Below are 103,354 nucleotides of genomic sequence, written 5' to 3' on the forward strand. Positions count from 1 at the left end.
CCATCGTCGCTGCGGCGCTGGTGGTGCTGCACCTGGAGCACCACCACACCGTGTGACGCAGCGTCACCACTCAAAGTCCTAGTGGCAAAGGCTCATTGAGCTCGCGAACAAGGCCGCAGTTAGTCCTGCGACAATAATTGTCTTTACCCGCACTATGCGTCGCCTCCACGAAGAAGTAGTGGTGCCCAAGCTGGGCACCACTCATCTCAGCAGCGTGACACCAGTCATGTCCATACGGCAACGGACGGATGCGCCTCGTACCAGGGGTGGATCCTTGGCCACCGTCAGCCAGTCCCTCGTCTGCTCTGCAAGGAAACCCGCCCCGACGCTGACAGCTTGTGGTAATAGACTGGCGCCGCGCGCAAGGCCAAGGCTCTCGCGCTAGCGATACGTTCGCCTAAATTGTCCGCTGTTCCCGAACTGGCAGGTCCGGGCGCTCGTGGTGCCAATAGCGCACCTCGATGTCCCAGAGCTGATTCTGCAACTCCAGCGCGAGCTGCTGTCCCTGTCGGTGGACGGCCTCCAGCTCTCCAGGTGCGAGCGACTCCGCTCCGTCTGCGCGGCGCAGCACATGTAGCGACCAGTCCGCGGCCCAGGCTTTGAGGCGTTCGGCCAGGTCTTGGTCGGCGCCGAGTGCTACCAGCTCGGGCACCGTGTAGTAGTGGCTGACAGTGCCGTCGACAGGTTCTGGCCGATCCCACACGGCGGTCTCCGCCATGTGTTCCAGCATGACGGTGAGGATACGAGGTCGTGGCGTCTCGCCTGCACCGCTACTGTCTGGTAGTTGGTGGTCCCTGGACAAAGTGGCCTCCGTCGAGTCAGCGATCTTTAGCCACCCGATCATCGCATGAGCCCTCGGGAGCGCGTCTCGCCGTACGCTTAAATCGACAGTGCGCGAGCAGTGTTGACGCGGTACGGCCAACTCGCCATTATGAATGCGGATTACCAACGTTTCGACCCAAGGAGCACGGACTCGTATGGCCACCAAGACCATCACCACCTACACCACTGCCGTAAAGAATGGTGATCGTTTGGTGTGTTGTGGCTGGTCACAGCAGGGCGGCGGCGGGTGGTCACCAGATGCAGCGGTGCTCTGGGGCGGGGCGTGAGAGCCAATAGCCAAATGTAGCGAAGCTCCTGGTAGGACGGAAGTTCTCACACGAACCGTCTTCCCCAGGAGCTTCGTGAGCCACTCTGCCACGCCCACTTCCCCTGCGCCGCCGCCGCAGCCGCCGTCATCGTGGCGGCAGGTCCCAGTCCGCGGCCCGCAGGGTCTGCTGCACCCAGAAGGCCCCAGGCAGGTTCCCGACGGCATCGACGGTGCTGGCGACCTGGGCTGGGGCGAGCAGGTCCTCGCCACCGGTGGCCTGGGCGTACTGACCCCGAAGATGCTCACGGCGGCCTGCCAGGCCGGTGGCTACCAGGAGGTGTGCCGGCGGGTGCTGACCAGAGCGGTCACCACGCTGATGACGGTAGGGCTGTACCTGTTCGCCGGCGTGGGCTACGCCGGGGTGCTGGCGCGGATGTGGCAGGTAGCCACCGGGGTGCACCCGGTGCTGGCAGGCACGGCGATGGTCACCGCGCAGGCGTTCTCCACCGCCCGGGTCCGCGTGGGCTCGGGCCCGCTGGCGAGCTTGTTCACCGCCCACGCCGCCGCAGTGTGGACCCGGATCCACGCCCACGCCCACGGTGTCGCCACCAGCAACGCCACCAGCAATGACGTCGATGCTGGTGGGGGTGCTGGTGATGCGGGGGTGCTGTTCGGGTTGGTCACCGTAGCGGTGGACGGCACCGCCTTGGACGCCCCCGACACGCCCTATCCCGCCCCCGCCGAAGGGCTGTACCCCCAGCTGAGGCTGGTGACGTTGGTGCACACCGCCACCCGCGCCTGCCTGGCCGCGGTCATCGAGGCGATCACCACCAGTGAGCAGGCGCTGTGGGACCGCCTGGTGGTCGGTGGGCACCTCAAGGCCGGGATGCTCGTCCTGGCGGACAGGAACTTCTTCTCCTTCACCCGCTGGTGCGCAGCTGCAAAGACCGGCGCTGAGCTGGCCTGGAGGGTCAAGAACGGCGCCAGGTCCCTACCCGCCCGCATCATCGAGACCTTGCCCGACGGGTCCCATCTGGTGAGGCTCCACGAGAACGACCAGGCCCTGCGTCGGCGCCGTGTCGCCACCGGTGACCCCAGGGCCCCGCGCGCGGAGCCGGTCACCGCTCGACTGGTGGAGTTCACTGTCATCAGTCGCGACGAGTACGGCGCGACCACCACCAGCAGGTTCAGGGTCCTGACCACCCTGACCGACCCCGCCGTGGCCCCCGCCGCGCAGGTGGCGGCGGGGTACGCGCGCCGGTGGGCGGTGGAGGTCACCTACAAGATCTTGAAGTCGGTGGTGCGGGGTGGACCGGTCAGGCTGCGGGCCCAGCGTCCCGACACCGTCGTCCAGGAGGTGTGGGCGCTGCTGGTGGCGTTCAACATCCTCATCGAGCACGCCGCCGCAGTAGCTGACGACCTGGGCATCGAGGTTGCGCAGGTCTCGGTGGTTGCGGTGCTGCGGGCGTTGCGGGACCACCTGGCTGCGGGGGTGCGAGCACTGTGGGCTGGCGCCCAGCCTGGGTCGGCTGCTGGCGGGGATTGCCGCCGCACCGGCGGTGGCGGTTGCCAGGGTCAGGACCGCCTCACGGGGCTCACCGACCGCCCGGCGCCGGGGCGCCACCCGCAAGGTCACCCACAGCATCATCATCGAGGGAACGGAGCTGCTACCAGCACAAACACCCTAAACGATCACCGAACTTTATGGCAGTGCGTCAAGGATGCTGTGTCCTTCGACAACTGTTGGCCCGAGCACGGGGGCCTCTCGCTGACGCGCGGGAGGCCCCCGTCGCCGTGTCTGCCGCCGTGCACCTCGGGCCCTTATCGTCGTCGTCGTGATCGTGGACATCGACCGCATCGTCCACGACATCCACGATGCCGCCGCCACCTTCCTGCGGCCGCGTTTCCGATCGCTCGAGGTCGGGCACGTCCGGGAGAAGGCTCCGGGCGAGCTCGTGACCGTCGCGGACGAGGAGTGCGAGGCGCACCTCGGTCCAGCCCTGCTGGCGGCATGCCCCGGGAGTGTCCTCGTCGGGGAGGAGGAAGCCTCGCGAGACAGCTCCGCCCTCGCGCTGCTCACCGGTGACAGCCCGGTGTGGCTGCTGGACCCGCTGGACGGGACGGCAGCGTTCGCGGCCGGCACCCCGGACTACGCCGTCATGGCTGCCCTCGTGGTCAGGGGTGAGAGCGTCCTGTCCGTGATCCACCAGCCCGAGTACGGGTGCACCTTCGTGGCGGAACGCGGCTCGGGCGCCTACGAGCTCTCCTCCGGCGCGCGCCTGCGCCCCGGCCCAGCCGGGGCGGGCGCGCAGCTCCGCGGAGCGGTCATGCGTCGCTTCCTCCCACCCGACGTCGCGGCAGTCATCGAGAGGAACGCGAGCAGGTTTCCCACCCTGGAGCCCGTCACGAAGACGGCGGGAGTCGAATACCCCGCGATCGCCAGCGGCCACCGAGACTTCATGCTCTACTGGCGCACCCTGCCCTGGGACCACGTCCCCGGGGGCTTGCTCATCGCTGAGGCCGGCGGCAGAGCGGCGCACCTCGACGGCGGGCGCTACCGGCTCCAGGAGCGGCGCGAGGGTCTGCTCGTGGCCGGTTCTCCTGATCGGTGGGAGCGTGCACGCGAGGAACTCGGCGTCTGAGGCGCCACTCCGGCGCACGAGTACGGGTGGGTCCCCGCGCACGCGGTGCTCCTCGCGGCATTCAGGTGTCCAGCAGCCCACGTTCATGCGGACGACACAGGAACAGTGGGACCCTCCCTTCGGAACGAGTGCTCACAGCAACTCATCGGGTGCTACTCATCGAGGCACGACCGGGACGACGGGTCAGGTGGCGGTCATGGCAGTGGCAGACCTGCGGATGCACGAGGGCGACGAGGCCCTCGGCGCTGACGCCGAGAAGAGCAAGCTCCAGAAGCACTTCGGCAGAGCCGACATCTTCTTCTTCCTCGTGTGCACGCTCGTCGGCATCGACGGACTGGGCACGCTGGCCACGCAGGGCGGGCAGGGCTTCACCTGGCTCGTCGTCTGCGTCCTCCTCTTCGCGGTGCCGTCGGCGGCGCTGCTGGCGGAGCTCGGGGCCGCCTTCCCCGACGAGGGTGGCCCCTACGTGTGGGTGCGGATGGCCTTCGGGCGGCTGGTCGGCGCCATCAACAACGTCTTCTACTGGGTCACCAACCCCGTGTGGATGGGCGGCACCCTGGTGGGGACGGCCCTCGGCGGCCTCATGACCTTCTTCCACCACGGCGAGGCCTTCTCCACGACGTTCCAGTACGTCTTCGCGTTCGCGTTCATCTGGGCGGGCGTGCTGTTCGCCGTCCTGAGCTTCCGCGTAGGCAAGTGGATCGCGACCATCGGAGCCCTGGCCCGCTTCGCGCTGCTGGGCCTGTTCAGCGTGCTGGTGGTCGCCTACGGCTTCGTGCACGGCTTCCACGGCCCCTCGGCGGGCAGCTACGCACCCAGCTTCTCGGGCTTCGTGATGCTGGTGCCGCTCATCCTGTTCAGCCTGGTGGGCTTCGAGCTGCCCAGCGCCGCCGGTGAGGAGATGGAGGACGCCACGCGCGACGTGCCCTCGGGCATCGCCAAGTCCGTCATCGCCACCGGGCTGCTGTACGGGCTGCCCGTCCTCGGCATCCTCCTGGTGCTCCCCGAGCAGCAGGCCAGCGGCCTGGCGGGCTTCCCCGACGCCGTGCGGCAGGCCCTGACGGTCTTCGGTGGCACCGTCACCACCGCCGCCGACGGGACCACCGCGGTGACGCTCACCGCCTTCTCCACGGCGGTCGGCTGGGTGCTGGGGATCCTCGTGGTGGTCGTGGCCTTCACCTCGGGGCTGACCTGGATCATGGGCTCGGACCGCACCCTGGCGGTCTCCTGCTACGACGGCGCCGGTCCGCGCGCCCTGGGCCGCTTCTCGGAGCGGTTCGGCACCCCGCTGCGCGTCAACGTGCTCTCCGGGGTCATCTCCACGCTGGTCTTCGTGGCGGCCAACACCATCACCTCCGGCGACGCCGGCAAGTTCTTCACCGTGGCGCTGGCGCTGGCCGTGTCCACCACGCTCATCAGCTACCTGGGCATCTTCCCCGCGGCGTGGGTGCTGCGTCGGCGCCTCCCCGACGCGCCGCGGCCCTACCGCGCCCCGGCCATCGGCCTGCTGACGGTTGTCTCGACGGCCTGGATCGTCTTCTGCACCGTGCAGATCCTCTTCCCGGGTCTGGGCGCCGGGTGGTTCACCAAGGAGTTCCGCGCCGACGGGTGGGCCTTCTCCGAGCGGTGGACCTACCTGTTCGTCGAGCTGGTGCCGCTGCTGGCCTTCACGGCCCTCGCGGTGGCCTTCTGGGCCGTCGGGCGTCGTGAGCTGCGCGGCGCGGCAGCCGGGGCTCCACCCCAGCCCCAGCACGCCGGCTGATCATGCAGAAGACCCGCACTCGAGGCTCTCGGGTGCGGGTCTTCTGCATGATCGTGACGGGTCAGCGGCCGGTGAGCTCCGCTGCCACGAGCTCGGCGATCTGCGCCGTGTTCAGCGCGGCGCCCTTGCGGAGGTTGTCGCCGCAGACGAACAGGTCGAGGGTGTGCGGGAAGTCCAGCGCCTGGCGGATGCGCCCCACCCAGGTCGGGTCGGAGCCCACCACGTCGGCGGGCGTGGGGAAGTCACCGTTGGCCGGGTCGTCCAGGACGACGACGCTGGGCGCCTCGACCAGCGCCTGGCGCGCCGCCTCCACCTTGATGGGCTTCTGGAACGTCGCGTGCACGGCCAGGGAGTGCGTGGTGACCACGGGCACGCGCACGCACGTCGCGGAGACCTTGAGGTCGGGGATGCCGAGGATCTTGCGACTCTCGGCGCGCACCTTGAGCTCCTCGCTGGACCAGCCGTCGTCCTTGAGGGAGCCCGCCCACGGCACCACGTTGAGCGCCAGCGGAGCGGGGAACGGCGACGGCTCGTCACCGAGGCGGTCGGCGATGGCGGCGCGCACGTCACCGGAGCGGGTGCCCAGCGTCGGATCTCCGGAGACGGCCTCGAGCTCGGCGTGGAGCCGGTCGATGCCGGGCTGCCCCGCGCCGGAGGCGGCCTGGTAGGAGGCCACGACGAGCTCGGTGAGCCCCCACTGACGGTGCAGGGCGCCCAGGGCGTCCATCATCGTCAGCGTCGTGCAGTTGGGGTTGGAGATGATCCCCTTGGGCCGGTTGCGGATGGCCGCCGGGTTGACCTCAGGCACCACGAGCGGCACGTCCGGGTCCATCCGGAACGCTCCGGAGTTGTCGACGACGACGGCGCCGCGGGCAGCCGCCACGGGCCCCCACTGCGCGCTGACCTCGTCGGGCACGTCGAACATGGCGACGTCGACGCCGTCGAAGACCTCGGGCGCGAGGGCCTGCACCACGACGTCCTCGCCACGCACCCGCAGCACCTTGCCGGCGGAGCGGGCCGAGGCGACGAGGCGGATCTCGCCCCAGACGTCCTCGCGGGTGGACAGGATGCCGAGCATCACGGTGCCGACGGCGCCGGTGGCGCCGACGACGGCGAGGACGGGCTTGCGCCCCTGGCCGCTCTGCTGCGCGTTGCCCACGGCGCTCACCGACCCGTTCCTGCGTAGACCGTGGCCTGACCCTCGTCGGCGGTGGCGTCCAGGCCGAAGGCAGTGTGGACGGCGCGCACGGCGTCGTCGAGGTCGGCGTCGCGGGTCACCACCGAGATGCGGATCTCCGAGGTGGAGATCATGTCGATGTTGATGCCGCTGTCGGCGAGGGCCTTGAAGAAGCGGGCCGAGACGCCGGGGTTGCTGCGCATGCCCGCACCGATGAGCGAGAGCTTGCCGATCTGGTCGTCGAAGCGCAGCGAACCGAACCCCACGGAGGGCTGCACCTGCGACAGCGCGGCCATGGCGGCCTGGCCGTCGGCCTTGGGCAGCGTGAAGGACACGTCGGTCAGACCCGTGGCGGCGGCCGACACGTTCTGGACGATCATGTCGATGTTGATGCCGGCGGCCGCGACGTGCTCGAACAGCTCGGCGGCGGTGCCCGGCTTGTCCGGCACCCCCACCACGGTGATCTTCGCCTCGCTGCGGTCGTGCGCGACGCCGGTGATGATCGCGTGCTCCACGGGAAGGTCCTCCATCGATCCGGCCACGAGCGTCCCGGGCCTGGGGGTGAACGAGCTGCGCACGTGCACGCGCACGCCGTAGCGGCGGGCGTACTCGACGCACCGCAGCACCAGCACCTTGGCGCCGCTGGCGGCGAGCTCGAGCATCTCCTCGTAGGTGACGGTCTCGAGGCGGCGGGCGCTGGGCACGATGCGCGGGTCGGCGGTGAAGACGCCGTCGACGTCGGTGTAGATCTCGCAGACGTCGGCGCCGAGCGCGGCGGCCAGGGCCACCGCGGTGGTGTCGGAGCCGCCGCGGCCGAGGGTGGTGATGTCCTTGGTCTCGGTCGAGACGCCCTGGAAGCCGGCGACGACGGCGACGTCGCCGGCGTCGAGGGCGTCGCGGATGCGACCGGGCGTCACGTCGATGATGCGGGCGCGGCCGTGGGCGGAGTCGGTGATGACGCCGGCCTGGCTGCCCGTGAACGACCGCGCCTGGATGCCGAGGTTGGCGGTGGCCATGGCCAGCAGCGCCATGGAGATCCGCTCGCCGGAGGTGAGCAGCATGTCGAGCTCGCGCGCCGGCGGCAGCGGGCTGACCTGCTCGGCGAGGTCGAGCAGCTCGTCGGTGGTGTCGCCCATGGCCGAGACGACGACGACGACGTCGTGACCGGCGCGGCGGGTCTCGGCGATGCGCGCCGCGACCCGCTTGATGCCCGCGGCGTCGGCGACCGACGAGCCGCCGTACTTCTGGACGACCAGGCCCACCGGGGGCACCTCCTGCACGTTCCTCCGTGCGATCTCCGCGCAGGCGCGCGGGCACGGACCGGCACAGGACTCTACCGGCGGAAGCAGGGGAGCCTGACCGGCCGAGGTTGGGGGAGGATCGGGGCATGGCGCCGCTGCAGATCACCGCCCTCACCGCCGAGCGGTCGGCGCTGGCACTGCCCGACCTGCCCTGGGACGCTCCACTGAGCCGCTGGCCGGCCGAGCACCTCGCCGCGCTCCCCCGCGGTATCTCCCGGCACGTCGTGAGGTTCGTCCGTCTGGCCGACAGCGTGGTGGCGGTCAAGGAGAACACCGAGGAGCTCGTCCGTCGCGAGTACGGGCTGCTGCGCATGCTGCGGCGCCTCGACGTGCCCTGCGTCGTCCCCGTCGCGGTCGTCACCGGGCGCGCCGACCCGGATGGCGAGCCGCTCGACCCGGCCCTGGTCACCCAGCACCTGCAGTTCTCGCTGCCGTACCGCGCGCTGTTCAGCCAGTCGCTGCGCCCCGACACAGCCACCCGCCTGGTCGACGCCCTCGCAGTGCTGCTCGTGCGCCTGCACCTGGCGGGCTTCTACTGGGGCGACGTGTCGCTGTCGAACACCCTGTTCCGCCGTGACGCGGGCGAGTTCGCCGCCTACCTCGTCGACGCCGAGACCGGCGAGCTGCACCAGGAGCTGTCCGACGGGCAGCGCGAGAACGACGTCGAGGTCGCCCGGATCAACATCGCCGGCGAGCTCATGGACCTCGAGGCCGCCGAGTACCTCGACGAGAGCGTCGACCCGATCGAGGTGGCCAACAGCATCGTCGATCGCTACCACACGCTGTGGGAGGAGCTCACGGGCCAGGAGTCGTTCGAGCAGGGCGAGCGGTGGCGGGTGCAGGCCCGCATCGAGCGCCTCAACGAGCTCGGCTTCGACGTCGGCGAGCTGTCGATCAGCACCGACGTCGGCGGAGCCATGGTCCAGATCCAGCCGAAGGTCGTCGACGCCGGGCACCACTCCCGCCGCCTGCTGCGCCTGACGGGCATCGACGCCGAGAACAACCAGGCGCGGCGCCTGCTCAACGACATGGACAGCTTCATCGCCGCCAGCGACCGCCAGAACGACGACGAGGAGATCGTCGCCCACGACTGGCTCGCGCAGGTCTTCGACCCGGTGGTGCGTGCCATCCCCCGCAAGATGCGGCGCAAGCTGGAGCCCGCGGAGGTCTTCCACGAGGTGCTCGAGCACCGCTGGTACCGCTCCGAGCAGGCGGGGCGCGACATCCCGCTGCTGGAGGCCGCGCGTTCCTACGTCGAGGAGGTGCTCGCGCAGCGCCCCGACGAGCAGGCGCTCATCCTGCAGACCGGTCTCATGGACACCGGTCAGATGAAGGCGGTGGGCATGGACCGCGACGAAGCCCCGCTGCTGGGGTCAACCGGGCCGGACGGCTCCGACGATGCTGACGACCCGGAGTCCGACCGCATCGACGGCTGGCTCTCCAGCCACGGCTGATCAGGGCCGCTCTGTTCAGGGCTGCTCTGTTCAGGGCTGCTCTGTTCAGGGCTGCTCTGTTCAGGGCCGTTCATCTGTGGGCTGCGGCGCTCACCCTCGCGCTGGTCGACGACGTCCTCGGGAGTCCACACCCTCGTGCGGCCGCGCCCTGCGCGCTTGGCGACGTAGAGCGCCTGGTCGGCGCGGCGCATCGCGCTGTCGACGTCGTCGGCGGTGCCCAGGCCCGTGACACCGGCGGTGCAACTGCGACCGGCGGGCAGAGCCTCGCGCAGGGCGTCGACGAGTTGTCCCGCCGCGACAGGCTCCAGCCGCGCCAGCATCACGAACTCGTCACCACCCCATCGGCCGAGCACGGCTGAGGGGGGCAGGATCGCCCACCATGCGGTGGCTGCGGCACGGAGCAGTTCGTCACCGGCGGCGTGGCCGAGGGAGTCGTTGACCTGCTTGAAGTGGTCGAGGTCGATGATCGCCAATGAGAGCGGAGCCCCGGCGCGGTGACCGGCCAGAGCCGTCAGGAGGCGGCTCTGGGTGCCGCGGCGATTGGGCAGGGCGGTGAGCACATCGACCTCGGCGGCCAGCACCGCACTCGCGGTGAGGCGCGAGAGCGCACCGACGATGCCCCCCACGACCAGGTTGCCGCAGACCATGATGAGGATGTCTCCGGTGGCCACGCCTGGAACTGACCCCAGGGCCAGCACGAGCAGCGCGGTGTTCACCACAACGTGGATCCCGGCCGTCGTCCAGGGGAAGAAGAAGAACGCCAGCGCGGCGAGCACCAGGTACAGCGAGGCATCGGCGACGCTGGCGGTGCCCCCTCCGTCGAGGTGGATCCCCAGCGCCGCCGCGAGGCCGGTCGCAGGCTGGAGGAAGTGGTAGTACCACTTGCGGTAGTAGCGGCGCCCCAGAAAGATCACCGCTCCACCGAGGCAAGCGGCGACTCCCACCCAGAACGGAGGTCCCGGGGCGGTGAAACCGGTCCGCAGCAACGAGGCCACCGCGATGTAGGCGCCACAGGCCAGCATCACCAGGCTGGTGGTCCACACCATGGCCGTCAGGCTGGCCACAGGTTGGGCGCGGGACAGCTCGAGGATGAGGGTGTGCCACCGCGTGCGGCGCAGGCGGTGGCCTGATGTCGGTGCGCTCACGCGCCGGCCCCGAGCCGGGAGGCCTCGCTGAGCAGGCGCTTCGCGAACGCCCCGGTGGGGAGGGCGGGCGCCCACAGCCAGCCCTGTCCCTCCTCGCACCCGTGCTCACCGAGCCAGGAGGCCTGGTGCGGCGTCTCGACGCCTTCGGCGACGATCGTGAGGTCGAGGGCATGGGCGAGAGCGATGACGCCCGCGCACAGCGGCGCCTCGTGCCCCTCCTCGACGGCGGTGACGAAGCTGCGGTCTACCTTGAGGACGTCGAGCGGCAGCGAGCTCAGGCGGGCCAGACCCGACCAGCCGGTGCCGAAGTCGTCGACGGCGATCCGGACCCCCGCCGCGCGCAGGGCGTGCAAGTTGTCCACCACCGCGGGCGAGTGCTCGTCGAGCTGCCCCTCCAGCACCTCGACCACAAGCCGCCGCGAGGGGAGCCCGGCTCGGTGGAGCGCGGCCACCACCCAGGCGGCGTAGTCCGGCTCTTCCAGCTCGGGCCCGGAGGCGTTGACCGCCACGGTGAGCGGCACGCCGTCCGCGGGGACGGGCCAGGAGGCCGCGTCGATGCAGGCACGCTGGAGCACGTGGCGTCCCAGCTGGACCACCGCCCCGCTGGCCTCGGCCTGCGGCAGGAAGTCGCCCGGGGGCACGTAGCTGTCGCCGCGACGCCAGCGGACCAGCGCCTCAGCGCCCGTGGTGCGACCGTCGAGGAGCCGGACGACAGGCTGGTAGTGGACCTCGACGGAACCGTCCTCGAGGGCGGCGTACAGGCCGCGGACCGTCGGCAGTCCCGGCGTCCACAGGTGGCTCGAGCCGCGCTGGTGGCGCTTGGCGGCAGCGAGGGCGCCTTCAGCCCTGTCGACCAGGTCGCGCACCTCGTCACCGACCTCCGCGATGACGACACCGCTGCTGGCGCTGTGACCCTCGGGGACGGCGGCGTGCAGCTGCGCGACGAGCTGGCGGGCGGCTCCGGCCTCGGCGCGCACCAGCAGCGCGTACTGGTCGCCGCCCCAGCGCCCCAGCACCGCGCCGCGCGGCAGCAGCCCGCGCCAGGCGACGGCGGTGGCACGCAGGAGGGCGTCACCGGCGGCGTGGCCCGCGCGCTGGTTGGTGCTCTGCAGGTGGTCGACGCCGAAGAGCGCCAGCACGAGCGGAGGCCCACCGCGCTGTGCGGCCTCGAGTGCCCGTTCGAGGCGCTCGGTGGTGGTGGTGCGGTCAGGCAGAAGGGTGAGCGGATCGATGCCGGACACCTCGGCAGCCCGCGCCAGGGCGCGGACGGCGACGGCGAGCGCCACGACCACGCTGGCCACCATGGCCACGCCGCCGGGCTCCAGAGAGCCGGAGGACCCCAGGGCAAGGCTGAGTCCGGCGACGATCAGCGCCACGTGGGCCGCTGCTACCGCCGCGGGGAAGAAGAAGACCGCCTCCACCGCAACCAACGCGAAGATCCACGCGTCCGCCCACCCGTCGGGCCCCGCGGAGCTGACACCGACGGTGATCACGATCACGCCGCTGAGGTGGGTGAGGTGGTAGTGCCACACGCGCATCCGGCGTCGCAGCGCGTGCACCCCGGCCGCGGCCAGGACGCATCCGCCGATGAACGCGGGCGCGAGTTCCCCGTGCGTCAGGCCGGGGCGCAGCAGGTACCCGACGAGCACGACGCCCGCCCCCGAGAGGTACAGCGCCACCGTCGTGCGGTTCATGACCGCGGCGGTGACCCCGGGACGGCTGGCGGTGGCAAGACCTCGCAGGCCGCGCGCCGCGGCGCCGACCGCCGCCGCTGCGCGCTGTCTCACGAATGGACCTTCGGAGCCGGCCGGGTGGGTCTTGACGAGGCATCACCCGAACGAACCGTCACAGGCGCGCTGATGCTCCCGCAGCTGCCCGGGCGCGGGCCACCTCGTAGAGGGCGATGCTGCACGCGATCCCGGCGTTGAGGGACTCCACCGAGCCCGCCATGGGGATCGACGCCACGAGGTCGCAGGTCTCGCGGACCAGACGCGACAGCCCGCGGCCCTCCGACCCGACCACCACGGCGACGGGTCCCTCGGCGATCCGGGCGACCTCGACCGAGCCGATCGGGGCGTCGGCATCGGCATCGAGTCCGATGACGAAGCAGCCGGCGGCCTTGGCGGCCTCCAGCGCACGGGTGAGGTTGGTCTCCCGGGCAACCGGCAGGCGCGCGGCGGCGCCCGCGGAGGTCTTCCACGCGCTGGCGGTCATGCCCGCCGAGCGGCGCTCAGGCACGAGCACGCACGAGGCGCCGAACGCGGCCGCCGTGCGGACCACAGCCCCGAGGTTGCGCGGGTCGGTGACGCCGTCGAGGGCGACGATGAGCGGCGCGCGCCCTGCGGAGGTGTCGGCGTCGAGGACGTCGGCCAGGGAGACGTACTGGTAGGGCGGCACCGTCAGCACGAGACCCTGGTGCACCGCCCCATCCGACATCCTGTCGAGTTCGGGGCGCCCCACCTCGAGCACCGGCAGACCGCGGTCAGCGGCCAGACGCAGCGCCTCACGCACCCGGTCGTCAGTTTCGATGCGGGTGGCCACGTGCAGGGCGGTGGCGGGGACATGGGTGCGCAGCGCCTCCACCACGGGGTTGCGCCCGGCCACCGCCTCGTTGCCCGCGCGGCTGGTGGTGGTGCGTCCGGTGGGCCGCTGGGCACGCGGGCCGTCGTCGGCTGCCCGGGTCGACCGCGAAGACCCACCGGCAACGGCAGGCGCGCCCTCGCCGGCACGGCGCGCCGCAGCGGCGGCGCGGCGGGCGGCCGGGTGGCCGGTGCGCTCCTCGGCGGGCGGCGTGGGGCCGCGGCCCTCGAGGGCGCGGCGGTTCTTGCCGCCGGTGCCGACGGTCGGTGTCTTCTTGGAGCCGGCCTTGCGCACGGCGCCGCGCCGGGACGAGTTGCCGGCCATGGGTGCTCCTGTCGGGTGTGATGCTTCTGCGCTCTACGGGGCAGCGCACGTGGGGGTGCTGCTGGGTGGTGCGGGGTCAGGCGAGTGCGAGGTCAGGCGAGTGCGAGGTGAGGCGAGTGCGGCGTCAGCCGAGCGACCAGCGGGCGCCGTCGGCGGAGTCCTGGACCACCACGCCGGCGCGACCCAGCAGGTCGCGGATGGCGTCGGCTGCGGCGAAGTCCTTGGAGGCGCGGGCCTGCGCCCGCGCCTCCAGCTGGGCCTGCACCAGGACGTCGAGCGCCGCCGCCTGAGCGCTGGCGGCGGTGCTCGCGGCGCCGGTCCAGTGCGGGTCGAGCGGGTCGATGCCGAGGGTGCGGACGATGGCGTTGACGTCGTTGGCGGCAGCCACGGCGAACTGCTCGTGCCCGCCGTCGAGTGCGGCGTTGCCGGCGCGGACGGTGTCGTGGAGCACGGCGAGGGCGCCGGGCACGTTGAGGTCGTCGTTCATCGCGGCGGCGAAGTCCGGGGGGATGCGCGGCGCAGGGGCAGCAGCGCCGATGCGGGAGGCGAGCACCGGCTGCACGCGCCGCAGGAAGGTCTCGACCCGCCCGATGGCGGTCTCGGCCTCGGCCAGGGACGTGGGCGAGTACTCCAGCGCCGACCGGTAGTGCGCCGAGCCGAGGTAGTAGCGCAGCGCCAGCGGACTGGTGTGCTTCAGCACGGTCGAGACCTGCAGGGAGTTGCCGAGCGACTTGCTCATCTTCTCCCCGCCCTGCGTGACCCAGCCGTTGTGCAGCCAGTACGAGGCGAAGCCGAGGCCGGCCGCGCGGCTCTGCGCCTGCTCGTTCTCGTGGTGGGGGAAACGCAGGTCGAGGCCGCCGGCGTGGATGTCGAACGCGTCGCCGAGGTAGCGCCGCGCCATGGCCGAGCACTCCAGGTGCCAGCCGGGACGGCCGCGACCGAAGGGCGTGGGCCAGGAGGCGGTGGCCGGCTCGGTGGGCTTGGAGCCCTTCCACAGGGCGAAGTCGCGGGGGTCGCGCTTGCCGCGCGGGTCGGCGTCCTCGGCGGGGGCGACGTCGTCGAGGGAGACGTGCGTCAGCGCCCCGTACTCGGGGAAGGAGCGGACGTCGAAGTAGACGTCTCCGGAGCCGTCTGCTGCGGGGTAGGCGTGGCCGCGCTCGACGAGCAGCTCCATGAGCTCGACCATCTCGGGCACGTGGCCGGTGGCGCGGGGCTCGTAGGTGGGACGGCGCACGCCGACGGCGTCGTACGCGGCGGTGAAGGCCTGCTCGTGGGTGTAGGCCCATGCCCACCAGGGGCGGCCCGCCTCGGCGGCCTTGGCGAGGATCTTGTCGTCGATGTCGGTGACGTTGCGCACGAAGGTGACGTCGAGGCCGTGGCCGACCTCGAGCCAGCGGGCGAGCACGTCGAAGGCGACGCCGGAGCGCAGGTGCCCGATGTGCGGCGGGGCCTGCACGGTGGCGCCGCAGAGGTAGATGGAGGCCGCTCCGGGGGTCAGGGGCGCGAAGTCGCGCACGGCGGCGGCCTCGGTGTCGTACAGGCGGAGTGGCACCCCACCAGGCTATCGGCGACGCGGACCGCTCTCCGCCGCCGCGACCCCTCGGCCGTGATCATGGGCGCTGGCCACCCCAGGGCGGCGGGAATGCTGACCGACGGTCTCCTCGGGGGTCGTGCTCACGCAGGAAGCGACCGACGACCTCGAGGAACGCCTCGTGCTCCTCGACGTGCGGCATGTGGCTGGACTCGGGAAACACGTGGCTGCGTACGTCGCGGATGCGCTCGGCGAATGGCGCCCAGCACGCCGGGGTGGCTTCGTCGTGGGCCCCGGCCACCACGAGGGTCGAAGCGGTGATTCCGGAGAGGCGGTCCTCGACAGTCCAGGTGAGGTTGGAGCCGGTGATCGTGAACTCGCTGGGCCCGTTCATGGCGTGGTACACGGTCGGATCGGCGTCGATCTGCGCGAAGGTCGCGGCGACTTCCGCCGGCAGCGGCTGCACCCGGCAGACGTGGCGGGCGTAGAAGACGTCGCTGGCGGCCTTGTAGTCGGGGTCGTCGTAGGCGCCCAACGCCTCCAGCCGGAGGAGGTTCGAGCGGTGCGGCTCCGGGAGGGCGTCGATGAGCTCCTCGGCGGCCTCCCGCCACGTGGCCATGGCGGCTGGGGAGTCGCAGATCGTCAGCGACTGCACGCGCTCGGGGTGGGCGAGGGCGAACTCCGGGCCGAGCATGCCGCCCCACGACTGGCCGACCACGTGCACACGCGCCAGGCGGAGGTGGTCGAGCAGCGAAGCCAGCTCGGCTACGAACAGCTCGACGGTCCACCAGGACACGTCTGCGTCGGGCAGGTGGGTGCTGCGGCCGCAGCCGAGCTGGTCGTAGTGGACGACGGCACGTCCGCCGGTGGCGAGGTTCGCCATCGACAGCGTGTAGTCGTGGGCTGCGCCTGGTCCCCCGTGGAGGACGACGACGGGCAGCGGGGCGCCTGCATCGTCAGGGCCGGGCAGGTGACCGGTGATCCGATACCAGGTCTCGTGACCGCGGAAGGGCGCTCGGCCCTCGCGGTCGGCCGGCGGGATGGCGTAGGGCACTCGCGCTCTCCGTGGTGCTCGCAGGAGCCGCAGACGGTGGTCGTCGCTGCGGGTGCCCGGAATCTAGGGCGCCCTGGCACAGCGCGGACGCTTCCACCTGCCCCCATCACTGATGCATCAGTTGTCTCGACCTGGGCTCCCGCTGCTGGTGCACGTCCGGGCCGGTCGATAGCGTCGGACCATGCCTCACACCGTCAAGGGCGTCGTCGCCCTCAGCAAGGGAGCTCCCGTGGAGCTCGTCGACGTCGTCGTCCCCGACCCCGGCCCCTTCGAGGCCGTGGTCGACGTCCAGGCCTGCGGCGTGTGTCACACGGACCTGCACTACCGCGAGGGCGGCATCTCCGACGACTACCCCTTCCTGCTCGGCCACGAGGCGGCCGGCGTGGTCTCCGCCGTCGGTGAGGCCGTCACCGACGTCGCCGTGGGCGACTACGTCGTCCTCAACTGGCGCGCTGTCTGCGGGTCCTGCCGCGCCTGCCGCCGCGGACGGCCCTGGTACTGCTTCGCCACGCACAACGCCGAGCAGAAGATGACCCTGGCCGACGGCACACCGCTGTCCCCGGCCCTCGGCATCGGCGCCTTCGCCGAGAAGACGCTCGTGCACGCCGGCCAGTGCACCAAGGTCGACCCGGCCCTGCCGGCCGCCGCGGCGGGTCTGCTCGGCTGCGGGATCATGGCCGGCTTTGGTGCAGCCGTGAACACCGGAGCGGTGACCCGCGGAGACTCCGTGGCCGTCATCGGCTGCGGCGGTGTGGGCGACGCCGCCATCGCCGGCGCGGTGCTCGCCGGCGCCACCACGGTCATCGCCGTCGACGTCGACGACCGCAAGCTCGACGTCGCGAAGAAGTTCGGCGCCACGCACACCGTCAACAGCCGCCAGACCGACGCCGTGGAGGCCATCCAGGCGCTGACCGGCGGCAACGGCGCCGACGTCGTCGTGGAGGCGGTGGGTCGCCCCGAGACCTACAAGCAGGCGTTCTACGCCCGCGACCTGGCCGGCACCGTCGTCCTCGTGGGCGTGCCGACGCCGCAGATGACGCTCGAGCTGCCCCTGCTCGACGTCTTCGGCCGCGGCGGCGCCCTGAAGTCCAGCTGGTACGGCGACTGCCTGCCCGAGCGCGACTTCCCGATGCTCGCCGCCCTGGCGCTGCAGGGCCGCTTCCCGCTGCAGGACTTCGTCACCGAGACCGTGGGCCTGGGCGACGTCGAGGCCGCGTTCTCTGCCATGGGCCGCGGCGACGTGCTGCGGTCGGTGGTGGTGCTGTGAGCGCCGCCGGCACCTCCAAGAAGGGCGCGCTGCGTCTCGACCGCAGCACCTCCGAGGGCACGTTCAGCCTCGACGGGCAGACCTTCGACGTCGAGAACAACGTCCTCGTGCTCGGCGACGACACCGAGTGCCTCGTCATCGACGCCCCGCACGACCTCGGCGCCATCGCCGAGGTCGTCGGAGACCGGCGTGTGGTGGCCGTGGTGTGCACCCACGCCCACGACGACCACGTGCGCCTGGCGCCCGCTGCCGGCGAGCGGTTCGCTGCGCCGGTGCTGCTGCACCGCGACGACCTCGCCCTGTGGACGCTGACGCACCCCGCGGCGGCGCCCACAGAGCTCCTCGAGGACGGGCAGGTCATCACGGTGGCCGGCACCGAGGTGCACGTGCTGCACACCCCGGGCCACTCCCCCGGCTCGGTGTGCCTCTACGTGCCGGCGCTGGAGACGGTCATCACCGGCGACACGCTGTTCGCCGGCGGCCCGGGCGCCACCGGCCGCTCGTTCAGCGACTTCCCCACGATCATTACCTCGATCCGCGAGCGCATCTTCGCGCTGCCTCCGGCCACCACCGTGGTGCCGGGCCACGGGGGGACGACGACGGTCGGCGACGAGGCCCCCCACCTGCAGGAGTGGATCGACAGGGGTCACTGACGTGACTCTCGACGGCCCCCTGGTCGTGCACCTCGACCGCGCCGCCGGGGCCCCGGCGCCGTGGCAGCAGGTGCACGACCAGGTGGTCGCCGCGGTCGACGACGGGCGCCTGGTCCCCGGCGATCGGCTGCCCACGGTGCGGGCCCTGGCCCAGCAGCTGGGTGTGGCCGCCGGCACCGTGGCCCGCGCGTACCGGGCGCTGGAGGCCTCCGACGTCGTGAGCACCGCCAGTCGCGCCGGCACCGTGGTGCGCGACCGGACCGCGGCGCGCGGTGATGCGGCGGCTCGCGCGGCTGCGGCGTCACTGGCGCGTGAGGCCGTGGCCGCGGGCCTCGACGACGACGCGGCGCTGTCGCTGCTGCGCGGCGCGCTGGCGGCCGCCCGAGGCCGTTGAGGCGGCCCCCCGGTCCGGACCTGGTGCCCGGACCGGGGGGCCCGCCCGGTGCTCAGGTGGTCGTGAGGCGGGAGTCCTCGTTGTTCGTGCCGGCCGGGAAGAAGCCGCCGGAGCGCACGCCCTGCGCCGGGTTGAGGTAGGCGATGTTGTGCACCTGCTGCGGGGTGCGGCCGAAGGCGATGGCGTTGCCGTCGACGGGGGTGACGTTGATGCGGCCGCCCGCCTGCGAGACGCCCTGGTCGTCGTCGCTCTTCCCGTCGAGGGAGTCGCGGGCGTCGGAGATCTTGTTCGCGGCGTCGGCCAGCCCCTCGGTGTAGATGACGGTCCGCACCGCCCCCGCGTGGTAGGCCTCCACGGCGAGGATGCCCGCGGCGGCGTCGAGGTAGGTCTTGCTGCTGATGAGCGGCGCACCGCCCTTGTAGGCGGTGACGCCGACGTCCTCGAAGAGGAAGGCGCCCAGCAGGAAACTCGTGTCGTCCGCGAAGGCGTCGAAGGTCTGCCCGTCCTTGATGAGGCCCGCGGCCTTCGCCGCGGCGTTGAAGGCGCCGGTGAAGTCGATGGCCGGGCGTGCGACGGCAGCGCCGCCGAGGGCCCCGCGCAGGAACTTCACGTGGGCGATCTCGTCGTTGGCGATCTCCTCGGCGATGCCGCGGACCAGCTTGCTCTTGAACGGCACCTTGCGGCCGCCGTTGACGTCTCCGCGGTTCAGCTTGCCGGTGGTGAGGCCGTCGTCGAGGCCGCGGCCGTAGAACGCGCGCGAGTAGAACTCCGCCTCGAGGTACTCGAGGTTGAGGGCGAAGTTGAGGATGGCGCCATCACTGATGCCACCGCCGCCTCCCCCGCCCCCGCCGCCCTTCTTCTCGTGGGCCTGGGCCGGAGCGGCCACCGCGGTGGCGCCGATGACGCCCAGGCCGGCCACCCCCGCGGTGCGCAGGAAGGCGCGGCGGTCGGCGCCGCTCTCCGCGCTGCGGGAGATCATGTCCGTGACGAGCTGCTTGCCGAACATCCGGTCAGTCCTCTCGAGAGGCGGCGGGGCCGCCGTCGGCCTCACCCGCCACCCGTTCGGAGCAGCGGGGAGCCCGGATGGGAGCAGAACCGGACAAACCGCCCCCCTTCCGGCAGACCCCGGCAGACCCCGGCAGACCGGGCGCGCACCAGGACCCGGTCGCCGGTGGCCACCCCGGTGTTGCCCGCCGGGAAGGGGCGCGGAATGCTCGGAGGGTCGGCGCGCCCGGTCCCGCTGCAGGTGGGACGGCGCGGCGTACTGAACGGGCCGCCCGGCGCCTCGCTCCGGGCGGCGAGGAGACACGAGGAGGAGATCCCGTGGCGGTGTACACCCTGCCCGACCTGCCCTACGACTACAGCGCTCTCGAGCCGCACATCAGCGGCGCGATCATGCAGCTGCACCACGACAAGCACCACGCCACCTACGTGGCCGGCGCCAACACGGCCCTGGAGCAGATGGCGGAGGCGCGCGAGAAGGACAGCTTCGGCTCGATCACCGGGCTGGAGAAGAACCTCGCCTTCAACCTCGGCGGGCACATCAACCACTCGATCTTCTGGCCGAGCCTGTCCCCGGACGGCGGCGACAAGCCCGTCGGTGACCTCGCCGCCGCGATCGACGAGTTCTTCGGCTCCTTCGACGGCTTCCGCGCGCACTTCACCGCCAACGCCCTCGGCATCCAGGGCTCCGGTTGGTCGATCCTCGCGTGGGACTCCGTCGGCCAGCGCCTCGTCATCGTGCAGCTGTACGACCAGCAGGCCAACGTGCCGGTGACGCTGATCCCCGTGCTCATGCTCGACATGTGGGAGCACGCGTTCTACCTGGACTACAAGAACGTCAAGCCTGACTACGTCAAGGCCTGGTGGAACATCGTCAACTGGGCCGACGTCGCGGCGCGCTTCGAGGCCGCCCGCACCAAGACCGCGGGTCTCGTCGTCCCGCTCTGACCCACCCCTCATCCGTGATCATGGGCGTCCGCCACCCTCGAGGGTGGCGGACGCCCATGATCACGCCGGGGAGTGTGGGGCGGGCAGGACGGCGACGACGAGGGCAGTGGCGATCGCCGCCACACCCTCTCCGCGCCCCGTGAGACCAAGGGCGTCCGTCGTGGTGCCCGAAACCGCCACGGGGGCCCCGCAGGCCGCTGAGAGTGCCTCCTGGGCCTCAGCGCGGCGCTTGCCGATCTTGGGGCGGTTGCCGATCACCTGGACAGCGACGTTGCCGATCTCGTAGCCCGCCTCGCGCACACGGCGCGCAGCCTCTGCCAGGAGCACGACTCCCGCGGCCCCCGCCCACTGCGGTTCCGCGGTGCCGAAGTGGGCGCCCAGGTCTCCGATGCCCGCGGCGGAGAAGAGTGCGTCGCAGGCGGCATGGGCGGCGACGTCGGCGTCGGAGTGGCCGGCGAGGCCGCGCTCCCCGGGCCAGTCCAGACCTGCCACGCGCAGCGGGCGCTCCGACCCTTCAGGGGCGAATGCGTGGACATCGACGCCGACACCCACCCGCGGTAGCCCGCTGATGCCTGACACACCGGTCACGCCGGGCTCTCCGCTCACACCGAGCTCCCCGCGCCGACCCGCTCCTGTTCGAGCACGGCATTCGCCAGGGCGAGGTCCAGAGGTCGCGTGATCTTGAATGCCTCGTCGCGGCCCGGGACCACGGTCACCGGGGTCCCCAGCACCTCCACCAGCGACGCGTCGTCGGTGGCGGCGAGCGCCTCAGGCAGGCCCTGCGAGGCGGCGGCGTCATGAGCGCGCTGCAGCACGTCGCGACGGAAGCCCTGCGGGGTCTGCACCAGACGGAGAGCGGCCCTGTCGAGGGGACCTCCACGGGGCACGCCCGCGACGTCGACCGCGCGGACGGTGTCACTGACAGCGACCCCCGGCACCACCGCGGGTGCGCCGGCCCGCACGGCCGCAGCCACGTCGATCACCTGCTGGGGTGGGGTGAGGCAACGGGCGGCGTCGTGGACGAGCACCACGTCGACGTCGTCGTCGAGGGCCGCGAGACCCGCCGCCACGGACGAGCGCCGATCGACCCCGCCGACGACGGCTGACAGCGCGACGCCCTCGGCCCCGGCCAGGCCGGAGACGAGGGCGATCGACTCCTGCTGGCGCCCATGAGGCACCACCAGGACCAGCTGTTCACAGGCGCCGGATCCCAGAACACGCTCTGCAGCGTGGACCAGGAGGGGGCGTCCTCCGAGGAGGACGAACGCCTTCGGTGATCCTGCCGCCAGCCGGGTGCCAGATCCGGCGGCGACGAGGATGCAGGCCGTGCTCAGCTCGCGAGAACCTCGTCGAGCAGGGCCTCCGCGCGAGACTCCTCGGTCTTCTCCGCGAGCGCGAGCTCGGAGACGAGGATCTGGCGCGCCTTGGCCAGCATGCGCTTCTCACCGGCGGACAGGCCGCGGTCCTGGTCGCGACGGTAGAGGTCACGCACGACCTCGGCCACCTTGATGACGTCACCCGAAGCGAGCTTCTCCAGGTTGGCCTTGTAGCGGCGCGACCAGTTGGTCGGCTCTTCGGTGTAGGGCTGGCGCAGCACCCCGAAGACCCTGTCGACACCGGCGCGATCGACAACGTCGCGCACACCCACGAGGTCGCAGTTCTCGGCCGGGACCTCGATGGTCAGGTCTCCCTGGGCGACCTTGAGGCGGAGGTACAGCTTCTCCTCGCCGCGGATCGTGCGGTTCTTGATCTCTTCGATGAGGGCGGCCCCGTGGTGGGGGTAGACGACAGTCTCGCCGACCTTGAATACCATCAGCAGATCCCCTTTCGCGGCCTTGAGCCTACCACGGCGTGCGCGTGGTCCGGCAGCTCAGGAACGCCGTTCCCGCAGGTCAGGGACGTGCGACTCCCCGAACGGCTGCGAAGCGTTCCCCGCCTGCAGGCTTGACACGGCCGCTACGGCGTGCTGCCCCGGGTGTCGGGGCTCCTCCCGGTAGGCTCCGCGGCGTGCACCTCCCACGACGCGCCCTGGCCGCGAGCGCGCTGGCGCTGGCTTCCCTGACCACCGCTACCGGCTGCACTGCCACCAATGCCCAGCAGACGGCGGAGGTGTACAACCCGGGGGCCGCTGCGGCGGCCACGCTCGGCACGGTGCACGTCGCCGGCCTGTTCGTGGCCACCGACGGCGAGGGTCCCGCCTCGCTGGTGGCCCGCATCGTCAACTCCGGCACCGAGGCCGTGAGCGTGGCGATCGCCGACGCCTCCGGCTCGACGGGGCTCACGGGGACCTTCACCGTCGACCCGGCGAGCACCTACGACGTCGGCCCCTCCGGGGATGACTCGGTGACCGTGCCGTCGCTCGACGCACTGCCCGGACAGGTGGTGACGATGAAGGTGACGGCCGGCAGCGAATCCACCGAGCTGGCGGTGCCGGTGCTCGACGGCACCCTGGAGCAGTACGCCCAGTACGTGCCGACGGCCACCCCCACCCAGACCGTCGCGCCGTCGCCCACGCAGGAGCCCTCCGCGAGCCAGTCGCCGACCACACGGGTGACCGGTTCACCGTCGGCCACCGGTCCGCGCACCGGCTCGCCGGCGCCGTCGAGCTCGGCGCCTCGTACCGCCTCGCCCAGCCCCACCGAGAGCGCGGCCCCGGCAGCGACCGAGACCGCCACGTCGACGCCCACCCCCAGCGAGAGCTGAGACTCGAAACCACCAGCACGCTCGAGGCCGGGGCCCCGGGAGCCGTCAGGCTCCCGGGGCCTCGACCTTGTAGCCCAGGCCGCGCACCGTCACGAGGAAGCGCGGGTCGGAAGGGTCTTCCTCGACCTTGGCGCGCAGCCGCTTGACGTGGACGTCGAGGGTCTTGGTGTCGCCGACGTAGTCCGAACCCCAGACCCTGTCGATGAGCTGACCGCGGGTGAGCACCCGGCCGGCGTTGCGCAGCAGGAGTTCGAGCAGCTCGAACTCCTTGAGCGGCAGCCGGACGGCCTCGCCGCGCACGGTGACCACGTGCCTGTCGACGTCCATCCGCACCGGCCCGACCTCCACCGCCGAGGGCAGTAGGTCTTCCGGTTCGCTGCGGCGGCGCAGTACCGCCCGCACGCGCGCCAGGAGCTCGCGCGCCGAGTACGGCTTGGTGACGTAGTCGTCGGCGCCGAGTTCCAGGCCCACGACGACGTCGACCTCGGAGTCCTTGGCCGTCAGCATGATCACCGGGACGGCGCTGCGGACGCGCAGCTGCCGGCACACCTCGGTACCGGGAACGCCCGGCAGCATGAGGTCCAGCAGCACCAGGTCGGCGCCGCTCCTGTCGAAGGCGGCCAGCGCCGACGGACCGTCGGCAGCCACCTCGACCTCGTACCCCTCCCGCTGGAGCAGGTACGACAGCGGGTCGCTGAACGATTCCTCGTCCTCGACCAGCAGCACCCTCGTCATCCTGAGTACTCCTCCTGCTCACTGTCGGCTGCGTCGGCGCCCGCGCGAACGGGCTGCCGCGGGGGTGCCTGCGGCACCCTCAGCGTGAACGTGGAGCCCTGACCTTCCTGGCTCCACAACTGCACCTCGCCGCCGTGCCCGGCGACGACGTGCTTGACGATGCTCAGCCCCAGCCCGGTGCCGCCGGTCATCCGCGATCGGGCCGGGTCGACCCGGTAGAACCGCTCGAAGATGCGCTCCCGGTCGGCCGGCCCGATGCCGATGCCCTGGTCGGTCACCGAGACCTCCACGACGTCGGCGGCCTCGTCCACTCGGACCCCCACGGCCACGCGGGTGCCCGTGTCGGAGTAGCGGATGGCGTTGTCCACCAGGTTGCGGATCGCCGTGGTGAGCAGCTCGGCGTCACCGATGACCTGGGCGCCCGTGTCGGGGCCGATCTCCAGCCCGATACCCCGAGAGCCCGCCGTCGTGCTGCACCTGTCGACGGCCTCGGCGACGACGGTGTCGACGTCGACGCGCACGGCGGCGGCCAGCGGCTCGCCGTCCTGCAGCCGGGACAGCTCGACGACGTCGTGGACGAGCACCGCCAGGCGGCGCGCCTCCACGGCCATCCGAGCCGAGAACCGGCGGACGGCCTCCGGGTCGTCCGCAGCGTCGGCCATCGCCTCGGCGAGCACCGACATGGCGCCCACCGGCGTCTTCAGCTCGTGCCCGACGTTGACGACGAAGTCGCGGCGGACCGCCTCCAGGCGACGCGCCTCGGTGCGGTCGCTGCCCAGCACGACGACGTGGAGCAGGCCGAGCGGCGCGACCCGCACGGACAGGGCGCGGCGTGCTCCGCCGACATCCGCGGCACGCAGGTCGACGTCGACCTCGCGCACCTCGCCGTCGGCGCGCACGGCGCGCACGGCCGCGAGCACGTCGGGGTCGGTGATCGAGTCGCGGCGCACCAGGCCCACCGCGTGCGCCGCGGGCGAGGCACGCACCACGACATCGGAGACGTCGAGGACGACGGCGGGCCCGCCGAGCACGGCCAGCAGCTCGGGGACGCCGGCCGGGAGGTCGCCAGTGCCGGGCGGTGGCGCCTGGACCACCCTGACGTCGTCGCGGCGGACGGCGAGGGCGACCAGGCAGCCCACGACCAGCCCTAGCAGGGCGGCCGCCACGACGGAGGCCTGCACATCACCCAGCGTAGGCCCGGGCCGAGCGCGGTCCTGGCCGTCCCAGCCCTTCGAGGGCCGACAGGGTGGCTGGTTGGTCCGCTGTTCACCGGACCACCTGGCGCCGTTCACCGTGCCGCGCCAGGCTCGTCGGGTCACGCCCCGAGCACCCGCACCGGGGCGTCCCCACCGTCAGGAGAGAACCCCGTGCGCGACCTCTTCCACTCCGAGCTGGACCAGCTCGCCGAGCGCCTGCAGGAGATGTGCGGCCTGGTCGGCGCGGCCATGGGCAGCGCCACGCGCGCACTGCTCGCCGCCGACCTGCGCCTGGCCGAGAGCGTCATCGCCGCCGACGTCCAGATCGACGAGGCGCAGCGCGAGCTGGACGAGCGCGCCGTCGCCATCCTCGCTCGCCAGGCCCCCGTGGCGACCGACCTGCGCGTCGTCGTGGCGTCGCTGCGCATGAGCTCCAGCCTCGAGCGCATGGGCGACCTCGCCCGTCACGTCGCCCTGCTGGCCCGCCTGCGCTACCCCCACAAGGCCGTGCCGGGCGAGCTGGAGCTCGTCTTCGCGGAGATGGGCGCCACGGCGCAGCGCATCGCCTCCAAGGCCGGCCGGGTCATCGCCACCCGCGACCTCGCACTCGCGGCCGAGCTGGCCAAGGACGACGACGCCCTCGACGACCTGCACCGCCAGGTCTTCGCCGCGGTCTCCGGCGAGGGGTGGAGCGCCTCCCCCGAGACCACCGCGGACATCACCCTGGCGAGCCGCTTCTACGAGCGCTACGGAGACCACGCCGTCTCCCTCGCCAAGCGCATCAGCTACCTGGTCACCGGAGACCTCGACGGCATCGGCGAGCCCGCCCCCACGGTCTAATCACCGGCTGACGTCCCACCCATCACGCGACGAGACCCCCGGCCGGTGCGGCAGGGGGTCTCGTGCGTCGGGCGGTGGTTCAGCGATCAGTGGTTCATCGATCAGTGGTGCTGTGGTCAGCGGCCCTGGTTGGCGACGGCGGCAGCGGCCGTCGCGGCGGCCTCCGGGTCGAGGTAGCGGCCACCGGGGGTGGTGGGGCGCAGGTCCTCGTCGAGGTCGTAGAGCAGCGGGATACCGGTGGGGATGTTGAGGCCGGCGATGTCGGCGTCGGAGATGCCGTCGAGGTGCTTGACCAGCGCGCGCAGCGAGTTGCCGTGCGCGGCCAGCAGCACCGTCTTGCCGGCCCGCAGGTCGGGCACCACGGACTCGTGCCAGTACGGCAGCATCCGGTCGACGACGTCGGCCAGGCACTCCGTGAGCGGGGCGTCCTCACCGAGGTCGGCGTAGCGGGGGTCGGCGTCCTGGCTGAACTCGCTGCCGCGCTCGATGGGCGGCGGCGGCACGTCGTAGGAGCGGCGCCAGGTCATGAACTGCTCCTCACCGAACTCGGCGAGGGTCTGCTTCTTGTCCTTGCCCTGCAGGGCCCCGTAGTGGCGCTCGTTGAGGCGCCAGCTGCGGCGCACGGGGATCCAGTGGCGGTCGGCGGCGTCGAGGGCCAGGTGCGCGGTGGTGATGGCGCGCCGCAGCAGGGACGTGTGGACGACGTCGGGCAGCAGGCCCGACTCGGCCAGCAGCTCACCGCCGCGCGCGGCTTCGGCGCGGCCCTTCTCCGAGAGCGGAACGTCGACCCACCCGGTGAAGAGGTTCAGGGCGTTCCACTCGCTCTCGCCGTGGCGCAGCAGCAGCAGGGTGCTCATGGGCGCGACCCTAGCCGGGCGCCCTGCGCCCCACTCTCCCCCTTCCCGCACTTTCCGCGGCAAGTGCGGGAAGTGTGGGGCTCAGGCGCTGACGCGGCGGCGCCCGTCGAGCGCAGCGGCGTAGCTGCGCAGCACCCCGTCGGCGCTGGCGCCCCATCCGAAGCCCTCGGCGTGACGGCGGGCGCCGGAAGCCAGGCGCTCCCGCTCGGCGGGGTCGGCGGCGAGTCGTTGCAGGGCCGCGGCCCAGGCACGCGGGTCGTGTCCGTCGACGAGGACGCCGGAGATCCCGTCCGACACGGCCGTGGCCAGCCCGCCCACCCGGGCGGCGACCACGGGGGTGCCGCAGGCCTGCGCCTCCAGCGCCACGAGACCGAACGACTCGTTGTAGCTGGGGACGGCCACGAGGTCCGCGGCGCGGAACCACTGGGGCAGCACGTCACGCGAGGCCGGAGGCTCGAACCTCACGACGTCGTTCACCCCGGGCACCCCCGCCAACCCGAGGTGCGCCGCCAGGCCCTCGAGGTCCTGCGCGTGCCCGCCGACACCCGAGCGCCCGCCCACCACGGCCACCACGAGCCGGCGGCGCAGGGCCGCGCCCTCGCGCCGCAGGAGCTCTGCCGCAGCGCGCAGGAGCACGTCCGGGGCCTTGAGTGGCTGCACCCGCCCCGCGAAGACGAGCACGAGAGCGTCCGGCGGCAGATCCAGCGCCCGGCGGGCGGCGGCACGGCCTCGGTCGGCGCCGGCACCCGGGGAGAAGCGGCGCAGGTCGACCCCGGGGGGCACCACGTCGACGCGCTCGGGAGCGGCGCCGTACCTGTCGACGAGGTCGCGGGCCTCGTCGGCGGTGTTGGCGAGCAGCCGGTCAGCGGCCGCCACCACCTGCTCCTCCCCCAGGATGCGCGCCGCCGGCTCCGGCGCGTCTCCAGCGGCCAGGTGGGCGTTCTTGACCTTGGCGAGGGTGTGGGAGGAGTGCACCAGGGGAACGCCCCAGCGGTCGGCGGCGAGGTCGGCCACCTGCCCCGACAGCCAGTAGTGGGAGTGCACGAGGTCGTACCAGCCGGCGTCGCGGCGCGCCTCGGCGCGCAGCACCCCGGCAGCGAAGGTGCACATCTGCGCGGGCAGGTCCTCCTTGGCGAGCCCCTCGTAGGGCCCGGCCGCCACGTGGCGCACGAGCACCCCGGGCGCCAGCTCCACCTCGGGCGGGGCCGCCGAGGACCGCGCGCGAGTGAACACCTCCACCTCGGTGCCGCGCCGGGCAAGCTCCCGGGCCAGCTCGACGACATAGACGTTGAGGCCGCCCGCATCGCCCGTGCCGGGCTGGTCGAGCGGCGAGGTGTGCATGCTCACCATCGCCACGCGGCGCGGCGGATCGCCGGCGTGGTGGCGATGGCGGGAGCGGCGGAACGGCACGGGCGCGACGGTACCCACGCTCGGCCCCTCCTCCCAGCCGGCTGGCACCATGCGGGTGCGTGCCCGCCTCCCGCCCGCCCCAGCGCCCAGCTGGACGACCCGTGGGCCGGCCCACCCGCGGCACGACGGGCACCAACCGCCTGCGGCGCCTCGACCGCTGGCTCACCGGCCCCGCGGCGGCGCTGCTGCGCGCCACGGACGACCCGCTCGTCGTCGACCTGGGCTACGGCGCCTCCCACACGACGACGGCGGAGCTCGCCGCCCGCCTGCGGGTGGTGCGGCCCGACGTCGAGGTGGTGGGCCTGGAGATTGACCCCGAGCGGGTGCGGCTGGCCACCGAGGGCCTGACCCGGGCAGGGGTTGAGGCCAGCGGGGTGCGCTTCGCGCTCGGCGGGTTCGAGCTGGGGGCGCCCGACGTCCTGGGCGGCCGGCGGCCGGTGGTGGTGCGTGCGGCCAACGTGCTTCGCCAGTACCCCGTCGAGGAGGTGGAACCCGCCTGGCGGCTCGTGGCGCAGCGGCTGGCTCCCGGCGGGGTGCTCCTGGACGCGACGTGCGACGAGATCGGTCGCCGAGCCGCCTGGATCGTCGTCGACGACGACGGCGCGCCGCGCTCGCTGGTGATCTCACTGCGCCAGGCGGGGCTGGAGCGGCCCGGTGTCGTCGCGGAGCGGCTGCCCAAGGTGCTCATCGAGAGGAACGTGCCAGGCGAGCCCGTGCACGCATGGCTGGCAGCGCTGGACGACGCGTGGGCCCGCGAGGCGCCGCTGGCCGTGTTCGGGGCGCGGCAGCGGTTCGCCGCGGCGTGCGCCCGCGTCCGGGAGGACGGGTGGCCCGTGCTCGGCAGACCCGCGCGGTGGCGGCTCGGCGAGGTGACCGTGGCCGCCTCGGCGGTGGGGCTCTAGCTCAGCAGCGGGTCACCAGCCGCCATACGGGCCTCCGGAGGTGCGGCCGCCCGGCCCCTGCACCGACCGCAGTGCCGGGCGCACGCTCGTGAGGAAGATCGCCGCGATCGCCACGGCGATGACGGACAGGAAGTTCAGCGGGTTGAACACGAGCACGAACCCGAGTGCCGCGGCGGCCGCGGTGAGCGCCACCCACAGCACCTTGGTCTGCTTGCCGGCCGCGGTGTACGCGTCCTTGCGGAACCGCGCGGCTTCGATGAGCGCCCAGACCTCCAGGCCCAGCGCCGCGACGCCCAGCACCGTCAGCACGAAGCCCTGGCCGATCCCGATGAGGTTCACCCCGCGATGGTAGGCGGAGGGACCGACCGGTCGCCCCGGACGGACTAACCCGGCGAGCGCGTGTCGAGCAGGATCGTCAGCGGACCGTCGTTGACGAGCTCCACCGCCATGTCCGCGCCGAACACCCCGGTACCCACCCGCAGGCCCCGCTCCCGAAGGCCCTCGACGACGGCGGCCACCAGCGGCTCCGCGACGTCACCGCGGGCTGCGCCGGCCCACGTCGGCCGCCGACCCTTGCGCGTGTCGGCCAGCAGCGTGAACTGGCTGACCACGATGACCGGGGCGCCGACGTCGACGGCGGACAGCTCCCCGCGCAGCACGCGCAGGTCGGCCACCTTCCGCGCCACCTGGGCGGCGTCGTCGGGGCCGTCGTCGACGGAGACACCGACGAGGACCACCAGGCCCGGGCCGTCCAGGGACGCCACCACCTCGCCGTCCACCACCACGCGGCCGGAGGAGGCGCGCTGCACCACAGCCCTCATCGCGCGCTCCCCGGCGTCACAGCAGCCCGTCCGGCAGGGCACGCGCTGGCGGCGACGGGGCCGCGGGAAGCACCTGCGGGAGCACCGCCCTCACCGCGCCCACGGGACGGCCGTGGCCGAGCACCGGGACCCGGCCGACCTCGTCGAGAACGGCAGCCTCGACGCCGAGGGCGCGCAGCACCGCCGCCAGCACCACGGGACGCGGCCGGTCACCACCGTCGAGCACCTTGAGCGCCACGCCCCGCCCGTCCGGCAGACCGGCCGCGTAGACGCCCTCCGCGCCGTCCTTGGCGACCAGACCGGGGACGCCGGCCATGAGCGCGGTGACGTCCCGGCCGGTGCCACCGACCATCTCGGGGTGGGTGCTCATGGCCCGGGCGACGGCGGCTTCCGGGCTGCCGGGGGCCTGCTCCGGGGCTGCGGCGATCCGCCCGAAGGCACGCGCCAGCCCCGACAGCGGCAGCGAGTGCAGCGGCGCCCCGCAACCGTCGACGGTGGTCAGGTTGTGGGCGCTCGACCCCAGGTCCGCGACGGTCGCCCGGACCTGACGCTGGAGCGGGTGACCGACGTCGAGGTAGGTGCCGGTGTCCCAGCCGGCCGCCACGCACGCCGCGAGCATCGCCGCGTGCTTGCCGGAGCAGTTCTGCGCCAGCGGCTGCGGGCCGTTCCCGGCCGCGCGCCAGGCCGCGGCGGCCTGCGCCCCATAGGGGAGGTCAGGGGTGTTCCGCAGTGACGACGGGCCTAGGCCGGCCGCGGCGAGCAACTCCAGCACGCCGTCGAGGTGCCGCTGCTCGCCACTGTGGCTCGCGCAGGCCAGCGCCAGCAGACGGCGGGAGCGGTCGTCGTCGTCGGAGAGATCGAGACCGGCCTGCAGCGCCGCGACGGCCTGCAGCGGCTTGAGGCTGGAGCGCGGCCAGACGCGCACGTGAGGGTCGCCCAGGCCCGAGACGGCCTCGCCGTCGGGACCGGTGATCACGAGGTGCCCCAGGTGCACGGACTCCACGAGGGGCCCTCGGACGACGGCGGCCAGCGGTGCGGCGAGCCCGGCGAGGGAGAGGTCGAGCGGCTGCGTCACCGCGGCAGCATCGCGGATCCGGGTCGCGGCGCTGCCAGCGGGCCGCTGGTGCGGGAGAGTCAGAGGGTGGCGCGCGCAGGACGGAGACTGGCGACGGTCCGTGACGTCGCCGCTGCCGTCGGTATGGCCGTCGCGCTCGCGGCGGCCGTCGCCGTCGTCGTCCTCCTCACGATCGTGGTCGCGCTGCAGCCACCGGCGACCGCGGTGCGGGTGCTCGGAGCGGTGCAGGTCGTCGGGGTGCTCGGCGTGCTCGCGGGGGTGCTGTGGAACCGGCCGGCCCGCCCCCTGGTCTGGTGGGTGCTGCTGGCGGTGTCGGTGCTCTACGGCGCGGCGTGGTGGGGAGTCGTGCTCGACGCCACCAGCGTCTACGTGGGGCTGGCGTGCACGGGGGTCTTCGTGGGCCTCGGTCGCGTCGTCGTGATCGCGGGCCGTCTGTCAGAGCGGGACGCCGCCATCGACGCCGTCGACGTGTCCCTGCTGGCGGTGGCCGCCGCGTCCTCATCGCTGACGCTGCTGGCCGTGCTCCACATCTCCCCGGGCGCGTCCCCGCAGTCGTGGGGGCCCATGAGCACCGCGGAGGTGTGGCTCGCCGCCCAGGCATCCGGGACCGTGGTGGTGGCGGCTGCCGGTGCCTGGGCGGTGGCCACCGGGCGGCTGCGCTCGGCTTCGGTGCAGCTGCTCGTGATCGTGGCCGGGTCGCTGCTCGTGTGGCACGTGGCGACCATCGCCGAGGCCCTCACGCGCGGGTACGTCCCCGGCACCATCGCCGACGCTGCGCTCGTGCCCGCGTGGTCGGCGTTCGCGGCCGCGGCCTGGCACCCGTCGATGAGGGCGCTGGGCCGCCCCGTCGCCCCGTCCGGCCGTCGGTTCCCCGCCACCCTGGCCGTGCTGGGCGCAGGGGTGACCCTCGTGCTGCTGCCCGGCCTCAGCCGGTGGACGGACGCCGCCGAGCCGACACCGCTGCTCGTCGCGGCCTCGGCGCTCACCGTCGCCCTGCTCGTCCTGCGGCAATGGCTGACGACGCGGCGCGCTCGCCGCAGCGGCGGGGTCGACCCGCTCACTGGCCTGGGCACCCGACGTACGCTGCTCGAAGCCCTCGCCGCGCGCCTGGCTGACCCGTCCAGCCCCGCAGCGCTGCTGTGCGTCGTCGACCTGGAGGCCTTCGCCGACGTCAACGCCACCCGCGGCCACGCCGCCGGTGACAGCGCCCTGGCTGTCGTGGCGGAGCGGCTGGAGCGCGCCGGTCCACCCGGGTCACGCACGTACCGCACCAGCGGCGACGGGTTCGCGGTGCTCGCCCCGGACGACGGCACCGGGGGCTCCCCGACGAGCGAGGGCGGGGCCGAGCCCTCCGCCACGGCCCGCCGCCTGCTGGAGGCCCTCGAGCCCGCCGTCGAGGTCCCGGGCGGCCACGTGCGCCTGCGTGGCCGCGTCGCGGAGGTACGCCTGCCCGGGCGTCCCAGTGACGACCCGGACGACGCCGAGGCCGTGGCCCGCGGGGCAAACGCCCAGCTCGGAGACGCCGAGCTGGCCCTCGTCGAGGCCGTCCGCCGCCGGGCGCCGCTGATGCGCGCCACGCCCCAGCTGCTGGCCACCCGCCACGACGAGCGGGTGCTCGCCTCCCGACTGCCCACGGCGGTCGCCAGCGGCGAGATCGTCGCGCACTACCAGCCGATCGTCAGGCTCGGCGCCTCGTTCCCCGATGACCGCGTCTCCGGGCACGAGGCGCTGGCCCGCTGGCACCACCCGGAGCGGGGGGTGCTGGGCGCCGAGTCGCTGGTGCCCCTCGCCGAACGCCTCGGGGTGGTGCGGGACGTCGACGAGGCGGTGCTGCGCGCCGCTCTGCGCGACTGCGCGGCCTGGCGCGCGGGCGGTGCAGCGGACCTGACCGTCTCGGTCAACGCCTCCGCGAGCACCCTGCTGCGCCCGGACCTGCCCGCGGTGGTGCTCCGGGCGCTCGAGCACGAGCAGCTGCCGGGCACCGCGCTCGTCCTGGAGATCACCGAAGGCTCCTGGCTCACCGACCGGCAGCGCATCGCCGAGCGGCTGCACGTGCTGCGCGAGCACGGGGTGCGGGTGGCCGTCGACGACTTCGGCACCGGCTACGCCTCGCTGGACTACCTCGTGAGCTTCCCCGTCGACTCGCTCAAGGTGGACAGGTCGCTGGTCCGCCGGATCGTGGAACCGGCGTGCTGCCGCCTCCTGGCGCGCGTCGTGGAGATCGCCAACGACCTCAGCATCCTGCCCCTCGCGGAGGGCGTGGACACGGCCGAGCAGGTGGAGCTGGCCAGAAGCCTGGGCTTCCGGGCGGTGCAGGGGTACGCCGTCGGCACGGCCGTCCCGGCGCCCGGGACGACCAGCGAGCCACCGCTGGCGGAGGCGACGTCCTGATGTGACGGTGCGTCAGCCGACGCGGAGGCGACGGCCGAGCTCCTCGGTGAGCTGGCTCTCCACCTGCTGCACGCGGCGCCGCGTGGTGGAGAGGCGCTGCTCGATACCCCGCAGGTGGTCGATGATCTCGGTGAGCTCGGCGTCCGACAGCTCCCCCGGTGCGGAGGTGCGCACGTCGGCCACGGCGAGCTCGGCCTCACGGCGGTGCTCGCCGATGCGGCTCGGCTCCACCGAGAGGAACCTGCCGATGCCCCGGGTGGTTCGCGTCTCGTCGGCGAGGATGCGGGAGAGGGCCTGCGCCAGCTCCGCATCGCTGCGAGCGGCCCCGCGGCCGGGAGCCGGCAGCTCCCCGCTGCGGTGCGCCCGCTCGGCGTCCAGGAGGTCGAGGCGGCCCTGGAGCAGGCGGCGGACGTAGGAGAGGTCGGCCTCTTCCTGCTGCGCATCGTCGCGCCGGGCCCGGAGAACCTGGTCGTCCAGAGACGAGAGGTCGTCGGAGAAGGCGGGGTCGAGCACGTGGTCGAGCCGTCGCCGCCCACCGGGCCGGTAGTCCAGCGTCATGACCCGAGGGTAGCCGCGCGGAGCCGCCGGGGTGGGCTCCTTGGAAGGGCGAGCCTCCGGCGTGCCGTCGCAGGCACGCCGAACGCCTCCGCCGGTGCGGGCGTGGCGTCGCCTGGCACGTGCGTGTCGCCCACGGGTGACGCACCATTCCCGGGTGACACCGTGGCAGCGTGGCCCCGGAAGTGAACCGGGTGACCTCTTTCTCGATCCTTCCCTTCCCGACCCCGAGCGCGTCGTGGTCTCGTGCGGCACGTGGACCGCTGAGGCGACCCACGTGTGGACCGGCCGGGGGTGGTCGCGCCTTCTCACCTGCCCGGTGCGTCTGGTGCCCGGCGCCACGGCGCCTGACCACGCCGGCCCCTTCGCCGAGGACCCCGGTCAAGGCGTGCTGCTGGAACTCCCCCGCCTGGCCTCCTGAGGCCTCCTGAGGACTCCTGGGCGACTGCAGACCCGGTGGCGCCGCGTCAGCCGACGCGGCGCAACCGGGCTGACAGGCGCGGGTGCAGCGGCTCGGTGGAGCTGGCCACGTCGAGCACCCAGAGGAGGTCTCCCTCGACCTGCCCGAACGTGCGCTTGGCGGCGGTGTAGTCGCTCGCCCCCGCCGTGCGGACCACCGCGTCGGTGACCATCTCGACGCGGGTGCCGAGCACGCGCCCGACGAACACCTCGACGATGCCCGTGGGGTGGGCCAGCAGCAGCTCCACGTCGACCCCCGGCTTGCCCGGGGAGGACTGCTCGGCAGAGGTCCGCCAGTAGCCGGTCTCGGTGTCGAGCGGCTCGGTGCGCCGCCCCTCCGCATCGAGCCGCCACACGCGGGAACTCCAGCTCAGGAAGCCGCGCTCGTCAGCGATGACGTCGACCTCCTGCCCGACCTGGGACTCACCGGCCTCCGGGGAGGCGATGACCCCCGCGCCGGCCCAGCGGCCCACGAGCCAGCTGAGCGGGACGAGGGAGGCCGGCAGCGATGCGTCGATCTCCAGGGGCATGGGTCAGCGCTGGCCCTTGAACAGCCTCAGGACGACGTAGAACGAGAACCACATGATGACGACGCTGCTCAGCACGAGCAGGCACAGATAAAAGGTCTCCAGGGCCTGGATGCTCACCCCCGGCAGACTACCGGCGCGCGACCGGGCCGCCCGCCGCAACAGGGCCCGGCGAGCCGTCCCCAGGTGCGATCTGCGACACGTCCGAGGCCCTGCTCCCAACGTCCCCCGCATTCGGTAACTGAGCGATTACCGTGAGCGATGTCTACAGGTCCGGGCGTCGTCGCCCGGGATGACGGGGATTCGCAGACGAGGCTCGAAGGACGGTGGCGGACATGGAGCTCCTGCTGGTGGCCATCTCGTGGGTGGTCGGCTCTGTCGTGGTGGGCCTCGTGGTGTGCGGGGTCGTCGCACGGGCCGATCGCGCGGCAGCCCGAGCCGTCGGGCCGCGCGGCGCGGCGGCGCTGCCCGCCGCCGTCCTCGCCCTCCTGCCTGCCGACTCGACCCGCTGAGCTCGCGCCGGCCGTCCTCAGACGGTCGGACGGCGCGGCGCGGCCACCTGCGGCCGGGCGTGCGCCGGAGCCACGTCGGGGTCGACGACGACCTCCTGCGCGGCAGCCACCCCGTCGACGACGAGGCGCGCGTCCACCGGCGTCGTCCGCTTGACCAGGGCCAGCGCGACGGGCCCCAGCTCGTGGTGGCGGACCGAGCTCGTGAGGTGGCCGACAGCGCGGCCACGCTCAACATCGATCACCTCGGCCCCCGGCGGGGGCAGCGCGGCACCGGAGCCGTCGAGGTGCAGCACCACGAGCCGACGGGGCGGGCGTCCCAGGTTGTGAACCTTCGCCACCGTCTCCTGCCCCCGGTAGCAGCCCTTGGACAGGTGCACGCCCGTGCGGAGCCAGTCGACCTCGTGAGGGATGGTCCGCTCGTCCGTCTCCGCCCCCAGGCGCGGGCGCCACGCGGCCACGCGCAGCGCCTCCGAGGCCCACGTCCCGGCCAGCGGCCGGTCGCCCACGGCAGCGACGAGCTCCCCGCGGGGCACGAGCAGCTCGCGCCACGGCCGGTCGGCGCCGGGGTGCTCGTCGTCGGAGGGGCCGTAGCGGGTGGACGACGGCGAGGTGCGCGGCCACGGGTCGACCCACGCCAGCGGCTCACCCGGCAGCGACTCCCGGCCGACGGGCTCGCCGAGCACCGCCCACTCGTCGGTGACGTCGGCCACGTCCACCCGCAGCATGAAGCGCATCGAGTCGAGCCACGCGGCGGCCGGGGCGCCCTCCCCGGGCTCGAGCACCAGCCAGGTGGCCTCGCCGTCGTCGACGACGTGCAGCGCATGCTCCACGCGGCCCTCAGGGCTCAACAGCAGCGACTCCACCGACGTCCGCGGCGGCAGGTCGAGCAGCCGCTGGCTCGTGAGGGAGTCGAGCCAGCGCAGGCGGTCCGGTCCCGAGACGCGCACGACGCTGCGATGGGACAGGTCGACGACGGCGAGCCCCTGCTCGAGCAGCCGCTGCTCGCGCACCGGGTCTCCGTAGTGCCAGGCCACGCCGGCGTCGAGACCCCCTCCGTCAGCGCCAGCCTCGACAGCTCCGGGACGGTCCAGCAGCGGGCTGCGCCGCTTCCTGCTCTCGGGGGTGCTCACGCCGGGTGCAGCGCCGGACGGGGGCCGCAGCTTCCCGTCGTCGTCGTCCTGTTCTCCGACGTCGTCTCCAGCGTCTTCTGCAGCGTCTTCTCCAGCGTCACGGGCCGACGTCCACCGCGGTGGTGAGGAACGGGGGGAAGTCGTCGGCGAGGGCTACCCGCTCGAACAGCTCCCCCGCCTCGCGGGCACGCGCCGCCGCGGCGGCATCGTCACCGGCGGCAGCGACGAGCCCGTCGACGACCTCCGTCAGCAGCGCCCTCACGCGCTCGGCGGTCACCGGCTCGCCGTCCTCGGTGGTAGCGCCGGCGCGCACCCACTGCCAGACCTGGGAGCGGCTGATCTCGGCGGTGGCGGCGTCCTCCATGAGGCCGTCGATGGCGACGGCGCCGCGCCCACCCAGCCACGCCGCGAGATAGCGCACACCGACGCTGACGTTGGTGGCCAGGCCGGCGCCGGTGACGCGGCCCGCGGCGGGCGGCAGGTCGAGAAGGAGGTCGGCGCTGACGGCGGGGCGCTCGTCGGCGTGGGCGGCGAGCTGGTTCGGTGCCTCGCCGAGCACCGCGTCGAAGGCGGCGCGGCCGGTGGCCACGAGGTCGGGGTGGGCCACCCACGAACCGTCGAAGCCGTTGCCGGCCTCGCGCTCCTTGTCCGCGGCGACGGCGGCCAGGGCGCGGGCCGCGGCCTCGGCGTCCTTGCGGCTCGGCACGGCTGCGGCCATGCCGCCGATGGCGTGCGCGCCGCGGCGATGGCAGGTGCGGACGAGGGCTCGGGCGTAGGCGCGCATGAACGGCGTGGTCATCGTCAGGGCCGACCTGTCGGGGAGCACGAACGCGGCGCCGGCGTCGCGGAAGGTCTTGATGGTGCTGAACAGGTAGTCCCAGCGGCCGGCATTGAGGCCCGTCGCGTACGGGGCCAGCGCGTGCAGCACCTCCTCCATCTCGAAGGCGGCGGTGATGGTCTCGATGAGTACCGTGACGCGCACGGTGCCCTCGGGCAGCCCGAGGTGCGCCTCGGCGTCGGCCAGGACGTCGTGCCACAGGGCCGCCTCGGAGGCGTGCTCGAGCTTGGGCAGGTACAGGTAGGGGCCCGAACCACGGGCGATGAGCTCGGCGGCGTTGCCGTCGAGGAACAGCGCCGCGTCGACCAGCGCTCCGGCGACGACCTCACCATCGACGAGCACGTGCGCCTCGTCCATGTGCCACCCGCGGGGCCTGACGACCAGGGTGGCGAGACGGCCCTGCGTGGGCAGCGACCATGCGGTGCCGTCGCCCGTGGTTCCCGACAGTGTGCGCCGCACGACGTCGCGCAGCACCGCCTGAGCCCCGACGACGTTGCGCCAGTGCGGCGTGGAGGAGTCCTCCAGGTCGGCCATCCACACGAGCGCCCCGGAGGTCAGGGCGTTGTACGCCATCCGCGGTTCGGCCGGCCCGGTGATCTCCACGCGCCGGTCTGCGAGGTCCGCGGGGGCCGGGGGCAACTGCCAGTCACCGTCGCGCACGGACGCCGTCTCGGGGGATGGCGCCAGCGTGCCGGCACCGGAGGCTGCGCGCCGGAGATCCTCACGTTGGGCCAGCAGCTCGCTGCGGCGGGCGCCGTGGCGGCGGTGGAGGAGGGCCACGAGGGCCAGCGCGGACGGGGTCAGCACCTCCTCCGCGCGCGGCGGCACCGGGCCGCCGTGCTCGACGACCACGCCGTCGGGCGGGCCGCCGGGCAGGTCGAAGGGGGCGCTGGAGCTGTCGGAGGGCCCAGGTGTCACCACCGGCCGGACGCTACCGCCATCCCGCGCGACGCGGACCGGCAGAGCGGTCAGCAGACGGTCAACGAGCGGCTTGACCCCGACGTTCCAGGCGCTGCACCGCAGCGGCGCTGGCGGCGTTCTGCCGCGCCGACGGCACGAGGGCCAGCTGCACCAGCCGGATGACGACGAAGGCCGCTAGCACCACCAGCAGGAGAGGCAGGACGTCCACCCCTCGACGGTGACAGAGCACCTGCCCGGGGGCCTGGCGACACGCCGTCACAGCACCCGGCGGACCACGACGTTCACCGGAGCGGCCGATCTTCACAGGCGCCGTCAGAGCAGCCGTCAGAGCAGCGTGGGCTCAGAGCAGCGTGGGCTCAGAGCAGGAGGGGACCGAGGAGCCCGACCACCGCGCCGCAGGCGGCCACGGGCGCGGCGGCCCGGCCGAGGGAGGGCAGCGCCCGCGAGGCGGGCGCGAGCGGAGCGAGCACCATCGCCACGAGGACGACGACGGCCGCCGCCACGCCTCCGAGGAGAGCTCCGCCGCCGGCGGCCGCTCCGGCCAGCATCGAGCCGCCGGCACCGGCACTGGCGCCGACCGCGAGGGCCACGAGCGCCGTCACCGGGCGGGGTCCGGGCAGGGCGCACGCCAGCGAGGCCGTGGCGACGGCCGCCGCCACAGCGCTCGTCGCTGCAGGAGCCGAGGGGGACGCGGCCGCGGCGATCCATCCGCTCGCGAGGCCCGCGAGGAGCAGGCCGGTGACCGCTCCACCGAGCCCGTCGACCACGCGGGGGCGCAGATCGCGTCGGAGCATCTGGTGGGTGAAGGCCCCGAGAACCGCCACCGCCAGCACCGCGGGCAGGGCGCGCAGCGGTTCGCGCCCACCGTCCAGCGCGGCGGTGACCCCCGTGGCCAGGGCGGCGAGCGCGCCGGCGCCCCCCACCACGGCGGCGCTGCCGCGGGGGCTCGGGAGCAGCAACAGGCCCGGCCACCCCAGAGCCAAGCTGGCGGACACGAGGACGACGGCGGCGGTAGCCGGTGCAAGGCCCGCCAGCCCCGCCAGGGCCAACAGCCCGGCCAGACCCGCGGCGACGAGCGCCGAGCGGACCGAGGGGGTAGCTCGTCTCGCGGGGGTCACCCCGGGATCGTCCCACCGTTGGGGGGTCGCTCCTCTCAGGGCCGAGTGGGCTGGGTGATGGCGCTGGAGCACTCCTGTCACCTATCGTTCATCTCGTCGTAGCGACGTCGCACCGGCGCGGCGCTTCGTCGCGGCGAGTGCTACCCGTTCTCCGGAGGACGCCGTGGCCCAGCTCCTGCTGTTGACGAACGCGCTCGCCCCCTCGGCTGAGGTGCTACCCGCACTCGGACTGCTCGCGCACTCCGTGCGTGTGCTGCCCGCCGAGCCGGCAGCGCTGGTCGACGCCCCACCCGCCGATGCGGTCCTCATCGATGCGCGCCGCGAACTGGCCTCGGCCCGTTCGCTGTCCCGCCTGCTGCGCACCACGGGTGTCAGCTGTCCGCTGTTCGTGGTGCTCACCGAGGGTGGTCTCGCCGCTGTGGCGGCGGACTGGGGCGCTGACGATGTGCTGCTCGACACCGCCGGCCCCGCAGAGGTCGAGGCGCGGCTGCGTCTGGCCGTGGGTCGCGCGGCCCTCGCCGAGTCCGACGACGACGCCCCGGAGGAGATCCGCGCGGGAGACGTCGTCATCGACGAGTCGACCTACACCGCGAAGGTCCGTGGTCGCTCCCTCGACCTGACGTACAAGGAGTTCGAGCTCCTCAAGTACCTCGCGCAGCACCCTGGCCGGGTCTTCAGCCGCGCCCAGCTGCTGCAGGAGGTGTGGGGGTACGACTACTTCGGCGGCACCCGCACCGTCGACGTCCACGTCCGTCGGCTGCGCGCCAAGCTCGGCCCCGAGCACGAGCAGCTCATCGGCACCGTGCGCAACGTCGGCTACCGCTTCGTGCCTGCCAACCGGGAACGCCGCGAACTCGACCTGCGCTCCGGTGCGGTGCTCGCCGAGGACGACGCCGTCGCCGACCACTGAGGCCGACCACTGAGGCCGACCACTGAGGCCGACCACTGACAGCGTCAGGCACCCCCGCAGGCCTAGCCTGCGGGGGTGCCTGACGCTGCTCGTGACGCCGGGGGCCTGCGCCCCCGGGTGCTGACGTCCCTCGCCGACGGCGAGGCCGCCGCCGTAGAGGCCCTGGTGGAACGCGCCGCGGACGCCGACGGCGGGCACCCGCTGTCCGAGGCGTCGCGGCTCGCCCTGCGCGACCCGGCGTCCGGCGCGCACCACGTGCTCATCGCTGCGCTCGACACTCCCGCCGACGTCGTCGGATACGCCCAGCTGCCCCGCGAGGGCGGGGCCGAGCTGCTGGTGGATCCCGCGGCGCGGCGCCGCGGTCTCGGCAGCTCCCTGGCCGAGGTGCTGGAAGCCCTCGCCGACAGTGCAACCAGCAGTGCAACCAGCAGCGCAACCAGCAGTGCGACCGGGGGCGAGCTGGCGGTCTGGGCCCACGGCGGGTCCCCCGCGGCAGCCGCCCTCGCGCGACGCCGGGGCTATCTGCCGGTCCGGGAGCTGCAGCACCGCACGCGCCTGCTGGGCCCGCAGGCGCCGTTGCCGCCCGTGGAGGTTCCCGACGGCGTCGTCCTGCGCTGCTTCGAGGTCGGCCGCGACGAGGGAGCGTGGCTCGCCCTCAACGCGCGGGCCTTCGCGGACCACCCCGAGCAGGGCCGCTGGACCGACGCCGACCTCGCCGCCCGCCTCGCGGAGCCCTGGTTCGACCCGCGCGGGCTGGTGCTCGCCGTCGATGTCCGGGACGGGAGGCTGCTCGCCTCGCACTGGACGAAGGCGGAGGGACAGGCCGGCGAGGTCTACGTCGTCGCCGTGGACCCTGCTGCGCAGGGCAGGGGCCTGGGCCGCGTCGTGGTGCTCGCGGGGCTGCACCACCTGGACGCCACGGGCTGCGCCTCCGCCGAGCTGTACGTCGAGGGCGACAACGCTCCCGCGCTGCGGCTCTACGAGCGCCTCGGGTTCACCCTTGACAGCACCGACGTGCTGTACCGGCGCGGCGGGGCCCAGCCCGGGCTGGTGCCGGCCGCGGGCTGAGAGGATGGCGCCATGGCGAGCACCACGAGCGAGCAGCCGGTGACGGGCTCGGACCCCTCCACCGGAGCGACACCAGCTGGCGAGGGCGCGGAGCCGCAGGCGGCGAGCGCCCCGTCCTCGAACGCGTCGGCCCCGGGTGACGCGACCATCGACCTCGAGGAGGCGCTCACCGAGCACCTCGCCGCCGAGGACGACGAGACCGAGGAGCACACCGGTGCCGTCGAGGTGGCCGAGGAGCCGGCCGAGCCGCAGCCGCTCCCCGCAGACCGGTTCCTCGATCGTGAGCTGAGCTGGCTGTCGTTCAACCAGCGCGTCCTCGAGCTCGCGGAAGACCCGTCCGTGCCGCTGCTGGAGCGTGCACGGTTCCTGGCGATCTTCGCGAGCAACCTCGACGAGTTCTTCATGGTGCGGGTGGCGGGCCTCAAGCGCCGCATCGCGACGGGTCTGGCGGTGACCGCCGCGAGCGGCCTCGAGCCGCGGCAGGTGCTCGCTGCCATCAGTGAGCGCGCCCACGAGCTCGTGGAGCGCCACGCGCGCGCCTTCACCGACCAGGTGCGGCCGGCGCTGGCCGCCGAGGGCGTCCGGATCGTCAGGTGGGACGAGCTGGAGCCCACCGAACAGGACCGCCTCCACGAGTTCTTCCGGGCGTCGGTGTTCCCGGTGCTCACCCCGCTCGCCGTCGACCCGGCCCACCCCTTCCCGTACATCTCGGGCCTGTCGCTCAACCTCGCCGTGGTGGTGCGCAACCCCACCACGGAGAAGGAGCACTTCGCGCGCGTCAAGGTGCCGCCGCTGCTGCCGCGCCTGGTGCGGGTCGAGCAGGGCAAGGGGACGGCAGCCGCCAAGACGGCGCGCTTCGTGCCACTCGAGGACGTCATCGCCGAGCACCTCGACCAGCTCTTCCCGGGCATGGACGTGGTGGCACACCACACCTTCCGCGTCACCCGCAACGAAGACCTGGAGGTGGAGGAGGACGACGCCGAGAACCTCCTCCAGGCCCTCGAGAAGGAGCTGCTGCGGCGCCGCTTCGGGCCTCCGGTGCGCCTGGAGATCACCGAGGAAGCCGACGGGCACGTCCGCGACCTGCTGGTCCGTGAGCTCGGTGTCGACGAGTCCGAGACGTACGTGCTGCCGGCTCCGCTCGACCTGCGCGGCCTCAACGCCGTCGCCGACCTCGAGCGGCACGAGCTGAGCTTCCCGACCTTCGTGCCCAAGACCCACCGCCACCTCACCGACGGTCGCGAGTCGAGCCAGCCGCGCAGCATCTTCGCCGCGGTGCGTGCGCGCGACGTGCTGCTGCACCACCCGTACGACTCGTTCTCGACATCGGTGCAGGCCTTCCTGGAGCAGGCCGCCGCCGACCCGAAGGTGCTGGCGATCAAGCAGACGCTGTACCGGACGTCGGGAGACTCGCCCATCGTCGACGCCCTCATCGACGCGGCCGACGCCGGCAAGCAGGTGCTCGCCCTGGTCGAGATCAAGGCCCGCTTCGACGAGCAGAACAACATCACGTGGGCGCGCAAGCTCGAGCAGGCCGGCGTGCACGTGGTCTACGGCATCGTCGGTCTCAAGACGCACTCCAAGCTGTGCCTGGTGGTGCGCCAGGAGGGTGACCGGCTGCGCCGCTACTGCCACGTGGGCACCGGCAACTACAACCCCAAGACCGCGCGGCTCTACGAAGACCTGGGCCTGCTGACCTGCGACGACGAGGTCGGCGAGGACCTCACCAAGCTGTTCAACCAGCTGTCCGGGTTTGCACCGCGCACGCGGTACTCGCGCCTGCTCGTGGCGCCGCGCTCGTTGCGGCGCGGCCTGGTGCAGCGCATCGAGCGGGAGGCTGAGCACCACCGCGCGGGCCGCCCGGCCCACATCCGCATCAAGGTCAACTCCATGGTCGACGAGGCCATCATCGACGCGCTGTACCGGGCGTCGCGGGTGGGCGTGCCGATCGACGTCGTCGTCCGGGGTATCTGCGCCCTGCGTCCGGGGGTACCCGGGCTCTCGGAGACCATCCGGGTGCGGTCGGTGCTCGGGCGCTTCCTCGAGCACAGCCGGATCTTCGCCTTCGAGGGCGGCGGTGACTCCGAGGTCTACATCGGCAGCGCCGACATGATGCACCGCAACCTCGACCGCCGCGTCGAGGCGCTGGTGCGGATCCGCGACGTCGAGCACCAGCGGGCCCTGGTGGACCTGATCGACCTCGCCGCCGACGCAGGGACTGCCAGCTGGCACCTCGGCCCCGAGGGCACCTGGCAGCGGGCCGCTGTCGACAGCGAAGGAGACCCGCTGCTCGACCTCCAGGATTTCCTCATCGCCGCGCGCAGCAACCGTCGCGCCCGCCGGCGCTGAGGGGGCCGTCATGGCCCCCCACGTCGCGGCGGCTGCCCACCCCGAGCCGCCCGAGCAACCCGAGGAGCCGCCCTTCACGGCGCTGCCCTCCGCCGTGCACCACGCCCGCTTCCCCGGGCCTCCTCATCGCGAGCCGGACCGTCGCGAACTGGACTTCGGGGGGCACGACGACGGCGAGACGCCCCAGCAACCCGACGCCCGCGGCCAGAACCCGCCGCTGCCGCTGGTGCGGGCGGCGGGGGCTCTGTGCTGGCATCGCGCACCGGACGGGAGCCTGCGGCTGCTGCTGGTGCACCGCCCGCGCTACCGCGACTGGTCGTGGCCCAAGGGCAAGCTGGAGGGGGCGGAGCTGCCGCCGGCCGCTGCCGTGCGAGAGGTGGCCGAGGAGACCGGCCTGAGGGTGAGGCTCGGCCGAGCACTGCCGAGCGCCCGGTACGCGCTGGGCGCCGACGCCACCAAGGAGGTCTCGTACTGGGCGGCGCACGTGGCCGATGCCCGCCACCCCGCGCCGCCGCGCCCCGCCGAGGTCGACAGGACCGAGTGGGTCACCGCCGAGGTAGCAGACGCCCGGCTCACCCGCCGGGGCGACCGCGTGCAGCTCCGGGCCCTCCTGGCGGCCGACCGTGCCGGGGCCCTGGACACGTGGCCCCTCGTGGTGGTCCGGCACGGCCACGCCCACCCCAAGACTGCCTGGGGTCGCAGTGACGACGAGCGGCCCCTGGCCGCCCCCGGGCGACGTCAGGCCGAGCGGCTGCCCGAGCTACTCACCGCGTGGCAGCCGAAGCGCGTGGTCTCGAGCCCGTGGCGGCGCTGCACCGACACGGTGGAGCCCTACCTCGAGGCCACCGGCGCGAAGCTCAAGACACGCGGCCGCCTCACCGAGGACGCACACCGCCGCGACCCGTCACGCACGGCCAAGCTCGTGCGGAAGTTGCTCGGCAAGCAGCGGACGGTGCTCCTCTGCACCCATCGCCCGGTGCTCTCGACGGTGTTCGGTGAGCTCGCCGAGCACGCCGCCGACGACGTCGCCGCGCTCGTACCGCAGCACGACCCGTACCTCGGCCCCGGCGAGGTGCTCGTGGCCCACGTCTCGCGCACCACCGGGCTGGTGGTGGCCGTAGAACGCCACCCGATCCCAGCGGGCTGACACGAGTCACCCGCCGCGGTCACCGCGCCCTGCTCGCCGCTGGGCGCTCACGAGCAGCCGCTGCGCACCGGTGCCATCAGCAGGCCTGCAGGCACGCTGACGGAGCAGGCACCCGTCCGGGAGGCGTCAGAAGCACCGGTCGAACCCGTCAGGAGACCGTCAGGACCGCCGTCGGCCCCCTCCGGCGGTGGCTGGATATGCGCCGTGCCTGATCTCGTCTTCGTCGCGCTGACCGTGGTGGTCTTCGCCGTCCTGGCCCTGCTCGTGAGCGGCCTCGAGCGGCTCGGGGGCCAGCGGTGAGCATCGCCAGCGTCGTCCTGCTGCTTCTCGTGGTCGCCCTGGCCGGCTATCTGCTGACCGCGCTGCTGGACCCGGAGCGGTTCTGATGAGCGCCCTGTCCGACTCCGCGGCGGGTTTCCTGACCATCGCCGTCCTCGTGGTGGCCCTGGCCGCCGTCCACGCTCCCCTGGGCGACTTCATGGCCCGCGTGTACACGTCCACCCGGCACCTCCGCGTGGAGCGCTTCCTGTACCGCGTCGCCGGCATCGACCCCGATGCGGAGCAGCGCTGGCCGGTCTACGCCCGCGCCGTCCTCGGGTTCTCGTTCGTGTCGGTCCTGTTCCTCTACGCCTTCCAGCGCCTGCAGGCGTGGCTGCCGCTCTCGCTGGGCTTCGCCGGCGTCGCCCCCGCCACCGCGTGGAACACGGCGATCAGCTTCGTCACCAACACGAACTGGCAGTCGTACTCCGGTGAGTCGACCATGGGTCACCTGGTGCAGGCGGCCGGCCTGGCGGTGCAGAACTTCACGTCGGCGGCGGTCGGCATGGCCGTGGCCGTCGCCCTGGTCCGCGGGTTTACGCGCAGCCGCACCGAGCGCATCGGCAGCTTCTGGGTGGACCTGGTCCGCACCTGCGTGCGGATCCTGCTGCCGCTGTCCGTGGTCGCCGCCGTCGTCATGCTCCTCGGGGGCGTGGTGCAGAACCTTGCCGGGCCGACCGCCTACACGACCATCGCCGGCGGCACGCAGACGATCACGGGCGGCCCGATCGCCTCGCAGGAGGCCATCAAGGAGCTGGGCACCAACGGCGGCGGCTTCTTCAACGCCAACTCCGCGCACCCCTTCGAGGGGCCGACGGCGTGGGTCAGCCTCTTCCAGGTCTTCCTCATGCTGGCCATCCCCTTCTCCCTACCGCGCACGTTCGGCCGCCTCGTCGGCGACAAGCGCCACGGCTACGCCGTCCTCGGGGTGATGGGGGCGCTGTGGCTGGCCGCGGTGAGCCTCACCGTGTGGGCGGAGGTCACCGGCGCCGGCGCCGCTCCGCAGGCCGCGGGCGGTGCGATGGAGGGCAAGGAGGTGCGCTTCGGAGAGGTCCTCACGGCCCTCTTCGGGGCCTCGACCACCTCAACATCGACCGGCGCCATCAACGGCGCCCACGACTCGCTGACCGCCGCGGGCGGAGGCGTGGCGATGCTGAACATGATGTTGGGCGAGGTCTCCCCCGGCGGCACCGGCTCCGGCCTGTACGGCCTGCTGGTCCTCGCGGTCATCGCCGTGTTCCTCGCCGGCCTCATGGTGGGCCGCACCCCCGAGCTGCTCGGCAAGAAGATCGGCAAGGGCGAGGTCACCCTCGTGGCCCTCTACGTGCTCGCCACGCCCACGCTGCTGCTCGTCGGCGCCGCACTCACCGCCGGGATCCCGAGCTTGCGCGACGCCTCCCTCCAGGACGACGGCGCGCACGGACTCTCGGAGGTGCTCTACGCCTACGCCTCCGCGTCCAACAACAACGGCTCGGCGTTCGCGGGCTTCGGCGCCGCCACCGACTACCAGAACGTCGCGCTGGCGCTGTGCATGGTCTTCGGGCGCTTCGTCCCGATGCTGCTGGTCATCGCCCTCGCCGGCCGCCTCGCCTCGCAGGCGCCCGTCCCGGTCACCGCGGGCACGCTGCCCACCCACACCCCCCTGTTCGCGAGTCTCGTCACCGTCGTCGTCATCGTCGTCGCCGGTCTGACGTACTTCCCCGCGCTCGCCCTCGCTCCGATCGCTGAGGCCCTCTCATGAGCACCCCCGTCCTCGACCGCACCTCCCCCGCACCCGACCCCCGTCACCACCCGAAGGACGACGACGACGAGGGCGCCCGCCCGGCCGTCGGCGCCTTCGACGCCCGCTCGCTGGTCTCCTCGCTGCCGGCCGCGCTGCGCAAGCTCGACCCCCGCCACCAGGTGAAGAGCCCGGTGATGTTCGTCGTGTGGATCGGCTCGGCGCTGACCACGGTGTACGCCGTCGTCGACCCCAGCCTGTTCACGTGGCTGGTCACCCTGTGGCTGTGGGCCACCGTGGTCTTCGCGGGCCTCGCGGAGGCCGTGGCGGAGGGCCGCGGCAAGGCCCAGGCCGAGACGCTGCGCCGCACCCGCAGCGAGACGACCGCCCGCAAGCTGCTCGACCGGAGCACCGGTCAGGAGGAGGCGGTGTCCGCGACCGCCCTGCGCCGCGGCGACCTCGTCGTCGTCGAGGCAGGAGAGGTGATCCCCGGTGACGGCGACGTCGTGGAGGGCGTCGCGAGCGTCGATGAGTCGGCCATCACCGGCGAGTCCGCGCCCGTCATCCGCGAGGCGGGTGGCGACCGGTCGGCGGTCACCGGTGGCACGCGCGTGCTGTCCGACCGGATCGTCGTGAAGATCACCGCCGAACCCGGCAGCACCTTCATCGACAGGATGATCGCGCTGGTCGAGGGCTCGGCCCGGCAGAAGACCCCCAACGAGATCGCGCTGGACCTGCTGCTGGCGTCGCTGACCCTGGTGTTCCTGCTGGCGGTGGTCACGCTGCAGCCGCTGGCGGCCTACTCGGGCCAGGCGCAGAGCATCCCGGTGCTGGTGGCGCTGCTCGTGTGCCTCATCCCCACCACCATCGGGGCGCTGCTGAGCGCCATCGGCATCGCCGGCATGGACCGGCTCGTGCAGCGCAACGTGCTGGCGATGTCCGGCCGCGCGGTGGAGGCCGCCGGTGACGTGGGCGTCCTGCTGCTCGACAAGACCGGCACCATCACGTTCGGCAACCGCCGCGCGACCGCGCTGGTGCACCTGGACGGCGTCGAGCCCGGTGTGCTCGCCGACGCCGCCCGCCTGTCCAGCCTGGCCGACGAGACCCCCGAGGGCCGCTCGGTGGTCGAGCTCGTCGACGCCTCGCGCGACGGCGCCGACGACGCTCCGGCGGGCGCGGAGTACGTGGAGTTCACCGCCCAGACCCGCATGAGCGGCGTCGACCTCCCCCTGGGAGATCAGGACGACGACGAGCGCGGCACGCGGATGCTGCGCAAGGGCGCCGCGAGCGCGGTGACGGCGTGGGTGCGCGCCGAGGGCGGCGAGGTGCCTGCTGCGCTGGCCGACGTCGTCGACGGGATCTCGCAGTCGGGCGGTACGCCGCTCGTCGTCGCCGAGCGCGTCGGTGACGCTCCGGCGCGCGTGCTGGGCGTCATCCACCTCAAGGACGTGGTGAAGCCCGGCATGGCGGCGCGGTTCGCGCAGCTGCGGGCGATGGGCATCCGCACGGTCATGGTCACCGGTGACAACCGGCTCACCGCGCAGGCGATCGCCGCGGAGGCCGGTGTCGACGACGTGCTCGCCGAGGCCACCCCGGAGGACAAGCTGGCGCTCATCAAGCGCGAGCAGGCTGGCGGCCGCCTCGTGGCGATGACCGGTGACGGCACCAACGACGCACCCGCCCTGGCGCAGGCCGACGTGGGCGTGGCCATGAACTCCGGCACGTCGGCCGCGAAGGAGGCCGGCAACATGGTCGACCTCGACTCCGACCCCACCAAGCTCATCGAGGTGGTGGCGATCGGCAAGCAGCTGCTCATCACCCGCGGCGCGCTGACCACGTTCTCCATCGCCAACGACGTCGCGAAGTACTTCGCGATCATCCCGGCGATGTTCGCGGGCATCTACCCGGCGCTCGACCGCCTCAACATCATGGGCCTGTCGAGCCCGCAGTCGGCGATCCTCTCCGCGGTCATCTTCAACGCCCTCGTCATCGTCGCGCTCATCCCGCTGGCGCTGCGCGGCGTGCGGTACCGCCCCTCCAGCGCCAGCGCGCTGCTGCGGCGCAACGTGCTGGTCTACGGGCTCGGCGGGGTGGTGGTGCCGTTCATCGGCATCAAGGCCATCGACCTGCTCGTCTCGCTCATCCCCGGCTTCTGAAAGGCACCGCCGTGTCCCGCGTGCTCGACCTCACCCGCCAGTCCGCCGCAGGCCTGCGCCTGCTCGTGGCTCTCACCGTGCTCCTCGGCCTGGTCTACCCCGCCGTGCTGCTGGGCGTCGGCCAGCTCGTCCCCGGCCGCGCGAACGGCTCGCTGATCACCCTCGACGGGCGCACCACCGGCTCCTCCCTCATCGGCCAGCAGTTCGGCACCGACGACGACCCGGCCTCGCAGCTCCCGTGGTTCCAGCCGCGGCCCTCGGCGGCCGGCACGGGCTACGACCCGCAGTCCTCCGGCGCCTCCAACCTCGGCCCGAACAACGCCGACCTGGTGAAGACCATCGAGGACCGGCGCGCCGCCGTGGCCTCCCGCGAGGGCGTGGAGCCGTCCGCCGTCCCCGCCGACGCCGTCACCGCCTCCGGCTCCGGCCTGGACCCCGACATCTCCCCCGCCTACGCGCAGCTGCAGGTGGCGCGCGTGGCCCGCGAGCGCGGTCTGCCGGTGGCGCAGGTGGAGCAGCTGGTGGAGCAGAACACGCACGGCCGTGACCTCGGCTTCATCGGGGAGCCCAGCGTCGACGTCGTCACCCTCAACGCCGACCTGGCCCGTCTGGGTAGCCCCCAGGGGTGAGCGCAGCGAGCGTGGAGCTGCCGCCGGAGGAAGATGAGCCGGTGGACGGCGGGACCGGAGTGGGAGGTGGCAGGCGAGGCAAGCTCCGCGTCTACCTCGGTGCGGCGCCCGGTGTCGGCAAGACGGTGGCGATGGTCAGCGAGGGCCGTCGGCGGGTCGAGCGCGGGCAGGACGTCGTCGTCGCGTTCGTCGAGACCCACGGGCGCACGCACACCGCCGCCGCGCTGGACGGGCTGGAGCAGGTGCCCCGCCGCCGTGTGGTCTACCCCACCTCGCCGGGGGCCGTGCCGACGACGCTGGAGGAGATGGACGTCGACGCCGTCCTGGCCCGCGCACCTCGGCATGCCCTGGTCGACGAGCTGGCCCACACCAACGCTCCAGGTTCGCGCAACGCCAAGCGGTGGGAAGACGTCGAGGAGCTGCTGGCGGCGGGTATCGACGTCATCACCACCGTCAACGTGCAGCACCTGGAGTCGCTCAACGACGTCGTCGCGCAGATCACGGGGGTGCGCCAGCGCGAGACGGTCCCTGACGACGTCGTGAGGTCTGCCGACGCCATCGAGCTGGTGGACATGAGCCCGCAGGCGCTGCGCCGCCGCCTGGCACACGGCAACGTCTACGCCGCCGAGCGGGTCGACGCGGCGCTGGCCAACTACTTCCGCGTCGGCAACCTCACGGCGCTACGCGAACTGGCGCTGCTGTGGACGGCAGACCGCGTGGACGCCGCGCTGGCCCTCTACCGCGCAGAGCAGGGCATCGCGGCGCCGTGGGGTGCTCGCGAGCGCGTCGTCGTGACCCTGACCGGCGGTCCGGAAGGTGATGCGCTGGTGCGCCGCGCCGCACGCATCACCCAGCGGGCTGCGGGTGGAGAGCTGCTCGCGCTGCACGTCTCGCGCTCGGACGGGCTGACCGGTGCCGCCCCGGACGCGCTGGCCCGCCAGCGGCTGCTGGCAGAGAGCCTGGGCGGCAGTTGGCACTCGGTGGTCGGCGAGGACGTCGCCACCGCCATCCTCGACTTCGCTCGCGGCGTCAACGCCACGCACATCGTGGTCGGCGCGAGCCGTCGCAGTCGGCTCGCTGCGGCCCTCTCCCCGGGCGTGGGGCAGCGGGTGATCGACGGGTCGGGCGACATCGACGTCCACGTGGTCACCCACGCCTCGGCCCGTGGCCGGCACGGGCGGCTGGAGCGCCGGTCGGCGCTCTCCGCGCTGCCGGTGCGACGCCGAGCCGCCGGCTGGGCTCTGGCGACGGGCGGGCCGGTGGCTCTCACGGGTCTGCTGCACCTCACCCGCGTCAACCACGAGCTACCCAGCGAGCTGCTGCTCTTCCTCGCGCTGGTGGTGGGCGTGGCACTGGTCGGCGGCATGTGGCCGGCGCTGCTGGCCGCGGTGCTGTCGGGGCTACTGGCCAACTGGTACTTCACCCCGCCCTACGGCACGCTCACCATCGCCTCACCGGCCAACGCCGTGGCGCTGTTCGTGCTGGTCAGCGTCGGTGCCGCGGTGGCTGCCGTGGTCGACACGGCCGCGCGGCGCGCCCGCGAGGCAGCCCGCGCCCGTGCGGAGGCCGACGTGCTGGCCACGCTCGCGGGCAGCGTGCTGCGCGGTGCCGAGGCGGTGCCTGCGCTGCTGGACCGGCTGGTGGAGACCTTCGGGCTGCGGGGCGCCGCGCTGTTGGAGCGCACCCAGGACTCCCCTGGCACCGCCCACGACCTGTGGCGCGTGGTGGCCTCGCAGGGGTGCCCGCCCCCGTCCTCCCCCGACGCCGCGGACGCGGCGCTGCCCGTGGACGAGCACCTCAGCATCGCCATCACCAGCCAGGGCGACGACCACCGCGGCAGATCGCCGCTGTCGGCCTCGGACCTGCGGGTTCTGACGGCCGTGGCCACGCAGGCCGGCTCGTTGCTGGAGCGAGACCGGCTGCGCGAGGCCGCCCGCGCCGCGCGCCGCGAGGAGGAGCGCACCGCCACCCGCACGGCGCTGCTCGCCGCCGTGTCCCACGACCTGCGCACGCCCCTGGCCAGCGTCAAGGCGTCGGCGTCCACGCTGCGGGCTTTCGGCGCCGAGCTCGACGCGGCTGACCGCGACGTGCTGCTGGCCGATGTGGAGACCTCCGCGGACCGGCTGCAGGCGCTGGTCGACAACCTGCTGGACATGAGCCGGCTCGACGCCGGCGCCGTGCGCGCACGCGTCGAGGCGGTGGCCCTGGACGAGGTGGTGCCGCGGGCGCTAGCCGGCCTCACCCCGGAGCAGGCCGCCGCGGTGGTGCTGGACGTCCCGGAGGACCTGCCGCTGGTCGACGCCGACGCCGGGCTGCTGGAGCGAGCGCTGGGCAATGTGGTGGAGAACGCGCTGCGCCACGCCGTGCCGCACGCGCCGGGCCAGCCGGTCGAGATCTCCGCCGGCCTCGTGGAGGACTCCGCCGCGCCGGGTGGGCGCGGCGGCCGGCGCGTGGTGGTGCGGGTGGTCGACAGAGGCCCCGGCATCCCCGACGAGCGCAAGGCCGCGGCGTTCTCCGCGTTCCAGCGCCTCGGTGACGCCCCCGGCGGGCTGGGCGTGGGGCTCGGTCTGGCGGTGGCTCGCGGTCTGGTGGAGGCCAGCGGTGGCACGGTGGAGGCCGACGACACCCCCGGTGGCGGCCTCACCGTGGTCTTTTCGCTCCCCGCGGCGGTCGTCAGTGCCCAGGAGGTGACCGCGTGACCCGCGTGCTGGTGGTGGAGGACGAGCCGGCGCTCGCGCGGGCGCTGGCGATCACGCTGCGGGCCAAGCGCTACGACGTCGACGTCGCGCACACGGGCGCGGCGGCCCTGGATGCCGCGGCGACGCGGCGGCCCGACGTCGTCGTCCTCGATCTGGGTCTTCCCGACCTCGACGGCCTCGACGTGCTGCGGGCGCTGCGCGGCTGGAGCGCCGTGCCCGTGGTGGTGCTCTCGGCCCGGCACGACAGCTCCGAGAAGGTCGAGGCGCTCGACGCCGGCGCCGACGACTACGTCACCAAGCCCTTCGCCGTCGACGAGCTGCTCGCGCGCCTGCGGGCCGCGGTGCGCCGCGGGGAGGCCACCGGTCCGGTGCCCGACCCGGTGGTCGAGACCGCGCGCTTCACGGTGGACCTGCCCCGGCGGCGGGTCCTCCTGCGGTCTGCAGGTGCCAGTGATCAGGACGACGACGGCGAGGGCGAGCCCGTGCGGCTCACGCCGACGGAGTGGCAGCTGCTGGCCGAGCTGGCCCGCTCCGTGGGACGCGTCGTGGGCCGTCGCGAGCTGTTGGTGGCGCTGCGCGGCCCGCACCTCGGCTCGGAGGCCGCAGAGACCCACTACCTGAGGGTCTATGTGGCGCAGCTGCGCCGCAAGCTCGAGGCCGATCCCTCCGCCCCGAAGCACCTCATCACCGAACCGGGGGTCGGCTACCGCCTCGTCCCGTAGCCGACGCATGCGGACCACTGCTCGCCACCGAGACACGCGGCACCGCGGAGTTCATCCAGCAGACGCTCGATGGTCAACCGTGATCCGCCGAACGCGGTCACCATCCCGTCGTGCACGACTCCGCTGTCCCCCGTCGCGCGCTCCTGCGTGGTGGTGTCGCAGCCGCGGCCTCCCTCGGAGCCGCCGCTCTCACACCGCAGCAGGCGCTGGCCTCGGTCGCTGAGGCCACGCGCGCCGGGGTCTTCGGTTTCGGGGTGGCCAGTGGTGACGCCACCGCCACCGAGGTGCTCCTGTGGACCCGTGTGACGCCGTCGCCCGACGCTGTCCCCGGCAGCGGCCTGGGCCCCTCCAGCCGTGTGGAGTGGGAGGTAGCCGCCGACCAGGGGTTCCGCAGGGTGGTCAAGCGCGGCAGCACCACCACCGACGCCCGGCGCGACCACACGGTGAAGGTCGTGGTCACGGGCCTGGCCCCGTACACGCGGTACTGGTACCGGTTCCGCACCCGTGGCGTCACCTCGCCGATCGGCCGCACCCAGACCAGCCCGGACGAACCGGGGCGCACCCACGCACTGCGCCTCGCGTTCGTCTCCTGCAGCAACTACACCGGTGGCTACTTCACCGCCTACCGCGGTATCGCTGCACGGGACGACCTCGACCTCGTGCTACACCTCGGTGACTACGTCTACGAGTACGGCAACACCCCCGGTGTGCCTGGCGTGCCCGGCTCCGGTGACCGGTACGGCCCGGTGGCGCTCGTGGGCAAGCGCGACCACCAGCCGCCGGTGGAGATGGTCTCGCTGCAGGACTACCGGGTGCGGCACGCCCTCTACAAGACCGACCCAGACCTGCAGGCAGCTCACGCCCGGTTCCCGTGGGTGGTCATCTTCGACGACCACGAGATCACCAACGACGCGTACGCGACCGGCGCGGAGAACCACGAGCAGCAGGACGACCCCGACACCCCCTACACCGGCCCCGGGGAGCCTGCGGGCGTACGCGCCGAGGGCGACTTCCTCGCGCGGCGCGCCCGCGCCTTCCAGGCCTACCGGGAGTGGATGCCGATCCGCGAGCCCAGCACGTGGCAGCCCCGCCCCCACCGCGGCGAGCAGTTCTTCCGCCGCTTCCGCTTCGGTGACCTCGCCGACCTGTCGGTCATCGAGACGCGGCAGAACCGCAGCCAGCAGGTACCCACGACCGTTACCGGCCCCGGTGGCGCGCCGGTGGTCAATCCGGCGCTGGCAGACCGCTCCCGTCACCTGCCCGAGCCCGAGCAGCTGGCGTGGCTTGTCGACGGCGTCCTGCGCAGCCGACGTCCCTGGCACCTCGTGGGCAACCAGACCGTGCTCGCGCGGGTGTACGCGGTACCCCGCGACGGGGTGGGCGTGCTTCCGGGGCAGGTCTTCAACGCCGACCAGTGGGACGGCTACCAAGCAGACCAGGCGGCGCTGCTGGCGGCCATGGGGCGGGCGAGCACGGACCCGGTGGTGCTCACCGGAGACATCCACTCCTCCTGGGCCAACGAGCTGCCCGAGCGGCCCGACGCCACCTACCCATCGGCAGGGCGCTCCGTGGGTGTCGAGTTCGTGTGCCCCTCGGTCACGAGCGACGGTTTCAAGGAGGTCCTCGGGACGGCGGCCGCCGCGCAGGCGACCACCGCCGCGGTGCAGGCCGCCAACCCGTGGGTGCGTTACCTCGACGGCATCGGGCACGGCTACGCCGTGGTCGACGTGACCCCGCAACGCGTCCAGACCGACTTCTTCTTCATCCGCAGCGGCGGAGACAAGGGCCTGGCCCTCGACCCCCGCGGGGACCCGCAGGCGCAGGCAACGTGGGAGAGCTCGTGGCAGACGGTCAAAGGTTCCCACCGGGTGAGCGGACCGGTCGCTCAGCTGGGCCCGCGCAGCGACTCCCCGAGGACGGCGCGATGAGCGAGCAGCAGCCGCAGCAGAAGCCCGAACAGCAGCCGGGACGGCGGGCCCTGCTGCGGGCAGCCACGGCCGGAGGCGCCGCGGTGCTCACGGGCACAGCGGCGCAACCTGCGGCCGCGGCGTCGGCGTCGGCCTCCGGGTCGGCCTCCGCGTCGGTGAGCGTCTCGCCGTCGTCGTCCTCATCGTCACGGCTGCGCGTGTACGTGCTCGTCGTCGACGGGTGCAACCCGACCGAGTTCGCCTCGGTCTCCCAGCCGCGCCTGGCGGCGCTGCGCGCCCAGGGCACCCTCTACCCGGCAGCGCGCTCGCTGCCGATCATGGAGACCGTCCCTAACCACGTGATGATGATGAGCGGGGTGCGTCCCGACAGGTCCGGCGTGCCCGCCAACGCCATCTACGACCGCGGCGAGCGTGTGGTGCGCACCCTCGACCGGCCCACCGACCTGCGTGCTTCCACCCTGTTGGAGAGGCTTCCGCAGCGCGGCTTCGTCACCGCCAGCGTGCCCAGCAAGGACTACCTCGTCGGCATCTTCGGTACCCGGGCCACCCACCGCTGGGTGCCCCCGGCCTATCTGCCCGTCACCGGCCACGTGCCCGACGCGACCACCGTGCCGGCACTCGTCGACATCGTCGACCGGCACGACCCCGACCTGGTCTTCTGCAACCTCGGTGACATCGACAGGGTCGGCCACAGCGACCCCACCGGGCCGCGGCTGCCGTTCCCGGCGCTGCGCACCGCTGACCTCACGGCCACCGACACGCTGATCGGCGGCTTCACCGACCACCTCGCTGCCACGGGCAAGTGGGCCTCCAGCGTGCTCGTGGTGCTCGCTGATCACGGTATGGACTTCTCCGTGCCGACCAACCTCATCTCGGTCAAGCAGCAGGCCCTGGCCAGCCGCCCGGACCTGCAGGCGTCGGTGACCATCGCCCAGAACGGTGGCGCCGACAGCATCACCTGGACCGGTCCCGCCGGTCGGCGCCGCCAGGGCCTCGCCGAGGTTGCCCGGCTCGTGGCAGCCCACCCCGGGGTGCTGTCGGTGAAGCTGCCGTCACAGCTGCGGTTGGGACCAGAAGCGGGAGACCTCGTCGCCTACGCCCGCCCCGGGTGGCGCTTCAGCGACCCGCAGGTCACGTCCAACCCCATCCCCGGCAACCACGGCCACCCCGTCACGGAACCGATCCCTTTCCTCATCACCGGTGGACACCCCGGACTGCGCCGCGGCGCCACCTCGTCGGCGCCGGTGCGCACCGTGGACGTGGCGCCCACGGTGGCGGCACTGTTCGGCCTCAGCGCCCCGCGCGGCGGATGGGACGGCACCGCCCGCCTCGACGCCTTCACCAGGACACCGCGCGCCGCCTCCGCTACGTGGTGAGCGCGATGGCGAAGGCAGTGAGCATCCCCGCGGCGATCAGGAGCATCAGCGCCGCCAGCAGCGCAGCAGATGCTTCCGACCACCGCGCACACGCCTCAGGAACAGCCACCGAGAGCGATGGCTTCTCGATCGGTGAGCTTGCCCGCTCCGACGGTGATGACGGTCCGAGCGCTTCCCCGACAGCCGGTGGTGCGGTGTCTGTCGTCACCAGGTCGGCGGTCCGGTGAGTGCGCCGAGCGGCGTCGGATGTCACGAGCGTCGGAGCATCTCGTGGGCTGATCGGTGAGGAGATGACCTCGAGAACAGCGGTCTCGACGAAAACGTTCTGATACGCGATGCCGAGGTGAGCCGGCGGCATCCGCCGGGTGCGCAGCTCGGCATCCATAGCGTCGTCGGCCGGTGGCCGAGGGCCGGGAGTGGCGAAAGCCAACGCTCGGGACCACCTCCAGGTCGGGGTGCCCGTCATGCTCCGGACACCTCGTAGATGTCGAAGGTTAATCGACGGTGTGCTCTCCGTTGGGGACGCGAACACCGTGAGTGACGGCGAGTCGGGACCAGCGCGCAGTGACCCTCAGCGGGCGCCGGCGAGCGGCCAGCCGCCCGCCGCGAGGTGCGCGGACACCCTGGCGACATCGGAGGGGCGGCCTCATCGAGGTTGGACCCTCGATGAGCCTCTCGATGTCGGCGGTGGTGATGAGCTCGCCCTGGCGGGGGTGCGCCGTTCTTGTTCTGGATCTTGACGACGGCGTTGGTCACGGTCAGGGCCACCTCGACGGAGAGGACCGCTCCCACGAGGTTGAGGAGGCCGGACAGCAGCACGGCGGTCTTCGGCTTCAGCGCGCCGGTGGCGATGGAGGTCGCCAGAGCGTTGGCGGTGTCGCGGAAGCCGTTCGTGAAGTCGAACGACAGGGCTACCACGACCAGCAGCACCAGGATGGCGATGACAGTGGTCACGAGCCCCCTGTGTCCTCCTGAAGAGGGTCACCCACCAGGGTCAGTTCGGTGCTTTCGGCCACTGTTCAACGAGTGGTCGGCGCGTCGCGACCGCTCTTGACCGTCTCCTGACCGAGGCTGCTGTCGGACTCAGCGCGTCGACGCAGCTCCTGACATGCGGGCAACGGCTCCAGCGAGGATCCGCGTACGTAGCGGGCGCGGCGCCGTCGCGAGGGACAGGGTGAGCAGTCGCGAGCCTCCGCCCCCCGACACCACCGGGACCCGGCCCCCGAGAGCTGCGAAGGTCGAGGCGACGACGACGGCGGGATCGTCTGCCCGCCCCATGGTCATGCCGGCGCGGTCGGCGAAGCCGGTGCGGACAGGCCCGGGAGCGCACGCCACGACATCGACCCCAGCGGGACGCAGCTCTGCATGAAGCCCTTCCGCCAGCACCTGCGCCCACGCCTTGGTGGCGGCGTACGACGATGCACCCGGCACGCCCTGCCGTCCGAGGATCGACCCGAACAGGACGATTCCGCCCCGCCGCCTGGCGGTCATCTGTTGCGCCGCCGCACGGGTGAACTGCAACGCCGCTGTGCAGTTGACGGTGATCATGCCTAGCTCCTCCTCGAGGTCGGAGCCGGCCAGTGGGCCGGTGGTGCCAAACCCGGCCGCTGCGACGAGTAGCCCGACCTCGTGCTCTCGCACGAAGGACTCCACCAGGGCTCGCCCTTCGGGCGTTGCGAGGTCGGCGGGGAGCAGGTGCGCCCTGCGTCCGCGCTCCCGCACCCGCACGGCGACCTCCTCCAGCCGGCCGGCGGACCTCGCGACCAGTGCTGTGTTGAGGCCGAGCTCGGCGGCGCGCAGGGCAGCCGCGCAGCCCAGCCCAGAGGAGGCGCCGGTCACGACGGCCAGCGGGCCGTACCTGTCCTGGAAGCTCGCGGTCCTGCTCATGGTGGGGGCCTCCGTCGGTGATCAATGGTGACGGCGACACTCTGACAGATGATGTTCACAGTGTCCACATGACATCATGCGGACATGCCCGCCCCCACCAAGCGCCCCAGCTATCACCACGGCGACCTGACCACCGCCCTGGTGCGGGAGGGAGTGGCGATGGCCCGCGACGGCGGCCCGGGGGCCGTCGTGCTGCGGGAGGCCACGAGGCGCGCCGGCGTCTCGCCCAATGCCGCGTACCGGCACTTTGCCGACCGAGACCAGCTCCTGGGTGCTGTGCGCGTCGAGGCCGAGCAGGCGCTCGCCCAGGCCATGCAGGCCGAGGTGGAGGCCGTCGAGGCGGGCACCAGAGGGTCACCCGCCGAGCTGGCCGCCGCCCGCCTGAGGGCGACCGGGGCCGGCTACCTGCGCTTCGCCCGCAGCGAGCCCGGCCTGTTTCGCACCGTGTTCGCCGAGGGCGCGCACCGCACCGCCCCGGGGGCGGTCGCTCCGAGCGAATCGGTGGCTTCAGCGCCACTGCGGGTGCTCTCCACGGTGGTCGCGGAGGGCACCGCAGCGGGTTTGCTGCCACCGATCCAGGACGGCGATGTCGACGTCGTCGCGTGGTCGGCCGTGCACGGTCTGGCCTCGCTCATACTCGACGGTCCTCTCGGGGGACTCCCCGACGACGCTACGGACCGGGTGGCGAACCTGCTCCTCGCCGTCGTCGTCACGGGCCTGGCCCACCTGCCTCGGTGAGGCTCACTGCAGGACGGCGGTCCGACGCTGCAGGTCGTCGACGGTCGCCGCGATGCCCTGCTCGTAGGGCGTGGCCTTCAGACCGAGCGCTGCGGTGAGCCGGGCCCCGCTGACGAGGAACGGCTCCTCGAACTCGTAGGCCATCTCCGCGACCTCGGCCATCGTCCTGTTCACCAGCCCGAGCGCCTTCAGCGCCCACGTCGGGGTGGTGCGCAGCTGCGCCGACGCGTCCCCGAGGTGGCGCGCGGCGAGGTCGAGGACCTGGCGCGTGCTGAGCGGGCGGGGATCGTTCGGGACGTGCCACACGCCGGCGGTCCCGGCGGTGGTGCCGAGCAGGGCCATCGCCCGCGCGACGTCGGGCACGTACGTGTAGGTGTGGGGCTGGTCGGGGTCGCCGAGCACCCAGGCGGGGCGCCCCTCGGCCAGGGGGGCGAGCACGCGGTCTCCGATGGCCGACTGATCCCCGGCGCCGGGGCCATAGAAGTCCGAGGCGCGCACCTGGACGACGTCGAGCTCTCCGTCCTCCCGCAGCACCTCGAGCTGCTCGGCCATGCGCTGGCGCACCCGACCCTTGCGGGCGTGCGGCCGGTGGGGGGAGTCTTCGGTGAGGGTGCGCCCGGCGGGACGCCCGTAGAGGTAGACGTTCTCCAGGCTGACCAGCCGCGCCCCCGCGGCGCGGGCCGCCTGGACGGCACCGGCCTGCAGGGGCGGGAAGTCCTGCTCCCACCGGTGGTAGGCGGGGTTGAGCACCTGGTGGACGACGGCGGCACCACGTGCCGCGGCGACCACCGCCGCGGGGTCGGCCGCGTCAGCGTGCACCAGCTCGACGCCGCCGGGCAGCTGGGGCCGGGAGCTGCGACTGACCACACGCACCCGGGCGCCCAGAGCGGCCAGCTCGACCGCCAGCCGGGTTCCGACGGCGCCGGCGCCCAGCACCACATGCAAGCCTCCAGTGCTGTTCGGCTCGACGACGCCGCGCGACGCGGCGCTCATCGGGCGTTCCGCTCGACCTCGGCGGTGCTCGTGCCGGCGGGCAGGGTCTGGACGAGCAGACCCGTCAGCGCCGTCGCGACCAGCGCACCGGTGGCCCCGAAGGTCGTGTACTGCCGCTCCACGTCGATGCCGAACAGCGTGGTCACCGTCCAGCCCGCCGCGAAGATGCCGGAGGTGGCCACCGGCCACGCCAGGCGCCTCCAGCCTGGCAGCCGGCCCCCCAGCGCCACCGCCTGCGCCGCTCCCGTCACCACGCCAGTGATCGCCCCCATGGTGGCGAGCTCACCCAGGCTCGTGCCGTACCCGACGGCGGCGGAGCCCGCCGCCAGGCCCGCCGACACCCCGGCCGCCGTCGCCGCGGCCCACGGCAGGAGCGGCAGGCGTGGCGAGAGCGCTCCTTGCGCCGTCCCGATGACGGCGCCCGTCACCAGGCCGCCGATCAGGGCCGGACCGACGCCGTCCACGGGGCCCGACAGCGCTCTTCCCGCCAGCCCCGCGACCGGGAAGGCGAGTGTGCCTGCCATCCACGCCGCCCACTGCTTGCCGCTGGTGCGGCCCGCTCCCACGGGAACTGGCTTCTTCTGCTCGGTCTCCACAGCTGTCTCCCTCGTGCTCGCCACACCCTGACCGAGAACACTGTTCTCGATCCACAGCGAGAAGTCAAGAGCAGTGTTCTCGAAGTGAGCGATGCTCTCGTTGTTGTAGAGTCCGGGCATGGCGACACTTCGCGCCCAGCGCCGGGCCGAGCTGACCGACCGGATCCTGGACGCCGCACAGGCGCAGCTCCTCGAGGTCGGCCCCGCGGCGCTGTCCCTGCGGGCCGTCGCGCGTGACGTCGGAGTGACCGTCTCGGGCCTCTACCGCTACTACGCCGGCCGGGACGACCTGCTCACCGCCCTGCTCGTGCGCGCCTTCGACGACCACGCCGACGCCGTGCAGGACGCCGTCGAGGGCGCCGAGCCTGACCTCTCGGGCCAAGACGACGACGGCGACCGGCTGGCCCCCGTGCGCGCTGGACTCCTCGCCTACCGGCGCTGGGGTCTGGAGAACCCGACGCCGTTCGGCCTTGCGTACGGCACGCCCGTGCCGGGGTACGCCGCGCCCGCCGACGAGACCGTGCGCGCGGGCGCGCGCTGCGGCGACCTCCTCGTGGCTGCCGTGGCCAGGGGGCGCGCCCGCAGCGGCGCAGCCGCGGGACACGACGGCGGTGACGACCTCGACCCGGCTCGCCGGGCGCACCTGAAGGCCCTCGCCTCACGCCGCGGCTACGACCTCCCGCCGGGCGTCCTGGCGCGGACCGTCGACCTCTTCGTCGTCGTCCACGGGTTCGTGGTCATGGACGTCTTCGGGCAGCTGCGGCCTTTGTCCGACAACCCCGACCGGGACTTCGCCGCCCTCGTCGACCGCGGGCTGGACACCCTGCGCTGACTGCTCGGCACCAGGCGGAGGGCGACACCAGCTGCGAGTTCGCCCGCTGCCCTGAAGCTCATCCCAACGTCGGTCCCAGCGCGGAAGGGTGCGCACTCGCGGCCAGGCCGGCGGCCGCGGACCTCAGGCGTCGGACGCCCTCGGCCAGTTCTGCGTCCGAGGGTGCGCCGTAGCCGATGGCCAGGTGAGGCCGGCAGTGCCCCAGGACCGTCAGAGAGGACCCGGCCGAGACGACGACGCCCCAGCGGCGCGCTGCGGCCGCCACCTCCTCGTCGTCGACACCGTCCGGCAGCTCCACCCACAGGTGCAGGCCGCCGGTGCCTCCGTCCACCCGCCAGCCACGCTCGGCTTCGAGCAGCCGGACGGCCAGCTCGCGGCGCCGCCGGTAGCGGGCCCACTGAGCTCTGAGGTGACGCTGATACCGACCGCTCCGCACCAGCAGTGCGAAAGCGACCTGGTCGAAGACGGGGTTGCCGTGGTCAGCCGCGAGCTTCTCGGCCCGAAAGGCCACGGCCAACGGACCTGAGGGCACGGCCCAGCCCAGCCGGACGCCGGGGGCGAGGGTCTTGCTCGCCGACCCGAGGTAGGTGACCCGGTCTGCTGACCCGTGCTGCAGGGCGGGCAGGCGGTCCTCCGCGAGCTGGAACTCGGCGGCGTAGTCGTCTTCGACGATCTGGCCGTCGACGTCCCGAGCCCATGCGAGCAGCGCCGCGCGCCGCCGAGCTGTCATCGTCACGCCCGTCGGGTACTGGTGCGCCGCTGTCACGACCACGGCGCGAGCCCCCGAGCGTGCGAGGGCGTCGACGTCGATGCCCTCGCGGTCCACGGGCACGGCCACCAGTGGCAGACCGCCCTGGGCGAGCAGCCGCCGCAGGGTGGCGTTGAGAGGGTCTTCGACCGCGAGACGCGTGTGCCCGGAGGCGGTCAGGGCCCGAATGGCGAGGTGCTGTCCCTGCACGACCCCGTGCGTGGCCACCACCGTGTCCGAGGTCGCTGCCACCCCGCGGGTGCGCCGCAGGTGCGCAGCCACCACCTCACGGAACAGCGGCAGACCCGCTGGGTCGAGGTAGCCCAGATCGCGCGTGGCGGTCTGGGTCACCGCGTCCACCAGCGCGGCGCGCCACAGCGAGCGGGGGAACCCCCGCAGGTCAGGGAGCCCCGGCCGGAGGTCGATGAGGTCCGCCATGGGCGGTCGCCGGTCCTCGCCAGCTGGTGACGCCCCCTGGTTCCCGACAGCGACGCGCGTCTCGGATCCACGCTTGGCCGTGAACCACCCCTCAGCGCTGAGCTGCGCGTAAGCCTCGACCACCGTGCTGCGTGCCAGTCCGAGCTCGTCGGCGAGCACCCGTGTCGAGGGCAGCACGTCACCCGGGCGCAGCACCTCCTGCTCGACCGCCCCGACGAGCGACTCGCGCAGCTGCACCCACAGGGGACGGTCGGAGCTCCGGTCGACACCGAGGTGGAGGGCGAGGCTCGCCGCGCGCGCCTCCCTGCCGATGCGGCTCCCGGCGTCCGGGGTGGTCGCGCGATCGATGGCGGGGTCGGCCATGACTCATGGTGCCGACCACTGCCGTCACGGCGGTGAGGACGGGGCGTGGAGGTCATCCACCGTTCACCGAGGAGCGCGCCGGGGTTACTCCTCGACCGTGCGTTCCCGCACGTGGACGACCTCGCACGAATACTCCTCAAAGCCCCCGAGGACTCCGGCGAAGCGGCGTGAGAGGGCGCGGAAGGCTGCGCTCTGCTGCATCGCCGCCAGCGCTTCCGGGCTGTCCCACTGCAGGTAGTTGAAGACCCGACGTCCGTCCACGCTGGCGTGCGTGCTGGCGGACCGGAAGCCCGGCGACGACGCGGCGACGTCGTCGCTGATGGCGACGAGGATCTCGATCACACGGGCCTGGTGGGCGGGGTCGGTGTGGAAGACGTTGACGAACGTGGCGTACCCGCCACCCTCCACGATGCTGGGCACTGGAGACCTCCAAGAGTGTGCCGTGGGCCTTGCTCCGTGCTGCTGAGCGTCTCCTCGGTGGTGACCGGGGCCAAGACCAATCAGACGGCGGAACGGCCGACCAGTCGTGAGCACGCGCGATTCAGCGGACGAGGACAGGCACCTCCGCCGTCGTCACGAGCACTCGGGCGCCTGCGCTCGCCGAGGAACCGGCGTCGGCGGTGGGTGGCGCGCAGGCGGCGAGCGGGACGAGCAGGGCCCCGGCGGTCAGCAGGGCGGCCAGGCGGGCGGAGGGACGCATGGGACCTCTTTCGAGGGTGACGAGCAGGAGTGACGGCCGCGTGGCGCGGCCGCCCGGCAGAAGATGGGCCGGTCCGGCGGACTTCAGGCAGCGGTGCGCCAAAGGGCACGTGAACAGTCCGGGACGGGGGGCCTGTCGCGCGGCGGCGCGCGTGCGGCCCTCCGGGCGGACCGATAGTCAAGAGGCGTTCTCGCCACGCCGCGTTCACCTGACGTTCGCCGTGAACGAGCCGCCCAGCGGTATCACCGGGACATGACCCAGACGACCACTCCCTCTCCCACATCACCGCTCGACGACTCCGACCTGGAGGAGGGGCCCTCCGGGCCGCTCGGGCAGCACCTCGACGGCCTGCGGGTGGAGGTCGATCCCGAGGGTGAGCCCGTGCTGCTGCGCCCCGACGGCAGCGAGATCGACACCTGGCGCGAGGGCTACCCGTACCCGAGCCGGATGACGCGGCGCGAGTACGAGACCACCAAGCGCCTCCTGCAGATCGAGCTCCTCAAGATGCAGCGCTGGCTCGTCGACGAGGGCGCGAAGCTCGTGGTGCTCTTCGAGGGCCGTGACGCGGCCGGCAAGGGCGGCACCATCAAGCGGTTTACCGAGCACCTCAACCCCCGCGGAACCCACGTCGTGGCCCTCGAGAAGCCCACCGAGCGCGAGCGCACCCAGTGGTACTTCCAGCGGTACGTGGCGCGGCTGCCCTCCGCCGGGGAGATCGCCCTGTTCGACAGGTCCTGGTACAACCGCGCCGGCGTCGAGCGGGTCATGGGCTTCTGCAGCCGTGAGGAGTACGAGGAGTTCTACCGGCAGGCGCCGGAGCTGGAGCGGATGCTCGTGCGCTCGGGCATCACGCTGGTGAAGTTCTGGTTCTCGGTCTCCCAGGCCGAGCAGCGCACCCGCTTCGCCATCCGGCAGATCGACCCGGTGCGCCAGTGGAAGCTCTCACCGATGGACCTGGCCTCCCTGGAGCGGTGGGACGAGTACACCGCGGCCAAGGAGGCGATGTTCCGGGCCACGGACACCGACGACGCCCCGTGGACGGTCGTCAAGAGCAACGACAAGAAGCGCGCCCGGCTGGAGGCCATGCGCCACGTGCTGCGTCAGCTGGACTACACGGGCAAGGACGTCGACCTGGTCGGCGAGGCGGACCCGCTCGTGCTCGGGCCGGCACGCGACCTCGTCGAGGCCGGCGAGACGGCACCCTCGCCAGTTACCCCTCGGTGATGTGACGTCGACCCAGGGTGACGATCTTCGGCGCCCTGGGTCGACTCGCCACCGTGACCCGATCGTGACCGGCCCTCTGAGCTGCGCGTTCGCCCATCGTTCACCTGCGACGGGCCGCCGCTTCACTTCTCAACCGTAGCTTCCGACCCGCCCGAACACGTCCGCCTGCGCTAGGAGCGCGGAGGACGAACCCCCCGCCTTCGAGAGGTACCTCACGTGAAGCGCAGCACCCTCGGTCGCGCCGCCATCCCCGCGGCCATCGTGCTCTCCCTCGGCCTGGCGTCGTGCGCGAGCAACGAGCAGCCGACTGACTCCGCCACCTCGGCCGACCCCGGGGCGGGCTCCAGCTCCTCGGCCCCGGAGCTGGAGGGCACGCTGAACGGCGCCGGCTCCTCGGCACAGCAGGCCGCCATGCAGTCCTGGATTGCTGGCATCACGAACACCTCCCCCGGCCTGACGGTGAACTACGACCCGGCCGGCTCCGGCGCTGGCCGCACCCAGTTCCTCTCGGGCGCCGTGCAGTTCGCCGGTTCCGACGCCTACCTCAAGGACGAGGAGCTGACGAAGGCGCAGGAGCGCTGCAACGGCGGCACCGCGATCGACATCCCGGACTATGTCTCGCCGATCGCCATCGCCTACAACCTCGAGGGCGTCAAGGACCTCAAGCTTTCTCCCGAGGTCATCGCCCAGATCTTCGACGGCAAGATCACCACGTGGAACGACCCGGCCATCGCCGCCGAGAACGCCGGCGTGACCCTCCCCGCCACGGCGATCAACCCCGTGCACCGAGCCGACGAGTCGGGCACCACCGCCAACTTCACGGACTACCTGTCCAAGGCGTCGAACGGCGCCTGGAGCTACAAGCCGGGCCAGGAATGGCCGGCGCAGGGCGGCGAGGCCGCTCAGGGCACGTCCGGCGTCGTCGCCGCCATCAAGGCCACCGCAGGCTCGATCGGTTACGCGGACGAGTCGCAGGCCAAGGACCTCGGCCACGTCCAGGTGAAGGTCGGCAGCGGTTACGTCGGCCCGACCGCCGAGGCCGCCGCCAAGGCCCTCGACGAGGCCACCCCCGCCTCGGGTCGCCCCGAGGGTGACATCGCCCTCGACATCAACCGCACGCCTACCGCCACGGACGCCTACCCGGTGATCCTCGTGAGCTACCTCATCGGCTGCACGAGCTACGCCGACGCGACCGAGGCCGCGAACGTCAAGGGCTTCTTCACCTACGTGACCAGCAAGGAAGGTCAGGACGCCGCGGCCAAGGCCGCCGGCTCGGCCCCGATCTCCGACTCGCTGCGCGAGCAGATCACGACGTCGCTCGAGCTCATCAAGTAGTTCGAGGATCTCGACGACGGCGCCGGCGCCGGGTCCTGCGAGAGCAGGGCCTAGCGCCGGCGCCGCAGTCGCGCCAGGCTCTCCCAGTCCCTCGCCTCCCCGTCGCGCGTCGACGGCCCGCCCAGGAAGGCACCCCGTGACCGCCACTTCCACCCCGCCCCGCGAGGCGGTACCCCAGCAGCGGGTGCGTCAGCGCCCCGGTGACCGCATTTTCGCCGGCCTGTCCACGGCTGCAGCCGTGATGATCCTCGTCATCCTCGCCGGTGTCGCGGTCTTCCTGGTGTGGCAGGCCGCGCCCGCGCTCGTGGCCGCACCGGAGCAGATCGGCGGCGAGAGCTTCTGGGCGCAGGTCACGCCCTTGCTGTTCGGCACGGTCCTGTCGGCAGCCCTCGCGCTCCTGATCGGTGCTCCGCTGGGTGTGTCCATCGCCCTGTTCATCACCCACTTCGCGCCGAGGAAGCTCGCCGCACCGCTGGGCTACATCATCGATCTGCTGGCGGCCATCCCCAGCATCGTCTACGGGCTGTGGGGTGTCTTCGTCTTCGCCCCGGCCGTCGTGCCGATCTACACCTGGCTCAACGAGAACCTCGGCTGGTTCCCGCTCTTCGCGGGGCCGGTGGCCTCGGGTCGCACGATGCTCACCGTCGGACTGGTGCTCGCTGTCATGGTCCTCCCCGTCATCACGGCGCTGTCCCGTGAGGTGTTCCGCCAGACCCCGACGCTGCAGCAGGAGGCAGCGCTGGCCCTGGGCGCCACGCGCTGGGAGATGATCAAGTACGCCGTGATCCCCTACGGCAAGTCCGGCGTGGTCGCCGCCTCGATGCTGGGTCTCGGCCGCGCCCTGGGCGAGACGATGGCCGTTGCTGCCGTGCTCTCCATCGGCGGGGGCATCACCTTCAACCTCATCAGCAACCAGAACCCGGCCACCATCGCGGCGAACATCGCGCTGCAGTTCCCGGAGTCCACGGGCATCGGGGTCAACCTCCTCATCGCCACGGGCCTGGTGCTGTTCGTCATCACCTTCCTCGTCAACTTCGCGGCCCGCGCCATCGTGGCCCGCACCACGAAGGGCTGAGCGAGATGTCGCAGCTGACCACCTCCGGTTCGGGCCTCGGCCTGGGTCACAGCCGCCACCTGCCGACGTGGGCTCCCTACGGCGTCCTGGTTCTGGCAGCGGCCTTCTCGGCGGCAGTGCTCGCCTTGGCCGGCTTCAACCTGGCGGGCTTCCTCGTCCTCACCGCCATCACCTTCATGATCGTGTTGGTCGTCGCCTCGCGGGCCGTCGAGGGCCCTCGCAAGGCCACCGACCGCTTCGTCACGAGCCTCGTCGTCGGGTCGTTCCTTCTGGCCCTCGTCCCACTGATCTCCGTCGCGTGGACGGTCATCTCCCGCGGGGCCGCGCGCTTAGACGTCGAGTTCTTCACGTTCTCGATGCGCGGGATCGTCGGTGAGGGCGGTGGCGCCGCCCACGCACTCGCCGGCACGCTGATCATCACGGCCATCACCACGCTGATCTCCGTTCCGATCGGCATCCTCACGGCGGTGTACCTGGTGGAGTACGGCCGCGGCAGCCTCGCGCGCGCCATCACGTTCCTCGTGGACGTCATGACCGGCATCCCGTCCATCGTCGCCGGTCTGTTCGCCCTGGCCCTCTTCGTCCTCATCCTCGGACCGAGCGCACGCCTCGGGATCATGGGCTCGGTGGCGCTGTGCGTCCTGATGATCCCCGTGGTGGTCCGCTCCACCGAGGAGATCCTGCGCCTGGTGCCGCACGAGCTGCGGGAGGCCTCCTACGCGCTGGGCGTCCCGAAGTGGCGCACGGTCGTCAAGGTCGTTCTGCGGACATCCGTCGCCGGGATCGCCACCGGTGTCACGCTGGCCATCGCCCGCGTCATCGGTGAGACCGCCCCGCTCCTGGTGACCGTCGGGTTCACCGCGGCCATCAACTACAACCCCTTCGACGGGCGTATGGCCACGTTGCCCACGTTCTCGTGGTTCTCCTACGCAGCACCGAGCCTGCCCGTCGAGGCATCGATCGATCGGGCCTGGACGGCGGCTCTCGTCCTCGTCATCCTGGTGATGGCGTTCAACCTCCTCGCACGGGTCGTCTCGCGGGCCTTCTCGCCCAAGACCCGCTGACCCCCTGACATACACCGACCGCACTGGAAGGCGGCCATGAGCAAGCGCATCGACGTCTCTGACCTGAACATCTACTACGGCGATTTCCTCGCCGTCGAGGGCGTCTCGATGGCGATCGAGCCCCGCTCGGTGACGGCCTTCATCGGCCCGTCCGGGTGTGGCAAGTCGACCTTCCTACGGTCGCTGAACCGCATGCACGAGGTGATCCCGGGCGCCCGCGTCGAGGGCAAGGTCGTCATGGACGGCCAGGACCTCTACGGCTCCGACGTCGACCCGGTCGACGTCCGCCGCACGGTGGGCATGGTGTTCCAGCGCCCCAACCCGTTCCCGACGATGTCCATCGCCGAGAACGTGCTCGCCGGCGCCCGCCTCAACAGCAAGCGCATGCGCAAGTCGGAGGCCGACGACCTGGTGGAGTCCTCCCTGCAGGGCGCCAACCTGTGGAACGAGGTCAAGGACCGCCTCGACCGCCCCGGTGCCGGCCTGTCCGGTGGCCAGCAGCAGCGCCTCTGCATCGCCCGCGCCATCGCGGTGAAGCCCGACGTGCTGCTCATGGACGAGCCTTGCTCGGCGCTCGACCCGATCTCCACCCTCGCCATCGAGGACCTCATCCAGAAGCTCAAGAGCGACTACACGATCGTCATCGTGACCCACAACATGCAGCAGGCCTCGCGCGTCTCCGACGCCACGGCCTTCTTCAACATTGCGGGCACGGGCAAGCCGGGCAAGCTCATCGAGATGGCCGACACCGCGACGATCTTCTCCAACCCCACCCAGAAGGCCACCGAAGACTACGTCTCCGGCCGCTTCGGGTGATCTCGCGGCTCCTCACGAGCCGCGACCGCGTCCACGAGGGGCGCCGACCCTGCCGGGTCGGCGCCCCTCGCCGCGTCCGACGATCGTCAGCTCGTCTGCTCCACTCACCTGTCAGCCGAGCAAGGGCAGGAGGACGACGGCGAACAGCGCCGCGCCGGCCGCTGCGCCGGGCGCCGTGAGCACCCAGTACCCCACGATGCGGCGCACCACCCGCCATCGCACCGCCGACAGGCGGTGCACGCCGCCCGCGCCGGCTATCGCCGCGGTGACCACGTGCGTCGTGGACACGGGAACACCCAAACCCGCTGCGGACAGGGCGAGCACACCCGTGGTGGTGACCTCTGCGGAGAACCCTGCCGGGGAATCGAGCCGGGTGATGCCCGTGGCGAGCGTCCTCACGATGCGCCAGCCCCCTGCGAGAGTGCCCAGCGCCAGCGCCCCGGACGCCGCCCCCACCACCCACCACGGCACCGGGGCACCGTCCGACAGCGCACCCGCGGCGACCAGCGCCAGCACCACGACGCCCATGGTCTTCTGCGCGTCCTGCAGTCCATGGCCGACGGCCACCCCGCTGCTGGAGACCACCTGGGCGTAGCGGAAGGTGCGGTGGGCGCGCCCGGGGGCGGCGTGCCGCAGCCGCCAGGCGATGACCAGCGACACCAGGGCGGACACGGCGTACCCGAGCAGCGGTGAGGCGAGCAGGGGCAGCGCCACCTGGAGGGCGGCACCCATCCAGTCCACGCGTGCGCCCACCACGGCACCGGCTCCGGCAAGGCCGCCCACCAGGGCGTGCGTGGAGCTGCTGGGGATCCCGCGCCACCACGTGAGGACGTTCCACGCCGTGGCACCGAGCAGCGCGGACAGCACGAGCACGAGCCCCGGGCGTCCGCCGAGCGGGTCCAGGACGCCGTAGGCCAGCGCCTCGGCCAGTCGCAGGCCCAGCAGGCCGCCGAGCCCGTTGAGCACGGCGGCGATGACGAGCGCTGTCCCCGGCGTGAGGGCGCGGGTGGCGACGGGGGTGGCGATGACGTCGCTGGCGTCGTGGGCGCCGTTGATCGCGGCAAAGACCAGCGCGGCGACCACCACGACCACAAGCAGCGTTCCGGTGCCGGGATCCACCGGCTAGGCCTCCTGCACGGCGATGGCCTCGACGGTGCGGGAGACGACCTCGAAGGCACGAGCAGCCGCGAGCAGCCGGTCCGCGACTTCCTTGGCCGCCAGGGAGCGCAGCAGGTCGCCCGCGCCGCGGGGCCCGGCGCCGTAGACGTCGGCGAGGATGGCGCGGTGGGCGCGTCCCACCTCGTGCTCGAGGCGGCTCACCTCCACCCAGTAGTCGGCGAGGTCGCGCACGGCGCGCAGGCGGGTCATGGCCGGGGCCGTCACCTCGGCCTGGCGCTGCACCAGCGCGAGCTGCTCGACCACCCCCGCGGGCAGCTCGCCGAGGTTCGTGGCGAGCAGTGCGCCGGCCACCTCGTCGAGCGCGTCGACACAGTCGTCCAGGGCGGTGGCCAGGGTGACCAGGTCTCCGCGGTCGAACGGGGTGACGAAGCTGGAGGTGACCGTCCGGACCAGCCTTCGGGTGGCCTCGTCGGCGGTGCGCTCGACGGCGGAGAGCCTGTCGGCCAGGTCGAGCCGCTCCGCCCCGCCCGCCCCGACCATCGCCACGAGGACGTCGGCAGCCGCGACGACGTGGTGCGCGAGCGCCGCGGCGTCGTCGAAGACGGCGCTGTCGCGAGGCAGCAGGCGCATGGGTGGTGCTCCAGGGACGGTCGGATCCGGCCGCGCCGGGAACGCCCAGGTTAGGCCAGCGGGTCGCGCGGGTGACGAGAGAGCGTCATCCGAGCCCCGTTCGGCGCCGTCGTGACGGGCTCAGGTCACCTGCTCGGGGGTGCCCTCGCCGGCCGTGTCCAGCATCGAGCTCGACTCCGGCGCATCGCTCACCGCGATGCCGAGCAGGCGGTCGATCTCGGCCTGGGGCAGCACGTCTCCGGCTTCGGAGGCGGCGACGACGAGGTCGCCGTACAGCTCGATCTCCTCGGCGAGGGCGTCGTCGTCGAGGCGCCGGCTGCGCTCCATCCCTGCACGGTAGCGGGCTGCGCCGTCGCCCATCGCCCGAACCGCGGGGAGAACCGCCGGTCAGCCCGCGCCAGCAGTGCTGACGGTGAGAACAGCTGCTGAGATGAGCGGGTGCACCCTGTCGATGCGCTGCGCCGCACGGCGTTCCTCCTCGAACGCGAGCAGGCCGCCACTCCGCGCGTCAAGGCGTTCCGCACGGCGGCCACGGTGCTCGGCGGGCTGCCGGAGGAGGAGCTCGCTCAACGCGTGGCCGCCGGCACGCTCACCGAGCTGCGCGGGGTGGGGCCGCGCACGGCCGCCGTCGCCACGCAGGCCGCGCAGGGCCTCGAACCCGACTACCTGGCCGAGCTGGAGGAGCGCCGCCGGGCCTCCGGTGACCTGGTCGAGCTCGACGACGACGCCGCGGCGCTCCTCGCCGCGCTGCGCGGAGACCTGCACGTCCACACCGACTGGAGCGACGGCGGTTCCCCGCCCCAGGAGGTCGCCGCTACCGCAGTGGAGCTGGGTCACGAGTACCTCGCCCTCACCGACCACTCCGGTGGCCTCCGGGTCGCGAACGGGCTGTCCCCGCGACGGCTGGAACGCCAGCTGGACCTGGTCGACGCGCTGGCGGGGCAGCTCGCGCCGTTCCGGCTGCTGTCGGGCATCGAGGTGGACATCACCGAGGACGGCGGGCTCGACTGCCCGGACGAGCTGCTCGAGCGCGTCGACGTCGTCGTCGCCTCGGTGCACAGCAAGCTCGGCGGTCGCAGTAGCAGCGAGGAGATGACCGCGCGGATGCTCGGGGCGCTGGAGCACCCGCGGGTGAGGGTGCTCGGGCACTGCACGGGGAGGCTGGTGGCGAAGGGGGCGGATCAGCCGACATCGAGGAGGCCGGCGCAGCGCCCCGAGGCGCCCTTCGATGCGGCGGCGGTGTTCGCGCGCTGCGCACAGCGGGGTGTGGCGGTGGAGGTGAACGCGCGCCCGGAGCGCCTCGACCCGCCGATGCGGCTGCTGCGCCAGGCGCTGGAGGCCGGGTGCCTGGTGAGCATCGACACCGACGCGCACGCGCCGGGCCAGCTCGACTGGCGCGCCTTCGGGGCCGCCCGGGCTGCGGCGGCGGGCGTCGACCACGGGCGCGTGGTCACCACCTGGCCGGTCGAGCGGCTGCTCGGCTGGCTCAGGGTCGCAGGCTGAGCGCGCGCTGGCGCAGTGACCCAGGCGCCGCAGCTCCCGCCGCAGCCGTCGAGGAGTCAGGCCCTACGGACGGCGCGGGCACGGACAGCGATGCTGCCCGGCGGAGCTGACGATCAGGCACGGGCACCTGCGCGGGAGCGGATGTGGCGGCGGCAGCCGTGGTGACTTCGACGGATGCCTCGGCGACTGTGGCCGCCGGCCCCTCGCCGCTCCACGCGCCGAACCCGACACTACGGGCGCGTTCGTACCAGGACGTGATGGCGGCGTCGAGGTCGGGCTCGGGGGTGGGGCGGCCGAACCAGTAGCCCTGCCCGTGGTCGCACCCCATCTCGACGAGCATCCGCGCTTGCTGCTCGGTCTCGATGCCCTCGGCGATGACCGTGAGGCGGTGGGCGTGGGCGAGGTCGATGACGGCCTGCACGACAGCGCGGGCGGAGGTGTCGGTGCCCAGCCGCGAGACGAAGGCCCGGTCGACCTTCATGAACGCCAGGTCGAGGGCCGCCAGGTAGCTCAGGGCGGACCAGCCGGTGCCGAAGTCGTCGATGCCGACGCCGACGCCGAGGTCGGTGAGGCCGTCGAGGGCGCGGCGTGCGTCCTCGCCCTGGTCGAGCAGGGAGTGCTCGGTGATCTCCACGAGGAGGCGGGACGGGTCGGAGCCCGAGCTCTGCAGGGCACCGCGCACCAGGAGGGCGAGGTCGGGCCGGCACAGGGTCCGCGAGGACATGTTGACGGCCACGGTGGGCAGCTGGTGGCGCGGACCGTTCACCGGCAGTGCTTCGGTGTCGGGCAGGGCGATCGAGCTGACCGCGGGCATCGCCGCCCGTGCCACCAGGGCCGCCGCTGAGGGTGCGGGGGCCTCGAGGGCCGGCGGACGCCACCGCTGTGCCATGGAGCTGGCGCGGCCGAGCACCCACTCGTCCAGGCGCGTCACGAGGCCCGTCTCCTCGGCGACGTCCACGAACAGGGCCGGGGAAATCGGTCCCTGCTCGGGGTCGATGACGCGGGCGAGCGCCTCGACGCCGACCACCTCGCCGCTGGCCATCGCCACGACGGGTTGGTAGAGCACCTGCAGCCGGCCGGCGTCGAGGGCCGAGCGCAGCATGGCCTCGGTGCGCACCCTGCGGGCGGCGGCGTGCTCGAGGGCGGGGGTGTAGTGGACGGCGCGGTCGCGCCCTTCCCGCTTGGCGCGGCGCAGCGCGAGCCCGGCGCGGCGGACGACGTCGTCGGCGCCCACCTCGTCACCGTCGGTGGTGATCAGTCCGATGGAGGCGGTGAGGGTCAGCGGCTCGGCGGCACCGTCGACGAGGACGGGACGCCGCAGCGCCGCTGCGAGGTCGGCGGCGAGGTCGGCGGCGGCCGGGGGGGTGGTCGGTCCGTGACCCGGCGGGGTGCACGCGCCGACGGCGACGGCGAAGACGTCGCCGTCCAGACGGGCGACCACCGCGTCACGCGGAGCGGCGGCGCGCAGGCGGTCGGCGCAGGCCACGAGCACGCGGTCCGAGGTGGCCCGGCCGAGGGCATCGTCGAGGACGGAGAACCTGTCGAGATCGACCAGGGCCAGCACCGCGCCACCGCGCCGACGCTGGCGCTCGCCCTCGCGGGCGTCGCCCTCGAGGTAGGCCAGGACCGCGGGGCGCGTCGCCAGGTCGGTGAGGGGGTCGCGCTGACCGATCGGGGCTGCGGCCGTGATGTCGACGGCGGAGCCGTAGAGCCGGCGGGCCTCGCCCGAGGCGTCGAGCTCCACCTCGGTCCACGCGTGCACGCGGCGGTGGACGCCGTCGGCGCCGACCAGGTCGAACTGTTCCTCGCCGCCGCGGCGCGCCTCGCGCACCACGAGCAGCCAGGCCCGCACGCGCGCCCGGTCGGCGGGCACGACGAGTGAGGTCCACCACTGCATCGAGGGGCGCGTGGAGGCGGGGTCGCTCCCGGCGATGCGGTGCATCCCCTCGGACCAGGTGAGCTCACCGGTGAGAAGGTCGAGCTCCCACACCGCGGCGCTGATGCCCGTGCCTCTGCTACCCGAGCCCCTGCTACCGGTGCCCCTGCTGCCCGTACCCCGGGCGTCTGGGGCGCTGTCCGGGTCGGCCGCCTGCGGGCGCCCCGGAGCAGCGGAGGGTGAGGTCACCGTCCGCGAACTCGGGGACCACGGCGGCGGAGGCATGCCCAAAGGGTGTCACCGGGTGTGACCGATCAGGCGCCAAACGACCGAGACACGCCGAGGCGGGGAAGAACTCCTGAAGCGATCTTACATTGCGTAACTGATCCAGCACGCAGGGCTCATGAAGTGGCGTACCCGGCGGGGTTCGAGGTCTGCCAGCGCCACGTGTCGGCGCACATCTCGTCGAGCCCGCGGCGAGCAGTCCACCCGAGCTCGTCGCGCGCACGGGCCGGGTCGGCGTACGAGACCGCCACGTCTCCAGCGCGGCGAGCCGCGACGCGCACAGGGATCTCGCGCCCGGCGGCGCGCTCGAACGCGGCGACCACATCGCGCACCGACGAGCCACGCCCGGTACCGAGGTTCCAGGCGCGGGCGCCTGCGCCGCGCCCACCGGCGGACAGTCCCGCCAGCGTCCGCAGGGCGGCGACGTGCCCCTCGGCGACGTCGACCACGTGGATGTAGTCACGCACGCCGGTGCCGTCGGGGGTGTCGAAGTCATCGCCGAAGATCGTCAGCTGCTCGCGGCGGCCCACCGCGACCTGCGCGATGAACGGCACGAGGTTGTTCGGCACGCCGCGCGGGTCTTCCCCGATGCGACCCGAGGGGTGCGCGCCGACGGGGTTGAAGTAGCGCAGCAGCGCCACGGACCACCGGTCGTCACTGGTGGCAACGTCACGCAGCACCTGCTCGACCATGAACTTGGTCCAGCCGTAGGGGTTGGTGGCCCCCAGCGGAGAGTCTTCCGTGAGGGGCATCTGCGTTGCGGCGCCGTAGACGGTGGCCGAGGAGCTGAAGACGATGGTGCGGCAGTCGACGGCGTCCATCGCCTTGATGAGGTTGAGGCTGCCGCCGACATTGGTGCGGTAGTACCGCTCGGGCTCGGCCACGGACTCACCGACGGCCTTGAGCGCCGCGAAGTGGACGACAGCCTCGGGACGGACCCGCTGGAGCGCCGCCAGGACGGCTGCCTCGTCGGTGATGTCGGCCTCGATCAGCTCGATGTCGCGGCCGGCGATCTCGGCGACGCGTCGCAGCGCCTCAGGAGAGGAGTTGGACAGGTCATCCAGGACGGTGACCGTGTGCCCCTCCTCGAGGAGTGCCACCGCGGTGTGGCTGCCGATGTACCCCGCTCCGCCCGTCACCAGGATCCGCACACCTCGCGACGCTACACGGACGGTGCGACGGTGGGTGATGCCCACTACCTCGAACGGACGCCCTGACGCCGTCCTGCTCGACGTCGACGGAACCCTCGTCGACTCCAACTACCAGCACGTCGTCGCCTGGGCGCGCGCTTTCACGGGTGTCGGCGTCGACGTGCCCGCGGCCCGACTGCACCGCGCGGTCGGCATGGGCGGTGACCAGCTCGTGGGCTCGGTGGCCGGCGACGACGTCGAGCGCGCCCACGGCGACGCACTCCGCGAGGCCTGGAAGCGGGAGTACCTCGCCCTGCTCGACCGGGTGCCGGTGCTCCCCGGCGCCGCCGACCTCCTGCGCGCCTGCCACGACCGCGGGCTGGCGGTGGTGCTGGCCAGCTCCAGCACCTCGGACCTGCTGGAGCGGCACACCGCGATCATCGGGCAGGACGTCGTCGAGGCGACCGTGAGCGCGGTGACCACCGCCGACGACGTCGAGGCGTCCAAGCCCGCCGGCGACCTGTTCGCCGTGGCGGCACGGAAGGTGGGGGCGCGTCGCGCCGTCGCCGTCGGAGACTCCCCGTGGGACGCCAGGTCCGCGCACGCCGCGGGAATGGGCGTGGCGCTGGTGCGCTCCGGTGGCTTCTGCGACGACCTGCTGCGCGCGGAAGCGCCGGAGGCCCCGCTGTACGACGACGCCGCCGACCTGGTCGCGCGGCTCGACGCATCGCCGCTGCTCGACTGACCCAGCCGATCACACGTCGGTCAGCTGTCGATCAGCCGTCGATCAGCTGCTGACGCGGAACCAGACCACCTTGCCGGTGGCCTGGCGCGGCACCCGGCCCCCCAGGAGCGCGGCCAACGGACCGGGCAGTGACGGACCAGGGGCGGGCGCGCTGGCCGACGGAACGGCGGACGCGGCGGCCGGAGCCGGCTCGACCTCGCGCAGTCCGCCGTCGCGAACGCCCCACTCCACGGACAGCTTGTCGACCAGCTCCAGCCCACGCCCGCTCTCCTCGAGGAGACCGGCGTCGCGGAGCACGGGGTGCGCGGGGCTGCCGTCGGCCACCTCCACGAGCACGCTGCCGTCGGACTCGAGCTCGAGGTCCATCGTCACCAGCGACCCGGCGTGGACGACGGCGTTGGTGACGAGCTCGGAGGCGAGCAGCTCGACGCGGTCACGCGCCTCGGGCGTGCACAGCACGCCCAGCTCCTTGCGCACGAACGCCCGCGCCAGCAGGGGAGCCCTGGTGTCCTTGGGAAGCCTCACGCGCACGGAATCACCCTGCCACCGAGAGTGACCTCCCCGTGGCAACTCCGAGACACCAGCGGCTCCCCTGCTGTGCGATCACCGGCGATCACCGGCGATCACCGGCGATCGTCTGCGATCAGCAGCTAGATCGGAAGCCGGATCAGTAGACCGTGTAGCCGCCGTCGGCCACGAGCACGGTGCCCGTGATGAAGCTGGCGGCGTCGCTGGCGAGGAACACGACGCTGGGCGCGATCTCCTCGGGCGAGGCGGCGCGCTGCTGCGGGGCGTCCTCGATCCACTGCCGGCGAAAGCGCGGCTCGTCGACGGGCGCCATCGCCGTGCGCACGTACCCGGGCGCGAGGGCGTTGACGCGGATGCCGTGCGGCGCCCACTCCGCGGCGAGGGACTTGGTCAGCTGGTGCACCGCGGCCTTGGACGCGTTGTACGCGGCCTGGTCCTGCGGGCGGTTGACGATGATCCCCGAGATCGAGCCGATGTTGACGATCGAGCCGCCGCCGGCCTCCCGCATGTGGCGGCCCACAGCGAGAGAGGTTTTCCACAGCGCCCGCACGTTGAGGTCGAACACCGCCGACCACTCGTCGTCCGGAACCTCCCAGCTGGACCGGTGGAAGCACGTGCCGGCGTTGTTGACCAGCACGTCGATGCGGCCGCCCAGGCCCGCCAGGCACTCGGAGGCCGCGCGCTCGACGTCGTCGTCGACGGTGAGATCAGCGTCTACGCGGACCAACGGCACCCCCTGGGAGGCAGCCTCGTCGACGAACGCCTGCGACCGCGCGCCGTCGCGAGCGACGATCGCCACCCTCGCGCCCGCCGCAGCCAGACCGAGCGCGAACGCGCGACCGAGGCCCTGGTTGCCGCCGGTGACGACGGCGGTGCGCCCCTGAAGGCTGAACGGCCCCCAGCTCCCTGCCGTCAGTGCCACGGCTCGACGACCGACTTGAGGCTGTTCGGGTCGGTGTCGGAGTCGAGGGCGTCACCGGCGTGGCCGAGGTCGTAGCGGCCTGTGACGAGGGAGTCGACGTCGACCTGGCCGCTCGCCACGAGGTGCGCGGCCAGCGGCCAGGTGTCGGTGTACCGGAAGATGCCCGTGAGCAGGATCTCGTTGTCCTGGATGTAGCTCACCGGCAGGCTCAGTTCCGGGTTGCCCAGTCCCACGAGGACGGCGGTGCCGCCGCCGCGCACGGAGCGGATGCCGGAGGTGATGGCCGGCGCGGCGCCGGAGGCGTCGATGAACGCGTCGACCTGGAGCTGCGTCACGTCGGTCTCGCGCGGGTCGACGGCGTGCGTGGCGCCGAAGCCCAGCGCTCGCTCGCGGCGAGGGCCGACGAGGTCGGTGACGATCACCTCACGGGCACCGAACGCCCGGGCGACCTGGGCGGTGATGATGCCGATCGGGCCGGCGCCGGCGATGAGCACCCGCTGGCCGGGCACCACGCGGGCCTTGCGCATCGCGGCGATGCCCACGCTCAGCGGTTCCAGCAGCGCGGCGGCGTCGTCGGAGAGACCGTCCGCCACGGGGAAGGCGAACTCGGCGGGCGCGGTGACGTACTCGGCGAACGCCCCGTCGACCGGTGGGGTGGCGTAGAAGCGCATGTGGGGGCAGAGGTTGTAGCGGCCGGCCAGGCACTGCGAGCAGTGGTGGCAGGGGCGCTGCGGGTCGACGGCGACGCGCTCGCCGATCCGCGAGGCGTCCACGCCGGCGCCGACGGCCACCACGGTGCCGCCCATCTCGTGGCCCAGCACCAGCGGCGACTCGACGACGAACTCGCCGGCGCGCAGGTGCCGGAAGTAGTGGACGTCGGAGCCGCAGACCCCGACCGAGCCGACCCTGACGAGCACCTCACCCGGGCCGGCCTCTGGGACGGGGCGCTCTTGCACCTCGACCGTGTTCTCGGCCAGCAGCACGCTGGCCCGCATCGTCGTGGGAAGCCTGTCCGGCACCCCCGGGGCGGCCTGGGGCCGCTTCTGCTCCGTCGCAGCGCTCATGCGCGCCATCATGCCCCGACCCCGTTGAGAACGTTCTCACGCGGGTGCCGGCCCTCTTCTCGCACTCGCGCGCCCCAGTGCGCCTTCACCCCCCACCCGACCGGCACTCGCGCGCTTCAGTGCGACTTCGTGGGGTCTCCACGGCGCGCTGGAGCGCGCGAGTGCGCGAGGGGGGACGCGGTCAGTGCTCGCCGCGCTGCAGCACCCGCTCGGTGGTGCGCCCGTCGGCCAGAGTGGTGCGGACGGTCAGCGAGCCGGTCGACCAGGCGGGCCACCAGGCCACGAAGTAGCCGCTGCCGAGGGTGGCCGCCACGCGCTGGCCCCGGTCGTCCGTGACGACGACGCCCGTCACGGCGGCACCTGCTCGCCCCATCACCAGGGTGAAGGTGCCCCCCTCGTCCCTGCTGGAGAGACCACCACCGACGGTCACCCCGTCCTCCGGAGGGGCAGCCAGGTTGTCGCTCGGTGACCACGCGCTGGGGCCGATGCGGTCGAGCGGCACTCCCGGGCGGGTTCGAGGGTCGGACGACAAGCAGCTGGCAACGCCCTGCGGCGTGACGGCGACCATCGCGGTGAACAGCCCCCGCGTCTCCGCGACGCCTGCGATCTGCGGCCCGGGGGCAGGCGTGTCGTCGCCCGGCGGCCGACGGGAAGCGACGGCGAGGCAGTCGGCCTCCCACGAGGCGGCTTCAGCAGCGGTCAGGGGCGTCGGGTCGGGGGTCCAGGAGGCGAAGGCCTGCGGGGTCCCCTGGTCGGACACCACCTGCGCGGCCACGAGGCCGGCCGCCGTCACTGCCGCCGATGCGCCGACCAGCACCCACCTGCGGCGCAGCCGGGCCGAGCGCCGGCCGGTCGCCGTCGTCGTCCTGCTGGTGAGGTCTTCGGGCGTGCGCGGCGTGGCCAGGACGCGCGCCAGCAGTGCCTCCGCCGCCGGGGAGGCGGGGTCGGGCGTGGTGTCGCGGGTGGGGTCGATGCGGGTGAGGTCCAGCTCGGTCAGGGGGGCGTTCATCGGGGGCCTCCGTCGTCGGCAGCAGCGGTACGGGGGGTAGCGGGGTGGTCGAGGTGCACGCGCAGACGGCGGCGGGCGCGGACCAGGCGCAGGCTGAGCGCGGTGCGGCTGATGCCGAGCACCTGCGCGGCCTCGACGGTGCTCAGCCCGTCGAGCGCGGTGAGGGTGAGCGCCTCCTGGTCGGACGGGCTGAGCAGGCACCAGGCGCGGGCGAGGTCGACCTGGGAGACCACGTGGTCGCTGCCGTCGGGGACGACGTCGGCGGGCAGCGCCGTGCCCACGCGCACCGCGAGCGCCTGACGGCGGGCGTCGCCGCGGCGGGCGTTGAGCATGGTCCGCTGCGCCACGCCGAACAGCCAGGCGCGGGCACGGCCGTGCTCCTCGGGGACCTCCTCCAGGCGCCGCCACGCGACGATGAAGACCTCCGCGACGACGTCCTCCGCGGCCAGCGGGTGCAGGCGCCTCTCGACGAACCTGACGAGGTCGGCGTAGGTGGCGCGGAACAGGGCCTGGTAGCGGTCCTCGTCGGGCACCGGCCCTCCTGCCGTCATCGAGTCGGGCGCGTGCCGCGGTGGTGGGGCCGCGGCGGGGGCGGTGGTCAGCGGGGTGCTCACACCTCTACGTGTCCACCCCGCGTGCCGTTGCTACACCCGTGCCGCTCCTCAGCTCGAATCCCGGCTCGTCTGCCAGCATGCAGACATGTCCGTGCTCGTCCGTGTGCTCGTCAATGCCGTCGCCCTGTGGGTGACCACGCTCGTGGTGCCCGGCATCGACATCACGAGCAAGGGCGGCCACCTTGAGCAGGCCCTGACGTTCGTGCTGGTGGGGGCGGTGTTCGGCCTGGTCAACACCGTGGTGCGCCCGGTGGTGAAGCTGCTGTCGCTGCCCCTCTACGTACTGACGCTCGGCCTGTTCTCGCTGGTGGTCAACGCCGCGATGCTCGAGCTGACCGCGTGGGTGTCGAGCTTCACGCCGCTGACCCTCGTGGTGGACAGGTTCTTCTGGTCGGCGGTGCTCGGTGCCGTCGTCGTGGGCCTGGTGTCGTGGCTGCTGGCACTGTTCATGCCGGAGCGCCGCCACCACCGCGTCTGACAGCCTCGCGAGATCCGTCACAGCACGAGATGGTTGATGCCCAGAGTCGGCGCTGCTCTCCCTCACGTCGAGCTGGAGCTCGACGTGGACATCGACCTGGACACCCGCGCCGAGAGCGGAACGGTGCCGGGAGCTGCGGAGCGTTGGCCCCTTCAGCGTGAGCGGAATGTCACGCTGAAGGGGCCAACAGAACACAGCTCCCAGAATCACGACGGTGGCAGTAGGGCTGGCGTCGCTGCTGGTGGAGACACGGCGTGCACGACATCTCCTGAGAATGAAGCGTCGAGGCAGAACACCACTGCTTCACATGCGCTGAAGTCCGTGACCGGCGATGACCGCGGTGCCCTCCAGATCGGAGGCCTCCAGGTCGACCGTGGCGAGGAAGCCCCAGTCGTGGTCGCCCGCCGGGTCGTCGACGACCTGCCGGACCTGCCACAGCCGGGCCTCCCTGTCGTGGGTGATCTGCAGCAGCGCGGGAGCGCGCGAGGCGGCGGACACGCCGACGTCGTCGTGCTCGGCGTAGTAGTCAGCGACCACCGCCTGCCAGGCGTCGAGGTCGAGCGCGGGGTCGAGCTGGGCGAGGTCCCACGCGCGGCGGCGCGCCAGCAGGTCCACCCGCTGCCACATCGCGTTGCGGACCTGCACGGTGAAGGCGCGCACGTTGGCGGTAATCCCGCGCAGGGCCGGCGGGGGTGGCGGCGTCCCGTCGAGCAGCGCCTCGGGGTGGGTGAGCGCCTCCCACTCGTCGAGCAGGCTGGAGTCGGTCTGGCGGACCACCTCGCCGAGCCACTCGATGACGTCGTCGAAGCCCTCCACGCGCCGGTCTTCCGGGACGGTCTGGCGCAGCGCCCGGTAGGCGTCGGACAGGTAGCGCAGCACCGCCCCCTCGGAGCGGGTGAGGTTGTAGCGGCGGACCAGGTCGCCGAAGGTCATCGCCTGCTCCAGCATCTCCCGCACCACCGACTTGGGGCTGAGCGCGTCCTCCGGCAGCCACGGCGCGCTCTGGCGGTACTGCTCGAACGCCGCTCCGAGCAGCTCCTCCAGCGGCTTGGGCCAGGTGATCTCCTCGAGCAGCTCCATCCGCTCCTCGTACTCGATGCCCTCGGCCTTCATGGCCGCCACGGCCTCACCGCGGGCGGCGAACTGCTGGGCCAGCAGGATCGGGCGGGGGTCATCGAGGGTCGCCTCCACCACGCTGACGACGTCGAGGGCGGGCGTCGGCGAGGTGGGGTCGAGCACGTCGAGCGCCGCCACCGCGAAGGTCGACAGCGGCTGGTTGAGCGCGAAGTCGGCCTGCAGGTCGACGGTGAGGCGCAGCGTGCGGCCGTCGTCGTCGGGCTCGGGGAGCTTCTCGACGACGCCGGCGGCCAGCAGCTCGCGCACGATCGCGATGGCGCGCTTCACCAGGCGCACCTGGGTGGCCCGGTCGGAGTGGTTGTCGCGCAGCAGCCGGCGGAACGCCGGCACCGTCGGGGCGGGGCGGGCGATGGTGTTGAGCACCATCGCGTGCGTCACGCACATCTGACTGGTCAGCGGCTCGGGGGCCGCCGCCACGAGGCGCTCGAAGGTGGGCTGCGCCCAGCTGACCTCGCCCTCCGGCGGCTTCTTCTTGACCACCTTGCGGCGCTTCTTGGGGTCGTCACCGGCCTTGGCGAGCGCCCGCTCGTTCTCGATGAGGTGGTCGGGGGCCTGCACCACGCACGTGCCGGAGGTGTCGAAGCCGGCGCGGCCGGCGCGCCCGGCGATCTGGTGGAACTCCCGCGCGCTCAGCAGGCGGGTGCGGCGGCCGTCGAACTTGGTCAGTGACGTCACGAGCACCGAGCGGATGGGCACGTTGATGCCCACGCCGAGGGTGTCGGTGCCGCAGATGACCGGGAGCAGCCCCTCCTGCGCGAGCGTCTCTACGAGGCGGCGGTACTTGGGCAGCATCCCCGCGTGGTGCACGCCGACGCCGTGGCGCACGAGCTTGGACAGCACCTGCCCGAATCCCGCGGTGAACCGGAAACCGCCGAGGGCCTCCCCGATCCGCTCCCGCGCTCCCTTGTCCGCGACAGTTACTGAGAGCAACGCTTGCGCACGTTCCAGTGCGGCGGCCTGGGTGGGGTGGACGACGTAGACCGGCGCCTCACGCGCCTCGAGCAGCTCTTCGAGCGTCTCGTGCACGGGCGTCATGGCCCAGCGGTGGTGCAGCGGCACCGGCCGCTCGGCGCCCGCGACCAGTACGGCCGGTGTGCCGGTGCGGCGCAGCAGGTCGTCGGTGAAGCGCGTGGTGTCGCCCAGGGTCGCCGACATGAGGAGGAACTGCGCGCGCGTCAGCTCCAGCAGCGGTACCTGCCAGGCCCAGCCGCGGTCGCGGTCGGCGTAGTAGTGGAACTCGTCCATGACGACGAGTCCGACGTCCAGATCGGCCCCCTCGCGCAGCGCGCGGTTGGCCAGCACCTCCGCGGTGCAGCAGACCACCGGGGCTGCCGCGTTGACGGCGCCGTCGCCGGTGACCATGCCCACGTTCTGGGCTCCCAGCACCTCCACCAGCGCAAAGAACTTCTCACTGACCAGCGCTTTGATGGGGGCGGTGTAGACCGACCGGCGCCCCGAGGCCATCGCTGCCGCGTGGGCGCCGAGCGCCACGAGCGACTTGCCCGAGCCCGTGGGTGTGGCGAGCACCACATGCGAGCCGCTCACCACCTCGATAAGCGCCTCCTCCTGGGCCGGATAAAGGCTCAGCCCGCGGTCGGTGGCCCACCCCTCGAAGGCCTCGAAGACGGCATCCGGGTCACCCGCCGCCTCGCCGGAGGGCAGGCGGGAGGGCAGGTCTGGACGGCGGTCCACCTCGAGGTCGTCGGTCGGGGCGGCGGCAGGCACGCCCTCGAGCGTCCCACGTCCGGGCGAGTCCACCGCGGCGAGCCGACATCCGAGCGGGTGTCCTGCACAAGCAGGCCGGTGCATCCTCGCTGAGGTCACCTACTGTGAGGGACACCGAGCTCGGCACCCCGTCCCGAGCCCCGGTTCTCCGTTCCACGTTCATGGGCCGGCTGGAGGTGGCGTGGCACAGCTTGAGGCGTCGCACGGCGCCGGTTCGCCGTGGCGGTCCGGCACCAGGTACCCGCCTGTGACCGCCTCCGTGCGCGAGGCCCGCCGCTTCGTGGAAGCCGAGCTGGCCGCCCGCGGTCACGAGGAGCTCGCCGACGACGCCGGCCTCGTGCTCAGCGAGCTCGCCGCCAACGCCGTGCTCCACGCCCGGACGCCGTTCGAGGTGGTCGTCACCGGTCACGACCGCCAGCGCGTGCGGGTGGAGGTGGTCGACGGCAGCACCGCCCTACCCGTCCTGGCCGACACCCTCAGGACGTCGATGACCGGGCGCGGCATGGTGCTCGTGGCGGCGCTGGCCTCGCGCTGGGGCAGCGAGCGGCTCGACTCCGGCAAGTCGGTCTGGTTCGAGGTGGGCGGGGAGCAGGACCGGACCGACCCCGACGACCCCAGCGCTGAAGACCTGCTCGCCATGTGGGCAGACCTCGACACGGCAGTGACCGTCGTCATCCCCGACGTGCCGGTGGGGCCGCTGCTGGCCGCCAAGGAGCACCTCGACGACCTGGTCCGCGAGCTGCAGATCGTCATGCACGACCCGGCCTTCGTGGCGCGCGCGGAATCGGAGGCGCCGGAGGAGGTCGTCCTGGCGCGCCGGCTCGACGCCGCGGTGCAGGCCTTCGACTCGGCGCGGGTGCAGGTGCGCACGCAGGTGGTGAGGGCGGCGCGCGCCGGCGCGCAGCTGGTCACCCTGGAACTCGTGCTGGAGGCGGGCACGGGCGTGCACGCACGCCGGTTCCTGGAGGCCGTGGAGGAGGCAGACCGGCTGTCGCTGCGCGGGCTGCTCCTGACCCGTTGCGACGAGCTGAGCCAGCACGTCGCCATCCGCCGCCGCTACCTCGACGAGGTCATGCGCCAGCTCGGTTGAACAAGGGGCTGAGCGGCCGACGGACACAGCGGGCAGCACGGGATGCACTGACCGGCCCGGCTCCTGGCAGGATCTGTGGCCGTGTCCAAGGTCCTGACCTCCCTGCCCGTCGGCGAGCGCGTCGGCATCGCCTTCTCCGGAGGTCTCGACACCTCCGTGGCGGTCGCCTGGATGCGCGACAAGGGCGCCGTGCCCTGCACGTACACCGCGAACATCGGCCAGTACGACGAACCCGACATCGACGCTGTGCCCGGCCGCGCCGGGGCGTACGGCGCCGAGCTGGCCCGTCTGGTCGACTGCCGCGAGGCGCTCGTGGAGGAGGGCCTGGCCGCGCTGACGTGCGGCGCGTTCCACATCCGCTCCGCCGGACGGGCGTACTTCAACACCACGCCGCTGGGCCGCGCGGTGACCGGCACCAAGCTCGTCCGGGCGATGCTCGACGACGACGTGCAGATCTGGGGCGACGGCTCCACCTACAAGGGCAACGACATCGAGCGGTTCTACCGCTACGGCCTCATGGCCAACCCGGCGCTGCGGATCTACAAGCCGTGGCTCGACGCGCAGTTCGTGGCCGAGCTGGGCGGCCGCAAGGAGATGTCGGAGTGGCTGGTCGCGCACAACCTGCCCTACCGCGACTCCACGGAGAAGGCGTACTCGACCGACGCCAACATCTGGGGCGCCACCCACGAGGCCAAGAGCCTGGAGCAGCTCGACACCGGCATCGAGATCGTGCAGCCGATCATGGGTGTGCGGTTCTGGGACCCGGCCGTGGAGATCGAACCCGAGGACGTCGTCATCGGGTTCGAGCAGGGCCGTCCGGTGTCCATCAACGGGCGCACCTTCTCCTCCCCGGTCGACCTGGTGCTGGAGGCCAACGCCATCGGCGGGCGTCACGGGCTGGGGATGTCCGACCAGATCGAGAACCGCATCATCGAGGCCAAGAGCCGCGGCATCTACGAGGCGCCGGGCATGGCGCTGCTGTTCGCCGCGTACGAGCGCCTCGTCAACGCGGTGCACAACGAGGACACCATCGCCACGTACCACTCCGAGGGCCGCCGCCTGGGTCGGCTGCTCTACGAGGGCCGCTGGCTCGACCCGCAGGCACTCATGCTGCGCGAGTCGCTGCAGCGCTGGGTGGGGACGGCGGTGACCGGCGAGGTGGCGCTGCGGCTGCGCCGCGGCGAGGACTACTCCCTGCTCGACACCTCCGGCCCGCACCTCTCGTACCACCCGGACAAGCTCTCGATGGAGCGCACCGAGGACGCCGCGTTCGGCCCGGTGGACCGCATCGGCCAGCTGACGATGCGCAACCTCGACATCGCCGACTCGCGCGCCAAGCTGGAGCAGTACGCAGCGCTGGGCCTGGTGGGTCCGGACGCACCGGGCGTCGGTCTGGTCGGCGGCTTGGAGGCCGCTGCGCTGGAGCCGGGCGGGGCGGAGGAGATCGCCTCCAGCGGTCAGCCCTCCCCTGACGACCGCCCGATCGACCGCGCCGCCATGGAGGCCGGCACCGACTGACCCCGGCCTCACCCATGATCACCACACCGTCCGTGATCATGGACTTCCGCACCACTTTCCGTCCGTGATCATGGGCAGTCGGCCACTCCGAGGTGGCCGACTGCCCATGATCACGCGGAGGAGGCGGAGGAGGCGGCGGCGAAGCGCTCGGACCAGGCACGCAGGTGGTCCCGCAGCGCGGAAGGCTCCACCGCGCTGACGTCGCAGCGAGCGCGGGCCAGCGCGAACGCCGCCCAGTCGAGGCTCTCGGTGGACATCCGCAGCCTGCACCTGCCCCGTTGAGCCGGATCGAGCTCCTCGATGTGGGCCCACCCTCCGAGCCGCGCACGGGCCTCGTCCGCGGGCACGTGCAGCACGGCGCTCACTTCGTGGCGAGCAGGCGCCGTCCTGATGCTCCCCTCGACGACGGCGAGGGCGTCCGGCCCGGGCAGCTCGCGCGGACGGAACCGCCCTCCCTCGACTCTGGCCGTGGCGGTGCGGTCCACGCGGAGCGTGCGCCAGTCACCGCGGCCGAGGTCCCACGCGAGCAGGTACCAGCGCCGTCCCAGCCTCACCAGGGCGTGCGGCTCCACGCGCCGCTGCGTGCGGGTGCCGTCGGCGGCGGTGTAGTCCAGCGCCAGCCGCTCGGTGTCGCGGCAGGCCTGGGCCAGGGTCAGCAGCACCGCCGGGTCTGGGCCGCCCTCAGCACCCCACGGGCCGCTCACGGCCACCGCGCGCAGCGCATCGACCCGCCGCCGCAGCCGCGGCGGCATCACCTGCACCACCTTCGTCAGGGCGCGCAGCGCCGGCTGGGCGGCGGCGCCGTTGTCGTCGTCGTCAGAGTTCGTGGCGGCTCCCTGGAGGGCGAGCGCCAGCGCGACGGCTTCCTCGTCGTCCAGCGCCAGTGGCGGCAAGGACGCTCCGGCGGCGAGCCGGTACCCACCCTCGGGGCCGGACGTGGCGTCGACGGGATAGCCGAGGTCGCGCAGCCGCTCGACGTCGCGGCGCAGCGTGCGGACCGAGACGCCCAGCCGGTCGGCCAGCTCGGGCCCTGGCCAGTACGCCCGGGCCTGCAGGAGTGACAGCAGGCGCAACGTGCGCGACGACGTGTTGGCCACGTCGACAAGTGTCGTCACATTGCGGACAGCAACTGGCCGCGACCGCTTCTAGCGTCGTCTCCACCAGGGCGAGGGCATTCCTCGCCCGCAGCCACAGGAGGCACCCGTGTTCGCTCCCGGCACCCACACCGAGGCCGAGGTCTTCGCCGGCTTCATCGCGACCCAGCTGGAGGCTGTCCGTGCAGCGGCGTTCGGGCTCACCGACGAGCAGGCGCGACAGCGACCGTGCCGCAGCGAGCTGTCGGTCGGAGGGGTGGTCAAGCACGTCACATGGGTGATGCGGCAGCGCGGTCACGACCGCGTCATGGACGCCGCCGGCTTCGCGTCCTTCACCGACAGCTTCACCCTCCGCGAGGACGAAACGCTCGCCGGCACCCTGGCCACCTTCGACGAGGTCCGCGCGACCTACCTGGCCGACGTCCGCGCCACCGACCCCGCCGCTGCGATGACCGAGCCACCCGCTCCCTGGGACGGACGCCCCGAACCGACACCATCGGTGCACCGGTACGCCCTCGCGCACGCCGTCGAGGAGTTCGCCCGGCACGCCGGCCACGCTGACGTGCTGCGTGAGCAGCTGGACGGCGCGACCGCCCTCCCATTGCTCCTGGCAGCTCACGGCATCCCCGGTAACGCGTTCGCCAGCCCGTGGACCCCGCCAACGGACTGATCGGCGTCCCTCAAGCGGGAATAGCGCCACGCCGATGCGAGGAAGGTGCAGGTGACCGATCCCGCGTGGGGCGTGCGCGTCCTGGGCGTCGCGGGGTCGATCGTCATCGCCGTGGTGCTGGCGCTCGACGGCTTCCCGCACCCGCCTGACGCCAAGCACCTGGTCAGCGTGGTCGCCTGCCTCGCCAGCGCCGCCGTCTTCTCCTGTCTCTCTCCCCGGACCCACCGCCGCATCGCCGCCGTGATGCTGCCGGCGGGCCCCGCGGTCGGGTGCACCAACATCACCATCGCCATGCGAGTCGCTGACTCGCCGACCACGGCGATGACGCTGTCCCTGCTCTACGTGTGGTTCGTGACCTTCTGCGATCTCTACGGTCGCCGCTGGCACAGCCTGCTGGCGCTGTCCGTGACCGCCCCCGGGCTGGCCATCGGCCTGTGGGGCCAGATCGGCGGGCTCCGCGCTGTGATCTTCGCGATGTCGACCGTCGTGGTGCTGTCGGTCTCGTCCGTGGTGCTCAGAGCCGTCTGCGAGCAGGTCCGCCGGGCCAGCACCACCGACGTCCTCACGGGGGTGCTCTCGCGGCGCGGTCTGGCGGAACAGGCTCCGGCGTTCGCGGCACGTGCCCGCTCGCGCGGACAGCGGGTGGCCGTCGTCGTCCTCGACCTGGACGGGTTCAAGACGTTCAACGACGTGCACGGACACGCCGCTGGCGACGGCTTGCTCACGCGCGCTGCAGCGGCGTGGCGCGCGATGCTGCCCGTGCCGTCCCTGCTGGCGCGCACCGGCGGTGACGAGTTCGTCGCGCTGGTGACGTCGGGGCGGAATCGCCCCGCGGTGGACCCGGCACTGCTCGACGCGCTGCGGCGGGCCGCGCCCGACGGCGTCCGCGCCAGCGCGGGGGCGGCCACGTGGATGTACGGCACCACTTTGGAGACCGCGACCCACGAGGCGGACCGGTCCATGTATCTGGACAAGGGCGAACGGCGCCGCGGAGAGGCTCGATCGCCCTCGCCGCCGGAACCCCGGTCAGGGTCAGAACAACAGCCGCACCCCGAGCAGCCGACCGCCGGCGTCTGACCGCTGATCTCCGACGGGAGCGGTAGTCCCGACGAAAGCTGTACTGCCGACGGACGCTGCGAGCCCGGCTGGGTCAGTCGCCCGCTTCGCGGGCGCCCGCCCACAGGTCGACGCCGGAGTCCACCGCGTGCTCGTCGATGGCTGCCAGCTCATCGGCGGTGAAGTCCACGCGCGCCGCGGCGGCCACGTTGTCCTCGACCTGCTGAACGCTGGACGCACCGAACAGGGCCGTGGTGATGCGAGGGTCGCGCAGCACCCAGGAAAGTGCCATCTGCGCGAGCGTCTGCCCGCGCCCGTCAGCGATCTCGTGCAGCGCGCGGACCCGGGCGAGGTTCTCGTCGCTGAGCATGTCCATGCCCAGGGAGGAGCCGCGCGAGGCGCGCGACCCCTCGGGCACCCCGTGCAGGTACTTGTCCGTGAGCAGCCCCTGGGCGAGCACCGTGAACGGGATGCAGCCGACTCCCTCGCGCTCCAGCACGTCGAGCAGCTCCGGCTCGACCCAGCGGTTGAGCATCGAGTAGGAGGGCTGGTGGATCAGCAGCGGAGTACCCAGCTCCCGCAGGATCCGCGCGGCCTGCGCGGTGCGCTCCGGCCCGTAGCTGGAGATGCCCACGTAGAGCGCCTTGCCGGCCCGGACGGCGTCCGCGAGCGCCGTCATGGTCTCCTCCAGCGGCGTCTCCGGGTCGGGCCGGTGGTGGTAGTAGATGTCGACGTAGTCGAGGCCCATCCGCTGCAGCGAGGCGTCGAGGCTGGCCCGCAGGTACTTGCGGGACCCGTGGTCTCCATAGGGGCCGGGCCACATGTCCCAGCCGGCCTTCGTGGAGATGACCAGCTCGTCGCGATAGGGGCGTAGGTCCGAGCGCACGAGCTCGCCGAAGTTCTTCTCCGCGCTGCCGTAAGGGGGCCCGTAGTTGTTTGCGAGATCGAGGTGGGTCACGCCGAGGTCGAACGCGCGCCGCACGATGGCGCGCTGGCTCTCCAGGGACCTGTCATCACCGAAGTTGTGCCAGAAGCCCAGGCTGACCAGGGGCAGGTCGAGGCCGCTGCGCCCGCAGCGGCGGTAGGTCATCGTCTCGTAACGGTCATCCGCGGCGATGTACGTCATGCCGTGCATCGTCGCAGCCCGCCCCCAGGGTGATCATGGGTGGTCGACGCCCGTCAGCTGCGCGGTCAGCGCCCACAGGTCTGCGGCGAGGCCGAGGTCACTGGCGAGCGCGGTGCGTCCCACCAGGCGCGGGGCGCCGCGCACCTCCCCCGGCCCGGACGGGCCGAGGAACGACCCGCCCGGCAGCTCTGCTGTGGCAGCCGCGAGCGTCGGCTGCGCACCGGCGGCGGCGCTCTGCGCGATGAGGCGGTTGCCGATGCCGGTGAGCCGATCGACGACAGCGTTGCCGCTGCGACCCTGCAGGTTGGTGGCCGCCCATCCCGGGTGCGCCGCCAGCACTCGCTGCAGGGAGCCGCTGGCGTGCAGGCGGCGCTGCAGCTCCAGGGTGAACAGCAGATTGGCCAGCTTGCTCTGCGCGTACGCAGCCGACGCGCTGTAGGGGCGCCGTTCCCAGTTGAGGTCGGTCAGGTCGATCTTCCCGGTCTTGTGGACCAGGGAGCTGAGGACGACGACGCGCCCGTCGCCTGCCAGGTGCGGCAGCAGCCGGCACACGAGCGCGTGGTGGCCGAGGTGGTTGGTGCCGACCTGACTCTCGAATCCGTCGGCCGTGCGGTCCAGCGGAACGAGCATGATCCCGGCGTTGGCAACGACGACGTCGATGCGGCGGGCGTCGTCGTCCTGCTGTGCCCACTGCTCGGCGAAGGCTCGCACGCTGGCGAGGTCGGCCAGGTCGAGCCGGCGTACCTCGGTGGTGCCGGCCAGGCCCGCGGCGACACGCTGGCCCCTGGAGGTGTCGCGCACGGCGAGCACGACCCGCGCTCCCCGGGCGGCGAGCTCCTTGGCGGTCTCTCGCCCGAGGCCGCTGGTGGCGCCGGTGACGATGACCGTGCGGCCGCGCTGGTCGGGGATCTGTGCGGTGGTCCAGGGCGTGCTCACCCGGCCGACGCTAGTCGGCGAGTTCGTGGGCGTAGCACCACCGCCAGGCCTCGCCGGCCTCCACGCTGCGCATCACCGGGTGCTTGCTCTCGTGCCAGTGAGCTGTCGCGTGCCGACGTGGGGAGGAGTCGCAGCACGAGACCACGCCGCACTCCAGGCAGCCGCGCAGGTGCACCCACGTGGTGCCCTCACGGACGCACGCACCGCACACGGAGGTGTCCTCGAACTGGCGGGTGCGCGGCGCGCGCTCGAGGTCCTCGCAGCCCGGGGTCGGGACGGCGGCACCGACCAGCGGCTCTGCTGTGCGCCCCGTCGCGGCGCCGGCCTCGGTGCTGCCGCGTGCTTCGTCGAGGAGCGACTCCTCGAGGTCGAGCTGCGCGAGCGCCGAGCGGAGCACGAGGTCGTCATAACCGCCGCTGCGCTGGGCGTCCAGGATCGCCTCGCGCTCCGCGGCGAGCATGGCCAGGCGCAGCCTGCGGTACTGGGCGGAGGGTGTCGCTCGCTCCTCCTCGGCCGGGCCCAGGCGCTCCCAGGCGGCGTCGACGCGGGCGCGGGCGCGGCCGCGCAGCTGGTCGACCACCGACGGAGCAGCCGCGTCGCCTGCGGCGACCAGCGCCTCGAGCCGCTCGAGCCCGGCACGCGCAGCGCCCTCGAGCAGCACCGCCTCAGCGAGGGCGTCCTCGGCGGGGTCGGGGCCGCGCAGCCCGAGGCGGCGCACCAGCAGCGGGAGCGTGAGGCCTTGGATGAGCAGGGTGCCTGCCACCACGGTGAACGCCGCCAGCTGGAGCAGCGGCAGTTCGGGCGCGGTGGCGGGGACGGCGAAGGCTGCGGCGAGGGTCACCACGCCGCGCATGCCCGCCCAGCCGACCAGCAGCGATCCGCGGAAGGTCCAGCGCGTGTCGTCAGCGGCGAGCCCCGGCAGCACACGCGAGGCCCCGGCAGCAGCGAAGAGGAAGAGCACGCGCACCACCACGGTGACGGCCAGCACGAGAAGGCAGAACCCGGCCACCGAGGCTGCCGACCTGCCGCTCTCGCCCACCGCTCGGAGCAGCACCGGCAGCTGCAGGCCGATGAGGAGGAACGCGGCGTTCTCCAGGAGAAAGGCGATGGTCTTCCACGTGGTCGTCTCGACTACCCGGGAGGTGGCGCTGCTGAGCCGAGCTGAGCTGCGGGCCAGCAGCAGGCCGGTGGTGACGACGGCGAGCACGCCGGAGCCGTGGGCCTCCTCGGCAGCCAGATAGGCCGCGAACGGCGCGGCCAGCGAGACGACGGTGACCATGACGGCGTCGTCCAGGCGGGCGCGCACCCACGAGAGCAACAGCCCGACCACGGCTCCCGCGGCTACCCCGACGACGACGAGCACCGCGAAGTCCAGCACCACGTCACCGGCGCTCACCGTGCTTACGAGAGCGGTGCTCGCTGCCGCGAGCAGCGCTAGCGCCGTTGCGTCGTTGACGAGACTCTCGCCTTCGAGCAGTCGCGTGAGGCGCCGCGGCATGCCGATGCGACGAGCGACCGCGGTGGCCGCGACGGCGTCCGGCGGAGCCACCACCGCCCCGAGCGCGAACCCGGCGGCGAGCCCGACGGCGGGCAGCGCGAGCGCCACCGCTCCGCCGACCGCCGCCGTCGTCACCACCACCGCACCCACCGAGAGCAGGAGGACGCCGGTGATGTCGCGCCTGAGATCGACCAGCGAGAGCTGCACCGCCGCCGCGTACAGCAGCGGCGGCAGCAGACCGGTGAGCACCAGCTCCGGTTCGAGGCGGATCTCCGGCACCCCGGGGACGGCGCCGAGGGCCGCCCCCACGACGACGAGCACGAGCGGGGTCGACAGGCCGAGGCGCTCGCACAGGTGCGCCACCGCCAGCACCACCGCCACGACTCCCAGCAGCACGGCAGCTGTGATCACTGCTCTACCCCCCGAGGCTCTGTGGCCCGGTGCCCTGCGGCCCGACGAGGACCTCCCCCGGAGGGGACGTGACCGTTACGGTCGACTGTGGCCATCGCACAGACGTACACCGTGGAGCGCCAGGTCCTCGTGGCGGCACCCCCGGAGCGCATCTTCGCCGAGATCGCCGACCTGCGGCGATGGCAGGGCTGGTCTCCCTGGGAGGGGCTCGACCCCGCGCTCGATCGCACCTACTCCGGACCGGGCTCCGGCGAGGGCGCCGCGTACGCATGGTCCGGCAACCGCAAGGCCGGCAAGGGCAGCATGCGGGTCGCGCGCGCGGAGGCGCCGCGGGTGGTGAGCATCGACATCGCCTTCGAGAAGCCCTTCCCGAACACCAGCACGTCGACGTTCACGCTGACCCCCGAGGACGACGACGGCGGCGCCCCCGCCACGCGCGTGACGTGGACCATGGTCGGCCCCAGGCCGCTGGTGATGCGGCTGCTCGGGCCGGCGCTGAGCATGGACAAGATCGTCGGCAAGGACTTCGAGCGCGGGCTGCAGCAGCTGCGGGCCGTATCCGAGGCTCCGCCCGCCTGACGCTCAGCCGAGGCACCCCGACCCGACACCCGATCGTGGCGCGGACGTGGGAACATCGGGGGGCCAGGGCCTCTAGCTCAACCGGCAGAGCAGCGGACTTTTAATCCGCGGGTTGTGGGTTCGAGCCCCACGGGGCCCACCGTCTGACCAGCAACGACGCCGGTCCGGCCCGCGGGGACTGCCGGGCAGCCCCTCCACATCCCCTCGGCGGTCCGCGCCTCTAGGGACTGTCGGTGGTGGCTGCCACGATGCATCTACAGCGGTCGCACGCAGCAGCGCAAGACGAGGGGGCTCTCTTGGCACTCATCACTCTCAAGATCAACCAGCTCGCCCTGCACCTCATTCAGCGCGCAGGTAGGTCAACCCGCACAGAGCCCGTGTTGAGCGAAGCGCTGACCCCGCTGGACGGCCAGAATCGCGGTTTCCTTCAGACACGACTCAGTGATGCTCTGAAGCGCGCCAGGCCAGTGGTGGAGGATCCGGAGCTGCCCGCCCAGGCACCGGCGGTCGTGAAGCAGTACCTGGACGGCACGACCCCTCTGCTGGAAACGTCGACAGCCCTCGCAAAGCTGCTCCAAGAGAGCCAACCAGGCGTGAGTCCTGCAGGCCTTCTGATGGTGGCCGATGGGTCCCTGGACAAGGAACCCATCCTCGTCATCGCGAAGCTGGAACATGAGACGGGCGCGCGCGCCAGGCAGCAGACGACCCCCGACGGGAAACAAATCTACGGGATGGAATTTCTCCAAGACCTGTTCTTCACCAAGGGATCGCGTGTATACAAGGTTGCCGTCTTCACGGCGCCTCCTAACGACACAGACCCACTGTTTGGTCAAGTTTCGGATCAGCAATCAGCCGGCAGCGCGGTCGCCGGGTACTTCATGAATGTGTTCTTGGGGTGCAACTTCACCCAACGAGCGGATGTCCTGACCGAACTCTTCCACAACGCCGCGCTGCGCTATTTCGACACCGTACAAGATCCCGCTCGCCGGGCGCACTATCAGGTGGCACTGCTCAGCGAACTGACAAGTAATCGTCAAGAAATCTCCGTGTCCGCATTCGCGCGCGACCACCTGGATCCTCAGGATCAGGTTCCATTCACTGACGCGGTGGGGAGCGAGTCCGTTCATCTCACCAGACCAGTCCCGAAGGATTTGACCCTGATTGCGTCGAAACTGGCTCGGGTCCAGATGGACTTCGAGAGCAATGTGATGCTTCTTGCGCCTCCCGAGGAGTTCGGGGAAGAAGGAACGGTAAGCATCGATGAAGCACCCGAAGGTCGCTCCACGGTGACGATCACCGACACCGTCAAGAGGGTGACCAGTGCCGGACGAATTCGGAAAACGGCGGGGGAGGCAGATGATGAATCTTAATGAAGCCCTGGAGAGGTACACCGCCGAGCGGCCGCGTTTCCAGCGCGCTGCCGAGCAGGTCCGAGTACGCCTGGAACACCTGGCGGCAGAGAATGGCCTCTCGTGCCGCGTCTCCGCACGCGAGAAGGACCCACAGGGTTACATGATCAAGGTAGTCACCAAGGGCTATGCAGATGCATGGGGTGAGGTGACCGATAAGGCTGGCGCTCGCGTTATTTTCGACAGGCCGTCCCACGTCGATGACTTCACTAAGATCATCGACGAAGACCCTGAGTTAGCAGTCATTCGAATCGAAGACAAGCGCGAGATCACCGACCCGGAGAGATTGGCCTATAGCGGCGTCCACATCCAGGTCGCCGTGACCGCCGACGACGGAGCGAGTGAAGCGATTGAGTGCGAGGTCCAGCTAAGAACGGCAGCCCAAGACATTTGGTCAATCTTGTCCCACAAACTCCTATACAAGCCAATCGTAGAACTTCCCCGCGAGCAGCAGCACGCCATCTACAGACTGGTTGCCCTTATCGAGCTCTTTGACATGGAAGTGGAGCGCGTCATGGACGCCCTACCACAGCAACCGGGTTACGAGTACTCGGAGGTGCTGCGCGAGGTGGAATCAGACTTCTTGCGACTCACAGAATCCCTAAGCTTCCGGCGACTCTCGATTTATATTCTGGACTCACTGCAAGGGGTGATTCCTTCCGACGACTCATATGTCACCAAGGTACGAGAGTACGTAGCGGCCAACGAGGAATCACTTCGCAGCATCTACTCGGACTACGGGCCACACAGTGACATGTCTAGTTCTCCGGACTATGCCCTATTCGGGCAGGCGGAGAGCCTGATGCTTTTGGAGCGACTGGACAACGACGCCTTTGCCCTACTGTCCGCCTGGAATGCGGCCGGGCTACCAGAAGAATGGCTACGTACGCTGGCTTCTGTGAGCGACGCTGACATTGCCTTTTGACTCGGCAAGGCTCATCCGAGCCCGCGGACAAACGTCGCCAGGCGTGCGGCGTCGGCGCTGTAGTCGGTGGCGTAGAGGTGGGCGTAGATCGAGTCGGTGGTGCTGATGTTGGCGTGGCCCAGCCACCGCGACACCTTGTAGATCTCGACACCCGCCGCGAGCCAGATGGACGCGGCGGTGTGTCGCAGATCGTGGAAGCGGACCGCCCCCACCCCCACCCGGGCAGCCGCTGGGCGGAAGTACCAGCGATAGAACGACTGGTGGTCGAAGGGCCGCTCCCAGTCCACCGCGTGCGACCCAACGGCTCGCCCTGGCCACAGGGGCGCGTCCGGGTTGGAGCGCGCGGGGTGCTCGCCGAGGTACGTGGCGAGGTCGTGCAGCAGGTCGTCGCGGAGCAGCGGCACGGTGCGCGTGGAGCGGGCGGACTTGGGCGAGCCCTCCACCCAGCCACCACGCACCCGCTGCATCGTCCGCCGGACCGACACCTCGCGGCGGAGCAGGTTGACGTCCCGCACTCGCAGCCCGGCCACCTCCCCCGCGCGCAGGCCGGTGTACGCGGCGAAGCGCACCAGCAGCCCGTAGGGGTGGGCGTCGTCGAGGGCAGCGGCCAGCCGCTCAACCTCTGCAGGTGACAGAAACCGCGCCTCGAAGGTCTCGTCGTGCCGAGCGCGGGGCAGGTCCGTTCCGGCGCAGGGGTTGGCGGCGATGTAGCGATGCCGCACGGCGTACCGCATGACCTTGTTGAGGGCGACGAAGACATTGCGGACGGTGGCCGCCGAGAGTCCGGACGCCCGCAGGTTGCCGACCCACGTCTCTACGTCCGCCGACGTGACGGTGGCGATGCGCCGCGTGCCGAATGCCGGCAGCACGTGGTTGTCGTAGACCTGGCGGTAGCTGGCCACGGTGCGCGGCTTCAACTTGTACGCGGAGGCCGCGACTGACGCCTCGACCACCTCGGCGACGGTCTTGCCGCGCTTCACGTAGGCGTCGGTGGGCGCGCCCGAGCCGAGCGAGGCCTCAACCCGCAGCGCGAACCGCTCGGCGTCTCGGCGGGCGGGGAACGTGCGCTGGCGGAACTTGGCACCGTCGCGCCAGCGCACCTCGTAGGCGGGCTTGCCGGAGCGGGCCACCTCACGAACGTGCGCCATCTCAGACCCCCACCCCAGCCGCATCGGCACTAGGCATGGCCAGCGAGAGCAGCCAGGAGACCGCTGCCGATCGGGACCGGAAGCCGAGACGCGAAGTTACCGCGCAGCGCGCGTGCAGGTCGGGCTTGTAGGCGGCACCCCAACGCGGCTTGGCGTGGGCCGAGCCGGTCCAGTCGCGGTAGTCCCACACGAAGCCGACACCCGGCAGCAGGAACGCCTGGCTGCCCGTGGGGGCGACGAGCCGCGGAGCCGAGAGCAGCCGCTGCTCGACGACGGGGGCGCTCATGCCGACACCGCCGCAACAGCAGATGCGGGATGCCGAACGGAGGCCGATGCGGACGCCGAGATGCCGAGCCGGGCGAGGATGCGGACCACCGTGGACGGGTGCCAGGTGCCACCGTGCGCAGTCGGCACCGCCTCGGCGTTGAGCGCAGCGGCGATGCGGCGTGCGCCGAGACCCTGGCCGTGGAGCGCGAGCAGTCGCGCTTCGGCACTCGGCAGCAGTGCCACCGGACGTCCGTGCGCCTCGCCGCGGGCCTGCTTGGCGCGGATGGCTGCTACTGTGCGCTCACCGATGACCCGCCGCTCCCACTGGGCGACCTGCATCATCACGCCCGCGACGAGTTCCCCGGCGGCGGTCGTAGTGTCCACGCCCAGGTCGAGCGCGACCACGGCCCAGCCCTGGCGGGAGCCGGTGCGCAGGACGTCGGCGAAGTCCAGCACCGAGCGCGAGAGCCGGTCCAGCTTTGCCACCACGAGCGCCTGGGCGTCGCCCCGCTTCAACGCAGCGAGTGCTGCTGCGATGCCGGGGCGCTTGAGGGTCTTGGCGGACCAGCCCTCGTCGGCGTACCAGGACACCGTCCAGCCGCGCCGAGCGGCTTCCGCCTCGATGCGGGCGCGCTGGGCTTCCAGCCCGAGGCCAGAGCGGGCCTGTTCGTCGGTGCTGACGCGCATGTAGCCGATGACGTGCACGGGGGTCTCCTCGCCGAGTTGATCATGGTCGGTGAGGGACTTCGTACGCCAATGCGTCCGTTTTGGCTACTCTCCGTGAGATCGGCGGCATCTTCGCTCGCTATCCGTCACGGTCTAGCGGTTGCGGCTCGGTCCTACGTTGGTCGCTAACGAGTCGGGCGGGCCGAGGGGGCCCCGGCTACCGAGACCGGGTCGGCGGTTCGGTAGCGGCCAGCGGGGAGGCCTCGACGGAGGCCTACCGCGAGATGTCGGCGAACCCCGGCGGGATCTTCGGCGGGTCGAGCCGGTCCAGCACCCACGCGGGCGGGTCGATGGAGCCGCGCTCCGCCAGCACCTCCCCCGGCACGGTGTCAGCGGGGTCGTAGGCGGAGCCGCGCTGCGGTCCCGTCGGGTCGCCCGCTCCAGCCGCCACGCGCTCCTGGTCTGCAACGGTCAGAGGTGCCGAGGCCCGCCCCCCAGGGGTGGGGGTGTCTGTCGAGGTGGGCAGCGGCGCGGCAGGCAACGCAGGCGGCTGCATCGCCGGAGCCAACTGCCGCTCGGCGTCCTCGGGCATGGGCTCCGTGCGCACCGCCTCATCGATGATTCCGGCGAGCAGGTCGTCGAAGGGCTGCGCGGTGGCCGCCGTGGCCACGCCGCGCTCGGTCAGCCCGGCGCGGTCCAGCGCGTCCATCGTCGCCCGCAGCCGCACCACCTCGTTGTCCGACGACATGGCTATCTTCAGCAGCATCGCCATCAGCGGGTCCGCCGCCGCCAGTAGCCGCTCGCGCGCCTTCTTCTGCGTCTGGGGAGCCGCCCCGCCATGCATGCGGCAGCGGTTGGTCCCGCGCATCGGCGCCGTCTGGCACGTCCCACCGCTGCGGGTCTTCGCGCCGCACACAGCGCTAGAGGTCGCACCGTGTAAGGGGTCTTCTCGCATCGCCTTGTCCTCTCTCTCGCTTCTGCACTTCGATGGCTTCTTCCTTGGCGCGCCCCTCCGCCCCGCCGCTTACCGCGCCGTCGCAACCGCGCCGCTAACCGCGCCCCTTAGAAGGGGGCGGCGCGGTTCGGCGCGGTTGGCTCGGTCGACCGAGCCACCGCGCTCCGGCGTGGTTTGGCGCGGTTCGGCGCGGTTGATAGAGCCCAATCACGGCTGCTCGTCCTGCCGGTAGGGGCGCAGCGACGTATGGCGGTGCTGCTGCCGGGAGTCGTCCCGCGCGACGTACCCCTCGTCCACAAGTAGTTGGAGCGCCTTGCGGCACGCGTTGCGTGCGAAGCGCTTGCCGATCACCTCGCGCTCCTTCTTGATGGCCCGTTCGATGCCCGTAGCGGTCCACACGTCATCGGGCTCGGCTGCTTCCAAGAGGAGGCTGATCTGCTCCATGTACCAGCTCGGACGGTCCGCGACCGTCGCGGCCTGCATGGCGGCTGGCTCCAGCGACCGCAGTTCGGCCTTGACGGAGGTCGTCCCGGCGATGGCGGCGTCGGGAGAGATGAGGTGGAACTCGGCGAAGACCTGGGTCCGATTCGATCGCTGCGCACCGCACCGCCCGCGGATGTAGCCGGGACGGTCCTTCGCTACGCACACCGTCACGACGCCGTGCTGGCCGCGCCCGAACGGCTGGCGGACCTCGTCCAGCAGGTAGGCCGCGCCGGTCAGCCCTGACAGCTTGTGCTGGCTGCCGAGCGCGAAGCGGCCGCGCGTCTCCTTGTTGAGGGAGACGTGGTCGATGGAGACGACCGCTGCGCCCGTCTGGCTCGCGAGTGCATTCGGAAGCCGCTGGTAGAAACTTGCTACGTCTGCTTCGTCGCGCGGGCTGAGGCCGAATAGCCCCATCCCCTCCGTGACCCCATCGAGCACGACCAGGGCGTACCGCTGGCGCAACAGCGCATCGAAGTGCTGCCGAGGCAGGCCGTCCACGGGCGGCCCCGCGGGGCTCACGTAGTGCAGGCACTCCGCGATGTAGTCGCGGCGCACCCCCAACGCGATCAGTCGATCCACTACCGAGCGCTCGTCCGACTCGAAGTCCACGTAGAGCACCTGCTCTGCGCGGCGCAGCTGCTCGGCTGCTGCTGCCTGCGCTAGCCATGACTTGCCAGACTCTGTCTCCCCGTAAACCAGGTGGTGCTTGCCGGGGTAGAACATCGCCAGCCCGTCGTCGCGACGCATCACCGTCGGCTGCAGCGGTTCCTGGCCACGCAGCGCCTCCGCTAGATCAACCGGTGCCCAGCTGGAACGAGACGATCCCGCCTGCGTGATGACCTCTTCCTCGTCCGGCGAACCGGCCAGGTAGTCGTCCAGTGCGAGGTCCGGCGGCTCGGCGACGTCGAACGGCCACTGGACGATGTGCAGGCCCGTCACAGCGCACGTCCCGCGCGGTAAGCCCCACCCCGACCGGGGGGCGGGGCTGTCGCGGCGAGCACTGCAAGCGAGTCCAGATCCGCCGGCACGAAGTCGACTGGGTCGTGACCAGCGGCCAGGTGGTCGGAGGCGTCCTTCCCGGTGACGGGCAACACGACGCGCAGCCGTGAGGCAATTACCCCCGCCCCCAGCAGCAGCGAGCGCGTCTGCAGCGCGCAGCGGGCGCCCGCGGCGTCGCGGTCCGCCACCAGGATCACTCCGCCCCGGAAGCCCGACCAGCGAGCGGCTTGCTCCCGCGTCCAGCCGGTACCGCCTTGCCAGTGGCTGAGAGCGGGCAGCCCGGCTGCGGTGAGGTTGTCGGCGTCCTTCTCCCCCTCCACCACCGCCAGGTCGTCCCACGGCCCCGCGGCGAGCAGGTGCGGCAGGCCGTAGAGCAGCGAGTCGAAGTAGGCCTCGGCGTGCGGGTACAGCGCTTCCAGCTTGCGCGGTGACAGCCACACGTGGCCCGGTTTGCGCCGCCCGAGCATCACGAAGGTCTTGGGCCAGCCCGGCAGCTCGTGACGTCGCTTTCGCAGGCACACCCGCCCGCGCTCGTCTGGGTAGTCGTAGATCGCAACCAGGTCGCCCCGGCGAGGGCGCTTCGGCTTGCGTCGCCCTGCTGAGGTGCCCTCTCCTTCGAGGTCGGCGTCCTCCGGCGAGAGCGGCAATGCGGCCGCCCGAGTTAGAATTGCTCTTGCCACAGTAAACACCTTCCGTAGTACGGGAGACGACGAGCCCCGGAGTCCAGTCCGGGGCTCGTCGCTGTTCTCGGTCAGTTCAGCGGACGCTGGCTGGTGCCGCGTAGCGAGACGCCAAGAACGCCCGCCAGGAGGACTCGTTGACGCGAATCTTGTCCAGGAGGATCGACTCCACGCAGCGACGCTCGACTGCTCCGCGGACCAACCGGAAGGGCAGTCCGTAGCGATCTGCGAGTTCCTGCATCGAGGGCCACTGGCTGGCGTCTCGGATGAACTCAGGCGACATCTCGCGGGTGGTCGATGGCCCAGTGCTCATGTCCTCTCTCCTCTCAGTTGACGAAGATGCTGGCCGCCCAATGCGGCTCGCCGAGGTACTTGGACGGAGAGGCCCAGATGAACTCGTAGGTGCAGTCCCCGCAGAGGGTCAGCCCAACGAGATGGGGCGAGAACGCGACGACGAAGGCGCCCCAGCAGCCAGGCTCTGCGCACCGGTCGCAGACCGCCCGATCGAGAGGCGGAGCGGTCTGCTTGGCGAAGCGCTGCAGCGCACGCCCGTAGGTGGTGCGAGCCGTCCAGGGCGGCAGCCGCCAGGCGGCCCCCGACCACCACAGGTATCCCTGCCCCAGACCCTGCGGACCACCAACGAGGCCTCGGCCGTCACCGTCGACCAGATCGTCCGGCGACTGCCCGACGATCTTCAGCATCGAGGCTTCGATGCGCTCGTCGGCCTCGAACCATCCGTTCCATCGCCAGTAGAGGTCGATGTCGCCGATGGCAGCGGCCTGCTGGTCCAGCAGGGCCGTCCCGCCGGGGGTGGGCGCCTGCACTCCGTGTGTCTTCAGACGGTCGCGCGGGACGTCCATCAGGCGGCCCGGCGGTACTGGGCGGGCGGGGCGTAGGTCCCCGTGGTGATCTGCATGACCGCCGCCGCACCACGGTGACGCACGCCCGTCCCGAAGCCCCGCACGAAGAAGGACTCCTGCAGGGGATAAGCCGTCACAGGCCCCGGCACTGCGATCAGCCCCCGGTTGGACGGGGTGGGGTGCTCACGAAAGCCCACCACATTGCGGCGGGAGTTGGGTCCGTCGGTGGCGACGACCAGCACGTACCCCTGAGGGATCAGCGTGGACTCGCTGACGAGCGCGTCGCCGTAGGAGCCGACGATCGGGACGCGGCCGTAGTTGGCGGGTGCCGCTGAGCCGATGACCTGCTTGCTAGTTAGGTAGGCGGGCGCCGAGACGGACGGGATGAAGTCGAAGCTGGCTGCGCTGTCGACGCGAAACTTGGAGATGACCTTCCGCTCGCGCGGATTGACGAAGATCAGCACCTTGCCGCCGTCACCGCCATAGCCGTGCTCGACCACCGTCTCGACCAGCGCGTCTACGTCGCCGCTGTCGAGCGTCACCGAGCCGGTCGTCATGTAGTGGTTGTGCGATCCGGAGAAAGAGGTGCCGCGGAAGGTCGGAGGGACGAAGCCATCACCGCTGAACAAGCCGTAGATCGGCACCCCGTTCTCGTTGAGACGCTGGGCCGGGTCGAACAGGCAGGTCATGAGCGCCTGGAACCGCTGGCGGTTGTCGGCCTCGTAGGCGCCGTTGATCTGGGCGCGCACCTCGTCCGCCGGAGCGTCCGCGAGGTACTGCCACGTGGAACGGATGGCGTAGTCGCGCCACTTGAAGTTGTAGCCGACCATCACCACCTGCATGCTCAACCGGCTCGAGGTGGGGACCCCGAACTCGGATGCATCTTCGAACTCGCCTCCGTCCCACGACTGCAGCACGGGGTGGGCGGAGTCTGTGTGCGTGAAAGTGAGCAGTGACGTGAGCGAGTCGCGGTCGTCATTGAGCCTTTGCCACTAGGACTTTGAGTGGTGACGCTGCGTCACACGGTGCGGTGGTACTCCAGGTGCAGCACCACCAGCGCTGCGGCGACGATGG

97 protein-coding genes, 2 tRNA genes and 2 pseudogenes are annotated in these 103,354 nt (G+C 72.4%); 44 read left to right on the forward strand and 57 right to left on the reverse strand.

Annotated features, from left to right (window positions below; genetic code table 11):
• Positions 1 to 397 precede the first annotated feature (397 nt).
• Positions 398 to 730, reverse strand: coding sequence for a hypothetical protein (locus BXY45_RS15015; protein ID WP_109775336.1), 333 nt, complete (start codon positions 728 to 730; stop codon positions 398 to 400).
• Positions 731 to 1,184: 454 nt separating this feature from the next.
• On the opposite strand from BXY45_RS15015, the gene BXY45_RS15020 reads away from it, so the two are divergent.
• The gene (locus BXY45_RS15020) at positions 1,185 to 3,176 is read left to right on the forward strand and encodes an IS4 family transposase (RefSeq protein WP_109775337.1); all 1,992 of its coding nucleotides are present in this window, start codon (positions 1,185 to 1,187) and stop codon (positions 3,174 to 3,176) included.
• A 320-nt stretch (positions 3,177 to 3,496) separates the two neighbouring features.
• Here the strand turns inward: BXY45_RS15020 and BXY45_RS23380 are convergent.
• Positions 3,497 to 3,588 (reverse strand) — tRNA-OTHER (locus BXY45_RS23380).
• Between BXY45_RS23380 and BXY45_RS23385 the strand changes: the two genes are divergently transcribed.
• Together BXY45_RS23385 and BXY45_RS15030 are read left to right on the forward strand one after the other, a co-directional pair.
• Positions 3,550 to 3,732 carry an FIG domain-containing protein gene (locus tag BXY45_RS23385; protein WP_170131543.1) on the forward strand — a complete coding sequence of 61 codons (183 nt, stop codon included), beginning with the start codon at positions 3,550 to 3,552 and terminating at the stop codon, positions 3,730 to 3,732. The genes BXY45_RS23380 and BXY45_RS23385 overlap by 39 nt on opposite strands.
• Before the next feature lie 196 nt (positions 3,733 to 3,928).
• Positions 3,929 to 5,494, forward strand: coding sequence for an APC family permease (locus BXY45_RS15030; protein WP_211319603.1), 1,566 nt, complete (start codon positions 3,929 to 3,931; stop codon positions 5,492 to 5,494).
• A gap of 61 nt (positions 5,495 to 5,555) precedes the next feature.
• On the opposite strand, the gene BXY45_RS15035 is transcribed toward BXY45_RS15030, so the two are convergent.
• Positions 5,556 to 6,662: an aspartate-semialdehyde dehydrogenase gene (locus tag BXY45_RS15035; protein WP_245961844.1), complete on the reverse strand. Its 1,107-nt coding sequence runs from the start codon at positions 6,660 to 6,662 to the stop codon at positions 5,556 to 5,558.
• A complete protein-coding gene (locus BXY45_RS15040; protein ID WP_109775339.1) occupies positions 6,659 to 7,933 on the reverse strand; it encodes an aspartate kinase in 1,275 nt (424 codons plus the stop codon). Before BXY45_RS15040 ends, BXY45_RS15035 begins: the two co-directional genes overlap by 4 nt.
• A gap of 125 nt (positions 7,934 to 8,058) precedes the next feature.
• Here BXY45_RS15040 and BXY45_RS15045 point away from each other — a divergent pair, with 125 nt between their 5' ends.
• Positions 8,059 to 9,426, forward strand: coding sequence for a DUF4032 domain-containing protein (locus BXY45_RS15045; protein ID WP_109775340.1), 1,368 nt, complete (start codon positions 8,059 to 8,061; stop codon positions 9,424 to 9,426).
• A gap of 140 nt (positions 9,427 to 9,566) precedes the next feature.
• Here BXY45_RS15045 and BXY45_RS24745 read toward each other — a convergent pair.
• The 5 genes and pseudogenes from BXY45_RS24745 to BXY45_RS15070 form a co-directional block, all read right to left on the reverse strand.
• Positions 9,567 to 10,472, reverse strand: a pseudogene (locus BXY45_RS24745) (GGDEF domain-containing protein); the annotation flags it as partial.
• A gap of 95 nt (positions 10,473 to 10,567) precedes the next feature.
• Complete coding sequence (locus BXY45_RS15055) at positions 10,568 to 12,358, reverse strand: putative bifunctional diguanylate cyclase/phosphodiesterase (protein WP_109775342.1); 1,791 nt, start codon at positions 12,356 to 12,358, stop codon at positions 10,568 to 10,570.
• Between the two features lie 58 nt (positions 12,359 to 12,416).
• Positions 12,417 to 13,475: a 23S rRNA (guanosine(2251)-2'-O)-methyltransferase RlmB gene (gene rlmB, locus BXY45_RS15060; RefSeq protein WP_109775343.1), complete on the reverse strand. Its 1,059-nt coding sequence runs from the start codon at positions 13,473 to 13,475 to the stop codon at positions 12,417 to 12,419.
• 124 nt (positions 13,476 to 13,599) lie between these two features.
• Complete coding sequence (gene cysS, locus BXY45_RS15065; protein ID WP_109775344.1) at positions 13,600 to 15,027, reverse strand: cysteine--tRNA ligase; 1,428 nt, start codon at positions 15,025 to 15,027, stop codon at positions 13,600 to 13,602.
• A gap of 58 nt (positions 15,028 to 15,085) precedes the next feature.
• Positions 15,086 to 16,060, reverse strand: coding sequence for a proline iminopeptidase-family hydrolase (locus BXY45_RS15070; protein WP_211319604.1), 975 nt, complete (start codon positions 16,058 to 16,060; stop codon positions 15,086 to 15,088).
• 181 nt (positions 16,061 to 16,241) lie between these two features.
• On the opposite strand from BXY45_RS15070, the gene BXY45_RS15075 reads away from it, so the two are divergent.
• Genes BXY45_RS15075 through BXY45_RS15085 form a run of 3 tightly spaced genes read left to right on the forward strand, consistent with a single transcriptional unit; the run spans position 16,242 to position 18,374 of the window.
• Entirely contained in the window at positions 16,242 to 17,327 is a 1,086-nt protein-coding gene (locus BXY45_RS15075) for an S-(hydroxymethyl)mycothiol dehydrogenase (protein ID WP_109775345.1), read from the forward strand.
• Positions 17,324 to 17,980, forward strand: a complete 657-nt coding sequence (locus tag BXY45_RS15080; RefSeq protein ID WP_109775346.1) for an MBL fold metallo-hydrolase — start codon at positions 17,324 to 17,326, stop codon at positions 17,978 to 17,980. The genes BXY45_RS15075 and BXY45_RS15080 overlap by 4 nt, the downstream gene beginning before the upstream one ends.
• A gap of 1 nt (position 17,981) precedes the next feature.
• Entirely contained in the window at positions 17,982 to 18,374 is a 393-nt protein-coding gene (locus BXY45_RS15085) for a GntR family transcriptional regulator (protein ID WP_218566928.1), read from the forward strand.
• Between the two features lie 52 nt (positions 18,375 to 18,426).
• On the opposite strand, the gene BXY45_RS15090 is transcribed toward BXY45_RS15085, so the two are convergent.
• A complete protein-coding gene (locus tag BXY45_RS15090; RefSeq protein ID WP_109775347.1) occupies positions 18,427 to 19,380 on the reverse strand; it encodes a ferritin-like domain-containing protein in 954 nt (317 codons plus the stop codon).
• Between the two features lie 317 nt (positions 19,381 to 19,697).
• Here BXY45_RS15090 and BXY45_RS15095 point away from each other — a divergent pair, with 317 nt between their 5' ends.
• Positions 19,698 to 20,324 (forward strand): superoxide dismutase, encoded by a 627-nt coding sequence (locus tag BXY45_RS15095; protein ID WP_109775348.1) that lies wholly within the window; start codon positions 19,698 to 19,700, stop codon positions 20,322 to 20,324.
• Between the two features lie 60 nt (positions 20,325 to 20,384).
• On the opposite strand, the gene ispF is transcribed toward BXY45_RS15095, so the two are convergent.
• Genes ispF through BXY45_RS15110 form a run of 3 tightly spaced genes read right to left on the reverse strand, consistent with a single transcriptional unit; the run spans position 20,385 to position 22,137 of the window.
• Positions 20,385 to 20,894, reverse strand: a complete 510-nt coding sequence (ispF, locus tag BXY45_RS15100; protein ID WP_109775418.1) for a 2-C-methyl-D-erythritol 2,4-cyclodiphosphate synthase — start codon at positions 20,892 to 20,894, stop codon at positions 20,385 to 20,387.
• A gap of 32 nt (positions 20,895 to 20,926) precedes the next feature.
• On the reverse strand, positions 20,927 to 21,658 hold the full coding sequence (ispD, locus tag BXY45_RS15105) for a 2-C-methyl-D-erythritol 4-phosphate cytidylyltransferase (protein ID WP_109775349.1): 732 nt from the start codon (positions 21,656 to 21,658) through the stop codon (positions 20,927 to 20,929).
• A complete protein-coding gene (locus tag BXY45_RS15110; RefSeq protein WP_109775350.1) occupies positions 21,655 to 22,137 on the reverse strand; it encodes a CarD family transcriptional regulator in 483 nt (160 codons plus the stop codon). Before BXY45_RS15110 ends, ispD begins: the two co-directional genes overlap by 4 nt.
• Before the next feature lie 194 nt (positions 22,138 to 22,331).
• Between BXY45_RS15110 and BXY45_RS15115 the strand changes: the two genes are divergently transcribed.
• Positions 22,332 to 23,027, forward strand: coding sequence for a hypothetical protein (locus BXY45_RS15115; protein WP_109775351.1), 696 nt, complete (start codon positions 22,332 to 22,334; stop codon positions 23,025 to 23,027).
• Between the two features lie 45 nt (positions 23,028 to 23,072).
• On the opposite strand, the gene BXY45_RS15120 is transcribed toward BXY45_RS15115, so the two are convergent.
• Entirely contained in the window at positions 23,073 to 23,762 is a 690-nt protein-coding gene (locus tag BXY45_RS15120) for a response regulator transcription factor (protein WP_109775352.1), read from the reverse strand.
• Positions 23,759 to 24,943 carry a sensor histidine kinase gene (locus tag BXY45_RS15125; protein WP_211319605.1) on the reverse strand — a complete coding sequence of 395 codons (1,185 nt, stop codon included), beginning with the start codon at positions 24,941 to 24,943 and terminating at the stop codon, positions 23,759 to 23,761. Before BXY45_RS15125 ends, BXY45_RS15120 begins: the two co-directional genes overlap by 4 nt.
• A 186-nt stretch (positions 24,944 to 25,129) precedes the next feature.
• Between BXY45_RS15125 and phoU the strand changes: the two genes are divergently transcribed.
• Positions 25,130 to 25,798 (forward strand): phosphate signaling complex protein PhoU, encoded by a 669-nt coding sequence (gene phoU / locus BXY45_RS15130; RefSeq protein WP_109775353.1) that lies wholly within the window; start codon positions 25,130 to 25,132, stop codon positions 25,796 to 25,798.
• 116 nt (positions 25,799 to 25,914) lie between these two features.
• Here the strand turns inward: phoU and BXY45_RS15135 are convergent, their stop codons facing one another.
• Positions 25,915 to 26,655 carry a phosphoglyceromutase gene (locus tag BXY45_RS15135; RefSeq protein ID WP_109775354.1) on the reverse strand — a complete coding sequence of 247 codons (741 nt, stop codon included), beginning with the start codon at positions 26,653 to 26,655 and terminating at the stop codon, positions 25,915 to 25,917.
• Between the two features lie 81 nt (positions 26,656 to 26,736).
• Positions 26,737 to 28,005 (reverse strand): D-inositol-3-phosphate glycosyltransferase, encoded by a 1,269-nt coding sequence (gene mshA / locus BXY45_RS15140; RefSeq protein ID WP_342799566.1) that lies wholly within the window; start codon positions 28,003 to 28,005, stop codon positions 26,737 to 26,739.
• Positions 28,006 to 28,124: 119 nt separating this feature from the next.
• Here mshA and BXY45_RS15145 point away from each other — a divergent pair, with 119 nt between their 5' ends.
• The gene (locus tag BXY45_RS15145; protein WP_109775356.1) at positions 28,125 to 28,967 is read left to right on the forward strand and encodes a class I SAM-dependent methyltransferase; all 843 of its coding nucleotides are present in this window, start codon (positions 28,125 to 28,127) and stop codon (positions 28,965 to 28,967) included.
• Between the two features lie 12 nt (positions 28,968 to 28,979).
• Here the strand turns inward: BXY45_RS15145 and BXY45_RS15150 are convergent, their stop codons facing one another.
• Genes BXY45_RS15150 through BXY45_RS15160 form a run of 3 tightly spaced genes read right to left on the reverse strand, consistent with a single transcriptional unit; the run spans position 28,980 to position 30,863 of the window.
• Complete coding sequence (locus BXY45_RS15150; RefSeq protein ID WP_109775357.1) at positions 28,980 to 29,306, reverse strand: DUF2516 family protein; 327 nt, start codon at positions 29,304 to 29,306, stop codon at positions 28,980 to 28,982.
• Between the two features lie 44 nt (positions 29,307 to 29,350).
• On the reverse strand, positions 29,351 to 29,788 hold the full coding sequence (gene dtd, locus BXY45_RS15155; protein WP_109775358.1) for a D-aminoacyl-tRNA deacylase: 438 nt from the start codon (positions 29,786 to 29,788) through the stop codon (positions 29,351 to 29,353).
• Between the two features lie 16 nt (positions 29,789 to 29,804).
• Positions 29,805 to 30,863: an asparaginase gene (locus BXY45_RS15160; protein ID WP_109775359.1), complete on the reverse strand. Its 1,059-nt coding sequence runs from the start codon at positions 30,861 to 30,863 to the stop codon at positions 29,805 to 29,807.
• A 66-nt stretch (positions 30,864 to 30,929) separates the two neighbouring features.
• On the opposite strand from BXY45_RS15160, the gene BXY45_RS15165 reads away from it, so the two are divergent.
• Complete coding sequence (locus BXY45_RS15165) at positions 30,930 to 33,254, forward strand: putative bifunctional diguanylate cyclase/phosphodiesterase (protein WP_146211226.1); 2,325 nt, start codon at positions 30,930 to 30,932, stop codon at positions 33,252 to 33,254.
• A gap of 12 nt (positions 33,255 to 33,266) precedes the next feature.
• Here BXY45_RS15165 and BXY45_RS23870 read toward each other — a convergent pair whose 3' ends face one another.
• Entirely contained in the window at positions 33,267 to 33,812 is a 546-nt protein-coding gene (locus BXY45_RS23870; RefSeq protein ID WP_177524097.1) for an RsiG family protein, read from the reverse strand.
• Between the two features lie 154 nt (positions 33,813 to 33,966).
• Between BXY45_RS23870 and BXY45_RS15175 the strand changes: the two genes are divergently transcribed.
• Entirely contained in the window at positions 33,967 to 34,230 is a 264-nt protein-coding gene (locus BXY45_RS15175) for a hypothetical protein (RefSeq protein WP_146211227.1), read from the forward strand.
• Between the two features lie 46 nt (positions 34,231 to 34,276).
• Here the strand turns inward: BXY45_RS15175 and BXY45_RS15180 are convergent, their stop codons facing one another.
• The gene (locus tag BXY45_RS15180; RefSeq protein WP_109775362.1) at positions 34,277 to 34,798 is read right to left on the reverse strand and encodes a heme-binding beta-barrel domain-containing protein; all 522 of its coding nucleotides are present in this window, start codon (positions 34,796 to 34,798) and stop codon (positions 34,277 to 34,279) included.
• A gap of 332 nt (positions 34,799 to 35,130) precedes the next feature.
• Between BXY45_RS15180 and BXY45_RS23390 the strand changes: the two genes are divergently transcribed.
• On the forward strand, positions 35,131 to 35,307 hold the full coding sequence (locus BXY45_RS23390; protein ID WP_170131544.1) for a hypothetical protein: 177 nt from the start codon (positions 35,131 to 35,133) through the stop codon (positions 35,305 to 35,307).
• A 17-nt stretch (positions 35,308 to 35,324) separates the two neighbouring features.
• On the opposite strand, the gene ygfZ is transcribed toward BXY45_RS23390, so the two are convergent.
• From ygfZ to BXY45_RS15195, 4 genes are all read right to left on the reverse strand, one after another.
• Complete coding sequence (ygfZ, locus tag BXY45_RS15185) at positions 35,325 to 36,437, reverse strand: CAF17-like 4Fe-4S cluster assembly/insertion protein YgfZ (protein ID WP_211319606.1); 1,113 nt, start codon at positions 36,435 to 36,437, stop codon at positions 35,325 to 35,327.
• A 97-nt stretch (positions 36,438 to 36,534) separates the two neighbouring features.
• Positions 36,535 to 38,196, reverse strand: coding sequence for a malate synthase A (aceB, locus tag BXY45_RS15190; RefSeq protein ID WP_245961847.1), 1,662 nt, complete (start codon positions 38,194 to 38,196; stop codon positions 36,535 to 36,537).
• Positions 38,197 to 38,254: 58 nt separating this feature from the next.
• Complete coding sequence (locus tag BXY45_RS23395; RefSeq protein WP_170131545.1) at positions 38,255 to 38,404, reverse strand: hypothetical protein; 150 nt, start codon at positions 38,402 to 38,404, stop codon at positions 38,255 to 38,257.
• A 148-nt stretch (positions 38,405 to 38,552) separates the two neighbouring features.
• A complete protein-coding gene (locus tag BXY45_RS15195; RefSeq protein ID WP_109775364.1) occupies positions 38,553 to 39,314 on the reverse strand; it encodes a hypothetical protein in 762 nt (253 codons plus the stop codon).
• Between the two features lie 163 nt (positions 39,315 to 39,477).
• Here BXY45_RS15195 and BXY45_RS15200 point away from each other — a divergent pair, with 163 nt between their 5' ends.
• From BXY45_RS15200 to BXY45_RS15255, 12 genes are all read left to right on the forward strand, one after another.
• A complete protein-coding gene (locus BXY45_RS15200; protein ID WP_109775365.1) occupies positions 39,478 to 40,224 on the forward strand; it encodes a winged helix-turn-helix transcriptional regulator in 747 nt (248 codons plus the stop codon).
• A 105-nt stretch (positions 40,225 to 40,329) separates the two neighbouring features.
• The gene (gene mshD, locus BXY45_RS15205) at positions 40,330 to 41,292 is read left to right on the forward strand and encodes a mycothiol synthase (RefSeq protein WP_425468334.1); all 963 of its coding nucleotides are present in this window, start codon (positions 40,330 to 40,332) and stop codon (positions 41,290 to 41,292) included.
• A 12-nt stretch (positions 41,293 to 41,304) separates the two neighbouring features.
• On the forward strand, positions 41,305 to 43,641 hold the full coding sequence (locus BXY45_RS15210; RefSeq protein ID WP_109775367.1) for an RNA degradosome polyphosphate kinase: 2,337 nt from the start codon (positions 41,305 to 41,307) through the stop codon (positions 43,639 to 43,641).
• Between the two features lie 10 nt (positions 43,642 to 43,651).
• Positions 43,652 to 44,788: an NUDIX hydrolase gene (locus BXY45_RS15215; protein ID WP_109775368.1), complete on the forward strand. Its 1,137-nt coding sequence runs from the start codon at positions 43,652 to 43,654 to the stop codon at positions 44,786 to 44,788.
• A 296-nt stretch (positions 44,789 to 45,084) separates the two neighbouring features.
• Positions 45,085 to 45,174 (forward strand): K(+)-transporting ATPase subunit F, encoded by a 90-nt coding sequence (gene kdpF, locus BXY45_RS15220; RefSeq protein WP_109775369.1) that lies wholly within the window; start codon positions 45,085 to 45,087, stop codon positions 45,172 to 45,174.
• A complete protein-coding gene (gene kdpA, locus BXY45_RS15225; RefSeq protein WP_109775370.1) occupies positions 45,174 to 46,847 on the forward strand; it encodes a potassium-transporting ATPase subunit KdpA in 1,674 nt (557 codons plus the stop codon). The genes kdpF and kdpA overlap by 1 nt, the downstream gene beginning before the upstream one ends.
• Positions 46,844 to 48,982, forward strand: a complete 2,139-nt coding sequence (kdpB, locus tag BXY45_RS15230) for a potassium-transporting ATPase subunit KdpB (RefSeq protein WP_109775371.1) — start codon at positions 46,844 to 46,846, stop codon at positions 48,980 to 48,982. Before kdpA ends, kdpB begins: the two co-directional genes overlap by 4 nt.
• 11 nt (positions 48,983 to 48,993) lie before the next feature.
• The gene (gene kdpC, locus BXY45_RS15235; RefSeq protein ID WP_109775372.1) at positions 48,994 to 49,611 is read left to right on the forward strand and encodes a potassium-transporting ATPase subunit KdpC; all 618 of its coding nucleotides are present in this window, start codon (positions 48,994 to 48,996) and stop codon (positions 49,609 to 49,611) included.
• Positions 49,612 to 49,670: 59 nt separating this feature from the next.
• On the forward strand, positions 49,671 to 52,310 hold the full coding sequence (locus tag BXY45_RS15240; RefSeq protein WP_109775421.1) for a DUF4118 domain-containing protein: 2,640 nt from the start codon (positions 49,671 to 49,673) through the stop codon (positions 52,308 to 52,310).
• Positions 52,307 to 53,032 carry a response regulator gene (locus BXY45_RS15245; RefSeq protein ID WP_109775373.1) on the forward strand — a complete coding sequence of 242 codons (726 nt, stop codon included), beginning with the start codon at positions 52,307 to 52,309 and terminating at the stop codon, positions 53,030 to 53,032. Before BXY45_RS15240 ends, BXY45_RS15245 begins: the two co-directional genes overlap by 4 nt.
• Positions 53,033 to 53,142: 110 nt before the next feature.
• On the forward strand, positions 53,143 to 54,960 hold the full coding sequence (locus tag BXY45_RS15250) for an alkaline phosphatase D family protein (RefSeq protein ID WP_109775374.1): 1,818 nt from the start codon (positions 53,143 to 53,145) through the stop codon (positions 54,958 to 54,960).
• A complete protein-coding gene (locus tag BXY45_RS15255; RefSeq protein ID WP_109775375.1) occupies positions 54,957 to 56,336 on the forward strand; it encodes an alkaline phosphatase family protein in 1,380 nt (459 codons plus the stop codon). Before BXY45_RS15250 ends, BXY45_RS15255 begins: the two co-directional genes overlap by 4 nt.
• A 705-nt stretch (positions 56,337 to 57,041) precedes the next feature.
• Here the strand turns inward: BXY45_RS15255 and BXY45_RS24750 are convergent.
• Both BXY45_RS24750 and BXY45_RS15270 read right to left on the reverse strand, forming a co-directional pair.
• A pseudogene (locus BXY45_RS24750) lies at positions 57,042 to 57,290 on the reverse strand (inorganic phosphate transporter); the annotation flags it as partial.
• Between the two features lie 129 nt (positions 57,291 to 57,419).
• Positions 57,420 to 58,223: an SDR family NAD(P)-dependent oxidoreductase gene (locus tag BXY45_RS15270; protein ID WP_109775377.1), complete on the reverse strand. Its 804-nt coding sequence runs from the start codon at positions 58,221 to 58,223 to the stop codon at positions 57,420 to 57,422.
• Between the two features lie 84 nt (positions 58,224 to 58,307).
• Here BXY45_RS15270 and BXY45_RS15275 point away from each other — a divergent pair, with 84 nt between their 5' ends.
• Entirely contained in the window at positions 58,308 to 58,961 is a 654-nt protein-coding gene (locus tag BXY45_RS15275) for a TetR/AcrR family transcriptional regulator (RefSeq protein WP_109775378.1), read from the forward strand.
• 3 nt (positions 58,962 to 58,964) lie between these two features.
• Here BXY45_RS15275 and BXY45_RS15280 read toward each other — a convergent pair whose 3' ends face one another.
• Complete coding sequence (locus BXY45_RS15280) at positions 58,965 to 59,954, reverse strand: NAD-dependent epimerase/dehydratase family protein (RefSeq protein ID WP_109775379.1); 990 nt, start codon at positions 59,952 to 59,954, stop codon at positions 58,965 to 58,967.
• Positions 59,951 to 60,670: a hypothetical protein gene (locus BXY45_RS15285; RefSeq protein ID WP_109775380.1), complete on the reverse strand. Its 720-nt coding sequence runs from the start codon at positions 60,668 to 60,670 to the stop codon at positions 59,951 to 59,953. The genes BXY45_RS15280 and BXY45_RS15285 overlap by 4 nt, the downstream gene beginning before the upstream one ends.
• Here BXY45_RS15285 and BXY45_RS15290 point away from each other — a divergent pair.
• Positions 60,669 to 61,382 carry a TetR/AcrR family transcriptional regulator gene (locus BXY45_RS15290; protein ID WP_109775381.1) on the forward strand — a complete coding sequence of 238 codons (714 nt, stop codon included), beginning with the start codon at positions 60,669 to 60,671 and terminating at the stop codon, positions 61,380 to 61,382. The genes BXY45_RS15285 and BXY45_RS15290 overlap by 2 nt on opposite strands.
• 58 nt (positions 61,383 to 61,440) lie before the next feature.
• Here the strand turns inward: BXY45_RS15290 and pdxR are convergent, their stop codons facing one another.
• From pdxR to BXY45_RS23400, 3 genes are all read right to left on the reverse strand, one after another.
• Positions 61,441 to 62,931, reverse strand: a complete 1,491-nt coding sequence (gene pdxR / locus BXY45_RS15295; RefSeq protein ID WP_109775382.1) for a MocR-like pyridoxine biosynthesis transcription factor PdxR — start codon at positions 62,929 to 62,931, stop codon at positions 61,441 to 61,443.
• Between the two features lie 84 nt (positions 62,932 to 63,015).
• Positions 63,016 to 63,351, reverse strand: a complete 336-nt coding sequence (locus BXY45_RS15300; RefSeq protein WP_170131546.1) for an antibiotic biosynthesis monooxygenase family protein — start codon at positions 63,349 to 63,351, stop codon at positions 63,016 to 63,018.
• 121 nt (positions 63,352 to 63,472) lie between these two features.
• A complete protein-coding gene (locus BXY45_RS23400; protein WP_170131547.1) occupies positions 63,473 to 63,631 on the reverse strand; it encodes a hypothetical protein in 159 nt (52 codons plus the stop codon).
• Between the two features lie 252 nt (positions 63,632 to 63,883).
• Between BXY45_RS23400 and ppk2 the strand changes: the two genes are divergently transcribed.
• The 5 genes from ppk2 to pstB all read left to right on the forward strand — a co-directional run bounded on the left by ppk2 (position 63,884) and on the right by pstB (position 69,145).
• Complete coding sequence (gene ppk2 / locus BXY45_RS15305; RefSeq protein ID WP_109775384.1) at positions 63,884 to 64,855, forward strand: polyphosphate kinase 2; 972 nt, start codon at positions 63,884 to 63,886, stop codon at positions 64,853 to 64,855.
• Positions 64,856 to 65,071: 216 nt separating this feature from the next.
• On the forward strand, positions 65,072 to 66,190 hold the full coding sequence (gene pstS / locus BXY45_RS15310; RefSeq protein ID WP_109775385.1) for a phosphate ABC transporter substrate-binding protein PstS: 1,119 nt from the start codon (positions 65,072 to 65,074) through the stop codon (positions 66,188 to 66,190).
• A 136-nt stretch (positions 66,191 to 66,326) separates the two neighbouring features.
• The gene (pstC, locus tag BXY45_RS15315) at positions 66,327 to 67,265 is read left to right on the forward strand and encodes a phosphate ABC transporter permease subunit PstC (RefSeq protein ID WP_245961849.1); all 939 of its coding nucleotides are present in this window, start codon (positions 66,327 to 66,329) and stop codon (positions 67,263 to 67,265) included.
• Between the two features lie 5 nt (positions 67,266 to 67,270).
• A complete protein-coding gene (gene pstA, locus BXY45_RS15320) occupies positions 67,271 to 68,329 on the forward strand; it encodes a phosphate ABC transporter permease PstA (RefSeq protein ID WP_109775386.1) in 1,059 nt (352 codons plus the stop codon).
• A 36-nt stretch (positions 68,330 to 68,365) separates the two neighbouring features.
• Positions 68,366 to 69,145, forward strand: coding sequence for a phosphate ABC transporter ATP-binding protein PstB (gene pstB, locus BXY45_RS15325; RefSeq protein ID WP_109775387.1), 780 nt, complete (start codon positions 68,366 to 68,368; stop codon positions 69,143 to 69,145).
• Positions 69,146 to 69,256: 111 nt separating this feature from the next.
• Here pstB and BXY45_RS15330 read toward each other — a convergent pair whose 3' ends face one another.
• From BXY45_RS15330 to BXY45_RS15340, 3 genes are all read right to left on the reverse strand, one after another.
• Positions 69,257 to 70,264, reverse strand: a complete 1,008-nt coding sequence (locus BXY45_RS15330) for an inorganic phosphate transporter (protein WP_245961850.1) — start codon at positions 70,262 to 70,264, stop codon at positions 69,257 to 69,259.
• Positions 70,265 to 70,267: 3 nt separating this feature from the next.
• Entirely contained in the window at positions 70,268 to 70,894 is a 627-nt protein-coding gene (locus tag BXY45_RS15335; RefSeq protein WP_109775388.1) for a DUF47 domain-containing protein, read from the reverse strand.
• 120 nt (positions 70,895 to 71,014) lie between these two features.
• Positions 71,015 to 71,221 carry a hypothetical protein gene (locus BXY45_RS15340; RefSeq protein WP_109775389.1) on the reverse strand — a complete coding sequence of 69 codons (207 nt, stop codon included), beginning with the start codon at positions 71,219 to 71,221 and terminating at the stop codon, positions 71,015 to 71,017.
• Positions 71,222 to 71,332: 111 nt separating this feature from the next.
• Between BXY45_RS15340 and BXY45_RS15345 the strand changes: the two genes are divergently transcribed.
• Positions 71,333 to 72,397 carry a PHP domain-containing protein gene (locus tag BXY45_RS15345; protein WP_109775390.1) on the forward strand — a complete coding sequence of 355 codons (1,065 nt, stop codon included), beginning with the start codon at positions 71,333 to 71,335 and terminating at the stop codon, positions 72,395 to 72,397.
• On the opposite strand, the gene BXY45_RS15350 is transcribed toward BXY45_RS15345, so the two are convergent.
• Together BXY45_RS15350 and galE are read right to left on the reverse strand one after the other, a co-directional pair.
• Positions 72,381 to 74,387: a putative bifunctional diguanylate cyclase/phosphodiesterase gene (locus BXY45_RS15350; protein WP_170131548.1), complete on the reverse strand. Its 2,007-nt coding sequence runs from the start codon at positions 74,385 to 74,387 to the stop codon at positions 72,381 to 72,383. The genes BXY45_RS15345 and BXY45_RS15350 overlap by 17 nt on opposite strands.
• Positions 74,388 to 74,674: 287 nt before the next feature.
• Positions 74,675 to 75,709 (reverse strand): UDP-glucose 4-epimerase GalE, encoded by a 1,035-nt coding sequence (galE, locus tag BXY45_RS15355; protein WP_109775392.1) that lies wholly within the window; start codon positions 75,707 to 75,709, stop codon positions 74,675 to 74,677.
• A 37-nt stretch (positions 75,710 to 75,746) separates the two neighbouring features.
• Here galE and BXY45_RS15360 point away from each other — a divergent pair, with 37 nt between their 5' ends.
• A complete protein-coding gene (locus tag BXY45_RS15360) occupies positions 75,747 to 76,433 on the forward strand; it encodes an HAD family hydrolase (RefSeq protein ID WP_109775424.1) in 687 nt (228 codons plus the stop codon).
• 42 nt (positions 76,434 to 76,475) lie between these two features.
• On the opposite strand, the gene BXY45_RS15365 is transcribed toward BXY45_RS15360, so the two are convergent.
• From BXY45_RS15365 to BXY45_RS15385, 5 genes are all read right to left on the reverse strand, one after another.
• The gene (locus BXY45_RS15365; protein ID WP_170131549.1) at positions 76,476 to 76,964 is read right to left on the reverse strand and encodes an ATP-binding protein; all 489 of its coding nucleotides are present in this window, start codon (positions 76,962 to 76,964) and stop codon (positions 76,476 to 76,478) included.
• Between the two features lie 136 nt (positions 76,965 to 77,100).
• Positions 77,101 to 77,883 carry an SDR family NAD(P)-dependent oxidoreductase gene (locus BXY45_RS15370; protein WP_245961851.1) on the reverse strand — a complete coding sequence of 261 codons (783 nt, stop codon included), beginning with the start codon at positions 77,881 to 77,883 and terminating at the stop codon, positions 77,101 to 77,103.
• Positions 77,874 to 78,947 (reverse strand): NAD(P)-dependent alcohol dehydrogenase, encoded by a 1,074-nt coding sequence (locus BXY45_RS15375; RefSeq protein WP_109775394.1) that lies wholly within the window; start codon positions 78,945 to 78,947, stop codon positions 77,874 to 77,876. Before BXY45_RS15375 ends, BXY45_RS15370 begins: the two co-directional genes overlap by 10 nt.
• Before the next feature lie 181 nt (positions 78,948 to 79,128).
• Positions 79,129 to 79,956, reverse strand: coding sequence for a hypothetical protein (locus BXY45_RS15380; RefSeq protein WP_109775395.1), 828 nt, complete (start codon positions 79,954 to 79,956; stop codon positions 79,129 to 79,131).
• A complete protein-coding gene (locus BXY45_RS15385; protein WP_211319607.1) occupies positions 79,953 to 80,570 on the reverse strand; it encodes an RNA polymerase sigma factor in 618 nt (205 codons plus the stop codon). The genes BXY45_RS15380 and BXY45_RS15385 overlap by 4 nt, the downstream gene beginning before the upstream one ends.
• Positions 80,571 to 80,655: 85 nt before the next feature.
• On the opposite strand from BXY45_RS15385, the gene BXY45_RS15390 reads away from it, so the two are divergent.
• Complete coding sequence (locus BXY45_RS15390) at positions 80,656 to 81,048, forward strand: phage holin family protein (protein WP_109775396.1); 393 nt, start codon at positions 80,656 to 80,658, stop codon at positions 81,046 to 81,048.
• Positions 81,049 to 81,351: 303 nt separating this feature from the next.
• On the opposite strand, the gene BXY45_RS15395 is transcribed toward BXY45_RS15390, so the two are convergent.
• A complete protein-coding gene (locus tag BXY45_RS15395) occupies positions 81,352 to 83,910 on the reverse strand; it encodes a DEAD/DEAH box helicase (RefSeq protein WP_245961852.1) in 2,559 nt (852 codons plus the stop codon).
• Positions 83,911 to 84,091: 181 nt separating this feature from the next.
• On the opposite strand from BXY45_RS15395, the gene BXY45_RS15400 reads away from it, so the two are divergent.
• Complete coding sequence (locus tag BXY45_RS15400; RefSeq protein WP_109775398.1) at positions 84,092 to 85,000, forward strand: ATP-binding protein; 909 nt, start codon at positions 84,092 to 84,094, stop codon at positions 84,998 to 85,000.
• An 81-nt stretch (positions 85,001 to 85,081) separates the two neighbouring features.
• The gene (argG, locus tag BXY45_RS15405) at positions 85,082 to 86,518 is read left to right on the forward strand and encodes an argininosuccinate synthase (protein ID WP_109775427.1); all 1,437 of its coding nucleotides are present in this window, start codon (positions 85,082 to 85,084) and stop codon (positions 86,516 to 86,518) included.
• A gap of 110 nt (positions 86,519 to 86,628) precedes the next feature.
• Here argG and BXY45_RS15410 read toward each other — a convergent pair whose 3' ends face one another.
• A complete protein-coding gene (locus BXY45_RS15410; RefSeq protein WP_109775399.1) occupies positions 86,629 to 87,615 on the reverse strand; it encodes a helix-turn-helix transcriptional regulator in 987 nt (328 codons plus the stop codon).
• A gap of 106 nt (positions 87,616 to 87,721) precedes the next feature.
• Here BXY45_RS15410 and BXY45_RS15415 point away from each other — a divergent pair, with 106 nt between their 5' ends.
• Both BXY45_RS15415 and BXY45_RS15420 read left to right on the forward strand, forming a co-directional pair.
• Positions 87,722 to 88,282 (forward strand): mycothiol transferase, encoded by a 561-nt coding sequence (locus BXY45_RS15415; RefSeq protein ID WP_109775400.1) that lies wholly within the window; start codon positions 87,722 to 87,724, stop codon positions 88,280 to 88,282.
• Positions 88,283 to 88,333: 51 nt separating this feature from the next.
• A complete protein-coding gene (locus BXY45_RS15420; RefSeq protein ID WP_109775401.1) occupies positions 88,334 to 89,359 on the forward strand; it encodes a GGDEF domain-containing protein in 1,026 nt (341 codons plus the stop codon).
• 73 nt (positions 89,360 to 89,432) lie between these two features.
• Here BXY45_RS15420 and mgrA read toward each other — a convergent pair whose 3' ends face one another.
• Genes mgrA through BXY45_RS15435 form a run of 3 tightly spaced genes read right to left on the reverse strand, consistent with a single transcriptional unit; the run spans position 89,433 to position 93,309 of the window.
• A complete protein-coding gene (mgrA, locus tag BXY45_RS15425; RefSeq protein WP_109775402.1) occupies positions 89,433 to 90,464 on the reverse strand; it encodes an L-glyceraldehyde 3-phosphate reductase in 1,032 nt (343 codons plus the stop codon).
• 33 nt (positions 90,465 to 90,497) lie between these two features.
• Positions 90,498 to 91,400 carry an oxidoreductase gene (locus BXY45_RS15430; protein WP_109775403.1) on the reverse strand — a complete coding sequence of 301 codons (903 nt, stop codon included), beginning with the start codon at positions 91,398 to 91,400 and terminating at the stop codon, positions 90,498 to 90,500.
• Positions 91,401 to 91,410: 10 nt separating this feature from the next.
• Positions 91,411 to 93,309, reverse strand: a complete 1,899-nt coding sequence (locus BXY45_RS15435; protein WP_109775404.1) for a cation:proton antiporter domain-containing protein — start codon at positions 93,307 to 93,309, stop codon at positions 91,411 to 91,413.
• Between the two features lie 87 nt (positions 93,310 to 93,396).
• Between BXY45_RS15435 and BXY45_RS15440 the strand changes: the two genes are divergently transcribed.
• The 4 genes from BXY45_RS15440 (at position 93,397) to BXY45_RS15455 (ending at position 96,222) form a co-directional block, all read left to right on the forward strand.
• Positions 93,397 to 93,888, forward strand: coding sequence for an SRPBCC family protein (locus BXY45_RS15440; protein ID WP_211319608.1), 492 nt, complete (start codon positions 93,397 to 93,399; stop codon positions 93,886 to 93,888).
• A 66-nt stretch (positions 93,889 to 93,954) separates the two neighbouring features.
• Positions 93,955 to 94,027 (forward strand) — tRNA-Lys (locus BXY45_RS15445).
• A 157-nt stretch (positions 94,028 to 94,184) separates the two neighbouring features.
• Complete coding sequence (locus BXY45_RS15450; protein ID WP_146211228.1) at positions 94,185 to 95,258, forward strand: nucleoid-associated protein; 1,074 nt, start codon at positions 94,185 to 94,187, stop codon at positions 95,256 to 95,258.
• Positions 95,209 to 96,222: a RelA/SpoT domain-containing protein gene (locus BXY45_RS15455; RefSeq protein WP_146211229.1), complete on the forward strand. Its 1,014-nt coding sequence runs from the start codon at positions 95,209 to 95,211 to the stop codon at positions 96,220 to 96,222. The genes BXY45_RS15450 and BXY45_RS15455 overlap by 50 nt, the downstream gene beginning before the upstream one ends.
• An 11-nt stretch (positions 96,223 to 96,233) precedes the next feature.
• Here the strand turns inward: BXY45_RS15455 and BXY45_RS15460 are convergent, their stop codons facing one another.
• The 9 genes from BXY45_RS15460 to BXY45_RS15500 all read right to left on the reverse strand — a co-directional run bounded on the left by BXY45_RS15460 (position 96,234) and on the right by BXY45_RS15500 (position 103,122).
• Entirely contained in the window at positions 96,234 to 97,370 is a 1,137-nt protein-coding gene (locus tag BXY45_RS15460; protein WP_170131550.1) for a tyrosine-type recombinase/integrase, read from the reverse strand.
• Between the two features lies 1 nt (position 97,371).
• Positions 97,372 to 97,656: a hypothetical protein gene (locus tag BXY45_RS15465; protein ID WP_109775408.1), complete on the reverse strand. Its 285-nt coding sequence runs from the start codon at positions 97,654 to 97,656 to the stop codon at positions 97,372 to 97,374.
• A complete protein-coding gene (locus BXY45_RS15470) occupies positions 97,653 to 98,342 on the reverse strand; it encodes a recombinase family protein (RefSeq protein ID WP_211319609.1) in 690 nt (229 codons plus the stop codon). Before BXY45_RS15470 ends, BXY45_RS15465 begins: the two co-directional genes overlap by 4 nt.
• Before the next feature lie 235 nt (positions 98,343 to 98,577).
• Positions 98,578 to 99,258 (reverse strand): HGGxSTG domain-containing protein, encoded by a 681-nt coding sequence (locus BXY45_RS23875; protein ID WP_281270605.1) that lies wholly within the window; start codon positions 99,256 to 99,258, stop codon positions 98,578 to 98,580.
• 207 nt (positions 99,259 to 99,465) lie between these two features.
• A complete protein-coding gene (locus tag BXY45_RS15480) occupies positions 99,466 to 100,680 on the reverse strand; it encodes an AAA family ATPase (RefSeq protein WP_109775409.1) in 1,215 nt (404 codons plus the stop codon).
• Positions 100,677 to 101,261: a hypothetical protein gene (locus BXY45_RS15485; RefSeq protein ID WP_109775410.1), complete on the reverse strand. Its 585-nt coding sequence runs from the start codon at positions 101,259 to 101,261 to the stop codon at positions 100,677 to 100,679. The genes BXY45_RS15480 and BXY45_RS15485 overlap by 4 nt, the downstream gene beginning before the upstream one ends.
• A 235-nt stretch (positions 101,262 to 101,496) precedes the next feature.
• The gene (locus tag BXY45_RS15490) at positions 101,497 to 101,733 is read right to left on the reverse strand and encodes a hypothetical protein (protein WP_109775411.1); all 237 of its coding nucleotides are present in this window, start codon (positions 101,731 to 101,733) and stop codon (positions 101,497 to 101,499) included.
• Positions 101,734 to 101,746: 13 nt separating this feature from the next.
• Positions 101,747 to 102,244 carry a hypothetical protein gene (locus BXY45_RS15495; protein WP_109775412.1) on the reverse strand — a complete coding sequence of 166 codons (498 nt, stop codon included), beginning with the start codon at positions 102,242 to 102,244 and terminating at the stop codon, positions 101,747 to 101,749.
• Between the two features lie 35 nt (positions 102,245 to 102,279).
• Positions 102,280 to 103,122: a hypothetical protein gene (locus BXY45_RS15500; protein ID WP_146211231.1), complete on the reverse strand. Its 843-nt coding sequence runs from the start codon at positions 103,120 to 103,122 to the stop codon at positions 102,280 to 102,282.
• Positions 103,123 to 103,354 lie beyond the last annotated feature (232 nt).

Source organism: Quadrisphaera granulorum, from assembly GCF_003149145.1.
Classification (GTDB): domain Bacteria; phylum Actinomycetota; class Actinomycetes; order Actinomycetales; family Quadrisphaeraceae; genus Quadrisphaera; species Quadrisphaera granulorum.

Bases quoted from the DNA above. Each gene is read 5' to 3' on its own strand.
- BXY45_RS23870 (WP_177524097.1), bottom strand. From the start codon at position 33,812: ATGACGCTGGACTACCGGCCCGGTGGGCGGCGACGGCTCGACCACGTG.
- BXY45_RS15375 (WP_109775394.1), bottom strand. From the start codon at position 78,947: ATGAGCGCTGCGACGGAGCAGAAGCGGCCCCAGGCCGCCCCGGGGGTG.
- BXY45_RS15390 (WP_109775396.1), top strand. From the start codon at position 80,656: ATGTCCGTGCTCGTCCGTGTGCTCGTCAATGCCGTCGCCCTGTGGGTG.
- BXY45_RS15120 (WP_109775352.1), bottom strand. From the start codon at position 23,762: ATGACGAGGGTGCTGCTGGTCGAGGACGAGGAATCGTTCAGCGACCCG.
- pstA (WP_109775386.1), top strand. From the start codon at position 67,271: ATGTCGCAGCTGACCACCTCCGGTTCGGGCCTCGGCCTGGGTCACAGC.
- BXY45_RS15490 (WP_109775411.1), bottom strand. From the start codon at position 101,733: ATGAGCACTGGGCCATCGACCACCCGCGAGATGTCGCCTGAGTTCATC.
- BXY45_RS15360 (WP_109775424.1), top strand. From the start codon at position 75,747: ATGCCCACTACCTCGAACGGACGCCCTGACGCCGTCCTGCTCGACGTC.
- BXY45_RS23875 (WP_281270605.1), bottom strand. From the start codon at position 99,258: ATGCGAGAAGACCCCTTACACGGTGCGACCTCTAGCGCTGTGTGCGGC.
- BXY45_RS15075 (WP_109775345.1), top strand. From the start codon at position 16,242: ATGCCTCACACCGTCAAGGGCGTCGTCGCCCTCAGCAAGGGAGCTCCC.
- BXY45_RS15015 (WP_109775336.1), bottom strand. From the start codon at position 730: ATGCTGGAACACATGGCGGAGACCGCCGTGTGGGATCGGCCAGAACCT.
- BXY45_RS15045 (WP_109775340.1), top strand. From the start codon at position 8,059: ATGGCGCCGCTGCAGATCACCGCCCTCACCGCCGAGCGGTCGGCGCTG.
- BXY45_RS15110 (WP_109775350.1), bottom strand. From the start codon at position 22,137: ATGGTATTCAAGGTCGGCGAGACTGTCGTCTACCCCCACCACGGGGCC.
- BXY45_RS15135 (WP_109775354.1), bottom strand. From the start codon at position 26,655: ATGAGCACCCTGCTGCTGCTGCGCCACGGCGAGAGCGAGTGGAACGCC.
- mgrA (WP_109775402.1), bottom strand. From the start codon at position 90,464: ATGACGTACATCGCCGCGGATGACCGTTACGAGACGATGACCTACCGC.
- BXY45_RS15340 (WP_109775389.1), bottom strand. From the start codon at position 71,221: ATGGAGCGCAGCCGGCGCCTCGACGACGACGCCCTCGCCGAGGAGATC.
- BXY45_RS15275 (WP_109775378.1), top strand. From the start codon at position 58,308: ATGCCCGCCCCCACCAAGCGCCCCAGCTATCACCACGGCGACCTGACC.
- BXY45_RS15210 (WP_109775367.1), top strand. From the start codon at position 41,305: ATGGCGAGCACCACGAGCGAGCAGCCGGTGACGGGCTCGGACCCCTCC.
- ppk2 (WP_109775384.1), top strand. From the start codon at position 63,884: ATGACCCAGACGACCACTCCCTCTCCCACATCACCGCTCGACGACTCC.
- BXY45_RS15465 (WP_109775408.1), bottom strand. From the start codon at position 97,656: ATGAGCGCCCCCGTCGTCGAGCAGCGGCTGCTCTCGGCTCCGCGGCTC.
- BXY45_RS15270 (WP_109775377.1), bottom strand. From the start codon at position 58,223: ATGAGCAGGACCGCGAGCTTCCAGGACAGGTACGGCCCGCTGGCCGTC.
- BXY45_RS15255 (WP_109775375.1), top strand. From the start codon at position 54,957: ATGAGCGAGCAGCAGCCGCAGCAGAAGCCCGAACAGCAGCCGGGACGG.
- kdpB (WP_109775371.1), top strand. From the start codon at position 46,844: ATGAGCACCCCCGTCCTCGACCGCACCTCCCCCGCACCCGACCCCCGT.
- BXY45_RS23390 (WP_170131544.1), top strand. From the start codon at position 35,131: ATGGAGCTCCTGCTGGTGGCCATCTCGTGGGTGGTCGGCTCTGTCGTG.
- BXY45_RS15335 (WP_109775388.1), bottom strand. From the start codon at position 70,894: ATGCGCCTGCTGCCTCGCGACAGCGCCGTCTTCGACGACGCCGCGGCG.
- BXY45_RS15380 (WP_109775395.1), bottom strand. From the start codon at position 79,956: ATGAACGCCCCCCTGACCGAGCTGGACCTCACCCGCATCGACCCCACC.
- pstB (WP_109775387.1), top strand. From the start codon at position 68,366: ATGAGCAAGCGCATCGACGTCTCTGACCTGAACATCTACTACGGCGAT.
- rlmB (WP_109775343.1), bottom strand. From the start codon at position 13,475: ATGGCCGGCAACTCGTCCCGGCGCGGCGCCGTGCGCAAGGCCGGCTCC.
- BXY45_RS15290 (WP_109775381.1), top strand. From the start codon at position 60,669: ATGGCGACACTTCGCGCCCAGCGCCGGGCCGAGCTGACCGACCGGATC.
- kdpA (WP_109775370.1), top strand. From the start codon at position 45,174: ATGAGCGCCCTGTCCGACTCCGCGGCGGGTTTCCTGACCATCGCCGTC.
- BXY45_RS15180 (WP_109775362.1), bottom strand. From the start codon at position 34,798: ATGCCCCTGGAGATCGACGCATCGCTGCCGGCCTCCCTCGTCCCGCTC.
- dtd (WP_109775358.1), bottom strand. From the start codon at position 29,788: ATGAGGGCTGTGGTGCAGCGCGCCTCCTCCGGCCGCGTGGTGGTGGAC.
- BXY45_RS23385 (WP_170131543.1), top strand. From the start codon at position 3,550: ATGCTCTACTGGCGCACCCTGCCCTGGGACCACGTCCCCGGGGGCTTG.
- BXY45_RS15030 (WP_211319603.1), top strand. From the start codon at position 3,929: ATGGCAGTGGCAGACCTGCGGATGCACGAGGGCGACGAGGCCCTCGGC.
- pdxR (WP_109775382.1), bottom strand. From the start codon at position 62,931: ATGGCCGACCCCGCCATCGATCGCGCGACCACCCCGGACGCCGGGAGC.
- BXY45_RS23400 (WP_170131547.1), bottom strand. From the start codon at position 63,631: ATGCGTCCCTCCGCCCGCCTGGCCGCCCTGCTGACCGCCGGGGCCCTG.
- BXY45_RS15460 (WP_170131550.1), bottom strand. From the start codon at position 97,370: ATGGCGCACGTTCGTGAGGTGGCCCGCTCCGGCAAGCCCGCCTACGAG.
- BXY45_RS15280 (WP_109775379.1), bottom strand. From the start codon at position 59,954: ATGAGCGCCGCGTCGCGCGGCGTCGTCGAGCCGAACAGCACTGGAGGC.
- BXY45_RS15285 (WP_109775380.1), bottom strand. From the start codon at position 60,670: ATGCCCGGACTCTACAACAACGAGAGCATCGCTCACTTCGAGAACACT.
- BXY45_RS15090 (WP_109775347.1), bottom strand. From the start codon at position 19,380: ATGTTCGGCAAGCAGCTCGTCACGGACATGATCTCCCGCAGCGCGGAG.
- mshA (WP_342799566.1), bottom strand. From the start codon at position 28,005: ATGGTGAGCATGCACACCTCGCCGCTCGACCAGCCCGGCACGGGCGAT.
- BXY45_RS15215 (WP_109775368.1), top strand. From the start codon at position 43,652: ATGGCCCCCCACGTCGCGGCGGCTGCCCACCCCGAGCCGCCCGAGCAA.
- BXY45_RS15500 (WP_146211231.1), bottom strand. From the start codon at position 103,122: ATGCAGGTGGTGATGGTCGGCTACAACTTCAAGTGGCGCGACTACGCC.